The sequence below is a fragment of the Acerihabitans arboris genome (assembly GCF_010131535.1).
Lineage (GTDB): Bacteria > Pseudomonadota > Gammaproteobacteria > Enterobacterales > Enterobacteriaceae > Acerihabitans > Acerihabitans arboris.
Genome location: NZ_WUBS01000005.1, coordinates 57,454 through 172,796 on the forward strand (window position 1 = coordinate 57,454; position 115,343 = coordinate 172,796).

At 57.7% G+C, this 115,343-nt stretch carries 108 protein-coding genes, 2 tRNA genes, 1 other RNA gene, 3 pseudogenes and 1 riboswitch (2 of these 115 only partly in view); of the genes and pseudogenes, 73 read left to right on the plus strand and 41 right to left on the minus strand.

The annotated features are described in order from the left end of the window. The 3 genes in view from nagC to nagB are tightly spaced (at most 20 nt apart) and all read right to left on the minus strand, a layout consistent with a single transcriptional unit that may run on beyond the window. Window positions 1–494, minus strand: the start of a protein-coding gene (gene nagC / locus GRH90_RS08165; protein ID WP_162365450.1) for a DNA-binding transcriptional regulator NagC. 730 nt of this gene lie to the left of the window's left edge; 494 of the gene's 1,224 nt are visible here — the first part of the coding sequence; it begins with the start codon at window positions 492–494; the stop codon falls past the left edge of the window. Window positions 495–512: 18 nt separating this feature from the next. Next, window positions 513–1,661 (minus strand): N-acetylglucosamine-6-phosphate deacetylase, encoded by a 1,149-nt coding sequence (gene nagA, locus GRH90_RS08170; protein ID WP_162365451.1) that lies wholly within the window; start codon window positions 1,659–1,661, stop codon window positions 513–515. Window positions 1,662–1,681: 20 nt separating this feature from the next. Continuing rightward, window positions 1,682–2,491 carry a glucosamine-6-phosphate deaminase gene (nagB, locus tag GRH90_RS08175; RefSeq protein ID WP_162365452.1) on the minus strand — a complete coding sequence of 270 codons (810 nt, stop codon included), beginning with the start codon at window positions 2,489–2,491 and terminating at the stop codon, window positions 1,682–1,684. Window positions 2,492–2,834: 343 nt separating this feature from the next. Here nagB and nagE point away from each other — a divergent pair, with 343 nt between their 5' ends. Then, window positions 2,835–4,886 carry an N-acetylglucosamine-specific PTS transporter subunit IIBC gene (gene nagE, locus GRH90_RS08180; protein WP_162365453.1) on the plus strand — a complete coding sequence of 684 codons (2,052 nt, stop codon included), beginning with the start codon at window positions 2,835–2,837 and terminating at the stop codon, window positions 4,884–4,886. A gap of 291 nt (window positions 4,887–5,177) precedes the next feature. Next, a complete protein-coding gene (gene glnS / locus GRH90_RS08185; RefSeq protein WP_162365454.1) occupies window positions 5,178–6,845 on the plus strand; it encodes a glutamine--tRNA ligase in 1,668 nt (555 codons plus the stop codon). 53 nt (window positions 6,846–6,898) lie between these two features. Here glnS and alsK read toward each other — a convergent pair whose 3' ends face one another. The 10 genes from alsK to GRH90_RS08235 form a co-directional block, all read right to left on the minus strand. Continuing rightward, window positions 6,899–7,816 carry an allose kinase gene (gene alsK / locus GRH90_RS08190; RefSeq protein ID WP_162365455.1) on the minus strand — a complete coding sequence of 306 codons (918 nt, stop codon included), beginning with the start codon at window positions 7,814–7,816 and terminating at the stop codon, window positions 6,899–6,901. Between the two features lies 1 nt (window position 7,817). Further along, a complete protein-coding gene (alsE, locus tag GRH90_RS08195) occupies window positions 7,818–8,495 on the minus strand; it encodes a D-allulose 6-phosphate 3-epimerase (protein ID WP_162365456.1) in 678 nt (225 codons plus the stop codon). Between the two features lie 9 nt (window positions 8,496–8,504). Then, window positions 8,505–9,452, minus strand: coding sequence for a D-allose ABC transporter permease (gene alsC / locus GRH90_RS08200; protein ID WP_162365457.1), 948 nt, complete (start codon window positions 9,450–9,452; stop codon window positions 8,505–8,507). Between the two features lie 11 nt (window positions 9,453–9,463). Then, on the minus strand, window positions 9,464–11,002 hold the full coding sequence (alsA, locus tag GRH90_RS08205) for a D-allose ABC transporter ATP-binding protein AlsA (RefSeq protein ID WP_162365458.1): 1,539 nt from the start codon (window positions 11,000–11,002) through the stop codon (window positions 9,464–9,466). A gap of 56 nt (window positions 11,003–11,058) precedes the next feature. Beyond that, complete coding sequence (gene alsB / locus GRH90_RS08210) at window positions 11,059–11,994, minus strand: D-allose transporter substrate-binding protein (protein WP_162365459.1); 936 nt, start codon at window positions 11,992–11,994, stop codon at window positions 11,059–11,061. Between the two features lie 21 nt (window positions 11,995–12,015). Next, window positions 12,016–12,903 (minus strand): transcriptional repressor AlsR, encoded by an 888-nt coding sequence (alsR, locus tag GRH90_RS08215; protein WP_162365460.1) that lies wholly within the window; start codon window positions 12,901–12,903, stop codon window positions 12,016–12,018. A gap of 585 nt (window positions 12,904–13,488) precedes the next feature. Continuing rightward, window positions 13,489–13,959, minus strand: coding sequence for a ferric iron uptake transcriptional regulator (gene fur / locus GRH90_RS08220; RefSeq protein WP_162365461.1), 471 nt, complete (start codon window positions 13,957–13,959; stop codon window positions 13,489–13,491). Window positions 13,960–14,305: 346 nt separating this feature from the next. Next, complete coding sequence (gene fldA, locus GRH90_RS08225) at window positions 14,306–14,821, minus strand: flavodoxin FldA (protein WP_178113073.1); 516 nt, start codon at window positions 14,819–14,821, stop codon at window positions 14,306–14,308. Window positions 14,822–15,000: 179 nt separating this feature from the next. Further along, a complete protein-coding gene (gene ybfE, locus GRH90_RS08230; RefSeq protein ID WP_162365463.1) occupies window positions 15,001–15,300 on the minus strand; it encodes a LexA regulated protein in 300 nt (99 codons plus the stop codon). Window positions 15,301–15,496: 196 nt separating this feature from the next. Then, window positions 15,497–16,261, minus strand: a complete 765-nt coding sequence (locus GRH90_RS08235; protein WP_162365464.1) for an alpha/beta fold hydrolase — start codon at window positions 16,259–16,261, stop codon at window positions 15,497–15,499. A gap of 206 nt (window positions 16,262–16,467) precedes the next feature. On the opposite strand from GRH90_RS08235, the gene seqA reads away from it, so the two are divergent. The 4 genes from seqA (at window position 16,468) to GRH90_RS08255 (ending at window position 19,874) form a co-directional block, all read left to right on the plus strand. Continuing rightward, window positions 16,468–17,001 (plus strand): replication initiation negative regulator SeqA, encoded by a 534-nt coding sequence (gene seqA, locus GRH90_RS08240; RefSeq protein WP_162365465.1) that lies wholly within the window; start codon window positions 16,468–16,470, stop codon window positions 16,999–17,001. A 27-nt stretch (window positions 17,002–17,028) separates the two neighbouring features. Continuing rightward, window positions 17,029–18,672, plus strand: a complete 1,644-nt coding sequence (gene pgm, locus GRH90_RS08245; protein ID WP_162365466.1) for a phosphoglucomutase (alpha-D-glucose-1,6-bisphosphate-dependent) — start codon at window positions 17,029–17,031, stop codon at window positions 18,670–18,672. A 225-nt stretch (window positions 18,673–18,897) separates the two neighbouring features. After that, entirely contained in the window at window positions 18,898–19,569 is a 672-nt protein-coding gene (locus GRH90_RS08250; protein ID WP_162365467.1) for a PadR family transcriptional regulator, read from the plus strand. After that, window positions 19,569–19,874, plus strand: a complete 306-nt coding sequence (locus GRH90_RS08255; protein WP_162365468.1) for a DUF3861 domain-containing protein — start codon at window positions 19,569–19,571, stop codon at window positions 19,872–19,874. The genes GRH90_RS08250 and GRH90_RS08255 overlap by 1 nt, the downstream gene beginning before the upstream one ends. 22 nt (window positions 19,875–19,896) lie before the next feature. Here GRH90_RS08255 and GRH90_RS08260 read toward each other — a convergent pair whose 3' ends face one another. From GRH90_RS08260 to GRH90_RS08270, 3 genes and pseudogenes are all read right to left on the minus strand, one after another. Continuing rightward, window positions 19,897–20,325, minus strand: coding sequence for an EamA family transporter (locus GRH90_RS08260; protein WP_162365469.1), 429 nt, complete (start codon window positions 20,323–20,325; stop codon window positions 19,897–19,899). 111 nt (window positions 20,326–20,436) lie between these two features. Continuing rightward, a complete protein-coding gene (gene kdpE / locus GRH90_RS08265; protein WP_162365470.1) occupies window positions 20,437–21,126 on the minus strand; it encodes a two-component system response regulator KdpE in 690 nt (229 codons plus the stop codon). Beyond that, window positions 21,123–22,652: pseudogene (locus tag GRH90_RS08270) on the minus strand (DUF4118 domain-containing protein); the annotation flags it as partial. The gene kdpE and the pseudogene GRH90_RS08270, both read right to left, overlap by 4 nt. Before the next feature lie 345 nt (window positions 22,653–22,997). Here GRH90_RS08270 and GRH90_RS08275 point away from each other — a divergent pair. The 9 genes from GRH90_RS08275 (at window position 22,998) to pcp (ending at window position 31,371) form a co-directional block, all read left to right on the plus strand. After that, window positions 22,998–23,951 carry a YbgA family protein gene (locus GRH90_RS08275; RefSeq protein ID WP_162365472.1) on the plus strand — a complete coding sequence of 318 codons (954 nt, stop codon included), beginning with the start codon at window positions 22,998–23,000 and terminating at the stop codon, window positions 23,949–23,951. Between the two features lie 30 nt (window positions 23,952–23,981). Continuing rightward, complete coding sequence (gene phrB, locus GRH90_RS08280) at window positions 23,982–25,427, plus strand: deoxyribodipyrimidine photo-lyase (protein ID WP_162365473.1); 1,446 nt, start codon at window positions 23,982–23,984, stop codon at window positions 25,425–25,427. 34 nt (window positions 25,428–25,461) lie between these two features. Then, window positions 25,462–26,205, plus strand: a complete 744-nt coding sequence (locus tag GRH90_RS08285) for a type 2 GTP cyclohydrolase I (protein WP_162365474.1) — start codon at window positions 25,462–25,464, stop codon at window positions 26,203–26,205. A gap of 136 nt (window positions 26,206–26,341) precedes the next feature. Then, the gene (gene pxpB / locus GRH90_RS08290) at window positions 26,342–26,998 is read left to right on the plus strand and encodes a 5-oxoprolinase subunit PxpB (protein WP_162365475.1); all 657 of its coding nucleotides are present in this window, start codon (window positions 26,342–26,344) and stop codon (window positions 26,996–26,998) included. After that, the gene (pxpC, locus tag GRH90_RS08295) at window positions 26,992–27,975 is read left to right on the plus strand and encodes a 5-oxoprolinase subunit PxpC (protein ID WP_162365476.1); all 984 of its coding nucleotides are present in this window, start codon (window positions 26,992–26,994) and stop codon (window positions 27,973–27,975) included. The genes pxpB and pxpC overlap by 7 nt, the downstream gene beginning before the upstream one ends. Then, on the plus strand, window positions 27,975–28,706 hold the full coding sequence (gene pxpA / locus GRH90_RS08300; protein ID WP_162365477.1) for a 5-oxoprolinase subunit PxpA: 732 nt from the start codon (window positions 27,975–27,977) through the stop codon (window positions 28,704–28,706). Before pxpC ends, pxpA begins: the two co-directional genes overlap by 1 nt. Before the next feature lie 165 nt (window positions 28,707–28,871). Beyond that, complete coding sequence (locus GRH90_RS08305) at window positions 28,872–29,603, plus strand: DUF969 domain-containing protein (RefSeq protein WP_162365478.1); 732 nt, start codon at window positions 28,872–28,874, stop codon at window positions 29,601–29,603. After that, a complete protein-coding gene (locus tag GRH90_RS08310; protein WP_162365479.1) occupies window positions 29,600–30,613 on the plus strand; it encodes a DUF979 domain-containing protein in 1,014 nt (337 codons plus the stop codon). Before GRH90_RS08305 ends, GRH90_RS08310 begins: the two co-directional genes overlap by 4 nt. Window positions 30,614–30,723: 110 nt before the next feature. Next, the gene (gene pcp, locus GRH90_RS08315; RefSeq protein ID WP_162365480.1) at window positions 30,724–31,371 is read left to right on the plus strand and encodes a pyroglutamyl-peptidase I; all 648 of its coding nucleotides are present in this window, start codon (window positions 30,724–30,726) and stop codon (window positions 31,369–31,371) included. A gap of 1,371 nt (window positions 31,372–32,742) precedes the next feature. Here pcp and GRH90_RS08320 read toward each other — a convergent pair. After that, entirely contained in the window at window positions 32,743–34,023 is a 1,281-nt protein-coding gene (locus tag GRH90_RS08320; RefSeq protein ID WP_162365481.1) for a citrate synthase, read from the minus strand. A gap of 634 nt (window positions 34,024–34,657) precedes the next feature. Between GRH90_RS08320 and sdhC the strand changes: the two genes are divergently transcribed. The 24 genes and pseudogenes from sdhC to nadA all read left to right on the plus strand — a co-directional run bounded on the left by sdhC (window position 34,658) and on the right by nadA (window position 56,870). Next, complete coding sequence (gene sdhC, locus GRH90_RS08325; protein WP_162365482.1) at window positions 34,658–35,047, plus strand: succinate dehydrogenase cytochrome b556 subunit; 390 nt, start codon at window positions 34,658–34,660, stop codon at window positions 35,045–35,047. Continuing rightward, entirely contained in the window at window positions 35,041–35,388 is a 348-nt protein-coding gene (sdhD, locus tag GRH90_RS08330) for a succinate dehydrogenase membrane anchor subunit (protein WP_162365483.1), read from the plus strand. The genes sdhC and sdhD overlap by 7 nt, the downstream gene beginning before the upstream one ends. Beyond that, window positions 35,389–37,155 carry a succinate dehydrogenase flavoprotein subunit gene (sdhA, locus tag GRH90_RS08335; protein ID WP_162365484.1) on the plus strand — a complete coding sequence of 589 codons (1,767 nt, stop codon included), beginning with the start codon at window positions 35,389–35,391 and terminating at the stop codon, window positions 37,153–37,155. 17 nt (window positions 37,156–37,172) lie between these two features. Then, complete coding sequence (locus GRH90_RS08340) at window positions 37,173–37,889, plus strand: succinate dehydrogenase iron-sulfur subunit (protein WP_162365485.1); 717 nt, start codon at window positions 37,173–37,175, stop codon at window positions 37,887–37,889. Window positions 37,890–37,957: 68 nt separating this feature from the next. Then, complete coding sequence (sucA, locus tag GRH90_RS08345; protein WP_162365486.1) at window positions 37,958–40,765, plus strand: 2-oxoglutarate dehydrogenase E1 component; 2,808 nt, start codon at window positions 37,958–37,960, stop codon at window positions 40,763–40,765. A 15-nt stretch (window positions 40,766–40,780) separates the two neighbouring features. Continuing rightward, window positions 40,781–42,025, plus strand: coding sequence for a 2-oxoglutarate dehydrogenase complex dihydrolipoyllysine-residue succinyltransferase (odhB, locus tag GRH90_RS08350; RefSeq protein ID WP_162365487.1), 1,245 nt, complete (start codon window positions 40,781–40,783; stop codon window positions 42,023–42,025). 149 nt (window positions 42,026–42,174) lie between these two features. Continuing rightward, a complete protein-coding gene (sucC, locus tag GRH90_RS08355) occupies window positions 42,175–43,341 on the plus strand; it encodes an ADP-forming succinate--CoA ligase subunit beta (protein WP_162365488.1) in 1,167 nt (388 codons plus the stop codon). Next, window positions 43,341–44,210, plus strand: coding sequence for a succinate--CoA ligase subunit alpha (sucD, locus tag GRH90_RS08360; RefSeq protein WP_162365489.1), 870 nt, complete (start codon window positions 43,341–43,343; stop codon window positions 44,208–44,210). The genes sucC and sucD overlap by 1 nt, the downstream gene beginning before the upstream one ends. A 200-nt stretch (window positions 44,211–44,410) precedes the next feature. Then, window positions 44,411–44,974: a TetR/AcrR family transcriptional regulator gene (locus GRH90_RS08365; protein ID WP_162365490.1), complete on the plus strand. Its 564-nt coding sequence runs from the start codon at window positions 44,411–44,413 to the stop codon at window positions 44,972–44,974. An 831-nt stretch (window positions 44,975–45,805) separates the two neighbouring features. After that, entirely contained in the window at window positions 45,806–47,374 is a 1,569-nt protein-coding gene (gene cydA, locus GRH90_RS08370) for a cytochrome ubiquinol oxidase subunit I (protein ID WP_162365491.1), read from the plus strand. A gap of 14 nt (window positions 47,375–47,388) precedes the next feature. Then, a complete protein-coding gene (cydB, locus tag GRH90_RS08375; RefSeq protein ID WP_162365492.1) occupies window positions 47,389–48,528 on the plus strand; it encodes a cytochrome d ubiquinol oxidase subunit II in 1,140 nt (379 codons plus the stop codon). A gap of 15 nt (window positions 48,529–48,543) precedes the next feature. Beyond that, window positions 48,544–48,636, plus strand: a pseudogene (gene cydX, locus GRH90_RS26220) (cytochrome bd-I oxidase subunit CydX); the annotation flags it as partial. A 50-nt stretch (window positions 48,637–48,686) separates the two neighbouring features. After that, a complete protein-coding gene (gene ybgE, locus GRH90_RS08385) occupies window positions 48,687–48,980 on the plus strand; it encodes a cyd operon protein YbgE (RefSeq protein ID WP_162365664.1) in 294 nt (97 codons plus the stop codon). Between the two features lie 223 nt (window positions 48,981–49,203). Next, on the plus strand, window positions 49,204–49,608 hold the full coding sequence (ybgC, locus tag GRH90_RS08390) for a tol-pal system-associated acyl-CoA thioesterase (RefSeq protein ID WP_162365494.1): 405 nt from the start codon (window positions 49,204–49,206) through the stop codon (window positions 49,606–49,608). Then, window positions 49,605–50,291, plus strand: a complete 687-nt coding sequence (tolQ, locus tag GRH90_RS08395) for a Tol-Pal system protein TolQ (protein WP_162365495.1) — start codon at window positions 49,605–49,607, stop codon at window positions 50,289–50,291. Before ybgC ends, tolQ begins: the two co-directional genes overlap by 4 nt. A gap of 14 nt (window positions 50,292–50,305) precedes the next feature. Next, window positions 50,306–50,728 (plus strand): colicin uptake protein TolR, encoded by a 423-nt coding sequence (gene tolR, locus GRH90_RS08400; protein WP_162365496.1) that lies wholly within the window; start codon window positions 50,306–50,308, stop codon window positions 50,726–50,728. Between the two features lie 54 nt (window positions 50,729–50,782). Beyond that, entirely contained in the window at window positions 50,783–52,078 is a 1,296-nt protein-coding gene (gene tolA / locus GRH90_RS08405; RefSeq protein ID WP_162365497.1) for a cell envelope integrity protein TolA, read from the plus strand. Window positions 52,079–52,219: 141 nt separating this feature from the next. Next, window positions 52,220–53,512, plus strand: coding sequence for a Tol-Pal system beta propeller repeat protein TolB (gene tolB / locus GRH90_RS08410; RefSeq protein WP_162365498.1), 1,293 nt, complete (start codon window positions 52,220–52,222; stop codon window positions 53,510–53,512). Between the two features lie 43 nt (window positions 53,513–53,555). After that, window positions 53,556–54,071, plus strand: a complete 516-nt coding sequence (pal, locus tag GRH90_RS08415; protein WP_162365499.1) for a peptidoglycan-associated lipoprotein Pal — start codon at window positions 53,556–53,558, stop codon at window positions 54,069–54,071. A 9-nt stretch (window positions 54,072–54,080) separates the two neighbouring features. Then, window positions 54,081–54,887 (plus strand): cell division protein CpoB, encoded by an 807-nt coding sequence (cpoB, locus tag GRH90_RS08420; protein ID WP_162365500.1) that lies wholly within the window; start codon window positions 54,081–54,083, stop codon window positions 54,885–54,887. A gap of 180 nt (window positions 54,888–55,067) precedes the next feature. Continuing rightward, window positions 55,068–55,143: transfer RNA gene (locus GRH90_RS08425), tRNA-Lys, on the plus strand. A 94-nt stretch (window positions 55,144–55,237) separates the two neighbouring features. Beyond that, window positions 55,238–55,313 (plus strand) — tRNA-Lys (locus tag GRH90_RS08430). Window positions 55,314–55,357: 44 nt separating this feature from the next. After that, window positions 55,358–55,484, plus strand: a non-coding RNA gene (locus GRH90_RS08435) — RtT sRNA. A 324-nt stretch (window positions 55,485–55,808) separates the two neighbouring features. Continuing rightward, the gene (gene nadA / locus GRH90_RS08440; protein ID WP_162365501.1) at window positions 55,809–56,870 is read left to right on the plus strand and encodes a quinolinate synthase NadA; all 1,062 of its coding nucleotides are present in this window, start codon (window positions 55,809–55,811) and stop codon (window positions 56,868–56,870) included. On the opposite strand, the gene zitB is transcribed toward nadA, so the two are convergent. After that, window positions 56,867–57,817 (minus strand): CDF family zinc transporter ZitB, encoded by a 951-nt coding sequence (gene zitB, locus GRH90_RS08445; protein ID WP_162365502.1) that lies wholly within the window; start codon window positions 57,815–57,817, stop codon window positions 56,867–56,869. The genes nadA and zitB overlap by 4 nt on opposite strands. Before the next feature lie 298 nt (window positions 57,818–58,115). Further along, entirely contained in the window at window positions 58,116–58,493 is a 378-nt protein-coding gene (locus GRH90_RS08450; protein ID WP_162365503.1) for a protein YbgS, read from the minus strand. Between the two features lie 323 nt (window positions 58,494–58,816). Between GRH90_RS08450 and aroG the strand changes: the two genes are divergently transcribed. Further along, window positions 58,817–59,899 (plus strand): 3-deoxy-7-phosphoheptulonate synthase AroG, encoded by a 1,083-nt coding sequence (aroG, locus tag GRH90_RS08455; RefSeq protein WP_162365504.1) that lies wholly within the window; start codon window positions 58,817–58,819, stop codon window positions 59,897–59,899. Between the two features lie 89 nt (window positions 59,900–59,988). Here the strand turns inward: aroG and gpmA are convergent, their stop codons facing one another. The 7 genes from gpmA to modE all read right to left on the minus strand — a co-directional run bounded on the left by gpmA (window position 59,989) and on the right by modE (window position 67,805). After that, the gene (gene gpmA / locus GRH90_RS08460) at window positions 59,989–60,741 is read right to left on the minus strand and encodes a 2,3-diphosphoglycerate-dependent phosphoglycerate mutase (protein WP_162365505.1); all 753 of its coding nucleotides are present in this window, start codon (window positions 60,739–60,741) and stop codon (window positions 59,989–59,991) included. A gap of 122 nt (window positions 60,742–60,863) precedes the next feature. Beyond that, a complete protein-coding gene (gene galM, locus GRH90_RS08465; RefSeq protein ID WP_162365506.1) occupies window positions 60,864–61,910 on the minus strand; it encodes a galactose-1-epimerase in 1,047 nt (348 codons plus the stop codon). Beyond that, the gene (galK, locus tag GRH90_RS08470) at window positions 61,904–63,052 is read right to left on the minus strand and encodes a galactokinase (RefSeq protein ID WP_162365507.1); all 1,149 of its coding nucleotides are present in this window, start codon (window positions 63,050–63,052) and stop codon (window positions 61,904–61,906) included. Before galK ends, galM begins: the two co-directional genes overlap by 7 nt. After that, the gene (gene galT, locus GRH90_RS08475) at window positions 63,049–64,101 is read right to left on the minus strand and encodes a galactose-1-phosphate uridylyltransferase (protein WP_162365508.1); all 1,053 of its coding nucleotides are present in this window, start codon (window positions 64,099–64,101) and stop codon (window positions 63,049–63,051) included. The genes galK and galT overlap by 4 nt, the downstream gene beginning before the upstream one ends. A gap of 10 nt (window positions 64,102–64,111) precedes the next feature. Further along, window positions 64,112–65,128 carry a UDP-glucose 4-epimerase GalE gene (gene galE / locus GRH90_RS08480; RefSeq protein WP_162365509.1) on the minus strand — a complete coding sequence of 339 codons (1,017 nt, stop codon included), beginning with the start codon at window positions 65,126–65,128 and terminating at the stop codon, window positions 64,112–64,114. Window positions 65,129–65,464: 336 nt separating this feature from the next. Next, window positions 65,465–66,937 (minus strand): molybdate ABC transporter ATP-binding protein ModF, encoded by a 1,473-nt coding sequence (gene modF, locus GRH90_RS08485; protein WP_162365510.1) that lies wholly within the window; start codon window positions 66,935–66,937, stop codon window positions 65,465–65,467. 76 nt (window positions 66,938–67,013) lie between these two features. Then, the gene (gene modE, locus GRH90_RS08490; RefSeq protein WP_162365511.1) at window positions 67,014–67,805 is read right to left on the minus strand and encodes a molybdenum-dependent transcriptional regulator; all 792 of its coding nucleotides are present in this window, start codon (window positions 67,803–67,805) and stop codon (window positions 67,014–67,016) included. 219 nt (window positions 67,806–68,024) lie between these two features. On the opposite strand from modE, the gene GRH90_RS08495 reads away from it, so the two are divergent. Beyond that, the gene (locus GRH90_RS08495) at window positions 68,025–68,204 is read left to right on the plus strand and encodes an AcrZ family multidrug efflux pump-associated protein (RefSeq protein WP_162365512.1); all 180 of its coding nucleotides are present in this window, start codon (window positions 68,025–68,027) and stop codon (window positions 68,202–68,204) included. A gap of 151 nt (window positions 68,205–68,355) precedes the next feature. Here GRH90_RS08495 and aroQ read toward each other — a convergent pair whose 3' ends face one another. Further along, entirely contained in the window at window positions 68,356–68,901 is a 546-nt protein-coding gene (aroQ, locus tag GRH90_RS08500; RefSeq protein WP_162365513.1) for a gamma subclass chorismate mutase AroQ, read from the minus strand. Window positions 68,902–69,284: 383 nt separating this feature from the next. Between aroQ and GRH90_RS08505 the strand changes: the two genes are divergently transcribed. From GRH90_RS08505 to modC, 5 genes are all read left to right on the plus strand, one after another. Then, window positions 69,285–69,644 carry a hypothetical protein gene (locus tag GRH90_RS08505; protein WP_162365514.1) on the plus strand — a complete coding sequence of 120 codons (360 nt, stop codon included), beginning with the start codon at window positions 69,285–69,287 and terminating at the stop codon, window positions 69,642–69,644. A 131-nt stretch (window positions 69,645–69,775) separates the two neighbouring features. Further along, a complete protein-coding gene (gene ddlA / locus GRH90_RS08510) occupies window positions 69,776–70,885 on the plus strand; it encodes a D-alanine--D-alanine ligase (protein WP_162365515.1) in 1,110 nt (369 codons plus the stop codon). Window positions 70,886–71,034: 149 nt separating this feature from the next. Next, on the plus strand, window positions 71,035–71,814 hold the full coding sequence (gene modA / locus GRH90_RS08515; protein WP_162365516.1) for a molybdate ABC transporter substrate-binding protein: 780 nt from the start codon (window positions 71,035–71,037) through the stop codon (window positions 71,812–71,814). Then, window positions 71,814–72,503, plus strand: coding sequence for a molybdate ABC transporter permease subunit (gene modB / locus GRH90_RS08520; RefSeq protein WP_162365517.1), 690 nt, complete (start codon window positions 71,814–71,816; stop codon window positions 72,501–72,503). Before modA ends, modB begins: the two co-directional genes overlap by 1 nt. Continuing rightward, complete coding sequence (gene modC / locus GRH90_RS08525) at window positions 72,503–73,561, plus strand: molybdenum ABC transporter ATP-binding protein ModC (protein ID WP_162365518.1); 1,059 nt, start codon at window positions 72,503–72,505, stop codon at window positions 73,559–73,561. The genes modB and modC overlap by 1 nt, the downstream gene beginning before the upstream one ends. A 114-nt stretch (window positions 73,562–73,675) precedes the next feature. Here the strand turns inward: modC and GRH90_RS08530 are convergent, their stop codons facing one another. Further along, a complete protein-coding gene (locus GRH90_RS08530) occupies window positions 73,676–74,497 on the minus strand; it encodes a pyridoxal phosphatase (RefSeq protein ID WP_162365519.1) in 822 nt (273 codons plus the stop codon). Window positions 74,498–74,673: 176 nt separating this feature from the next. Here GRH90_RS08530 and pgl point away from each other — a divergent pair, with 176 nt between their 5' ends. Further along, window positions 74,674–75,669 carry a 6-phosphogluconolactonase gene (gene pgl, locus GRH90_RS08535; RefSeq protein WP_162365520.1) on the plus strand — a complete coding sequence of 332 codons (996 nt, stop codon included), beginning with the start codon at window positions 74,674–74,676 and terminating at the stop codon, window positions 75,667–75,669. Between the two features lie 9 nt (window positions 75,670–75,678). On the opposite strand, the gene GRH90_RS08540 is transcribed toward pgl, so the two are convergent. The 5 genes from GRH90_RS08540 to bioA all read right to left on the minus strand — a co-directional run bounded on the left by GRH90_RS08540 (window position 75,679) and on the right by bioA (window position 79,750). Then, window positions 75,679–75,981, minus strand: a complete 303-nt coding sequence (locus GRH90_RS08540) for a metallophosphoesterase (protein WP_162365521.1) — start codon at window positions 75,979–75,981, stop codon at window positions 75,679–75,681. Window positions 75,982–76,086: 105 nt separating this feature from the next. Next, window positions 76,087–76,569, minus strand: coding sequence for a kinase inhibitor (locus GRH90_RS08545; protein WP_162365522.1), 483 nt, complete (start codon window positions 76,567–76,569; stop codon window positions 76,087–76,089). 17 nt (window positions 76,570–76,586) lie between these two features. Next, window positions 76,587–77,267, minus strand: coding sequence for a type 1 glutamine amidotransferase domain-containing protein (locus GRH90_RS08550; RefSeq protein WP_162365523.1), 681 nt, complete (start codon window positions 77,265–77,267; stop codon window positions 76,587–76,589). Window positions 77,268–77,317: 50 nt separating this feature from the next. After that, window positions 77,318–78,361, minus strand: a complete 1,044-nt coding sequence (gene curA / locus GRH90_RS08555; protein WP_162365524.1) for an NADPH-dependent curcumin/dihydrocurcumin reductase — start codon at window positions 78,359–78,361, stop codon at window positions 77,318–77,320. A gap of 102 nt (window positions 78,362–78,463) precedes the next feature. After that, window positions 78,464–79,750: an adenosylmethionine--8-amino-7-oxononanoate transaminase gene (gene bioA / locus GRH90_RS08560; protein ID WP_162365525.1), complete on the minus strand. Its 1,287-nt coding sequence runs from the start codon at window positions 79,748–79,750 to the stop codon at window positions 78,464–78,466. Window positions 79,751–79,853: 103 nt separating this feature from the next. Between bioA and bioB the strand changes: the two genes are divergently transcribed. Genes bioB through bioD form a run of 4 tightly spaced genes read left to right on the plus strand, consistent with a single transcriptional unit; the run spans window position 79,854 to window position 83,510 of the window. Next, a complete protein-coding gene (bioB, locus tag GRH90_RS08565) occupies window positions 79,854–80,891 on the plus strand; it encodes a biotin synthase BioB (protein ID WP_162365526.1) in 1,038 nt (345 codons plus the stop codon). Further along, a complete protein-coding gene (gene bioF, locus GRH90_RS08570; RefSeq protein WP_162365527.1) occupies window positions 80,891–82,048 on the plus strand; it encodes an 8-amino-7-oxononanoate synthase in 1,158 nt (385 codons plus the stop codon). The genes bioB and bioF overlap by 1 nt, the downstream gene beginning before the upstream one ends. After that, window positions 82,035–82,787: a malonyl-ACP O-methyltransferase BioC gene (gene bioC, locus GRH90_RS08575; RefSeq protein WP_376766067.1), complete on the plus strand. Its 753-nt coding sequence runs from the start codon at window positions 82,035–82,037 to the stop codon at window positions 82,785–82,787. The genes bioF and bioC overlap by 14 nt, the downstream gene beginning before the upstream one ends. A 3-nt stretch (window positions 82,788–82,790) precedes the next feature. Further along, a complete protein-coding gene (gene bioD, locus GRH90_RS08580; protein WP_162365529.1) occupies window positions 82,791–83,510 on the plus strand; it encodes a dethiobiotin synthase in 720 nt (239 codons plus the stop codon). Window positions 83,511–83,647: 137 nt separating this feature from the next. On the opposite strand, the gene GRH90_RS08585 is transcribed toward bioD, so the two are convergent. Next, window positions 83,648–84,361: an ATP-binding cassette domain-containing protein gene (locus tag GRH90_RS08585; protein ID WP_162365530.1), complete on the minus strand. Its 714-nt coding sequence runs from the start codon at window positions 84,359–84,361 to the stop codon at window positions 83,648–83,650. A gap of 895 nt (window positions 84,362–85,256) precedes the next feature. On the opposite strand from GRH90_RS08585, the gene uvrB reads away from it, so the two are divergent. Then, the gene (uvrB, locus tag GRH90_RS08590) at window positions 85,257–87,266 is read left to right on the plus strand and encodes an excinuclease ABC subunit UvrB (RefSeq protein ID WP_162365531.1); all 2,010 of its coding nucleotides are present in this window, start codon (window positions 85,257–85,259) and stop codon (window positions 87,264–87,266) included. 13 nt (window positions 87,267–87,279) lie between these two features. Here the strand turns inward: uvrB and yvcK are convergent, their stop codons facing one another. Beyond that, a complete protein-coding gene (gene yvcK, locus GRH90_RS08595) occupies window positions 87,280–88,191 on the minus strand; it encodes a uridine diphosphate-N-acetylglucosamine-binding protein YvcK (protein ID WP_162365532.1) in 912 nt (303 codons plus the stop codon). A 345-nt stretch (window positions 88,192–88,536) separates the two neighbouring features. After that, a riboswitch (molybdenum cofactor riboswitch) is annotated at window positions 88,537–88,677 on the plus strand. On the opposite strand from yvcK, the gene moaA reads away from it, so the two are divergent. The 19 genes and pseudogenes from moaA (at window position 88,669) to GRH90_RS08690 (ending at window position 109,122) form a co-directional block, all read left to right on the plus strand. After that, entirely contained in the window at window positions 88,669–89,655 is a 987-nt protein-coding gene (moaA, locus tag GRH90_RS08600) for a GTP 3',8-cyclase MoaA (RefSeq protein ID WP_162365533.1), read from the plus strand. Its footprint overlaps the riboswitch before it by 9 nt. Before the next feature lie 8 nt (window positions 89,656–89,663). Then, window positions 89,664–90,146, plus strand: a complete 483-nt coding sequence (moaC, locus tag GRH90_RS08605) for a cyclic pyranopterin monophosphate synthase MoaC (RefSeq protein ID WP_162365534.1) — start codon at window positions 89,664–89,666, stop codon at window positions 90,144–90,146. Beyond that, window positions 90,143–90,388 (plus strand): molybdopterin synthase sulfur carrier subunit, encoded by a 246-nt coding sequence (moaD, locus tag GRH90_RS08610; RefSeq protein WP_162365535.1) that lies wholly within the window; start codon window positions 90,143–90,145, stop codon window positions 90,386–90,388. The genes moaC and moaD overlap by 4 nt, the downstream gene beginning before the upstream one ends. 1 nt (window position 90,389) lies before the next feature. After that, a complete protein-coding gene (moaE, locus tag GRH90_RS08615; protein WP_162365536.1) occupies window positions 90,390–90,851 on the plus strand; it encodes a molybdopterin synthase catalytic subunit MoaE in 462 nt (153 codons plus the stop codon). Between the two features lie 127 nt (window positions 90,852–90,978). Then, window positions 90,979–91,689, plus strand: a complete 711-nt coding sequence (locus GRH90_RS08620) for a Bax inhibitor-1/YccA family protein (protein ID WP_162365537.1) — start codon at window positions 90,979–90,981, stop codon at window positions 91,687–91,689. Between the two features lie 185 nt (window positions 91,690–91,874). Beyond that, window positions 91,875–92,864: a D-cysteine desulfhydrase gene (locus GRH90_RS08625; protein WP_162365538.1), complete on the plus strand. Its 990-nt coding sequence runs from the start codon at window positions 91,875–91,877 to the stop codon at window positions 92,862–92,864. Between the two features lie 32 nt (window positions 92,865–92,896). Further along, window positions 92,897–93,652: an L-cystine ABC transporter ATP-binding protein TcyN gene (tcyN, locus tag GRH90_RS08630; RefSeq protein ID WP_162365539.1), complete on the plus strand. Its 756-nt coding sequence runs from the start codon at window positions 92,897–92,899 to the stop codon at window positions 93,650–93,652. Between the two features lie 236 nt (window positions 93,653–93,888). Continuing rightward, a complete protein-coding gene (gene rhlE, locus GRH90_RS08635) occupies window positions 93,889–95,310 on the plus strand; it encodes an ATP-dependent RNA helicase RhlE (protein WP_162365540.1) in 1,422 nt (473 codons plus the stop codon). Window positions 95,311–95,504: 194 nt separating this feature from the next. Then, on the plus strand, window positions 95,505–96,461 hold the full coding sequence (gene dusC, locus GRH90_RS08640) for a tRNA dihydrouridine(16) synthase DusC (protein ID WP_162365541.1): 957 nt from the start codon (window positions 95,505–95,507) through the stop codon (window positions 96,459–96,461). 313 nt (window positions 96,462–96,774) lie between these two features. Then, window positions 96,775–97,272, plus strand: a pseudogene (locus GRH90_RS25900) (hypothetical protein); the annotation flags it as partial. A gap of 62 nt (window positions 97,273–97,334) precedes the next feature. Then, window positions 97,335–98,033 carry a hypothetical protein gene (locus GRH90_RS08650; protein ID WP_162365542.1) on the plus strand — a complete coding sequence of 233 codons (699 nt, stop codon included), beginning with the start codon at window positions 97,335–97,337 and terminating at the stop codon, window positions 98,031–98,033. After that, complete coding sequence (locus GRH90_RS08655; RefSeq protein ID WP_162365543.1) at window positions 97,981–98,652, plus strand: hypothetical protein; 672 nt, start codon at window positions 97,981–97,983, stop codon at window positions 98,650–98,652. The genes GRH90_RS08650 and GRH90_RS08655 overlap by 53 nt, the downstream gene beginning before the upstream one ends. Further along, the gene (locus GRH90_RS08660; RefSeq protein ID WP_162365544.1) at window positions 98,652–103,106 is read left to right on the plus strand and encodes a hypothetical protein; all 4,455 of its coding nucleotides are present in this window, start codon (window positions 98,652–98,654) and stop codon (window positions 103,104–103,106) included. The genes GRH90_RS08655 and GRH90_RS08660 overlap by 1 nt, the downstream gene beginning before the upstream one ends. Window positions 103,107–103,373: 267 nt before the next feature. Next, window positions 103,374–104,039 (plus strand): DUF1345 domain-containing protein, encoded by a 666-nt coding sequence (locus GRH90_RS08665; protein WP_162365545.1) that lies wholly within the window; start codon window positions 103,374–103,376, stop codon window positions 104,037–104,039. 177 nt (window positions 104,040–104,216) lie between these two features. Beyond that, window positions 104,217–105,089, plus strand: a complete 873-nt coding sequence (locus GRH90_RS08670; RefSeq protein ID WP_162365546.1) for a carbohydrate ABC transporter permease — start codon at window positions 104,217–104,219, stop codon at window positions 105,087–105,089. Continuing rightward, entirely contained in the window at window positions 105,079–105,909 is an 831-nt protein-coding gene (locus GRH90_RS08675; RefSeq protein ID WP_162365547.1) for a carbohydrate ABC transporter permease, read from the plus strand. The genes GRH90_RS08670 and GRH90_RS08675 overlap by 11 nt, the downstream gene beginning before the upstream one ends. A gap of 10 nt (window positions 105,910–105,919) precedes the next feature. Continuing rightward, window positions 105,920–106,744: a glycerophosphodiester phosphodiesterase GpdQ gene (gpdQ, locus tag GRH90_RS08680; protein ID WP_162365548.1), complete on the plus strand. Its 825-nt coding sequence runs from the start codon at window positions 105,920–105,922 to the stop codon at window positions 106,742–106,744. After that, entirely contained in the window at window positions 106,744–107,811 is a 1,068-nt protein-coding gene (locus GRH90_RS08685; RefSeq protein WP_162365665.1) for an ABC transporter ATP-binding protein, read from the plus strand. The genes gpdQ and GRH90_RS08685 overlap by 1 nt, the downstream gene beginning before the upstream one ends. Continuing rightward, window positions 107,812–109,122 carry an ABC transporter substrate-binding protein gene (locus GRH90_RS08690; RefSeq protein WP_162365549.1) on the plus strand — a complete coding sequence of 437 codons (1,311 nt, stop codon included), beginning with the start codon at window positions 107,812–107,814 and terminating at the stop codon, window positions 109,120–109,122. An 82-nt stretch (window positions 109,123–109,204) separates the two neighbouring features. On the opposite strand, the gene GRH90_RS08695 is transcribed toward GRH90_RS08690, so the two are convergent. Beyond that, complete coding sequence (locus GRH90_RS08695) at window positions 109,205–109,828, minus strand: glutathione S-transferase family protein (protein ID WP_162365550.1); 624 nt, start codon at window positions 109,826–109,828, stop codon at window positions 109,205–109,207. Between the two features lie 135 nt (window positions 109,829–109,963). Here GRH90_RS08695 and GRH90_RS08700 point away from each other — a divergent pair, with 135 nt between their 5' ends. After that, the gene (locus GRH90_RS08700; RefSeq protein WP_218586230.1) at window positions 109,964–110,578 is read left to right on the plus strand and encodes a cysteine hydrolase family protein; all 615 of its coding nucleotides are present in this window, start codon (window positions 109,964–109,966) and stop codon (window positions 110,576–110,578) included. Window positions 110,579–110,617: 39 nt separating this feature from the next. On the opposite strand, the gene GRH90_RS08705 is transcribed toward GRH90_RS08700, so the two are convergent. Then, window positions 110,618–111,580 (minus strand): GlxA family transcriptional regulator, encoded by a 963-nt coding sequence (locus GRH90_RS08705; RefSeq protein ID WP_162365551.1) that lies wholly within the window; start codon window positions 111,578–111,580, stop codon window positions 110,618–110,620. Window positions 111,581–111,671: 91 nt separating this feature from the next. Between GRH90_RS08705 and GRH90_RS08710 the strand changes: the two genes are divergently transcribed. Beyond that, window positions 111,672–112,373 (plus strand): DJ-1/PfpI family protein, encoded by a 702-nt coding sequence (locus GRH90_RS08710; RefSeq protein ID WP_162365552.1) that lies wholly within the window; start codon window positions 111,672–111,674, stop codon window positions 112,371–112,373. Window positions 112,374–112,436: 63 nt separating this feature from the next. Here GRH90_RS08710 and GRH90_RS08715 read toward each other — a convergent pair whose 3' ends face one another. The 4 genes from GRH90_RS08715 to GRH90_RS08730 all read right to left on the minus strand — a co-directional run. Then, window positions 112,437–112,997: a TetR/AcrR family transcriptional regulator gene (locus GRH90_RS08715; protein ID WP_162365553.1), complete on the minus strand. Its 561-nt coding sequence runs from the start codon at window positions 112,995–112,997 to the stop codon at window positions 112,437–112,439. A gap of 15 nt (window positions 112,998–113,012) precedes the next feature. Then, window positions 113,013–113,477, minus strand: coding sequence for a nuclear transport factor 2 family protein (locus tag GRH90_RS08720; RefSeq protein ID WP_218586231.1), 465 nt, complete (start codon window positions 113,475–113,477; stop codon window positions 113,013–113,015). Between the two features lie 282 nt (window positions 113,478–113,759). After that, window positions 113,760–114,047 carry a YjcB family protein gene (locus GRH90_RS08725; RefSeq protein WP_162365555.1) on the minus strand — a complete coding sequence of 96 codons (288 nt, stop codon included), beginning with the start codon at window positions 114,045–114,047 and terminating at the stop codon, window positions 113,760–113,762. 109 nt (window positions 114,048–114,156) lie between these two features. Further along, window positions 114,157–115,343: the 3' portion of an efflux transporter outer membrane subunit gene (locus GRH90_RS08730; RefSeq protein WP_162365556.1), read on the minus strand. 424 nt of this gene lie beyond the right edge of the window; 1,187 of the gene's 1,611 nt are visible here — the last part of the coding sequence; its start codon lies beyond the right edge, outside the window — the gene reads right to left on this strand; the stop codon is at window positions 114,157–114,159.

The window sequence follows — 115,343 nt, forward strand, 5'->3', positions numbered from 1 at the left end:
ACCACTCCGGAATAGGGATCGACCAGTCCCGGCAAAATAACCGAAATGGCGATAAGCTCCCGGCATTTGCGCTGGATCTGCTCCAGGAAACGGGCGATGGCGATAAACAGCGCCGCTTCCAGCGCCTGCTGGGTGGTTTCCGGCAGGGGAGTGAACTCTTCATAGAGTGATTTGCCGTTCAGGTCGTAGAGGGTAATGGTGGTGTCGTGCCGGCCGAGACGTACGCCGATCGCCTGGAAGGCGCGGGTTTCAGCAACAATGGAAATAGCCCGCCGTCCGCCGGTGGAGGCCTGCTGATCCACTTCACGGATCAGGCCGCGCTCCAGCAGCTGGCGGGTGATTTTGGTGATGCTGGCGGGCGCCAGCTGGCTCTGTTCGGCAATCTGGATGCGCGATATCGGCCCGGTCTTATCGATCAGGCGGTACACCGCAGCGCTGTTGAGCTGCTTGACAAGGTCAACGTTTCCTATCGGTGCTTGTCCGCCTGGGTTCATCAGTCTGTTACTCGCTCATCAGAGGACTTCGTCGCCATTAACGATAGTCCTGGTTATCCGGTAATCGCGGGTGAACGCCGCCAGGTTAGCCACCTTGCCGGCCTGCAGGGTGCCCAGCCGCGCTGCCACGCCCAACGCCTGCGCCGGATAGAGGGTCGCCATACGCAACGCTTCATCCAGCGGGATACCGGCAAATTCGACGCTGTTGCGCACCGCTTCGATCATCGTCAGCGCCGAACCGCTCAGGGTGCCGTTTTCATCCAGGCACAGGCCGTCACGGTAGTATATTGTTTTACCGGCAAAAATGAACCGTTCAATCCGGTTATCCGCGCCGGCGGGGGCGGTGGCGTCGGTAACCAGCACCAGCTTATCGCCCTTGATGCGCTTGGTGTTGCGGATATTGGCGTAACTGACGTGCAGCCCGTCGGCGATAATGCCGCAATAAAGCGACGGCGTGTCGTAAATGGCGCCGATAAGACCGGGCTCGCGTCCGGTGATCGGCGGCATGGCGTTGAACAAATGGGTGGCGAAACCAATGCCGGCGGCAAAACCCGCTTTCGCCTGATCGTAGGTGGCGTTGGAATGGCCGGCCGAGACCAGGATGCCCGCCTGGCCCAACTGACGGATAACCCCGGCGTCAACCTGTTCCGGCGCCAGCGTGATCTGGGCGATGACATCGGCGTTGGCGCACAGGAAAGCGATCATTTCAGGCGAAGGCAAGCGCATCAGCGCCGGATCGTGGGTGCCTTTTTTAATCGGATTCAGGTAAGGCCCTTCCAGGTGCAGGCCCAACGCCTGATGCTTATGCTGCGCCAGGAACGCCCGCATTACGTCGACGGCGCGCCGCATAAACGCATCGGTGCTGGTAATCAGGGTCGGTAAAAAGCTGGTGCAGCCCGATTTTACGTTGGCGCGCTGCATGGTTTCCAGGGTTTCCACCGACAGGGCGTCGAGCGAATCATTGAACTGCACGCCGCCGCAGCCGTTAAGCTGCATGTCGATAAACCCCGGAGCCAGCATGGCGCCGTCCAGATCGCGCCGTTCAATATTCGCGGGCAGCGCGTCGGAGGGACAAACCGCGTCGATCGCGCCGCCGTCGATAACTACCGCATGATGCTCAAGTACTTGATAGCCGGTAAAAATCCGGCCATTGGTCAATGCGTACATCGTTCGCTCCCGATTATCAATCAGCTGTTTTTAAGGCTCTGGGTGCTCGTGGCTTCCAGTTCACGGAAATAGTTTACCGTTTTGACCTTCAGTTCCATCGTGGACGGCTCATCACAGACCATGACCGCTTTAGCATGAAGCTGCAGGCAACTTATTGTCCACATGTGATTCACGTTGCCCTCCACCGCCGCCTGCAATGCCAGGGCCTTATTGTGGCCGATAACCAAAATCATCACTTCTTCCGCGTCCAGCAGGGTGCCGACGCCGACGGTAAGGGCAAAGCGCGGTACCTGCTCGACGTCGTTGTCAAAGAAACGGGAATTCGCCCGGCGGGTTTCCTGCGTCAGGGTTTTGACGCGGGTACGCGAGGCCAGGGACGAGGCCGGTTCGTTGAAAGCGATATGCCCATCGTTGCCTACGCCGCCCATAAACAGATGGATTTTGCCGTAGGACCCGATCTTTTCTTCATAGCGGCGGCATTCTGCGTCGATGTCAGGCGCGTTGCCATTGAGCAGGTTGATGTTTTCCTTGGGGATATTAACATGATCGAAGAAATTGCGATGCATAAACGTGAAGTAGCTTTCCGGATGCGCGGCGGGCAGGCCGACATATTCATCCATGTTAAACGTGACCACATGCTCAAAACTGATCTGGCCCGCTTTATGCATCTCGATAAGATATTTATAAGCCTCCATCGGCGTGCTGCCGGTGGGCAGTCCGAGGATGAAAGGACGATCGGCGGTCGGCTTAAAGGCATTGATGCGCTCGACGATATGACGGGCGGCCCATTTGCCGACGTCGGCGGCGGTTTCTAACGGAATAAGTCTCATTATCGGCCTCTTGGATGGGTTAAAACAGCTGTCCGCAGCATTCTAGCAGTATAGCGGTAGCGCAGACGGCACAAAACGGCAGGGATATAGCTCTCTGACCAGATAGGGAAAGTATACTTTGATTTTTCGTTGTGCAAAATAAGTTTGACATATTTAGTAGAATAAGTCACAAATCTTACCGGTTCAAGGTGATTTCAATCACATATTATCGGTAATTAATTTGCGTCGAAAATTAAACTTTCTACACTGCGTATGACAGGTTCTTCAGGCGCGGTTTTCAGCAGGCATAGGGTTGGGCAGCCCACATTGTGGGTTGATCGATAAGGTCAAAAGGGGAATCAAGGTGAATATACTCAGTTATCTGCAAAAAATAGGCCGCGCATTGATGGTGCCGGTGGCGACATTGCCCGCCGCCGCCATCATGATGGGCGTCGGTTACTGGATAGATCCGGTGGGCTGGGGCGGCGGCAGCGCCTGGGCGGCCTTCTTCATCAAGGCCGGATCGGCCATTATTGAAAATATGTCCCTATTGTTTGCCGTCGGCGTGGCCTACGGCATGTCCAAGGACAAGGATGGCTCGGCGGCATTGTCCGGCCTGGTGGGCTTTTTGGTGGTCACCACGCTGTGCGCTCCGGCTTCCGTGTCGATGATCCAGCATATCCCCCTGGCCGACGTGCCGGCGGCCTTTGGTAAAATCAGCAACAATCAGTTTATCGGCATCCTGGTGGGGATCGTCTCCGCCGAGCTGTACAACCGCTTCAGCCACGTGGAGCTGACCAAAGCATTATCGTTCTTCAGCGGACGACGGCTGGTGCCGATCCTGGTGTCCTTCGTGATGATCCTGGTGGCTTTTGTCCTGATGTACATCTGGCCGTTGGTGTTTAACGCGCTGGTGTCGTTCGGCGAGCATATCCAGCGGCTCGGTTCGGTGGGCGCCGGTATCTACGCCTTCTTTAACCGCCTGCTGATCCCGGTCGGGCTGCACCATGCCCTGAACTCGGTATTCTGGTTCGACGTGGCCGGCATCAACGACATTCCAAAATTCTTCGGCGGCCAGCAGTCCATCGACGCCGGCACCGCCATCGTCGGCATCACCGGTCGCTACCAGGCCGGGTTCTTCCCGATCATGATGTTCGGCCTGCCCGGCGCCGCGCTGGCCATTTATCAATGCGCCCGCCCGGAAAACAGAAGCAAGGTTGCCGGGATTATGATCGCCGGCGCGTTTGCCGCCTTCTTTACCGGCATCACCGAGCCGCTGGAATTCTCCTTTATGTTTGTGGCGCCGGTGCTGTATTTCCTTCATGCGTTATTAACCGGGCTATCGGTATTTATCGCCGCGCAAATGCATTGGATGGCCGGCTTCGGCTTCAGCGCCGGCCTGGTGGATATGGTGCTCTCCTCGCGCAACCCGCTGGCGGTCCACTGGTATATGCTGATCCCGCAGGGACTGGTGTTCTTTGTCATTTATTACCTGGTATTCCGTTTTACCATCAAACGCTTCAACCTGCTGACCCCGGGGCGCGAGCTGGCGGTGGCCGGTGATGAAGGCGACGGTTACAATGTCGATATCGAACCGCCGGTCGCCACCACCCGCGCCGGCGAAACCCAGGCGCTGGCCCGGCGTTATATCAGCGCGATTGGCGGTTCGGAAAACCTGACCGGCATTGACGCGTGCATTACCCGCCTGCGGCTGAATGTGAAGGACTCGTCGCTGGTCAACGAATCCCTGGCGAAAAACCTCGGCGCCCAGGGCGTTATCCGGCTTAATAAGGAAAGCGTGCAGGTCATCGTCGGCACCCGTGCCGAAATCATTGCCGGCGCCATGCGTTCGGTACTGGCCGAGGGGCCGGTCGAGGCCGCCAGATCCGTCTCCCAGGCCCCAGCCGCGCCGCAGCCCGCCGCAACGGTCGTCGACGCGCCGGCGGCGCGTCCGGTGGTGGTCAGCCTGACGTCGCCGATTACCGGTGAAATAGTGCCGTTGGATCAGGTGCCGGACGAGGCCTTTGCCAGCAAAGCGGTCGGTGACGGCGTCGCCATCCGGCCGACCGATAGACTGGTGCTGTCGCCGGCTAACGGCACCCTGATCAAGGTATTTGGCACCCACCACGCCTTTTGCCTGGAAACCGACACCGGCGCCGAAGTTATCGTGCATATCGGCATCGATACCGTAGGGTTGCAGGGACAGGGCTTTACGTGCCTGGTGGAAGAGGGCGGCAAGGTGACCCAGGGACAGCCGATACTGGAGCTGGATCTGGACTATCTCAACGCCCACGCCCGCTCGATGATAAGCCCGGTGGTGGTCAGCAATATGGATCGGTTCGGCGCTATTTCCGCTATCGCCAGCGGCACGGTGGTGGCAGGGGTTACGCCGTTGCTCGACATCACGTCGAAATAAACGGCGCGAAATAATCACCCGCGCTTATCACCCCGGTTCCGGCGCGTCCTCCGCGCCGGACTTTTTTTTTACCCGCCATCGCCCTCGTTGCCCGTCCAGCCCCCGGTTATTCTCCGGCGCCATGGCGCCTATGGTAATATGGCGGCATAGGTTAGCCCCGCCGGCCCGTCATGCCGACCGTATGGCGGCCCCGCGCCATAAGAATTTCTGCAACTAACGGTTGTGTCGGGACGTGGCTTGTTGGAACATAAGCATAATGAATGTCGTGCGTTCGCGTAGAGGAAAAGCAATATGAGTGAGGCAGAAGCCCGCCCAACTAATTTTATTCGTCAAATAATTGACGAAGATTTGGCAACCGGTAAGCACTCTTCCGTGCATACCCGTTTTCCGCCGGAGCCTAACGGTTATCTTCACATCGGGCATGCAAAATCCATTTGCCTGAATTTCGGCATTGCCCAGGATTACCAGGGCCAGTGCAACCTGCGCTTTGACGACACCAACCCGACGAAAGAAGATATCGAATTCGTCGATTCGATCAAACAGGATGTGCAGTGGCTCGGCTTTAAATGGAGCGGCAATATCCACTATTCCTCCGACTATTTCGATCAACTGCACGCATATGCCGTGGAACTGATCAATAAAGGGTTGGCCTATGTGGACGAACTCTCATCGGACGCCATCCGCGAATATCGCGGCAACCTCACCACGCCCGGCAAGAACAGTCCGTTTCGCGATCGCTCGGTGGAAGACAACCTGGCGCTGTTCACCATCATGCGCAGCGGCGGTTTTCCCGAGGGCAGCGCCTGCCTGCGGGCCAAAATAGATATGGCCTCGCCGTTTATGGTGATGCGCGATCCGGTACTGTACCGGATTAAGTTTGCCGAACACCACCAGACCGGCTCGAAGTGGTGCATCTATCCGATGTATGACTTCACCCACTGCATCTCCGACGCCCTGGAAGGCATTACCCATTCGTTGTGTACCCTGGAGTTCCAGGATAACCGCCGTTTGTATGATTGGGTGCTGGAGAATATCAGCATCGACTGCCATCCACGGCAGTATGAATTTTCGCGCCTGAATCTTGAATACGCCATTATGTCCAAGCGCAAGCTGACCCAACTGGTGGCGGACCATATCGTCGAGGGCTGGGACGACCCGCGCATGCCCACCGTCTCCGGCCTGCGCCGCCGTGGTTATACCGCCGCGTCCATTCGCGAATTCTGCCGCCGCATCGGCGTCACCAAGCAGGAAAACAATGTGGAAATCGCCGCGCTGGAAGCCTGCATTCGTGAAGACCTCAATGAAAGCGCGCCGCGCGCCATGGCGGTTATCGACCCGGTAAAACTGGTGATTGAAAATTTACCGGTCGGGCACCAGGAAACCGTGACCATGCCCACTCATCCCAATAAACCTGAAATGGGCGAGCGCCAGGTGGCCTTCAGCCGCGAAATCTATATAGACCGGGCGGATTTTCGCGAAGAGGCCAACAAGCAGTACAAGCGCCTGGTGCTGGGCAAGGAAGTGCGCCTGCGCAACGCCTATGTGATCAAAGCCGAGCGTGTCGAAAAGGACGGGCAGGGCGAGATCACCACCATTTATTGCACCTATGATGCCGAGACCCTGAGCAAGGATCCGGCGGATGGACGCAAGGTGAAGGGCGTTATCCATTGGGTTTCGGCAACCCACGGCGTACCCGCCGAGTTCCGGTTGTACGATCGCCTGTTCAGCGTAGCCAACCCGGGCGCGGCGGAGGATTTTCTCTCCACGATTAACCCGGATTCGCTGGTCATCAAACAGGGCTTTGTGGAAGCCAGCGCGCTGGACGCCGTGCCGGAGCAACCTTATCAATTTGAACGCGAAGGGTATTTCTGCGCCGACAGCCGCTATTTCAGCACAGAGAAACCGGTGTTTAACCGCACCGTCGGCCTGCGCGATACCTGGACCAAGACCGCCGTCTGACCGCGCGTCGGCCCCGCCGCATCCGCATGCCCGCACCGGGCGGCGCGCGCGTTTTAGCGCGCCGCCGGCACCGCTAGCCGGCGCCCCATCCTGGCGGCGCCGATTGCGCCGTTAAACGCCGACGAAGACGCCCTGGCAAATTTTATCTCATCAAACGGCAAGGGCTTGCGAATAAAGTCGCCGGCCCGCGCTATCAGCCGGTCCAAGGGAAAATCCACCATATCCATCACGCCGCCGCCCAGCAGGATAACATCGGGGTCGAACAGATTGATGCCGGTGGCCATCGCCCTGGCCGCCCGATCGATAAAGTCGGCCAGGTAGTCGTCTTGGCCGGCTAGGCTAAATACGTCGGATAGCGCGTAATCCCGCGGCGCGCTGTGATACCAACGCGCCAGCGCCACGCCGGAACAGACGGTTTCCAGGCAGCCCGGATTGCCGCAGCCGCAGCGAATGCCGTCATCGCCTAGCGGGATGTGTCCCAGTTCGCCCGCCACGCCATGCGCCCCCACATAAGGCGCGCCGTTAAGCCAGACCGAAAAGCCAAAGCCGGTGCCCAGATAACATCCCAATACCAGCTTATCGCCCAGGTTTCGTTCGGCCACGTCATAAAACAGCTGCAGGTTGACGTCGCGCTCGAAGGCCACCGGGCATTTCAGGCGTTGCTCCAGCAATGCCGCCAGGTCGACAAAGTCGGCGGCGGCGCAGGGCAGGTTGGGCGTGGACATAATGTTCTTACGGTCCCGCGCGATGGACGCGGGAAAACCAATCATGACGGCGACGGCCTTGGCGCCGTATTGTTGCAAAAACCGCCCGATAAAACGCGACAGGCCGGCCGCCAGGCCGTTTTCCACCACCGGCAGGGTTCGCTCTTTCGCCGTGACCAATACCTCGCCGCCGGGCGATAATAAACAAATCCGGATATGGGTGGCGCCCATATCCACGCCCACGATCGCTCTCTGCCTGCTGCTCATATTAACCGGCCTCTTTCAGGGCGTCCTGGATCTGATCGGTCATCATCTTCCAGGCCTGGTGGATATCCGGCGCGTTATTAAACAGACCGGAGGAGCCGACGATAAACACATCGGCGCCCGCCTTGATAAGCGATCGGTAGGTGCGCCGGTTACAAGAACCGTCGATTTCGATTTCATAATGTAAACCGTGGCCCTCGCGATAGGCCTTGAGCTGGCCGATTTTATCCAGCATCTCGGTGATGAAGGGTTGCCCGGCAAAACCGGGATCGACCGTCATCACGGTAATTTTATCCGCCAGGTGAATATAATATTTCATCATCTCGACCGACGACTCGGGATTGAGGATTAAACCCACCCCCACGCCCAGCGACCTGATTTTTTCAATCAGCCGGAAGGCCTGGCCGGAAAGCGTTTCCGGATGGAGGGTAATCATGCCGGCCCCCGCTTTCGCCAGGGTATCGATGTAATCTTCCGGTCGGGTGACCATCAGATGGCAGTCCAGGGGTTTGCTGGCGAGCCGTTTCACCTGCGCGACAAAAAACGGCGACAGCGTCAGGTTGGGCACAAAATGCCCGTCCATAATATCGATATGGATATAATCCGCGTGATGATCGATAAATTCTATTTGCTCTTTAAACTTCAATAAATCCATGCACATCAAAGAAGGAGATATTTTCATATCGGTCACCTATTTACTAATCAGCCGATCTAAAGCCACGGCGGCGATAATCAATCCCCCCATGACTACTAATTGATAATATGTCTGCACCTGAAGGATGTTAAGTCCATTATTAATAGTGCCAATAATCAAACCGCCAATTACCACCGAGAATATCCGTCCCTTGCCGCCAAAAAAGCTGGTGCCGCCGATAATGGCGCTGGCAATGGCATAAGTTTCAAAGCCAATGCCCGCCAGAGGCTCCGCCGCGCCTAAACGTGCGGTGGATACCACGCCGGCCAGGCCGGCGCAGATACCGGAGATAATAAAAACAATAAGCATATGGAATTTCACATCGATGCCGGAGAAGAAGGCGGAGTTTTTATTTCCGCCCAAGGCATAGATATTCCTGCCAAGCCGGGTGTGCGAGGTAATAAACCAGAGAATGACCGCAATGATCAGCGCAAAAATCACCGGTACCGGAATACCCAATATGCTGCCGGCAAAGAAATTAACAAAACCGAACGAGAAGCCGTATACCGAGTTGGCATCGGAAATCACCAGGGTAACGCCGCGGAAAATGGCATTGGTGCCGAGCGTGATAATAAAGGGATGCAGGCCGGTCCAGTTAACCAGGCAGCCGTTGATGGCGCCCAGCAGTCCGCCGACCGCCACGCCGCCAATCAGCGCGGCCGAGACCGGGTCAAGGCCCGCCAGCATCAGCTTGGCGGTGAGCATGCCCGACAGGGCCAGGATTGCGCCCACCGACAGATCGATGCCCGCGACCAGGATAGCAAAAAACTCGCCCATGCCGATCAATACCGTCACCGAGCTTTGCACTAAAATCTGGGTGATGTTATTGGCCTTCAAAAAATATTCGCTGGAAATCGAGCCGAAAATAGCAACGATGATTGCCAGAATAAAAAACGTGCCGTACTGATCCCAGAATCTCTGGAAGTTAAATTTGGACTTCTCCATTATTATTTACCTCAGCTTTGTGGCAGAGCCCATGTCATGATATCTTCTTCGCCGATATGCTCATTGTTATCGAGAATGTTGGCTAATGTCCCTTCACGGAATATAGCGATCCGATCGCATACGGATATAATCTCGGGGAGTTCGGATGAAACCATTAAAATGGTTTTTCCGGTGGCGGCTAAATTACGCATCACCTTATAAATTTCCGCCTTGGCACCCACATCGATACCGCGGGTGGGCTCGTCAAAAATAATGACCTCCGGCTCGCAGCATAGCCACTTCGATATCAATACCTTTTGCTGGTTGCCACCGGATAATTCAGTGATATTCTGGTCCACCGAACTGCATTTTAATGACAGCAGCTGGCGCTGCTCCTCCGCCAGCTTTCTTTCCGCGGCCGGATCGAATAATCCCACCACGCCTTTATAGCCGCCATCCTTCAGGCTTTTACTGATGGCAATGTTTTGCGCAATGGAAAAATTATCAAAAAAACCGTTTTCACGCCGGCTCTCGGTGATATAGCCCATGCCTTTTTTTAACGCGTCCAGCGGCGATGTCGGGGTGATGTCTACGTTACGCAGCATAACCTTGCCGCTGCTTTTCGGTTCGACGCCGAAGATACAGTTCATGAATTCGGTGCGTCCCGATCCCACCAGACCGGCAAAACCCATGATTTCTCCCTTTTTCACCTGAAAGGAGACGTTCTTGACGCGGCGCTGGTCTTTGCTGGTGATATTGCTCACCTCAAACATGATTTCGGCGTGCCCGCCCTCAACGCCAACCTTCTCCTTCAGCGACCGAAAGCGGTTTTGCACTTCGCGCCCGACCATCAAACGCACGATACCATCGTTGGTCACCTGCTCAATCCGTCCGGAGGCGACGCTGCTGCCGTCCTTCATCACCGTGTAGCGGTTACAGATACGCCGGATCTCGTTGAGCTTATGCGAAATATAGACAATCGCCGTGCCGTCCCGGCGCAGCTGGTTCATGATCAGGAACAGATAATCCACTTCGTTATAGGTCAGGGAAGAGGTCGGCTCGTCCATGATAATAACCCTGGCGTCCAGCATCAGCGTTTTAGCGATTTCCAGCATTTGCTTCTGGCTGATGGAAAGGTTACCGACCTTTTCATCAAGCCGTATTTTAAGACCCACGCGCAATAGCATAATTGCCGCCCTGGTGCGCATGTCGTGCCAATCTACCGTGCTAATACCGAAGACTTTTTTTACCGGCAGCCGGCCGATGAATAAATTTTCCAGCACGGTTAATTCATCAATGACACTTAATTCCTGATAAATAATACCAATGCCCAACTTCGCCGCAATTTTATGGTCGAGCTTGGAATAATCAATATTATCGATATTAATTTTCCCCGCCGTCGGGTCATAAATACCGGAAAGTATTTTCATCAAGGTTGATTTGCCGGCGCCATTTTCACCCAATAACGCATGTATCTCATATGGGTATATTTCCAGATCAACCGATTTCAACGCCTGGACGGGACCAAAGCTTTTGGCGATCCCCTCCATCTTGATATAGGGAGTACTCATATCACTCTCCGGATTAAATACCAGACGGCAAGAATATTCGGCCCTGCGACCTCGGGTTATTTGGTTACCAGAATAGAATCGACGGTTTCTATTTTCGGCTGGGCATCAAGCGCAATCAGCTTGCCGGATTTCACCGTATCCACCAGGATGGCTAAACCGTTAGCGCCAATTTCAGCCGGATTCTGGGCCACGGTGGCGGTCATCATGCCCTGGGCGACCATTTTTCGGGCCTCGGGCACGCCGTCGGTGCCGACTACCAGGATCTTGCCGGTCTTTCCCGCGTTGGCCACCGCCTGCGCCACGCCCATCGCCATGGTGTCATTGGCGCAATAGAAGGCCTTCACCCGGGGGTTGCGCTGCATGACGTTGGTCGCCACGTCCAGGGCCTTGATGCGATCCCAGTCCGCCGGCTGGCTGGCGACCAGTTTGATATGGCTGCCAGCCTTGAATTGCGCGGTGGCGCCGTTGCGCCGCGCTTCGCCTGAGGCGTTACCGGCCTTGCCTTCGATAATGGCGACTTCGCCGCCTTCGGCGCCTAATGTATCGATAATAAATTTAGCGCCCTTCGCGCCGACCGCCACATTATCGGTGGTAATAAAGGCTTCAACATTGCCTTTGGCCTTGGCCAGGTTGGCTAAATCGATTTTTTCGTCCAGGTTAACCAGGTGGATGCCTTTCTGGTACGCCTTGGCGACCGGGATGACCAGATTGACCGCCGATAACGGGGCAAAGGCAATACCTTTATAATTCTTATTGGTTAAATCCTCGAATAATTGTAATTGTGATTGGAAGTCGCCTTCCGAAGGCGAGGCGAAAATATCCACGGTGACGCCGAGATCCCGCGCTTTTTTCTCGATGCCCTGTTTCATCTCAACCCAGAAAGGGTTGGATAATGTTTTCAGGACAACGGCGTAATCGGCCGCCGCATGGGCGACGGTGGATAGCATCAGTCCACAGGCGGCGCCTCCGATCAGTTTAATAAATTTATTCATTGTTCTATCTCCAAAAGAGAATTATTTATAATCACGCTTAAGGTACTTGGTAATGGAACTTGTTTTTTCCAGGTTTTTATTCGCCAGCTCGATATCCTGCCGCGCTACCGAAACAAAAAACGCATCCAGCAGGGTAAGTTGCAGAATACGGGCCGAGGCGTTTCTGCCTAATAACGGCGTTTCCGGCGCCGGTGAACAAATATTAAAATCAGCCAGCTGCGCGATGGGGGAATTACTGCTATGGGTGATGCAAATGATTTTTGCCCCATTATTCTTGGCGATGGACACCACCTGTTTAAGATCGCTGGTGCGGCCTGAGTGGGAGACCACCAGCGCCACATCGCCCGGTTGCAGCAGGGACGCCGACATCATCATCAAGTGGGCGTCCAGGTAAGCATTGCAGCGCAGGCCGATTTTCAGGAATTTATGCTGCACGTCGGCGCAGATGGAGTTGGAACCGCCGACGCCATACAGCTCACGCTGGTTGGCGGTAAAAAAACAGCGGGCCGCCTGCTGGATAACGTTGGCGTCGACAATCGCCTGGCCTTCGACAATGGTGCGCACGGTCAGGTTAAACACCTTATTGACCACATCTTCCGGACTGTCGTTTGGCGACAGTTCGGCGGTAATATCATGATCGGCATGGTCGAAGTACTCGACGATAGCGCTGCGCAACTGCCGGAAGCCGCTGAACCCCAATATTTTCGACACCTTGACGATCATGGCTTCCGACAGGCCGAGGCTCAGGGCCACATCTTTGATGCCCGATACGTCGCTGAGATTGCCGGGGGATAAAAACCACTCCACGATGCGGCTCTCGTTTTCAGTCATCCCTTCCTGTTTGATACGAATATAAGGGGCAATGCCTATACCGCGCGGCATTTCGTTTTGCAGTTCCGAATCATTCATCGTTCGCGTCTCTGGTGATTAACATTGCCTGTCACTATATCACCATGGCGGAAGTTTAAAATCTGCTGCTAACTTCACGTTTTATAAAAATTTATAAACTAAGTTTTTTAGTAAAAAAAAGCGAGATACCTAAACCCGACGTATTTCTTAACTCGGACTGGATTAATTCATATATAATTCATGTAATTAATGATTACTTTTGTTTTTGCGCACAGGCAGGCAGCCATCGGCATTTTTACTGCCTGATATACAAGCCTTCTTTTGTTGATGAAAAGAGGTAAGATAAAACGCTGTTTTTACAAGGCATTACCGAACGGCAGAGCAATCGGGTCAAATCGTTGCCCTGGTCGGCTTTATTTATATTTACAATCTGTGAAGTTTAAGGCTTTTTGGGCTGTGGTGACGAGGGCGGGACTTTTAGCGGCAGAAAGGGCGCGGCGCGCGGGCCGGGGGCATGACAGGATGATCACCCGGGTTGACCGGAACGGGACTCCGACGGTTCGGTGGAGTCAGTACTATTGGAAAGCGGCGCGCAGTAGGAGAAGCGGCATTGATAGCCGCTTTGCACAACGCCTGAGGCCGAGGCTACTCTTTTACCCCGTTAAGCACGTCGGCGTGATCGTGCAGCGTTTCGTCTTCACGGCAGCTGCCGACTTCACAATGTCCATAGAGATATAAACTATGGTTGGTCAACTTGATATTGTGTCTCTTGGCAATATCCCGCTGGCGCGCTTCGATAAACTCATCGCGAAATTCGATAACCTTGCCGCAGTCGAGGCAGATCAGGTGATCGTGATGATACTGTTGCGTCAGTTCAAAAACGGATTTGCCGCCCTCAAAATTATGGCGGGTTACGATACCGGCGTCATCGAATTGGTTAAGCACGCGATATACCGTGGCCAGGCCAATCTCTTCGCCCATATCGATCAGTTTTTTGTACAGATCTTCCGCACTGACGTGATGGCATTCCGGATCTTGCAACACTTCCAGAATCTTCAGTCTGGGAAGGGTGACTTTCAGGCCGGCCTTCTTCAATGCAATATTATTGTCAGTCATGCGGGTTTAGTCCTGTTACTTTGATAATCTGATTGTAGGCTAGCTTAGCCTATAACATCGGTCGGCCCGAAAAATGTGACGCCGTCCCATTATAGGACTGCCTGTCCAAAATGAAAACCGCGCTTTGTTAACAACTATAGCCCGTTTCATGGGGTAAATTCTGCAACATTTTGGCAAAAAGGGTGGAACCGCTGTGCTATTGTACCGCGTTGTGGATAAAAGTTAAAAACTTGTATCTATTAATTTGAAAGGATTTAGTTATCAGCTAGGTTGGGGCGCCGCCCCAACGGCGCCTTTTCCCCTGTCGGGCGTGGCCCGGACTGCGGCAGTAACCGCCGCCGCGGGGTTAACCGAGCTGTAATTCGGCGCTGATTTGCTTAACCCAGCCGTCGACGCGTTCGTTGGTCAGTTCGGGTTGACGGTCTTCATCGATGGCCAGGCCGATGAAATGGCTGTCGTCGGCCAGCCCTTTCGACGCTTCGAAATGATAACCGGCGGTAGGCCAGTGGCCGATCAGGGTCGCGCCTTTGGGTTCGATGATATCGCGGATGGTGCCCATGGCGTCGCAGAAATACTCGGCATAATCCTCCTGATCGCCGCAACCAAAGAGTGCCACGATCTTACCGGTGAAATCAATCTCTTCCAGCGTGGGAAAAAAGTCATCCCAGTCGCACTGCGCTTCGCCGTAATACCAGGTCGGGATCCCCAGCAGCAGGATGTCGAACCGCGCCAGGTCTTCTTTACTGCTTTTGGCAATGTCATGAACCTCGGCAACGTCCGAACCCAGTTGCTTCTGAATCATTTTGGCAATATTTTCGGTATTGCCGGTGTCACTGCCAAAAAAAATGCCTACAGTTGCCATGAGTGTGAAAACCTCTGAAAAATTATGGATATGTTCTGTAATAGAATCAGTCATGTTCTGCGGCAATCATAGCAGACCCTCATCCGGTGAGAAACTCGTCCGCCGGGGTTTTGTCGCAAATTTACGCTGTCCGCCCCCCAATGCCTGGCACCGGATAGCGGTTTAGCCCGGCCGGGGGGTTATGTTCCGTGGCCGTCCGTGCCCTGCTGCCGTTCCAGCTCGGCCAGTAAAATCAGCTCAATCAACTCGCTGCGCGACAGATTTTGCCGGTAGGCCAGCTCATTTAACGCATCCACCGCCTCGGCGTTGATTTTCAGTTCCACCCTGCGCAGGCCGCGTACTTTATCCCGGCGCAACTGGTTGCGCTTGTTGATGCGCAACTGCTCATCGCGGGACAACGGGTTGGTCTTCGGTCTTCCCGGACGTCGCTCGTCAATAAATAAATCCAGGGTGGTGCGGTCCGTTTGTTCTTTTGCCATAGGTCATGAAGGGATTGTGCATCGGAAAGCAGGCGGGTAAACCCTGGTCGGCGGCGTTGCTTGCGCCGCCGGGCAAAGAACCCGTAACGTTGTCATTTCCGGGCGCCGTGGCAACCCGCAAAACACAGCGGGCCATGTTACCCCAGCCCGCTATTAAACGACAATATTAAACTCGCGGTAAATAAACCTGCCCGGCCTATTCTCCCAGGAACCGATCCAGGGCGCGCATGACCGCTTCGGGTTTTTCCGCATGCACCCAATGACCGGCGCCGGCGATCACGTGGGCGCGCGCCCGGGGGAACTGGCGCTGGATTGCCGGTCGGTAGCGGTCGTCCAGGTAGGGCGATTTTTCACCGCGGATAAACAACACCGGGCCGGTCCAGGGCGCTGATTCCTTCCAGCCGATAATCGCCGGATAGCTATCCCACAGCGCGTCGACGTTAAATCGCCAACGGCCCTGGTGGAAGGATTTCAGCAAAAATTGGATGGTTCCCTCGTCAAGGTTATCCTGCCGCATCAGCGCCGCGGCCTCCGCGCGCTGCGTTGCGCCCACGGCCGTAACACGGCGCAGCGCGGCAAATACGTTGTCATGATGGCGGGTAGGGTAGGCCACCGGCGCCATATCGATAACCGCCAGCCGGGCAACGCGATCGGACGCCTGCGCGGCGATGGCCATGGCGACCTTGCCGCCCATGGAGTGGCCGATGAGGATACAGTCGCCGATGTGCAACGTATCAAGCAGTTCGATCACATCCCGGCTCATGGCGGCGTAGCCGGCATCATCATCATGGGGGGACAGGCCGTGGTTGCGCAGATCAATTTGCAGGGTGGGGGAATGTTCCCCGAGCGGCCGGGCCAGTACGCCCAGGTTGTCCAGGCTGCCGAACAGCCCGTGCAGCAATATTACCGGCAGCGCGTCTCCCTGCTGCCGGGCCGGTTGCAGACGATAGTGTAATTTCATCCCGATCCTCATGGCGATAACTAAGCCTGATAGCCTATCATGAGTTATCCGTCCCGCAGCCGCAAAAAAAACCTTGGCGGCGCCATGACAGCCTACGGGGGAAATTCCGACTTTTCGCCTAAGCCGGACAGTAGCGCTATTCGCGGGGCCGGTTTAGCTTGTATAATCCTTTTGATTGATTTATGAGAAGAAAGCACCGGATAAAGATGAAAACAATTGAAGTCGACGAAGACCTTTACCGTTATATCGCCAGCCATACACAACATATCGGCGAAAGCGCCACGGATATTTTGCGCCGGATGCTGAAATTTAACGCGCAGGCCAACGGCGCCGCGCCCAGCGCGCCGCAGCCGGAACCCCCCGTCAAGGCGGCGCCGGCCTCGCCGGCCCGCGACCGCGTGCGTTCGATGCGTGAACTATTGCTTTCCGACAGCTACGCCGAGCAGCGCAAGGCGGTCGATCGCTTTATGCTGGTGCTGTCCAGCCTGTATACCCTGTCCCCAACCGAGTTTGCCCAGGCGGCCGATAGCCTGCACGGCCGTACCCGCACCTATTTTGCCGCTGATGAGCAGACATTATTGCTAAATGGCAGCCATACTAAACCCAAGCAGGTGCCGGAAACGCCCTATTGGGTTATCACCAACACCAATACCGGTCGTAAACGGGGCATGGTGGAACACATTATGCTGGCAATGCAGTTCCCGGTGGAACTGACCGACAAAGTTTGCGGCACCATTTGATCATTAGCAGCCAAGGGAGAAGCACCGATGGCTAATAGCCCCCGCGCCGGGCAACCCGCCCGGCAAAGCGATTTAATCAACGTCGCGCAGTTAACCTCGCAGTACTATGTGTTGCGTCCGGAACCGGGCAACAACGCCCATGCGGTAAAATTCGGTACTTCAGGCCATCGCGGCAGCGCGGGACGCCACAGTTTTAATGAGGCGCATATCCTGGCCATCAGCCAGGCCATCGCCGAGGAACGCGCCAGGCAGGGCATTACCGGGCCTTGCTACGTCGGCAAAGATACCCACGCGCTTTCCGAGCCGGCGTTTATTTCCGTGCTGGAAGTGCTCAGCGCCAACGGCGTGGAAGTCATCGTTCAGCAGGACAACGGCTTTACCCCGACCCCGGCGGTCTCCAACGCCATCCTGACGCACAATCGCGCGGGCGGCGCGCAGGCGGACGGTATCGTGATTACCCCGTCCCATAACCCACCGGAAGACGGCGGCATCAAATACAATCCGCCAAACGGCGGGCCGGCCGACACCAACCTGACCAAGGTGATCGAAGAGCGCGCCAACGCCCTGCTGGCCGACGCCCTGCGCGGCGTAAAGCGCCAGACGCTGGACGAGGCATGGAGCAGCGGCCATATCCATGCGCAGGATCTGGTGCAGGCCTATGTGGAAGGGCTGGCCGAGGTGGTGGACATGGCGGCGATTCAACAAGCCGGCCTGAAGCTCGGCGTCGATCCGCTCGGCGGTTCCGGCATTGCCTATTGGCAGCGTATCGCCGAGCACTACAAGCTCGATTTAACGCTGGTGAATGAGCAGATTGACCAGACCTTCCGGTTTATGTATCTCGACCACGACGGCATTATCCGCATGGACTGTTCGTCCCAGTGGGCGATGACCGGCCTGCTGTCGCTGCGCGACAAGTTCGACCTGGCGCTGGCCAACGACCCGGATTACGACCGCCACGGTATTGTTACTCCCGCCGGCCTGATGAACCCCAACCATTTCCTGGCGGTGGCGATTAACTACCTGTTCCAGCATCGCCCGCAATGGGGCGCGGACGTGGCGGTGGGCAAGACCCTGGTCTCCAGCGAGATGATAGACCGGGTGGTGGCCGATCTGGGCCGCCGGCTGGTGGAAGTGCCGGTAGGCTTTAAATGGTTCGTCGACGGCCTGTTTGACGGCAGCCTGGGTTTTGGCGGTGAAGAGAGCGCCGGCGCCTCGTTCCTGCGCTTTGACGGCAAGCCCTGGTCCACGGATAAGGACGGCATCATTATGTGCCTGCTGGCGGCGGAAATTACCGCGGTTACCGGCAAAAACCCGCAGCAGCATTATGATGAACTGGCGCAACGCTTCGGCGCGCCCAGCTATAACCGTATCCAGGCCACGGCCACCCATGCGCAGAAAGCCATTTTGTCCAGGCTGTCGCCCGAGATGGTGGCCGCCGGCACGCTGGCCGGGGATCCCATCACCGCGCGCCTGACCGAGGCGCCCGGCAACGGCGCATCCATCGGCGGGCTGAAGGTAATGACCAAAAACGGCTGGTTTGCCGCGCGGCCGTCCGGCACCGAAGAAGCCTACAAAATCTATTGCGAGAGCTTTCTGGGGCCGAAACACCGCGAGCAAATCGAAAGGGAAGCGGTGGAAATCGTTGGCGAGGTGTTGGCCGGGGCGAAGTAATACCCATCCGTCGGGCGCCGTTCAACGCGGCGTCGTCATAAGATAACGCAGCGGGTTCCCCTCCCAGATAAGGCGCTGATATTCGGCGCCTTTTTTTCTATTTCCGCTGGTATGGCCCCTCTTTTCGCCCCGCAACGGCAAAAATATCCTGATTTAGATATATCTTTTATTGCATTTTTATTTTTTAGGACTAATTTAGATATATCTAAATGGCGGGAGAAACCCATGTTATACCATCAACATTATATTTTGCGCGCCCGTGACGAGCGCGGCGACGCGCCCGCAGGCTGTGGGCACGGCAGACGCGCTGATGCGCCCGAAGGGCGCGGCGGGCAGGAGCACGGCGGTCCCCATGGCGGCAGGGGACATGGACATCATGAGCACCACGGCGGTGAACACAGAATGCAGCGTTTGTTCGGGCATGGCGATTTGCGCATGATCCTGCTGGCGCTGGTGGCCCGCAAACCCAGCTACGGTTATGAACTGATCAAAGATATCGAGCTGGCCTCGTCCGGGTTATATGTGCCCAGCCCCGGCGTGATTTATCCGACCCTTAGCCTGCTGGTGGACCAGGATTTTCTCACTTCTGCAAGCGCCGAAGGGCAGAGCCGCAAGAACTACCAGATTACCCCGGCGGGCGAGGCGGAACTGGCCGGACATCAGGCGGCGATAAACTCCCTGTTCGAGCGGCTCGCGCAGGCCGGCAAGCGCGCGCAAGGCAGCCTGATTCCGGGCATTACCGAGAGCATGGGGCAACTTAAGGGGCTGCTACGCGGCAATATGCTGCGCGCCGACCTGACGCCGGAGCAGGTAGCGCGTATCAACGCCGCCTTGCTTGGCGCGGTTAACCTTATCGAGGATGTTCTTAACGCGCCGGTCGCCGGGGAGGACAAATAATGCCGGGGTATAAATACCGTATCACCGTTGCACCGATAACCGACAGGCAAGGCCAGCCGTTGGATATCCCCGCGCTGTCGTTTGACATTGAAAACCACGATGAGATCCTGGGCATAGTGGAGCGGCTGCGGGGGCGGGAAGACCTGGCCTTCGGCCCGGAGAAGACCGCCGCTTTTGCCGTGGGCCTGAAGCTGTTCTCGCAAGTGCTCGTGGAACATCGCAAGCATCCGGTGTTTGCGCCGCTGCGGGAGCCGTTTCGCGCATTTATGCAGCTGCTGAAAAAGGGATCGGGCGAGGCCGGTTAATCCAACGGCGGTCTGGCCGGCCCTAGCCCAACGCCACCATCAGGGCGCCGGCGGTGATCAACGCCACGCCGGCGCCCGCCACCAGCGAGACTTTTTCGCCAAACAGCACCACAGCCATCACCACCGCGAACACCACGCTGAGTTTATCGATCGGGGCCACCTGCGATACATTGCCGTATTTTATCGCCATAAAATAGAACAGCCATGACAACGCCCCGGCCACGCCGCTAAGCACGATAAAACCCAGCGCTTTTTTATCCGCCAGGATGTCGCTCACTAAATTCATTTTGCCCTGGGCCGCCACCACGCCGACTAAAAACAGCGCCATCACCACCGAACGTATGGCGGTGGCGCTGTTGGCGTCCAGCTGCTGCAGGCCGATTTTACCAAAAATGGCCACCAGCGAGGCGGCCAGGGCGGAGAGGAGGGCGTAAACTAACCAGGTGCTCATGGGAATGTCCGTTACCGGCAAAACAGCGATGGTACTAAAGCGTCATCGTCAATGCTACGCTTAACGCGTTGTCATCGCCGCCGCATTTGGCGGCACGGCCGGCGTTGCCGCCTAGGGCATGAAGCGATAGCCGATGCCGGTCTCGGTCAGCAGATGGTTGGGCTGGGCCGGATCCAGCTCCAGCTTTTGTCGCAGATGGCCCATGTAGATTCGCAGGTAATGGCTATGCTCCACCGCGTTGGGGCCCCAGACCTCGCGCAGCAGATAGCGCTGGGTCAGCACCTTGCCCTGATGACCGATGAGGACGGCCAGCAGGCGGAACTCGATGGGCGTCAGATGCAGCATTTCGCCGTCCCGGGTCACCTGGCGGTTGACCAGATCCACGCTCACCGCCGCAAAGGCGACCGTCGAGGGTTTCTCCTCGCCGCGCAGCGGACGCCTGAGCGCCACCCGCACCCGCGCCAGCAGTTCCCCGATGCCGAAGGGCTTGGTCAGGTAGTCATCGGCGCCGGCGTCCAGCGCGTCGATTTTGTCCTGTTCATCGCTTCTGGCCGATAGCACCACGATGTTTATCGAACTCCACCGGCGTAAATCCCGAATAAAGTCCACGCCGTTGCCGTCCGGCAGCCCCAGATCGAGCACGATCAAATCCGGTTTGCGGCTGGCCGCCTCCAGCAGGCCGCGCGCCATGGTGTCCGCTTCAAACACCCGGTAGCCTTCGCGCTCGAGCGCCTGGCGGACAAAACGGCGGATGGCGTCCTCATCTTCGATTATCAGGATATTGGCTGTCGGGGTGCTCACGTTTCCTCCGGTGGCGTTATGGCGGGCGGTGCGTCAAGCGGCAGGGTAAAATGAAAACACGCCCCGCCCGCGGAGGTATTATCCGCCCAAATCCGTCCGCGGTGAATCTCTATAATCGCCCGGCAAATGGCCAGACCAAGGCCCACGCCGGGAATTGCCGACTCCTGATGGCCGCGGGAAAATTTATCAAACAGGGTGTTTTGCGCGCCGGGCGCGATGCCCGGCCCGTTATCCTCTACCTGGATCTCCAGCCAGCCGGGCCGGGTCAGGGCGCGCAGGACGATAACGGCGTCGGGACCGGCATATTTCACCGCATTTTCCAGCAGGTTGACCAACACCCGCTCCAGCAGGACGTCGTCGCAGCTGACCAGCAGCAGCGGGTCCGGCAGGTCGACGGCGACGCGATTGCCGGCCAGCGGAATGCGCAACAGGCGCAGGGCGCCGCCGATCATCTCCTCCAGCGACTGCCAGGAGGGGTGGATGATAACACCGCCCGACTGTAGACGCGCCATATCCAGCAAATTATTCACCAGGCGGGTGGTGGCGAGCGCCTGCTGGTGAATGCCATCGGCCCGGGCGGCAAACGGCGAGCCCGCGTCGGCAAGATCCAGGTTCAGCATCTCCGCCTGGCCGGACAGAATGGTGAGCGGCGTGCGCAGATCGTGCGACAAGGCCGACAGCAGGGCATTGCGTAGCCGTTCCCGCTCGGCCGCAAGCCGTGCCTGCTCGGCGCGATCGGCCAGTTCGAAGCGCTCCAGCGCGCCGGCAATCAGCACCGTGCAGCTTTCCAGCAGCCGCTGCTGCTCCGGGGAGGATAGTTCTTCCGCCGACATGGGTTCAACGGCCAGTACGCCCAGCCGGTGCCTGTCGACGGTTAACGGACAAAGCCGGTAGGGCAGCCCCGGCAAGGCTTCGGCGCCGGGACCCGCGGGCAGGGCGTGGTCAAAGCTCCAGCGCACGATGGCCGTATCCACCGGCCGCCCGCCGGCCCGTTCCGTCGGGGTGAGATCGATCATCTCGCCTGCTTGCCACAGGAACAAGCGCGCGTCGGCGCCAAAGGCGATACGGATGAAATGTCGCGCGATAGCCGCGATATCCCGTTGCGTCAGCGCCTGGCACAACGCCTTCGACATAGCATATAACTGCCGTGCCCGCTGTTCGCGATAGCGGGCGATACGCGCCTGGTAACGCACGCCCGCGGTAAGATTGCCCACCGTCAGCCCGACGATCAGCATCACGGCAAAGGTTACCAGGTATTGTAAATCACTGACCGCCAGCGAACCGCGCGGCTGGACAAAAAACAGATCGAAACTGGCGACGTTTATCACCGCCGACAGCGCCGACGGCCAGCGGCCATAAAACAGCGCCACCAGCAGCACCGCCAGCAGGTAAACCATCATCAGGTTGGCCGGTCCGATGGAGGGCAACAGCCACGCCGGCAGGGTGATCAGCGCGCACAACGCCACCGCCAGCACGCAGCCGCGCAGCGCCATATTGCGGCGTTCGCCGCCGGCCCGGCTGACCGTCGGCCCGGCGCCGGCGGGTTCCCTGTCGTCCATCGGCATTCCTTATCTTGCGCTTACCCGTTAACGCCACCCAGCATGCCGGGATAGGCATAATATAATTTCAGCTTCACTATACGCGATCAAGGACCGGACCGGGTAAATGCCGTTCATCGGAAAAGATTGCGGCGCGCCGCGTAAAAAAGCGATAAACAAGGCGATTTATGCCGCTAGATAGCGCACTCTCCCCGGTGCGCCGACGCCAGGCCGGGAACCTCTGCCAGCGCGACTTTTATGGCAAGCCGGCCGCCGCCCCGCTGATAATCGTCTACGCTTTGCTTAAGACATTATTACGCATGGGAGCAAAGCATGGGCAATAAAATCCCCATCGGCATCAGTGCCTGCCTGATGGGTGAAAATGTGCGTTTTGACGGCGGACACCGACGCTTTTCCTTTGCCATGGACGAACTGGCGCCTTATGTGCGTTTTGAACCCATCTGTCCCGAAATGGCCATCGGGCTGCCCACCCCGAGGCCGGCGCTGCGCCTGGTAAAGGACGATCAGGGCCGCATTGCCATGCGTACCGGTAAAAATCAGGACGATACCGATCTGACGCAGGCGATGCAGTCGTTTTCCGAGCGGCAGGTCCAGCGGCTGGCACATTTGTGCGGTTATATCGTTTGCGCCAAGTCGCCCAGCTGCGGCATGGAGCGCGTCAGGGTGTACGATCGCGCCGGCGCGCGCAAAAACGGCATCGGCCTGTATACCCGGGAGCTGATGCGCCAACTGCCGTGGCTGCCGGTGGAAGAGGACGGCCGGTTGCACGATCCGCAGCTGCGTGAGAATTTTGTCGCCCGGGTCTACACGCTGTTTGAGTTTAATCAACTGCTGCAACAGCCCTTGACCCGCGCGGGGTTAATCGCGTTTCACAGCCGTTATAAACTGTTATTGCTGGCGCATTCCCAGCCGCAGTACCGCCAGATAGGGCCTTTTGTCGCGGCCATGGGACGCTTTGAATCGCTGGAGAGCTTTGCCCTGGAATACCGCAGCCGGCTGATGAGGCTGCTGTCGAATAACGCCACGCGGCCGAACCATACCAATGTCCTGATGCATGCGCAGGGATATTTCCATCGCTACCTGACGCAACAACAGCGGCTGGAGCTGACGTCGCTAATCGACAGCTACCGGCAGGGGATGCAACCCCTGCTCGCGCCGATTACGCTGCTCAAGCACTATATGGCCGAATATCCGGACGCCTGGCTGGCGCAGCAACGTTATTTTGAGCCCTATCCGCAGGCGCTGAGGCTACGTTACGGGCATTGATTGCCCTTCATCACAATCAAGGAAGAGCCTATGAAAACACATCTCGTCTGGCTGCGCGCGGACTTACGCATCCACGATAATCCGGCGCTCTATGCCGCCTGCCAGGACCCGGACGCCAGGGTGCTGGCGGTCTATATCGCCACGCCTGAGCAATGGCGGCGGCACGAAATGGCCCCGCGCCAGGCGGCCTTTTTGCTGGATAACCTGGCGGCGCTGCGCCACGCGCTGGCCGGGCGCGGCATACCGCTGCATTATCACCAATGTCCCGACTTCAGTGACTCGGTGGCCTGGCTGGCGGATTTCTGCCGCAGTCAGGGGGCGGATGCTCTGTTCTACAACTATCAGTACGAGTTTAACGAACGGCGGCGCGATCGCGCATTGGAGCAGGCCCTGGACGGCCGGGTGACATGCCAGGGTTTTGACGATGGCGTGCTGCTGCCGCCCGGCAGCGTGCGCACCGGCGATAGCGGCATGTATAAAGTGTTTACCCCGTTTCGCAATGCCTGCCTGCGGAAACTGGCTGAGGCCGATATGCAGTGCGTGCCCGCGCCGGCGCGCCGGGTTAATCCGGCGCCGGAAAGCCGGGACGGGCTCGCCCCGTTTGATTATCCGCGCCAGGCGCCGGGAGAGGAATATCCCGCCGGCGAGGATGCCGCGCTGTCGCGGCTGCGGACCTTCTGCCATCAGCAGATGCAGGACTACCGTAAAGCCCGCGATATCCCCTCGCTGGACGCCACCAGCCGGCTTTCGGCCTATCTGGCGTTGGGCGTGCTCTCACCTCGCCAGTGCTATAACCGGCTGAGCCGGGCCTACCCGCTGGTCTTGGAACATGCCGACAGCGGCGCGTTTACCTGGCTTAACGAACTGATCTGGCGCGATTTTTATCGCCACCTGATCGTGTCGTATCCCGCCTTGTGCCGGCATCAGCCGTTTATCGGCTGGACGCGCCACGTGGCGTGGTGCCGGGATGAAAACCTGCTTGCCGCCTGGCAGCTGGGCAAGACCGGCTATCCGATTGTCGACGCCGCCATGCGGCAGATGAACCAAACCGGCTGGATGCATAACCGGCTGCGCATGATCACCGCCAGCTTCCTGGTAAAAGATCTGCTGATCGACTGGCGCGAGGGCGAACGCTATTTTATGTCCCGGCTGATTGACGGCGACCTTGCCGCCAATAATGGCGGCTGGCAGTGGGCGGCGTCCACCGGCACCGACTCCGCCCCCTATTTTCGCATCTTTAACCCCACCACGCAGGGACGCAGGTTTGATGAACGGGGGGAATTTATCCGCCGCTGGCTGCCGGAGCTGGCGGCGGTGCCGGACACGTATCTGCACGAACCTCATCTTTGGCCCGGGGCAGGCGAAGACGGGCTGGATTATCCGCGGCCGATAGTTGATCATGGCAGCGCGCGTCAAACGACCCTGGCGGCGTATAAAGCCGCCAAAGATCGGGGGCTTTCCTCCGGAACGGGGTAACGGCGGGGTTACTGCGACAGAGGGTATTAACACTATGCGTAATATTGAATTAGAACAGCTTATCCATCAGCATCTCGACAGCGGGTCGTTCCAGGACTTTGCGCCCAACGGCCTGCAGGTGGAGGGGCGCGCCGAGGTGAAACGTATCGTCACCGGCGTTACCGCCTGCCAGGCGCTGCTGGACGCGGCGGTGGAGCAGGGTGCCGACGCGGTGCTGGTGCATCACGGCTACTTCTGGAAAAACGAGCCGCCGGTGGTGACCGGCATGAAGCGCCGACGCCTGAAAACGCTGCTGGCGCATGATATCAATCTCTTCGCCTGGCATTTGCCACTGGATGCCCATCCGGTGCTGGGAAACAATGCCCGGCTGGCCGCCCTGCTGGATATTAACGTCAAGGGGCAGCTTGAGCCGCTGGTGCCGTGGGGTGAATTTTCCCCCGCCGTCAGCGCGCCGGAACTGCAGCGCCGGCTGGCAATGCGCCTGGAGCGCGAGATAGTGCACTGCGGCGATAACGCCCCGGCGCAGATCGCGCGCCTGGCCTGGTGCAGCGGCGGCGGCCAGGGATTTATCGAGCAGGCGGCACGCGCCGGGATGGACGCGTTTATTACCGGCGAGGTGTCGGAACAAACCATCCATATTGCCCGGGAGATGGGGCTGCATTTTTTTGCCGCCGGCCATCACGCCACCGAACGGGGCGGCATCAAGGCATTGGGCGACTGGCTGGCGCGCGAGCATGGTTTTGACGTGACTTTTATCGACATTCCCAACCCCGCCTGAGCCGTGGCTATTACATTTCGCCCGGAAACGCATTACATTACCTGCAAATAAACCATTGGTTAACCGGCTTATAGTTTTGTTTTAGTTATATCTGGCAGCGTTAGCCGGCGCCAAAACAGGTACTCAGGAGGTCTGGTTGCAACGGGCTCGATGTTATTTATTAGGCGAAAGCGCCGTGGTGCTTGAGCTGGAACCCCCCGTTACCCTGGCCAGCCAGCGGCGTATCTGGGGTCTTGCCGCCCGTCTGGAGCATCATGCCGAGGTGCGCGAAGCGATCCCCGGCATGAATAACCTGACCGTGCTGCTGAAAAATCCCCAGCAATCGGCGCTGGATGCCATCGAGCGTTTGCAGAGCTGGTGGGAAGAAAGCGACGCCATCACCCCCGAGGCGCGCGATGTGGAGATTCCGGTGGTCTACGGTGGCGAAAGCGGCCCGGATTTGCCCTGGGTGGCGGAGCACACCGGCATGACGGCGCGGCAGGTGGTCGAATGCCACGCAAGCGTTGCCTATATCGTCTATTTCCTCGGTTTTCAGCCGGGCTTCCCCTACCTGGGTGAGCTGCCGGAAATCCTTGCCGCCCCGCGTCGCGCCGAGCCTCGCCTGCGGGTACCGGCGGGTTCGGTCGGCATCGGCGGCAAACAGACCGGCGTTTACCCGCTGGCGACCCCGGGCGGCTGGCAGATTATCGGCCGCACCCCGTTGCGGCTATTCGACCCCGCCACCAACCCGCCGACGCTATTGCTGCCCGGAGATAACGTACGCTTCGTACCGCAAAAGGAGGGCCTATGTTAAAGGTCATACGCGCCGGCATGATGACCGCCGTCCAGGACGGCGGCCGTACCGGCTACCGGGGCCTGGGCATCAGCCAGGGCGGGGTGCTCGATCTGCCGGCCATGCACATGGCCAACCTGCTGGTGGACAACGGGGCGGACGCCGCCGTGCTGGAAATCACCCTCGGCCAGTTCAGCGCCGAAATCACCGCCGCCGGCTGGCTGGCCCTGACCGGCGCGGATTGCCATGCCCAGTTGGACGGCAAACCGGTATGGACCGGCTGGCGCTTCCAGGTGCGGCCCGGACAGGTGATAAAACTGGCGACGCCCAAACACGGCATGCGCAGCTATCTGGCGGTATCCGGCGGTTTTGACGTGCCGGTGGTGCTGAATTCGCGCAGCACCGATCTGAAGGCCGGTTTTGGCGGCCACCAGGGGCGGATGATCCGCGACGGCGATACGTTGCGCGCCGGCAGTCCGCAGTCCATGCCGACCCGGCAAATGGGCATCAGGCAACTGCTGTTCGGCAACCGGGTCCGCGCCTTGCCTGGCCCGGAATATCGCGAATTCAGCGCCGATTCCCAGGAGGCCTTTTGGCGCTCCAGCTGGCAGCTCAATCCCCAGAGCAATCGCATGGGATATCGGCTGCAGGGCCGGACGCTGACGCGCACTACCGACCGCGAGTTGTTTTCGCACGGCGTGCTGCCGGGCGTGGTACAGGTGCCGCACTCCGGCCAGCCCATCGTCCTGATGGCCGATGCCCAGACTACCGGCGGGTATCCCCGAATCGCGTGCGTTATTGCCGCCGATCTGTTTCACCTGGCGCAAATCCGCCTGGGCGAGCCGATCCATTTTGTCCAGTGCACGTTGGAAGATGCCCACGCGGCCTGGCTCGATCAGCAGCGTTACCTGGAGCAGATCGCCTGGCAACTTGCGCAATACCGGCAGCCGGTGGCAGCCACCGGATCGCCGGCCAAGACACGAAAAAAGGTGAAATAATGGATCTGAATGCTGATTTGGGTGAAGGCTGCGTCCATGACGAGGAGCTGCTGCGGCTGGTCAGTTCGGCCAATATTGCGTGTGGCTTCCATGCCGGCGATGCGCAGATGATGCGCCAGGCGGTAAAATGGGCGCTGCGTTATGGCGTCGCCATCGGCGCCCATCCCGCCTTTCCGGATCGGGAAAACTTCGGCCGCACCGCGATGACATTGCCGTCGGAAACCGTCTATGCCCAGGTGGTTTATCAACTGGGCGCGCTGGCGGCCATCACCCGAGCCGAGGGAGGCAGGATGGTCCATGTCAAACCGCACGGCATGCTATACAACCAGGCGGCGCGCGATCCGGCCCTGGCGGAAGCCATCGCCCGCGCGGTCAAGGCCGTGGATCCGGCCCTGTGCCTGGTGGGCCTGGCGGGCAGCGAACTGATTGCCGCGGGCGAACGCCTCGGGCTTAGGGTCAGGCATGAAGTGTTCGCCGATCGCAATTACCGCCGGGACGGCAGCCTGGTGCCGCGCGGCGAGCCCGACGCGCTGATTACCGACGAGGGTCTGGCCCTGGCGCATACGCTCGACATGGTGCGGCTGGGCCGGGTCAGCACGCCGGACGGGGAATGGGTCCAGGTGAGAGCCGATACCCTGTGCCTGCACGGCGACGGCGTCCATGCGCTGGCATTTGCCCGGCGCATACACGCCTGCTTCCTTGAACAGGGCATCCCGATCGCCGCCACCTGATCGGCGGTTTCCCGCCCCGGCTGGACAGGGACCGACGGGGCGGCGATTACGCTATTGTCTTGTATAGGTATTCCCTATCTCCCACACCGCTGATTTATTGCTACCCTGACCCCGACGGGTTTTATCTGCCAATCATCATACTCTCTGGTTTTCGAGGACCACATCATGCAACAGGCGGTAAATCTTTGGCCTCTATTGGGCATCCTGGCGATCATTATCGGGTTTTTGCTGCGTATGAACGCCGTGTTGGTGGTCATTATCGCGGGTATCATTACCGGCGTGGCGGCGCAAATGCCCATCGCCGCTATCCTGGAAAAACTCGGTTCGGGGTTTTTAGCCACCCGCAACCTGGCGTTTATTTTATTGATTCCCTTGGCGGTCGTCGGTTTGCTGGAACGCCATGGCCTGAAGGAGCATGCGCAGAACTGGATTGCCAGGATTAAAAGCGCCACCGCCGGGCGGCTGCTGATTATTTATTTACTGGCGCGCGAACTGACGGCGGCCATGGGGCTGACCAGCCTGGGCGGCCATCCGCAAATGGTGCGTCCGCTGCTGGCGCCGATGGCCGAGGGAGCGTGCGAAAACCGCTACGGCGATTTGCCGCAGGACGTGCGCTATCGCCTGCGCGCCATGGCGGCCGCCACCGATAACGTTGGTTTATTCTTTGGCGAGGATATTTTTGTCGCCTTTGGCGCCATTATCTTTATGCATAATTTTATGCTGGAGTCGGCCGGTATCCAGACCGAACCGCTGCATATCGCGCTCTATGGCATTCCCACCGCCATCTTCGCGTTCCTGATCCACGCTTTTCGTCTTAAACGCATGGACCAACGCCTGGCGGCGCAGCTGACGGCGCTGAATCAGGCCGCGTTACAGTCTGCGGGGACCCATAAATGACTTTCCAACAAAACTATCTCTACTGGCTGGCCGGCGTGGTACTGCTGATTGTTGCTGTGATGTCGCTGCGCGATAAAGCCAACCTGCGGCGCTGGCTGACCGGTTCGTTCTGGGGACTCTACGGGCTGGTGTTCCTGATGGGCGACTGGAGCTATGCGCTGATGGCGCGGTTCCTTGGCCCAGGGGTTGATGCGCAGCGCGCGGTGCATATCGGCATCGGCGGCCTGGTGATCCTGATGGCGCTTATTGCCGGTTTCGGCGGCGTGCGGCTGGGCCGCTATCATCAACGCAGCGCGCAAGAGCGCGAGGATAGCGCCCTCCGGCTGGGCAATCGCCTGTTTATCCCGGCGCTGGCGATCCCGGTGGTCACGGTGGCGGGCGTATTGCTGTTCAATAACCTGCCCGCGTTACAGCAGGGGCTGTTCGGCACGGGCAACCATTCCACCCTGGTGACCCTGTTTTCCATGACCTTCGGCTGCGTCATCGGCCTGCTTCTCGCCCTGAAATTCACCCATGACGGGCCGCTCCAGTCGGTACAGGAAGCCCGGCGCCTGCTCGACTCCATCGGCTGGGCGTTTATCCTGCCCCAGATCCTCGCCACCCTCGGGCTGCTGTTTACCAGCGCCGGCGTCGGCGGCGCGGTGTCCCACCTGGCTGAAACCTACCTGGCGGTGAATAATCGTTTTATCGCGGTGGCGGTGTTCGCGGTGGGCATGGCGGTACTGACCATGGTCATGGGCAATGCGTTTGCCGCGTTTCCCATCGTGGCCGCGGGCATCGGCATTCCGATCCTGGTATTGCAGCACGGCGGCAATCCGGCGGTGATGGCCGCGGTCGGTATGTTTTCCGGTTACTGCGGATCCCTGATGACGCCCATGGCGGCCAACTTTAACCTGGTGCCGGCGGCGCTGCTGGAACTGCCCGACCGCAATGCGGTAATCAAGGCGCAAATCCCCACCGGGCTGACGCTGCTGGTGGTCAATATTTTCCTGCTCTATTTTATGATGTAGCGGCCAGGACGCAGCGGAGTGAAAAACGATATGCAAAGAAATGAGCTGAAAACCGACCGCCGGCAGCACGGCGGCGGCCCTGTCCGTTATCAATGCGTGGGGTGCCGATCGTGAATACCGTCTTGCTGACCGGTTTTGAGCCGTTTGGCGGCGAACGGGTCAATCCCTCATGGGAAGTGGTCAAACAATTCCACGAACGCCGCATCGACGACGCCACGGTAATTGCCTGCCGGCTGCCCTGCGTCTACGGCCGCTCGGTCCAGGTGTTAAATGGGCTGATTGACCGCCACCGGCCCGCGCTTGTCCTGGCGGTGGGGCAGGCGGGCGGCCGGGCGGGCCTGTCGGTCGAGCGCGTGTCGATTAACATCGACGATGCGCGCATTGCCGATAACCTTGGCCAGCAGCCCATCGACGTGCCGATCGTCGCCGACGGACCGGCGGCCTATTTCGCCACCGTGCCGGTCAAGGCCATGGTCCAGGCCATGCGCGACGCGGGCATCCCGGCCGAGGTATCGCAAAGCGCCGGCACCTATGTCTGCAACCATGTGATGTACGGGCTGCTGCATTGTCTGGCGCAGCTCGGCTACGGCGCCAGGGGAGGTTTTATCCACACGCCGTATTTACCGCAGCAGGCGGCGGCGCTGCCCAATGCGCCCAGCATGGCAGCGGACACCATCGCGGCGGGATTGGATATCGCCATCCGCACCGCGCTGCAAACGGAGCATGATCTGAACATTAGCGGCGGCGCGCTCAGCTAAACCATGAAAAACGCCGCGTGAAGCGGCGTCGGCTGTTGACAAATCCGCCTCCTTTCTTATGTCGTCTTGGCGAGGGTTTCGCTTGCGGTGGGTTTTATGTCGCCCCGGAGAGGGCTTCGCTTGCGGTGGGTTTTATGTCGCCCCGGAGAGGGCTTCGCTTGCGGTGGGTTTTATGTCGCCCCGGAGAGGGCTTCGCTTGCGGTGGGTTTTATGTCGCCTCGGTGGCGGTTTCGCTTGCCATGCGTTGGGTGGTTATTGGTATTGCCGGGTGCCGGCAAGCAACCAGAGGGACCGTTCGCCCGGTCCCTCTGGACTCCCATGCGTCCGGCAGGTCGTGCGCCGCTGCGCGGTCCCCGGCATCGCCCCATCCCGGCTTTTGGACCGCCCGGGATGCGCTCCCGGCGCAACCCGGGCTTTCGCCGCTCCCGGCGGCTCATCCAGCCGTGATTTGCGCCGCCGGCGCACTCTATGCCGGCACAAGGTCAACACCACCGTCTGCAAGAGAAGGCGTTTTTTGTTTGTTGATAGGAGTATGCATATACCGGGAAAAAAAACGGCGGTAATTTTTGGCTAAAGGCTAAAGGCTAAAGGCTAAAGGCTAAAGGCTAAAGGCTAAAGGCTAAAGGCTAAAGGCTAAAGGCTAAAGGCTAAAGGCTAAAGGCTTATGCCGGATGACCTGATTTTCGCTGTGCCAGTTGCATCCCATAATGATTAGCAGTATCTCAATCTATACTTCCTGCCCCTCAACACCAGCAACGCTATAGCTTAATAAAAAAGCATTGCTAACAGCGACATTTGGGCCGGCATAGAGCGCGCTGACGGAGCCAGTGACCCCGGCACGAGCCGCCGGGAGCGGCTCGAGGCCCGGTTGCGCCGGGAGCGCATCCGGGCCGGTGCATAACGGGGGAACTGGCGCAGGAAGGCATCGCGCAGCGACGCGCGACCTGCCGGACGCGCGGAGGTCAAGGAGGGTGTCGCGAAACACCCTCCTTGTCGCTTGCCGGCACCCGGCAATACCAATAACCACCCAACGCAAGGCAAGCGAAACCCTCGCCGGGGTGACATAAACCTTACCGCAAACCACCCCTCGCCGGGGTGACATAAACCTTACCGCAAACCACCCCTCGCCGGGGTGACATAAACCTTACCGCAAGCCACCCCTCGCCGGGGTGACATAAACCTTACCGCAAGCCACCCCTCGCCGGGGCGACATAAAGCTACCGCAAGCGAAACCTTCTTCTCCTTTATCCACAACCTCACGCCGCATAAAGCAGCCTCAGCCCATGAAAAAACTAAACTAATAGCAGGTATGCTAAAGGGATAACGTGCCCATGAGGCCGGCCCGCCGACAACGGCCTCAACGTGTCGGGCTTATTTGATCTGCGAGGTAAATTCGCGTTTGTCATACCCGGTGTACAACTGGCGCGGACGGGCGATCTTGACGCCGTCGTCATGCATTTCCTTCCAATGGGCAATCCAGCCCACGGTGCGCGCCATGGCGAAGATCACGGTAAACATGGTCGACGGAATGCCCATGGCCTTCAGGATAATGCCTGAATAGAAATCCACGTTCGGGTACAGCTTCTTCTCGATAAAGTAAGGGTCGTGCAGGGCAATATGCTCAAGCTCCATGGCCACCGCCAGCAGATCGTCCGACAGCTTAAGCTCCTTAAGCACTTCATGACAGGTCTCGCGCATCACGGTGGCGCGCGGATCGTAGTTCTTATAGACCCGATGACCAAAGCCCATCAGGCGGAAGGAATCGTTTTTGTCCTTGGCGCGTTCAATAAACGCCGGGATATGCTCGACGCTCGAAATCTCTTCCAGCATGCGCAGGGTCGCCTCGTTGGCGCCGCCATGGGCCGGCCCCCACAACGAGGCAATGCCCGCAGCGATACAGGCAAACGGATTGGCGCCCGACGAACCGGCGGTACGCACGGTAGAGGTCGACGCGTTTTGCTCGTGATCCGCGTGCAGGATTAAAATCCGGTCCATGGCGCGTTCCAGCACCGGGTTCACCACGTACTCCTCGCACGGGGTGGAGAACATCATATGCAGGAAGTTACCGGCATAAGAAAGATCGTTACGCGGATACACAAACGGCTGGCCGATGGAATATTTGTAACACATCGCGGCAACCGTCGGCATTTTGGACAATAAACGGAACGCCGCGATTTCACGGTGGCGCTCCACGTTTACGTCCAGCGAGTCATGATAGAAGGCCGCCAGCGCGCCGGTCACGCCGCACAGTACCGCCATCGGATGCGAATCGCGGCGAAAGCCGTTGAACAGACGGGTGATCTGCTCGTGCACCATGGTATGGCGGGTCACGATATCGCGGAATTCATCATACTGCTCCCTGGTCGGCGCTTCGCCGTTCAGCAGGATATAGCAGACTTCAAGAAAGTTGGAGTGCAGGGCCAGTTGATCAATAGGAAAGCCGCGATGCAGCAAAATGCCTTCGTCACCGTCGATATAGGTTATTTTTGATTCACAGGACGCGGTGGAGGTAAAGCCGGGATCAAAGGTAAAATAGCCCTTGCCGCCCAGGGTGCGGATATCGATTTCTTTGGCACCCAGGGTGCCGGTCAACACATCCAGTTCGATTGGCGCTTCCCCGGGTAGGTTCAGTGTCGCTTTATTGTCTGCCATTACTATCTCCTTAGCGCTTTTATGATAAATCTCCCACCATAGGGTACCGGCATGCCTGCGGGGCCTTGCGCTTTTATTGTCAGCCCGTCGCTCTGGCTTAACGTGATGCAGGGTACAGAGCTTAAGGATGGTGCAAGTTATTCCCGTCCAGGATGAAAGAACGGCTTCCTTGGTTGTTAAAGATTCACAGATATTAATTTTAGCTATTTAACAGATACCTTAACCGCGAAGATTAAGACCCACTTCACACTGTTGCATAATCTTTGCCGTGGCGGAAGCGTCTCGACCATTACTTGAGTTGGTTATAGCATATCCACCGCGTCATTTGTAATTGAATTGTTGCTTTTTTGTCAATGCGGTTATATAGATTTAAGGTAATTGTAAAATTCGTGACCCAGGTCACTAATCAGCCTAAATGTTACCAAACAAATTGTAGGGTAATTGTAATCATAATGTGAAAGCCATATACTTCCCGAAGGTCTCCGGAAGTCCCTGTTGTAGGAGCACCCAGCGTTATTCAACGCGTCATTTAAGCACAAGGGATTTGTTTATTGAGCACATGACGTGTCATGGTTAGCCTTAACGCTGTCTGAATCCACCCAGGACCGGAGGAAGGAAAAATAATAATAGCTGTGTGGGCAAAACCGTGAAAAAACAAAGACCTGTCAACTTGGATCTGCAAACGATCCGGTTTCCCGTTACTGCGATAGCTTCTATTCTCCACCGTGTCAGCGGTGTCATCATGTTCGTGGCCATCGGTATCCTGCTTTGGATCCTCGGGTTGTCACTCTCCTCCTCCGACGGCTTTTCCGCGGCCGCAGCCATGATGGACAGCTTCATCGTGAAGTTCATTATGTGGGGTATTTTAACCGCGCTGGCGTATCACGTCATCGGTGGAATTCGCCATATGCTCATGGATTTCGGCTATCTGGATGAGACGTTTGCCATGGGTAAATTGACGGCAAATGTTACATTTGTGATCACTGTCGTGCTTTCAATTCTGGCTGGAGTACTCGTATGGTAAGCAATGCTTCGGCACTGGGACGTAACGGAGTTCATGAGTGGTTATTGGTTCGCGCTTCCGCCATCGTAATCTGCCTGTACATCATCTATCTGCTCGGGTTTGTCGTGTTCGCCGACGGCCTGACCTACGATGTCTGGCGCGGTTTCTTCGCTTTACCCATGACGAAAGTCTTTACCCTGCTGGCTCTGTTATCCGTCCTGGTGCATACCTGGATCGGCATGTGGCAGGTATTAACGGATTACATCAAATTATTGGCGCTGCGCCTGATGCTGCAACTGGCGATCGTCATTACCTTATTGGTGTATTTATTATATGGAACTGTCGTGGTGTGGGGTGCGTAAATGAGCTTGCCAGTAAGAGAATTTGACGCCGTTGTCGTCGGGGCCGGCGGTGCCGGAATGCGCGCCGCGCTGCAAATTTCACAAATGGGCCTGTCCTGCGCCCTGGTTTCCAAAGTATTTCCCACCCGTTCCCATACGGTGTCCGCGCAGGGCGGCATCACCGTCGCCCTGGGCAATACCCATGAGGACGACTGGCAATGGCATATGTATGACACCGTCAAGGGCTCCGATTATATCGGCGACCAGGACGCCATTGAATACATGTGCAAGACCGGCCCGGAGGCGGTGCTGGAGCTTGAACATATGGGCCTGCCGTTTTCCCGCCTGGACGACGGGCGCATCTACCAGCGCCCCTTCGGCGGCCAGTCCCTCAACTACGGCGGCGGACAGGCGGCGCGTACCGCCGCCGCCGCCGACCGTACCGGCCATGCCTTATTGCATACGTTGTATCAGCAGAACCTGAAAAACCATACCACCATCTTCTCCGAATGGTATGCGCTCGATCTGGTGAAAAACCAGGACGGCGCCTTTGTCGGCTGTACCGCGCTGTGCATTGAAACCGGCGAAGTGGTCTATTTCAAGGCCAAGGCCACCATCCTGGCCACCGGCGGCGCCGGGCGCATCTACCAGTCCACCACCAACGCCCATATCAATACCGGCGACGGCATCGGCATGGCGCTGCGCGCCGGCGTGCCGGTGCAGGATATGGAAATGTGGCAATTCCACCCTACCGGTATCGCCGGCGCCGGGGTGCTGGTGACCGAAGGCTGCCGCGGCGAGGGCGGCTATCTGCTGAACAAGGACGGCGAACGCTTTATGGAACGCTATGCGCCCAACGCCAAGGATTTGGCCGGCCGCGACGTCGTCGCGCGCTCCATTATGATTGAAATCCGCGAAGGCCGCGGCTGCGACGGTCCGCTGGGGCCGCACGTCAAGCTCAAGCTTGATCACCTGGGCAAGGACGTGCTGGAATCGCGCCTGCCGGGCATCCTGGAATTATCCCGCACCTTCGCCCATGTCGACCCGATAAAAGATCCGATCCCGGTCATCCCCACCTGCCACTATATGATGGGCGGCATTCCCACCAAGGTGACCGGCCAGGCGGTGACGGTGGACGCCCAGGGCAAGGATGTGGTGATCCCCGGCCTGTTCGCGGTGGGCGAGATTGCCTGCGTGTCGGTCCATGGCGCCAACCGCCTGGGCGGTAATTCCCTGCTGGATCTGGTGGTGTTCGGCCGCTCGGCCGGGATGCATCTGCAGGAATCCCTGGCGGAGCAGGGGCCGTTGCGCGACGCCGGCGACGACGACATCGGCGCCTCCCTGGCGCGCTATAATCGCTGGAACAACAACCGTACCGGCGAAAACCCGGTGGACATTCGCAAAGATCTGCAGGCGTGCATGCAGAATAACTTTTCGGTGTTCCGCGAAGGTGACGCCATGGCCAAGGGCCTGGCCGAGTTGAAGACCATCCGCGAGCGGCTCAATGACGCCCGCCTGGACGATACCTCGACTGAATTTAATACCCAACGGGTGGAATGCCTGGAGCTGGATAACCTGATGGAAACCGCCTATTCCACGGCGGTGGCCGCCAATTACCGCACCGAAAGCCGTGGCGCCCACAGCCGCTTCGATTTCCCGGATCGGGATGACGAGCATTGGCTATGCCACAGCCTGTATCTGCCGGAAAGCGATACCATGACCCGTCGCGAGGTTAACATGCAGCCGATATTACGCCCGGCGTTCCCGCCGAAAGTGCGTACCTACTAAAGGCAGAGGGCTTAGTAATGAAAGTGGAATTTTCAGTTTATCGCTATAATCCTGATGTCGACGACAAGCCGCGCATGCAGGATTACCAGCTGGATGTCGGTGAAGGCCACGACATGATGCTGTTGGATGCGTTAATCCAATTGAAAGAATCGGATCCGACACTGGCGTTTCGCCGCTCATGCCGCGAAGGCGTCTGCGGCTCCGACGGCGTGAATATGAACGGCAAAAACGGCCTGGCCTGCATCACGCCGCTATCCGCCCTGCGCAAGGGCAATAACAAAGTCGTCATCCGTCCGCTGCCCGGGCTGCCGGTGGTGCGTGATTTGGTGGTGGACATGGGCCAGTTCTATGCCCAGTATGAGAAGATAAAGCCTTACCTGTTGAATAACGGCAGGAATCCACCGGCGCGGGAGCATTTGCAAAGTCCGCAGGAACGGGAAAAACTGGACGGGTTGTACGAATGCATCCTCTGCGCCTGTTGTTCAACCTCCTGCCCGTCCTACTGGTGGAATCCGGATAAATTTATCGGTCCGGCCGGCCTGTTGGCGTCTTACCGTTTCCTGATTGACAGCCGCGACACGGAAAGGGCGGCGCGGCTGGATGAGTTGAACGATGCTTTCAGCGTATTCCGCTGCCACAGCATCATGAATTGTGTCAGCGTATGTCCCAAAGGGCTGAACCCGACCAAAGCCATCGGGCATATCAAGAGCATGCTGGTACAGCACAGCGCCTGATAGTAAAGGCAAATACGTTACATGTTAACCACGGCGAAAACTGAAGCTATCAAGCTTAAGGGATCATAATGCAGAACGGCGCAATGAAGGCCTGGCTGGATTCCTCCTACCTGGCGGGGGCGAACCAGTCCTACATAGAGCAGCTCTATGAAGACTTTTTAACGGATCCTGATTCCGTCGACGATAGCTGGGGTTCGATTTTTAAACAGCTCCCCACCGCCGGCGTCAGTCCCGATCAACTTCACTCCAAAACCCGGGATTATTTCCGGCGCCTGGCCAAGGACGCGACCCGCTACGCGTCCACGGTTAACGACCCGGACAACGATTCCAAGCAGGTCAAAGTCCTGCAGCTTATCAACGCGTTCCGTTTTCGCGGCCACCAGCATGCCAACCTTGACCCGCTCGGATTATGGAAGCAGGAAACGGTACCCGATTTAAACCCGGCTTTCCATAATCTTACCGAAGCCGATTTCCAGGAAACCTTCAACGTCGGTTCCTTTGCCATCGGCAAGGAAACCATGAAGCTGGCCGACCTTTACGACGCGCTGAAACGCACCTATTGCGGCTCCATCGGCGCCGAATATATGCATATCACCAATACCGAGGAGAAACGCTGGATTCAACAGCATATCGAATCGGTGGTGGGGCAGCCGAGCTTCGATCTCGACGAAAAGAAACGTTTCCTGGGCGAACTGACGGCGGCCGAAGGCATCGAGCGTTACCTGGGGGCGAAGTTCCCCGGCGCCAAACGGTTCTCCCTCGAAGGCGGCGACGCGCTGATCCCGATGCTGAAGGAAATGATCCGTTATGCCGGCAAGAACGGCACCCGGGAAGTGGTGCTGGGCATGGCGCACCGCGGCCGCCTGAACGTGCTGATCAACGTGCTGGGCAAAAAGCCGCAGGACCTGTTCGATGAATTCGCCGGCAAGCATAAAGAACATTTGGGCACCGGCGATGTTAAATACCACCAGGGGTTTTCCTCCGACGTGGAAACCGAGGGCGGCATTGTCCACCTGGCCCTGGCGTTCAACCCGTCGCACCTGGAGATTGTCAGCCCGGTGGTGGGCGGCTCGGTGCGCGCGCGTATCGACCGGCTCGGCGAGCAGAGCAGCAAAATGGTGTTGCCGATTACCCTGCACGGGGATGCGGCCATCAGCGGGCAGGGCGTGGTGCAGGAAACCCTGAACATGTCCAAGGCGCGCGGTTATGACGTCGGCGGCACGGTAAGGATCGTGGTCAACAACCAGGTCGGCTTTACCACCTCCAATCCCCATGACGCCCGCTCAACCCAGTATTGCACCGACATCGCCAAGATGGTCCAGGCGCCGATTTTCCATGTCAACGCCGATGATCCGGAAGCGGTGGCGTTCGTCACCCGCGTGGCGCTGGATTTCCGCAACACCTTTAAGCGCGACGTGATGGTCGACCTGGTGTGCTACCGCCGCCACGGCCATAACGAGGCGGACGAACCCAGCGCTACCCAGCCGCTGATGTACCACAAGATCAAGAAACATCCGACGCCGCGCAAGATCTACGCCGATCGGCTGGAACGCGATCGGATCGCCACCCTGGAAGACGCGACCGAAATGGTCAATCTCTACCGCGACGCGCTGGATCGCGGCGAGTGCGTGGTGAAAGAGTGGCGGCCGATGAACATGCATTCCTTTACCTGGCAGCGGTTCCTGAATCACGATTGGGACGAGGCTTATCCCAGCGAAGTTGATCCCAAGCGCCTGCAGGAACTGGCCCGCCGCATCAGCGAAGTGCCGGAAGGCGTGGAGATGCAGCCGCGGGTGGCAAAAATCTACAACGATCGCGCACTGATGGCCGCCGGCAGCAAGCCGTTTGACTGGGGCGGCGCCGAAACCCTGGCGTATGCCACCCTGGTGGACGAAGGCGTGCCGATTCGCCTGTCCGGCGAGGATACCGCGCGCGGCACCTTTTTCCATCGCCACGCGGTGGTGCACAACCAGAAAAACGGCTCCACCTATACTCCCCTGGGCCATGTGCATAACGGCCAGGGCACGTTCCGGGTCTGGGACTCCGTGCTGTCGGAAGAGGCGGTGCTGGCGTTTGAGTACGGCTACGCCACCGCCGAGCCCCGCACCCTGGTGATCTGGGAAGCGCAGTTCGGCGATTTCGCCAACGGCGCCCAGGTGGTGATCGACCAGTTTATCAGCTCCGGCGAGCAGAAATGGGGACGGATGTGCGGGCTGGTGATGCTGCTGCCCCACGGCTACGAGGGGCAGGGACCGGAGCACTCCTCTGCCCGCCTGGAACGTTATCTGCAACTGTGCGCCGAGCAGAATATGCAGGTCTGCGTCCCATCCACGCCGGCGCAGGTTTACCATATGCTGCGGCGCCAGGCGTTGCGCAACATGCGCCGGCCGCTGATTGTGATGTCGCCGAAGTCGCTGCTGCGTCATCCGCTGGCGATTTCGTCGCTGGAGGACATGGCCAACGGCAGCTTCCTGCCGGCCATTGGCGAAATCGACGATTTGGATCCCAAGGGCGTCAAGCGTGTCGTGCTCTGTTCTGGTAAAGTTTATTATGACTTACTGGATCAGCGGCGCAAAAACGAGCAGCGGGACGTGGCCATCGTGCGTATCGAACAGCTGTACCCGTTCCCGCACCAGGCCGTGCGGGAGGCGTTGAAACCTTTTGCCCATGTGCAGGATTTTATCTGGTGCCAGGAAGAGCCGCTTAATCAGGGCGCCTGGTATTGTAGCCAGCATCATTTCCTTGAGGTTATTACTAGTGGAGCATCGCTACGTTACGCTGGACGCCCGGCTTCCGCCTCGCCGGCGGTTGGGTATTTGTCCGTGCACCAGACACAACAAAAAAATCTGGTCAATGACGCGCTGAACGTTAATTAAATATAAGGATAGATAATGAGTAGCGTAGATATTCTGGTTCCCGATCTTCCTGAATCGGTTGCCGATGCAACCGTCGCCACGTGGCATAAAAAACCCGGCGATAGCGTCCAGCGTGATGAAGTGCTGGTGGAGATCGAAACCGATAAAGTGGTGCTGGAAGTCCCCGCGCCCGAGGCGGGGGTGCTGGATACCCTGCTGGAGGATGAAGGGGCGACCGTCACTTCCCGCCAGGTGCTGGGACGCCTGCGTCCCGGCGACAGTTCAGGGCAGGAAACGACGGAGAAAGCGCAAAGCAAGGAATCCACCCCGGCGCAGCGTTATACCGCCGGCCTGGAGGAAGAAAATAACGAAGCGCTCAGCCCGGCCATTCGCCGCCTGATCGCCGAGCACGACCTGAAAGCCGAAGCAATCAAAGGCAGCGGCGTCGGCGGACGCATCACCCGCGAGGATGTGGAAAAACATCTGGCTAAACCGGCCACCGCCGTTCCCGCCGCCGCACCGGTCGTGACGGCGCCCGCCGCCAAGGGGCCGGCATCGCAGCCTGCCCCGGAATTGGGCAACCGCAGCGAAAAACGCGTCCCGATGACCCGGTTGCGCAAACGGGTTGCCGAGCGGCTGCTGGAAGCCAAGAACAGTACCGCCATGTTGACCACCTTTAACGAGGTCAATATGAAGCCCATCATGGATCTGCGTAAACAGTACGGCGACGGCTTTGAAAAACGCCACGGCATCCGCCTTGGCTTTATGTCTTTCTATATTAAAGCGGTGGTGGAAGCCCTGAAACGCTTCCCGGAGGTCAACGCCTCCATCGACGGCGAAGACGTGGTCTACCACAACTATTTTGACGTCAGCATCGCGGTATCCACCCCGCGCGGGTTGGTAACGCCGGTGCTGCGCGATGTGGATGCGCTGGGCATGGGCGACGTCGAAAAGACCATCAAGGAACTGGCCATCAAGGGACGCGACGGCAAGCTGAAGGTGGAAGAGCTGACCGGCGGTAACTTTACCATTACCAACGGCGGCGTGTTTGGCTCGCTGATGTCCACGCCTATCATCAACCCGCCGCAAAGCGCCATCCTGGGCATGCACGCCATCAAGGATCGGCCGATGGCGGTGGACGGGCAGGTGGTTATCCTGCCGATGATGTATTTGGCGCTGTCGTACGATCACCGCCTGATCGACGGCAAGGAGTCGGTCAGCTTCCTGGTCACGGTCAAGGATATGCTGGAAGACCCGACACGTTTATTGCTTGATGTATAGCAACTGACGGATGCGGCCCGGGACAACCGGCGCCGTATCCGGCGGGTTGCCCGCGGGACGTAGTGCTATAGCGGCTACGGAATGCACCGTTCGAGGGCGGCGTGAGCGCGTCGCCGCCGATACTCCCTGACGAAGATGGAAACAACATCATGAATTTACATGAATATCAGGCAAAACAGCTGTTTGCTCGGTATGGCCTGCCAGCCCCCACGGGTTTTGCGTGCACCACGCCACGGGAAGCGGAAGAGTCCGCCTCCAAGATCGGCGCCGGTCCCTGGGTAGTCAAATGCCAGGTCCATGCGGGCGGCCGCGGCAAGTCCGGCGGCGTCAAGGTGGTTAACAGCAAGGAAGAGATCCGCGCCTTTGCCGAACACTGGCTGGGCAAGCGCCTGGTGACCTATCAAACGGATGCCCTGGGCCAGCCGGTCCATCAGATCCTGGTGGAAGCGGCGACCGATATCGACCAGGAACTTTACCTGGGCGCGGTGGTGGATCGCGGATCCCGTCGGGTGGTCTTTATGGCCTCTACCGAAGGCGGCGTGGAAATTGAAAAAGTCGCCGAAGAGACGCCGCACCTGATCCATAAGGTCGCGCTCGATCCCCTGACCGGCCCCCAGCCGTTCCAGGGCCGCGAGCTGGCGTTTAAACTGGGATTGTCCGGCAAACAGGTCGGGCAGTTCACCAAGATTTTCATGGGCCTGGCCGCGCTGTTCCTGGAACGGGATCTGGCGCTGGTGGAGATCAATCCGCTGGTGATCACCAAGGAAGGCAATCTGGTCTGCCTGGACGGCAAGCTGAGCGCCGATGGCAACGCATTGTTCCGCCAGCCGGAGCTGCGCGAAATGCGCGACAAGAGCCAGGAAGACGCCCGCGAGGCCCAGGCGGCGCAGTGGGAGCTGAACTATGTCGCCCTCGACGGTAATATCGGCTGCATGGTCAACGGCGCCGGCCTGGCGATGGGCACCATGGATATCGTTAAGCTGCACGGCGGTTCCCCGGCCAACTTCCTCGACGTCGGCGGCGGCGCCACCAAGGAGCGCGTCACCGAGGCGTTTAAGATCATCCTGTCGGACGAGAACGTCAAAGCGGTGCTGGTGAACATTTTCGGCGGCATCGTGCGCTGTGACCTGATTGCCGAAGGCATTATCGGCGCGGTGGCTGACGTCGGCGTTAACGTGCCGGTAGTGGTGCGTCTGGAAGGCAACAACGCCGAGCTGGGTGCTAAAATCCTGGCCGAGAGCGGCCTGAATATCATTGCCGCCACCAGTCTGACCGACGCGGCACAACAAGCGGTCGCCGCGGTGGAGGGGAAATAATGTCCATTTTAATCGATAAAAATACCAAGGTTATCTGCCAGGGTTTCACCGGCAGCCAGGGCACGTTTCATTCCGAGCAGGCGCTGGCCTACGGCACCAGGATGGTCGGCGGGGTGACGCCGGGCAAGGGCGGCACCGAGCATCTCGGCCTGCCGGTGTTTAACACCGTGCGTGAAGCCGTGGAAAAAACCGGCGCCACCGCCTCGGTTATCTATGTGCCCGCGCCGTTTTGCAAAGATTCGATCCTGGAAGCGGTGGATGCCGGCATCGAGCTGATTATCTGCATCACCGAAGGCATTCCGACCCTGGATATGCTGGTGGTGAAAGCCAAGCTTGAGCAAAGCGGCTCGCGTATGATCGGCCCCAACTGCCCGGGCGTCATCACTCCCGGCGAGTGCAAGATCGGCATTATGCCCGGCCATATCCATAAACCGGGCCGCGTGGGCATTGTGTCGCGCTCCGGCACCCTGACCTATGAAGCGGTGAAACAGACCACCGATACCGGACTGGGGCAGTCGAGCTGCGTCGGCATCGGCGGCGACCCGATCCCCGGCTCGAACTTTATTGATATCCTGAAATTGTTCGAACAGGATCCGCAGACCGAGGCGATCGTGATGATCGGTGAAATCGGCGGCAGCGCGGAAGAAGAAGCCGCGGCCTATATCAAGGATCATGTTACCAAGCCGGTGGTGGGTTATATCGCGGGTGTTACCGCGCCCAAAGGTAAACGGATGGGCCATGCCGGGGCGATTATCGCCGGCGGCAAAGGCACCGCGGACGAAAAATTCGCCGCCCTTGAAGCGGCCGGCGTCAAAACCGTGCGCAGCCTGGCGGATATCGGCGCCGCGCTGAAAACCCTTCTCCCATAATAGTGGCCCGCGCCCGTTAACAGGATCGCCGCTTGATCCGGCGTTAGCGGGCATGCCGTGCCATGGGGCGCTTCGGCGGCCTGAGAAGGCCGTGTCGACCCCATCGGCACGCTCTCCCTTTGACACCTCTTGTTTAAGCTCTGCGATCGCCTGCATGGATGCTTATTGAACTGGTTGGTTCAGTTAGGCATACTAGCCGGATGGGCAGACAAAAAAAATTCAGCCGCGAAGGCGTGCTTGAGAAGGTGATCCCCATCTTCTGGCAGTACGGCTTTGCCGGTACCACGCTACAGCATCTCGAGCGGGCGACCGGGGTAAACAAGTCCGGGCTCTATGCCGAGTTCAGGGATAAGGGCGACCTGTTCCTGGCCAGCCTGCGCCATTATGTGCGGCAAGGCGCCGATCTAGAGGCGCTGACCGCGCAACCCCTGGGATGGGGCAATATCGGGGCTTATTTACGGCTGGCCGCCGGCACCCCGGGCCATTGCCGTATCGCCGGCTGCTTCGCGGTCAACTCCATGCGGGAGTTCACCTTGCTGCCGGCCGGCGCCCTCGACATTATTGCCCAGCGACGACAGGCGGTGCGGCCGCTGCTGGCTGACAATATCAGGGTGGCGGGCGCGGCCGCCGACCCGGAGATCCTGGCGGAAATGGTGGCGGTATTTTTCTCCGGCCTGTGCATCGAGCAGAACCTGCACAGCGGCGGCGGCGGCGCCACTGAACGTAAAATAGACCGGTTTATGCAGGCGCTGCGCGCCCTGTAGGCGCGCTGCCGGCGTGCGTTTGCGCCACTGCCCGCCGGCCCCGACGCTTTGCCCGGTCCAACCGCCCAAAGGAGGCTATCGATTCATCCTGCTTTGCGCGCAGACCCTCTGGGCCGCCCGGCCGATTCGATCCCGTGACCCCGATAAATCCTTAACGACCGCCGGTGCGTCGCCCGGCAACAAAAATGCCGCCGGTCCGATGCCTGCGCGTGAATACTTTTTTATTCTTGTCGCCATCACATTTATGGCAAATTAAATCCATCATTGTCATAGTGTGCTTCAATGGCGCGATTAGGTGATTAAATAATGGCGCTGTAACAAATAAAAAATATCATCAGCGGTTTTTTTTCTTTTAGCATAATTTCTGGATCTTATTAATTACAGTTTTTTAACATCAGCACTTTTATAGAATAAATAAATAACAATATTTAACAATGTTTCGGAAAAATTGCGCTAAATCAATGATTTTTGATGGCGCTTGATGCTCAAATTAGGATAACTTGCGCTGGCGCAATTTTGATATTGACGCGCATAGAAGCCTGTTTTGATCGAGATGTGATTTCACAACCTGCATCACGAAAAAAGGTATTTATCCTGAGTAAGTTGAGGGGTACTATATGGGTTGTTTTAATCCGGTTAGCGCGTTTCATTAAAATCCGTCGTCGGTTTACCCTTTAGGCGCCAAGGCGTTGGTTTTTTGCGGGCCTAATCGATGGTCGGGAACAATTATAAACTCTTTATTATTCACCGCGGGTTGTTGTGTCGCTTTGTGAGTACACAGCGCCAGATTACCGCACGTGGGACCCATCCTGCGAGGAGCAAGGAGTCAACATGTTTGATGTCGTCGAACTGTCACGGTTACAGTTTGCCCTAACTGCGATGTACCATTTCCTGTTTGTCCCACTCACCCTGGGCCTGGCGTTTTTATTAGCCATCATGGAAACGGTATACGTCCTGTCCGGCAAGCAAATCTATAAAGATATGACTAAATTCTGGGGCAAATTGTTTGGTATCAACTTTGCCCTGGGTGTAGCCACCGGCCTGACCATGGAGTTCCAGTTCGGGACCAACTGGTCGTATTTTTCCCATTATGTCGGCGACATCTTCGGTGCTCCATTGGCCATCGAAGGATTAATGGCCTTCTTCCTGGAATCCACCTTTGTCGGCCTGTTCTTCTTTGGCTGGGATCGCCTGAGCAAAACCCAGCATCTGACGGTAACCTGGATGGTGGCGTTAGGCTCCAACCTGTCCGCGCTGTGGATACTGGTCGCCAACGGCTGGATGCAAAACCCCATCGCGTCGGATTTCAATTATGAAACCATGCGCATGGAAATGGTCAGCTTCGCCGACCTGGTGCTCAACCCGGTCGCGCAGGTGAAATTCGTGCATACCGTGGCCGCGGGCTACTGTACCGGCGCCATGTTTGTGCTCGGCATCAGCTCCTACTACCTGCTGAAAGGCCGCGATATCGCCTTCGCCCGGCGTTCATACGCCATTGCGGCGGCGTTCGGCATGGCGGCGGTGCTGTCCGTTATCGTGCTGGGTGATGAATCCGGTTATGAAATGGGCGATGTGCAAAAAACCAAGCTGGCGGCCATCGAGGCGGAATGGGAAACGCAGCCCGCCCCGGCCGCGTTTACCCTGTTCGGCATCCCCGACCAGACCCTGCAGCGCAATCACTTCTCCATCCAGATTCCTTTTGCCCTCGGCATCATCGCGACCCGTTCCACGGATCGCCAGGTGACCGGCATCAAGGAACTGATGGAGCAGCATCAAATCCGTATCCGCAACGGTATGAAAGCCTACGAACTGCTGCATGAACTGCGCGGCGGGCATGCCGATCCTGCCGTGCGCGCGCAGTTCAACGCGATAAAACAGGATTTGGGCTACGGCCTGCTGTTAAAACGCTATACGGACGATATCCCCAACGCGACCGAAGAGCAGATCCAACGCGCCACCAACGATTCAATCCCGCGCGTGGCGCCGCTGTACTTCTCTTTCCGTATCATGGTGCTGGGCGGGGTGCTGATGCTCATCATCATCACCATGTCCTTCTGGAGCGTGGTACGTAACCGCATCGGCCAAAAACGCTGGCTGCACCGCGCGGCGCTGTACGGCATCCCCATTCCGTGGATTGCCATCGAAGCCGGCTGGTTTGTCGCGGAGTATGGTCGCCAGCCCTGGGCCATTGGTGAAATCCTGCCGACCGCGGTGGCTAATTCCAGCCTGACCGCCGGCGATATCCTGTTCTCCATGGGGCTTATCTGCGGGCTGTATACCCTGTTCCTGGTGGCCGAAATGTTTTTGATGTTTAAATATGCGCGCCTGGGGCCGAGCAGCCTGCATACCGGCCGTTATCATTTCGAGCAGCCGACGCTCGCCATGCAGAAAGCACATTAACAGGAGCCTAAGCCATGTTTGACTATGAAGTATTACGCTTAATCTGGTGGGTGCTGATCGGTGTCCTGCTGATAGGCTTTGCGGTAACCGACGGCTTTGATATGGGCGTCGGCATGTTGGTGCGCATTCTTGGCCGTAACGATACCGAACGCCGGGTGATGATCAATACCATCGCCCCGCACTGGGAAGGCAACCAGGTTTGGCTGGTCACCGCCGGGGGCGCGCTGTTCGCCGCCTGGCCGATGGTTTACGCCGCGGCGTTTTCCGGGTTTTATATCGCCATGATCCTGGTGCTGGCCTCGCTGTTCTTCCGTCCGGTGGGGTTTGATTACCGGTCCAAGATCGAAGACCCGCGCTGGCGCGGCATGTGGGACTGGGGCATCTTTATCGGTAGTTTTGTGCCGCCGGTAGTGATTGGCGTCGCCTTCGGCAACCTGCTGCAGGGCGTCCCCTTCCACGTGGACGAATACCTGCGTCTGTTCTACACCGGGACCTTCTTCCAACTGCTGAACCCGTTTGGCTTATTAGCGGGGGTGGTCAGCCTGGCCATGTTTATCACCATGGGCGGGACCTACCTGGAAATGCGCACCACCGGCGATCTGCTGGTGCGGGTGCGCACCGTGACGCAAATCAGCAGCCTGGTGACGATGGTGGCGTTCCTGCTGGGCGGCGTTTGGGTGGTTAACGGCATCGACGGATTTACCATTACGTCGGTTATCGATACCAACGCCGTATCCAATCCGCTGAATAAAACCGTGGCGCACCAGGCCGGCGCATGGCTGGCGAATTATCACAGCTATCCGCTGATCTGGGCGATACCGGCGCTGGGCGTCGTGCTACCGTTGCTGACCCTGCTGTGTTCACGGTTCGGCAAAGGGGCCTGGGCGTTTATTTTCTCTTCGCTCACCGTGGCGTGCATCATCCTGACGGCGGGAGTAACGCTATTCCCGTTCATCATGCCGTCGATTACCATGCCTGAAGCCAGCCTGACGGTATGGGATGCCACCTCGAGCCTGCTGACCCTGAAGGTCATGACCATTGTCGCCGTCATCTTCGTGCCGATTGTGCTGCTCTATACCATCTGGTGTTACTACAAGATGTATGGCCGCATCACCAAAGAGCACATTGAACAAAACGCGCACTCGCTGTATTAAGAAAGGAGCTGAATAATGTGGTATTTTGCCTGGATACTTGGAACGCTTCTTGCGTGCGCCTTCGGCATCATCACCGCCCTGGCGCTGGAGCATCATGAAGACAGCCAGCCGAGCGGCGGCGGGCTTGACGGCGAAAGAGCAGAGAACGAGCTGAAGTGATAAGGCTGGCGACCGACACACTCTATCGCCTGACCGACAGCAGCCCGTTGCGACTGCTGTCGCTTATCATGGCGCTGGTGCTTGCCGGCTGCGTCTTCTGGATGCCGGCGCGTTTTGCCTCCACCACCAGTTCGCTGACCGCCTGGCATAATCTGCTGATTGTCTGGGCGGTATGCGCCGGCGTTATCCACGGCGTGGGTTTTCGCCCGCGTCGCTGGGGCTGGCGGCTGGCATTTTTGCCGCTGGCGGCGATGGTGGTGCTGGCCGTCGCCCTGGGTTATTCATTTCTATAGGCATCACAGCGAAACAACGCTATTTCGTCATTTCATCACCACCCCGGGAAAATGCCGGGGCTTTCCGCCAGCACTTCCGCCATATTGTTAACATCACCGGCCGCGCGGCACCCGGACGCCTGCTTTATCCATAATTATTTTCATTCGCCCGAGGTAATCCATTCCAAACGTGGTTGGTCTTGCGTATAGTAAGCACCGTTGTTTTGCGTTGCTGGGATGTACAGTGAGTAATACGTTATTCCGATGGCCGGTGCGCGTCTATTATGAAGATACGGACGCCGGGGGTGTGGTCTATCACGCACGCTACGTGGTTTTTTTTGAAAGGGCCCGTACCGAAATGCTGCGCCAGCATAATTTCCATCAACAGGTCTTACTGGGCGAGAATATCGCTTTTGTGGTAAGGCGTATCACGGTGGACTATCTCGCCTCAGCGCGTCTGGACGATTTGCTGCAAGTAGAAAGTGAAATCGTCTCAATGCGCGGTGCCTCTCTGACTTTTGCGCAACGCATCCTGAACGCTGAAGGGCAACTTCTCAGCCAGGCGGATGTCTTGATAGCCTGTATTGATCCACACCAAATGAAGCCTGTCGCGCTTCCTAAGTCTATTGTCGCGGAGTTCAAGCAGTGACTGACATGAACATTTTTGATCTGTTCCTGAAAGCTAGCTTTCTGGTTAAACTGATCATGTTGATATTGATGTGCTTTTCCATTGCATCCTGGGCGATTATCATCCAGCGCACCCGTATTTTAAACACGGCAACCCGCGAGGCGGAAGCCTTTGAGGACAAATTCTGGTCCGGTATTGAATTGTCACGCCTGTATCAGGAAAGCCAGACCCGCCGCGACGTGCTGACGGGATCCGAGCAGATTTTCTATTCCGGCTTTAAAGAGTTCGCCCGTCTGCACCGCGCCAACAGCCACGCGCCCGAAGCGGTCGTCGAGGGCGCCTCGCGCGCCATGCGTATTTCCATGAACCGCGAGCTGGAAGCGCTGGAAACGCATATTCCTTTCCTAGGCACCGTAGGTTCCATCAGCCCGTATATCGGCCTGTTCGGCACCGTATGGGGCATCATGCACGCCTTTATCGGACTGGGCGCGGTCAAGCAGGCTACTTTGCAAATGGTTGCCCCCGGCATCGCCGAAGCGCTGATCGCCACCGCCATCGGCCTGTTTGCCGCCATTCCCGCGGTCATGGCCTACAACCGGCTCAGCCAACGGGTTAATAAGCTGGACCAGAACTACGACAACTTTACGGAAGAGTTCATCGCCATCCTGCATCGCCAGGCCTTCGCCAGCGATAGCGCTAAGTAGAAGGAGGGGAGAACATGGCCCGCAGACGTGGTCGAAATCAAATCAAGTCGGAAATCAACATCGTTCCACTGCTCGACGTGCTGCTGGTGCTGGTGTTAATTTTCATGGCGACGGCGCCCATCATTACCCAGAGCGTCGAGGTGGATTTGCCTGACGCGACGGATTCCAAAGCGGTCAGCAGCGATGATAATCCGCCGGTGATCGTTGAAGTATCGGGTGTCGGCCAGTACAGTCTGGTGGTGGATCATAACCGTATGGAACAGCTGCCGCCGGAGCAGGTGGTGGCCGAGGCGCGCACGCGTATTACGGCCAATCCTAAAGCGGTATTTCTGATCGGCGGCGCAAAAGACGTGCCCTATGATGAAATCATCAAGGCGCTGAATTTGCTGCATCAGGCCGGCGTAAAGTCGGTGGGCCTGATGACCCAGCCCATTTAACGGCATGCTGATCATGCGCGATCTATCTGGCAAACCTGTTTTTGGGAATCGATTGTGGTAAAGGCAACCGAACAGAACGATAAGCTCAAACGTGCCATTATTATTTCGATTGTTCTGCATATTCTCCTGATCGGTTTATTGGTCTGGAGTTCCTACACGCAGACTCTCGAATCGAGCGGCGGCGGAGGCGGCGGCTCGTCCATCGACGCGGTTATGGTCGATCCCGGTGCCGTGGTGCAGCAATATAACCGTCAACAGCAGCAGCAGACGGACGCCCAGCGCGCGTCGCAACTGCGTGAAAAGCAGGCGCAACAGCAGGCGGAAGAGTTGCAGCAAAAGCAGGCCGCCGAGCAGCAGCGCCTGAAGGAACTGGAAAAAGATCGGCTGGCGGCGCAGGAAGCGGCGCAGCAGCAGAAAGAACAGCAGGCCGAGCAGCAAAAAGAGGCGGCCGAAGCCGCAAAACAAGCGGCGGAGCAAAAGCAGCAGGCTGAAGCCGCTACCCAGCAGGCCAAAGAACAGCAGAAACAGGCGGAAGCCGCCGCGGCACAGGCGAAAGCAGAGGCCGCGCAGCAGGCCAAAGCCGCCGCGGAGGCGAAAAAGCAGGCTGAAGCGGAGGCCAGTAAACAGGCCGCCGCCGCTAAAAAGCAGGCTGATGCCGCCGCGCAAGCCAAGGCCAAAGCCGTAGAAGACGCGAAAAAAGAAGCGGCGGCAGAAGCGGCAGCCGCCAAAGCCGAGGCGACGAAAGCCGCCGCCGCGGAAAAAGCCGAGGCAGCCGCCAAGGCCGACGCGGCTAAAGCGGCCGCCGCCAAAGCCGAGGCGGCCAAGGAAAAAGCCGCCGCCGCCAGCGCCGCCAAGGCTGAGCAGGCCGCTAAGGATAAAGCGGCCGCCGCCGCCGAAGCCAAGGCCGCCGCCGCGGCAGCCAAAAAAGCCGCGGCCGCGGCCGCCGCCAAACAGTCCAGTGACGTGGATGATTTGCTGGGCGGGCTGACCGATTCGAAAAACGCGCCGAAAGCGGGCGGCGGGCCGAGCGGGGGCAGTAAGCCTAAAGGCACCGGCACCAGCAAGGAGAGCGGGGCGTCCGGCGCGGATATCAATAGTTATGGCAGCCAGGTCAAAGCAGCCATAGAAGCGAAGTTTTACAAAGATGAGTCATTCAATGGCAAGACCTGTTCGCTGCGCCTGAAGCTGGCCCCGGACGGTATGTTAATTTCGGTCACTTCGGAAGGCGGCGATCCGGCCCTTTGCCAGGCGGCCATCTCTGCGGCTAAACTGGCTAAAATCCCTAAACCGCCGAGCCAGGCAGTCTATGAGGTCTTTAAAAATGCGCCAATTGATTTTAAACCGCAATAATTAGTAAAGAAGTCAAAATATAACGGTGGGGGTTTAAGATTTAGACTATGTTGTCTACCGGGCAACTATGGTTTTGTTCAAGTGGTTTAGTTAAAATTCTGCTAATTTATCGTGGCGTATCGCCTCGGTATGGGAGATGAAATGAAGCAGGCATTTCGAGTAGCGCTAGGTTTAATGATTTTATGGGCGTCCGTGCTGCATGCGGAAGTGCGAATTGAGATCACTCAAGGGGTCGACTCGGCGCGTCCGATTGGCGTGGTACCGTTTAAATGGGCGGGTCCAGGCGCTGCGCCCGCGGATGTCGGCGGTATTGTCGGCGCTGATTTGCGCAACAGCGGCAAATTTAATCCTATCGATGTGGCGCGCATGCCGCAGCAGCCGACCACCGCTGCCGAAGTGACGCCTGCGGCATGGACTGCGCTGGGCATCGACGCGGTAGTGATCGGGCAGGTTCAGCCCAGCGCCGACGGCGGATACGTCGTGTCGTACCAGTTGGTCGACACCTCCGGCAATCCCGGCGCGGTACTGGCGCAAAATCAGTTTAAAGTGACCAAGCAGTGGCTGCGCTACGCCGCGCATACCGCCAGCGACGAAACCTTTGAAAAATTGACCGGGATCAAAGGCGCGTTCCGCACGCGTATAGCTTATGTGGTGCAAACTAATGGCGGGCAGTATCCTTATGAGCTGCGCGTAGCCGACTACGACGGGTTTAACCAGTTCGTGGTCCATCGCTCGCCTCAGCCGCTGATGTCGCCGGCCTGGTCGCCGGACGGCAGCAAAGTCGCGTATGTGACGTTTGAAAGCGGCCGCTCGGCCCTGGTGGTGCAAACCCTGGCTAACGGCAGCATTCGGCAGATTGCCAGCTTCCCGCAGCATAACGGCGCGCCGGCATTCTCTCCGGACGGCTCCAAATTGGCTTTCGCTTTGTCGAAATCCGGCAGTTTGAATATCTATGTGATGAATTTAGGCTCCGGCCAGATCACCCAGGTGACCGACGGTCGCAGCAATAACACGGAGCCGACCTGGTTCCCGGATAGCCAGACCTTGGCCTATACCTCGGATCAGGGCGGTCGTCCGCAAGTGTATAAAGTTGGTATTAACGGCGGTAGCCCGCAGCGCCTGACCTGGGAAGGCTCCCAGAACCAGGATGCGGACGTGAGCGCGGACGGTAAGTTCCTGGTCATGGTCAGCAGCAACGGCGGCGCTCAGCATATCGCTAAACAAGATCTGGCAACGGGAGCCGTGCAAGTCTTAACGGCCACGTTCCTGGATGAAACACCTAGCATCGCGCCCAATGGCACCATGGTTATCTACAGCTCTACACAAGGGATGGGTTCCGTGCTACAGCTGGTTTCGATTGATGGGCGTTTCAAAGCGCGTCTTCCGGCGACTGATGGACAGGTCAAATTTCCTGCCTGGTCTCCGTATCTGTGATGCATGTGTAAATATGTATGGCAAACTATAAAAGGAAAATGAGATGCAACTGAACAAAGTGCTAAAAGGGCTGATGCTGGCCGTGCCTGTACTGGCTATCGCCGCGTGTAGTTCCCACAAAAGCGCTAACAATGGCGCGGATTCTGCCATGGGCGCTGGCACTGGCATGGACAATGCAAGCGGCGCCAACTCTTCATCTGAAGAACAGGCTCGCCTGCAGATGCAAGAACTGCAAAGGAACAATATCGTTTACTTCGATCTTGATAAGTACGATATCCGTTCTGATTTTGCCCAGATGCTGGATGCACATGCTAACTTCCTGCGCAGCAACCCATCCTATAAAGTGACCGTTGAAGGCCATGCGGATGAACGCGGTACGCCGGAATATAACATCGCCCTGGGCGAACGTCGCGCCAACGCCGTGAAGATGTATCTTCAGGGTAAAGGCGTGTCTGCCGATCAAATCTCTATCGTATCTTACGGTAAAGAGAAACCGGCTGTACTGGGACATGACGAATCGGCTTACGCTAAAAACCGTCGTGCCGTACTGGTATACTAAGAGAATTGCATGAGCGGTAACTTCAGACATTATCTGTTAAGTCTGTCGTTACTGGTTGGCGTAGCGGCCCCCTGGGCCGCTACTGCCCAAGCGCCAATCAGTAATGTCGGCTCCGGCTCGGTGGAAGATCGGGTCACTCAACTTGAGCGTATTTCCAACGCTCACGGCCAGCTATTAACTCAACTTCAGCAACAGCTTTCCGACACCCAGCGTGATATCGACTCTTTACGGGGGCAAATCCAGGAAAACCAGTACCAGCTTTCCCAGGTAGTGGAACGCCAGAAGCAAATCTATCAGCAAATGGACAGCCTCAGCAGCAAGGGCGGTCAGGATGCGGCTTTACCCGACAGCGGTGCCGGTAACAGCGGCGCGGCAACCTCGTCCACCGGCGGCAGCCAGGATGCGGCGGCGCCTGCGGCAACGTCGGCCGGCAGCAGCACCGGTGACGCCAATACCGATTACAACGCGGCGGTGGCTTTGGTGCTGGAGAAAAAACAGTACGATCAGGGCATCACGGCGTTTCAGAATTTTGTTAAACGTTATCCGGATTCAACCTACCAGCCCAATGCCAATTATTGGCTCGGTCAGTTGAACTACAACAAAGGTAAAAAAGACGATGCGGCTTACTACTTTGCCCTGGTCGTCAAAAATTACCCCAAGTCGCCAAAAAGCTCCGAAGCCCTGTTTAAAGTTGGGGTAATCATGCAGGAAAAAGGCCAGACCGACAAAGCCAAGGCCGTTTACCAGCAGGTTATCAAACTTTATCCAACTACCGATTCTGCCAAACAAGCGCAAAAACGGCTGGCCAGTCTTTAAACCATTCAGGCCTCATATGAGGTTTAAATCGCCGAATTAAGGCCTGAGTGCTCGAAGATCAAGCAGTTGAACGCTATTGCGCAAATTTAGGTTGCGCAGAAAATTTTAGTTAGTAATATATGCCGCCGTTGCCAAGGGAAAGCGTTCAACCCAGGGCGCCGGTAAAAAAACGGATATCGCGGGTCGTTAGCTCAGTTGGTAGAGCAGTTGACTTTTAATCAATTGGTCGCAGGTTCGAATCCTGCACGACCCACCAATGCCAAAGATATTAAGCTTGATGAATGTCGTCACACGTTATTTATAGTGCAACACCCGCCACCATCGTTATCAAGCAGTGAAATCCCGTCAAAGGGTCGTTAGCTCAGTTGGTAGAGCAGTTGACTTTTAATCAATTGGTCGCAGGTTCGAATCCTGCACGACCCACCATCGTCAAAGAACATCACTTGCTAAAAAATCAAATCAGAGCTGGTATAACGCACGCATCGTGCGGATTTGAACCTGCGCAGGTTCGAGTCGAGCGCAGCGAGCCAGCGTTGCCGGAACGGCAACGACCCGAAGGGCGAGGCCAACGGCCGAGTCATCCTGTACGTGCGCGGTCAGTGACTACAGCGATCCGCACTCTCACTATTTCTGCCTTACTATTTACTCCTCACTCCTAATATTTTGCGACTTTGCGCTCCATATCGCACTTATCGGCTAGTGTGTCGCCGTAAAATCCATTATCGTTTCGCCATTAATCCCCGCCAATCTGCCCAAAGTCATATTAACTAAACAAAAACATAAAAAATCACAAAATTAACAGGACTTTTTGTTCAAAATTGATTATTTTGTTTAGTATATAAAACATGCGCCATCTTGACCGTCTGGCTGCCGTTGTCGGCGCCCGGCCCATGCGCGGGGACCTACACAATGATACAAGCCATGAGCGAAGCGTTGGATGTCAATGCGGCAATCTATCCTTTTCCACCCAAGCCGCGCGCCCTGAATGCGGATGAAAAACAATTCTATTACGACAAGATCGCGCGCCTGTTAACACAGCGTAACGCGGTCATGGTCGCCCATTATTATACCGATCCGGAAATCCAGGCGCTGGCGGAGGCCACCGGCGGCTGCGTGGCGGATTCCCTCGAGATGGCGCGCTTCGGCAGCACCCATCCGGCCACCACGCTACTGGTGGCCGGCGTGCGTTTCATGGGTGAAACGGCGAAAATCCTCAGCCCGGAGAAAACCGTGCTGATGCCGACCCTGAAGGCCGAATGCTCGCTGGACCTGGGATGCCCGGTGGACGAGTTCAGCGCCTTTTGCGATGCCCATCCGGACCGGACCGTGGTGGTCTACGCCAATACCTCGGCGGCGGTTAAGGCGCGCGCCGATTGGGTCGTCACCTCCAGCATCGCCGTCGATCTTATCGAGCATCTCGATAGCCTGGGTGAAAAAATTATCTGGGCGCCGGACCGGCATCTCGGACGCTATGTCCAGAACCAAACCGGCGCGGATATTTTATGCTGGCAGAGCGCCTGCATCGTGCATGACGAGTTCAAGACCCAGGCGCTGACGCGCATGAAGAAGCTCTACCCCAGCGCGGCGGTGCTGGTGCATCCTGAGTCGCCCCAGGCGATTGTCGATATGGCCGATGCGGTCGGTTCGACCAGCCAACTGATCCAGGCGGCAAAAAACCTGCCGCAGCAGCAGATGATTGTCGCCACCGACCGCGGTATTTTTTATAAAATGCAGCAGGCCTGCCCGGATAAAACCTTGTTGGAAGCGCCCACCGCCGGTGAAGGCGCAACCTGCCGCAGCTGCGCCCATTGCCCCTGGATGGCTATGAACGGCCTGAAAGCCGTCGCTGACGGCCTCGAACAGGGTGGGGAAAGGCATGAAGTCCATGTGCCGGATGAATTGCGTGTCAAGGCGCTGGTGCCGCTAAATCGCATGCTGGCCTTTGCCGCCGAGCTTAAGGTCCGGGTTACCGGCAACGCCTAGTGGTGATGATGGGCGTGGGCCAGGCCGCTGCCTTCAGTGATGCCGCAGTCGTCTTCGGGGCAGGTCTGGTATTCCATCTGCACCGTGGCATGGCTGATGTTGTAGTGGTCCAGCAGATAATGCTGGATCTGGCGCAGCAGGGCGTCGTGGTCGTAGGGCGGGATAACCTGCGCATGTAGCGTCATCACGGGTTTTTCGCCCACCAGCCAGATGTGGACGTGATGGATATTGCGAACCTCGGGAATATTAAGGCACAGCTCGCGTTTAAGTTTCTCGATATCAATCTGGCTGGGCGTGCCTTCCAGCAGTTCATGCAAACTTTCCCGCAATAGCCGCCAGCCGCTGCGCAGCACCAGGCATGATACCAGGATGGATAAAATCGGATCGATAGGCATCCAGCCGGTCATCAATATGATCACGGCGGCGATAATCGCCCCGACGGAGCCCAATAAATCCCCCAGCACATGCAGCGCGGCCGCGCGCAGGTTAATATTTTTTTCACCTTCGCCCCCGTGCAGCAGCCAAAATGACAGCAGGTTGGCCAGCAGGCCCGCCACGGCTATCACCATCATGATCCAGCCTGCCACCGGGTGGGGCTGGTAAAAACGGCGTATCGCCTCCCAGACAATCATCAGGGTAATGACCAGCAACGCCAGGGCGTTCAGGAACGCCGCCAGGGTGGTCAGCCGCAGGTAGCCGAAGGTGTGGCGGCTATTGGGTTTACGCTGGGCAAATCGCACCGCCAGCAGGGCCATCAGCAATGCGGCGGCGTCGGTCAGCATATGTCCCGCATCGGCCAGCAGCGCCAGCGATCCCGACAGCAGTCCGCCCGCCACTTCCACCGCCATAAAAATGGCGGTAACGGCAAAGGCCGCCATCAGGCGCTTATTATTGCCGGTTTCCGTCGTGCCGTGCTCATGATGGTGGTGATCATGTGTCGATGCCATAAATTTTCCTGTAATCAGCCAAGCGTATCTACCAGGATAGTACCGGAATAATAGCGGAGAAACGAAGAGTTGCCGTATGGATTTCTGCGGTTATTATAGTTGCAGGGACGGGATGTAAACGCCGGCGGGCAAAATGCGGGCCGGCGGTTGCGCTGGGGTGCTATGCTTTAATACAATAGGCGCAGCCGCCCAAGTGGCGTATAAAAGCCACAAAAAAAAGAAACCAGGCCAAGACCTGATTCCTCCTGATAAGCAGAATAAAGCAGGCATTGCCTGCCTGGTTTACGCTTTTCAGTTTTTAATTTGTGGTACCGTCGGTTTTAGTCGCTTCGGTAGTGCCACTTTTGCCGGTTTCCACTTTGGAATTGGTATCCGGGCAACGGCCGTCTTTACACATGGTATTTTTATGTACTTCCGACGCGTTCAAATTAGCGTTCGCATCGGTGCTGCCGGTTTTGGACGTATCGGTGCCGCCGGTGTTGATCTTATCGTTGCTGACGCCGTTAGGCGCGGTATTTTCTTTGGAGCCCGCGCCGCCGGACTGGTTTTGCTGGCCGTTACTTGAGTCGGTGCTGCCGGCTGCCGAGGTGTCGGCCGCCAGGACCGCGCCGCTGCCCAACGTCATTACAGCGGTAATAAACAGCATTGCCATTTTTTTGGTGGTAGTGGTTTGCATATTATTTTCCCTCTTTCGTGCCAGGGGTGTCTATCAAACCCGCATTTTCACATGTTTGCGGGCGCAAAACCCCTCCGAGGCGCACCCAATGGCCCCGTAAGGAAATGTTAAGCCAGAATGGCCAGGCGGTTAAGTTCCCGTTATCGTTGGCTTATCACTATTTTAAGAATAGCTAAGAATCGGCAGTTATCAAATTTGCAGTAAAATTACTGATGAAAGCCTTAAAAGCACATTTACAGCATAAACCGAGCCGGCTGGATTAAACGGCTGATTTCAAGATGTTACGGATAAGCGCTGCAGCGTGGAGACAAAACGGACCTACTATGAATTACCTTAACGACGATTTAAGAATTAAAGATATTAAAGAGTTACTCCCGCCGGTGGCGCTGCTGGAAAAATTTCCGGCCACCGCCCAGGCCGCCAGGACGGTGTCGGGCGCGCGCTCGGCTATCCATAAAATCCTCAAGGGCAGCGACGATCGGCTGCTGGTGGTCATAGGTCCGTGCTCAATCCACGATATCGTGGCGGCCAAAGACTATGCCGCGCGTTTGCTTGAGCTGCGCAAGCAATTAAGCGGCGAGCTGGAAATAGTGATGCGGGTGTATTTTGAAAAACCGCGCACCACCGTGGGCTGGAAAGGGCTTATCAACGATCCGTTAATGGACAATAGTTTCCAGATTAACGAAGGCCTGCGCATTGCCCGTAAACTCCTGCTGGATATCAACGATACCGGCCTGCCGGCGGCGGGCGAGTTCCTGGATATGATTACCCCGCAATATGTCGCGGACCTGATGAGCTGGGGCGCCATCGGCGCGCGCACCACCGAATCCCAGGTGCATCGCGAACTGGCGTCCGGTCTTTCATGCCCGGTGGGATTTAAAAATGGTACCGACGGCACCATCAAGGTCGCCATTGACGCCATCAACGCCGCGGGCGCCGCCCATTGTTTCCTGTCGGTGACCAAATGGGGCCATTCCGCCATCGTCAACACCAGCGGCAATAGTGATTGCCATATCATCCTGCGCGGGGGCAGGGAGCCGAATTACAGCGCCCACCACGTTAACGCGGTGAAAGTGGGATTGGCCAAGGCTAGCCTGCCCGCCCAGGTCATGATTGATTTCAGCCATGCCAACAGCAGCAAGCAATATAAAAAGCAACTGGATGTCGCTCAGGATGTCTGCGCACAGCTGGCGGGGGGCGAAAAGGGCATTATCGGCGTAATGGTTGAAAGTCATCTGGAGGAAGGCAACCAAAGCCTTGAGCACGGCGAACCCCTGGCGTATGGCAAAAGCATCACCGATGCCTGCATCGGCTGGCCGGATACCGAAGTGATGTTACAGCAGTTGGCCCAGGCGGTACGGACGCGCCGGGAGCTGTTAGGCGGCAAGACCGTTCATTCGGCCTGAGGGGAAATTAGCCGGATAAGATTTATCCGGCAATCAACCAACGCTATTCCGCTGGTTTGTCCCTCCCGGCGCGGGGAGGGGGAAAATCATTATTTGGCTTTACCCTGGTTAGCTACTGCGGCGGCCTTGGCGGCGATTTCCGCGGCGTTGCCCAGATAATAATGCTTCACAGGTTTCATGTTTTCGTCGAATTCATAGACCAAGGGCACGCCGGTCGGGATATTCAGCTCAAGAATTTCTTCTTCGCTCATATTATCCAGGAATTTTACCAGTGCGCGGATAGAGTTGCCATGCGCGGCAATAATGACGCGCTCGCCTTTTTTCATGCGCGGTAAAATGGTTTCGTTCCAGTAAGGGGTCACACGCTCGATGGTCAGCGCCAGGCTTTCGGTGGTCGGCAGTTCTTCAGCGGTCAGTTTTGCGTAACGGGCATCATTGCCGGGGAAACGTTCGTCATCACGGGTCAACTCCGGCGGAGTGACGGCAAAGCCGCGGCGCCATTGCTTAACCTGCTCGTCGCCATATTTTTCAGCGGTTTCCGATTTGTTCAGACCTTGCAGGGCGCCGTAATGACGCTCGTTCAGGCGCCAGGATTTTTCCACCGGCAGCCAGGCCTGATCCAGTTCGTCCAGGATATTCCACAGGGTATGGATGGCGCGTTTTAACACGGACGTATAGGCAAAATCGAAGATGAAACCTTCTTCTTTCAGCTGTTTACCCGCTTGTTTCGCTTCAGTACGGCCTTTGTCGGACAAATCGACGTCCGTCCAGCCGGTGAAACGATTTTCATTGTTCCACTGGCTTTCACCGTGTCGTACCAGAACCAGTTTAGTTACAGCCATCGCTTGACTCCTTAAAGTCTTAAGATTTTTTATGAATACTATGAGTATTATATTGCCTGGCCGGGTTGGGCGGCAACCGCATAAGGTCAAACATAGCGAAATAAATGGCTCAGCGATAGCGCCTAGAGCGCGACAAACTGGTAACGGGTCGATGAATGATAGGTTTCGCCGGGTTTTAGCCAGCAATCCGGCTGCGGCCACTCCGGATGGTTCGGGCTGTCGGGCAGAAATTCACTTTCCAGCGCCACGCCGCTGTAGTTTTGATAATCGCCGCCCTGGCGCGCCGGCGTGCCGGCCAGGAAATTGCCGGTGTAAAGCTGTAACGCCGGCGCGGTGGTGTACACCTTAAGCAAGACTTGATTATCGGCCGACCAGAGTTGCGCGGCGGGCGTCTCCCCATCCCCGCAGGCGGGGTAGAGCAGATAGGCATGATCATAGCCTTTCATGCGCTGCTGATCGCGATCGCGCAGGAAATCCTGGCTTATGGTCTTGGGCTGGCGAAAATCCATGCCGGTGTTTTCCACATCGGCCAACGGCGCGCAGGGGATGCCTTCGCTGTCCACCGGCAGGTACTGGGTGGCGTACAGCTGCAATTTTTGCTGGCGGACATCGGTGTTGGCGCCGTCGAGGTGGAAGTAGGCGTGGTTGGTCAGGTTGACCGGGCAGTCTTTATCCACCGTGGCCCGATATTCGATGGCCACCTGGTTGTCGGCGGTAACGGTATAACGCACCTCGGCAATCAGATTGCCGGGAAAACCCTGATCGCCGTCGGCGGAATGCAGTCGGAACAGGACGGTGGCCTGGGTATGCTCGACGCATAACCAGCGACGGGCGTGGAAGCCCCCGGGACCACCGTGCAGCTGATGTTCGTCCTGGTTGGCGCTGAGCTGCCAGCTACGGCCGCCGCGGGCCAGGGCGGCCTTGGCGATGCGATTGGCATAACGGCCCACCGTGGCGCCCAGATAAGCCGCCTGCCGGGTGTACTCCTCGGGCGACGGGCAGCCCAGCAGCACTTCACGCTTGTTGCCGCTTTTCAGCGGCAGCTGGCAGGACAGCCAGGTAGCGCCCCAGTCCATCAGGGTAATCTGCATACCCTGTTCCGTGCCCAGGGTAACGCACTGGAATGGTTGTCCGTCAGGGGCGATGCCCGATTCATACTCTTTTAGCATATGGCAGTTCCTTCACTCGCATGGCACACATAAAACGTCTCCTTGAGGCCGGTTTCCCGCTGATACTGACTGGCAACCGCCTGACGTACCGCATCCACGCGATCCGTCGGCATCAATGCCACGATGCAACCGCCAAAACCACCGCCGGTCATGCGTACGCCGCCCTTATCGCCGATTTCCCGCTTCACGATGTCCACCAGGGCATCGATGGGCGGCACGGTAATTTCGAAGTCGTCGCGCATCGAGGCGTGGGACTGCGCCATCAGGGTGCCCATCAGGGCCAGATCCCCGGCCGCCAGCGCATCCGCCGCCGCCAGGGTACGGGCGTTTTCCGTCAGGACATGGCGCACGCGTTTGGCGACAATCGGGTCCAGTTCATGCTCGACGGCGGCAAACTGGCTTAATTCCACGTCCCGCAGCTTATCGGCGGTAAAGAACCGCGCGCCGGTTTCGCACTGTTCGCGGCGGGCGTTGTATTCACTGTCCACCAGGCCGCGCTTGACGTTGGAGTTGATAATCACCACCGCCACGTTATCCGGCATCGGCACCGCGCGCGTGCCCAGCGTCCGGCAATCGATCAGCAGCGCGTGGTTATCCTTGCCCAACGCGGAGATCAACTGATCCATGATGCCGCAGTTACAGCCGACAAACTGATTTTCCGCTTCCTGGCCGTTCAGCGCCAGGGCGACATTGTCCAGCGTCAGGTGATAAAGCGTTTGTATCGCCTTGCCCACCGCCACTTCCAACGACGCCGATGAACTCAAACCGGCGCCTTGCGGGACATTGCCGCTCAACACCAGGTCGGCGCCGCCGAAGTGCGGATCGCGCTGCTGCAAATGCTTCATCACGCCGCGCACGTAATTAGACCATTGCTGGGTCGGATGTGACAAAATTGGCTCATCCAGTGAAAAAATATCTTGCTCGCCGTCACAATCCACCGCAATAATTCTTATTTGCCGATCGTCACGTTTCGCACAGCTCACCACCGTCGCATAGTCAATGGCGCAGGGCAGCACAAAACCATCATTATAGTCGGTATGCTCGCCAATCAGGTTGACGCGGCCGGGGGCCTGGACCGTCAGGGCGGCATCGTAGCCAAAAGATTGGCGGAATACCGCTTCAGTCGTGTTTTTTAAGCTCATAGGGATGCTCCGGATGCCCGAAAATGGATATCGCCGACCGCACGCAGGCGTTCGCTGGCTTGTTCAGCGGTCAGGTCACGCTGGGTTTCCGCCAGCATTTCGTAACCAACCATGAATTTCCGCACCGTTGCCGAACGCAACAGCGGCGGATAGAAGTGGGCATGCAGCTGCCAGTGGCTATTGTCCTGCTCAAGATAGGGCGCGCCGTGCCAGCCCATGGAATAAGGGAATGAGCAGTTGAACAAATTGTCGTAACGGCTGGTCAGCTTTTTGATCGCCAGCGCCAGGTCGGCGCTTTGCGCGCTGTTCAAATTGTCTAAACGCAATACATGGGTCTTTGGCAGCAGCAGAGTTTCAAACGGCCATGCCGCCCAATAAGGCACCACCGCCAGCCAGTGTTCGGTTTCCACCACCGTGCGCGCGCCGTCGGCCAGCTCCAGCTTCAGGTAATCCATCAACAGCGGGGAATGCCGCTGCAAGAAGTAGTCGCGCTGCAGCCGGTCTTCACGCTCTGCCTCGTTGGGCAAAAAGCTATTGGCCCAGATCTGGCCGTGGGGATGGGGATTGGAGCACCCCATGGCCGCGCCCTTGTTTTCAAATACCTGCACCCAGGGGTAGCGTTGCCCCAGATCGGCGCTTTGCTCCTGCCAGGTCTTGACCACGGCCTCTAACGCCGGCAGCGGCAGTTCGGGCAGGGTCTTGCTGTGATCGGGCGAAAAGCAGATGACGCGGCTGGTGCCGCGCGCGCTTTCACAGCGCATCAGCGGATTGCGGCTGGCCGGCGCGTCCGGGGTATCGGTCATCAGCGCGGCAAAGTCATTGGTAAACACATAGGTGGTGGCGTAATCGGGATTCTTATCGCCCGATACGCGGGTATTGCCCGGGCAGAGAAAACAGTCGGGATCGTGTTGAGGCAGCGTTTGTACCGCCGGGGTTTCCTGCTGGCCCTGCCAGGGGCGCTTGGCGCGGTGCGGCGATACCAGCACCCATTGTCCGCTGAGCGGATTGTAGCGGCGATGGGGATGATCGACGGGGTTGAACTGCTGCATGCTTTCTCCTTTAATCCGGGTAACCGTTCGGGTGGCGCGACTGCCAACGCCAGGTATCTTCGGCCATCTCTTCCAATGAACGACTTACCCGCCAGTGCAGGTCGCGGGCGGCTTTTTCCGGCGCCGCCCAATAGGCGGCCAGATCGCCGTCGCGGCGCGGGGCAAAATGATAAGGCACCGGCTTGCCGGAGGCTTTACCGAAGGCCTTGACCACGTCCAGCACGCTGTGGCCGACCCCGGCGCCAAGGTTATAAATGTGGGTGCCGGGCCTGTTCCGCAGCGCTTTCAGCGCCGCAACATGGCCATCGGCCAGATCCATTACATGAATATAGTCGCGTACGCCGGTGCCGTCAGGGGTGGGAAAATCATTGCCAAAGATCGCAAGCGTTGGACGACGTCCCACCGCGACCTGGGCGATAAACGGCATCAGGTTGTTGGGGATGCCCTGCGGGTCCTCCCCCATATCGCCCGACGGATGGGCGCCCGCCGGGTTAAAATAGCGTAATAACGTCATGTTCCATTCAGGCTCGGCGCGCTGCACATCCTCCAGGATCTGCTCAACCATCAGCTTGCTGCGTCCATAAGGGCTGGAGGGCCGGCCGGTGGGCAGGCTTTCGTCATAAGGGATGACGGGCCGATCGCCGTACACCGTGGCGGATGAACTGAAAATCAGCTGTCTGACGCCGGCCTCGCGCATAGCTTGCACCAGCGCCAGGGTGCCATAGACATTATTATCGTAGTATTCGACCGGTTTTTTCACCGATTCGCCCACCGCCTTCAGGCCGGCAAAATGGATAACGGCCTCGATGGCATGCTCGGCAAAAATCCTGGCCAATAACAGCTTGTCACGGATATCGCCGTGGTAAAACACGGGCTTAACCTGTCCCAGCCGGGTGAGGGTATCCACTACGCTGGCTTTGCTGTTGCTCAGGTTATCCAAAATGACCGGATTGAAACCGGCGGCGCCAAGCTGCAGGCAGGTATGGCTACCAATGTAACCGCTACCACCTGTGACCAATATAGACATTTGTGACTCCTGTATTGTTCCCTAGCATAAATTAGCATGGCTGAAACCTGAAAAAGGTGATCTTGTCGATAAAAAATGAAATCGATTACACTCAATATTAGCGTATTTTTTGCCGCAGCGCGCCCGGAAAAACCAGGAAAAACGGGTGAGGGCCGGGTAATGGAAAAGATCGGGCGGCAGCAAGAGAGGTAACGTTCTCATGGGGCATCGAGCTTGGGGGCCTGATAACGGTGCATAAATCGCCGGGCATGGGCGCCAGGAATCACCGCACCGCCGTCGGAAACTACCGCCGTCGGAAACTACCGGCATTACGGAGAGGGTGACCCTACCCGGCGGTTAAGCGGTCAGATCATCAAACTGATAACGGTAACGGTCATCCTGCGGTACAAATGTCAACCGGTGCGTAATACAGCGCGGGGCATCTTCCGCATGGTGGGAAACAAACAGTAGCTGGGTTTCGCCTTCGCCGATCAGTACATCTATCCAGCGGCGCACCAGCTGGCGGTTGAGAGGGTCCAGTCCCTGCAATGGCTCGTCGAGGATCAACAACGGAGGGTGCTTGACCAGCGCCCGGGCGATAAGCGTCAGGCGCTGCTGTCCCCAGGATAAACTATGGAAAGGCGCATCCGCCGCCGTCTCCAGGCCAAGCAGTCGCAGCCATTGGCGGGTCAGCAACCGCTGGCGGTCCGATACCGCCTGGTAGACGCCGATGGAGTCGAAAAATCCGGAAAGTATCACGCTGCGCGCGCTGGCGCTGACCCGATAATCCAGATGCAGGCTGCTGCTGACATAACCAATATGCCGTTTAATATCCCAGATGGTTTCACCGCTGCCGCGGCGACGGCCAAACAAGGTGAGATTGTTACTATAGCCCTGCGGCTGATCGCCGGTGATCAGGCTGAGCAGCGTGGATTTGCCGGCGCCGTTCGGCCCGACGATTTGCCAGTGCTGGCCCGGCAGCACCTCCCAGTCAAGGTGATGCAGGATCGGCCGGTCCTGGTAGGACACCACGCCGTTGCGCAGGGTGATCAGCGGCCGATCGGCGGGCAGGGTGATTTTTTGTCCGGGAATCTCGGTATCCGGCAGGCTGATGCCGGCAAGGGATTCCGCATGCGCCAGCTGCGCCACCAGCGCCTCGGCCAGCAGCGTGGCGCTATCGCCGGTGCAGGTTAAGGCGCAGTCCGCCAGGATGCCGACGTTATCGATGTAGTCGGGAATATCATCGAACCGGTTAAGCACCAGCACCAGGGTCATGGACAGATCCGCCAGGGCGCGCAGCATATCGCCAAGCTGCGCCCTCGAGGCCACATCCAGTCCGTCGAAGGGCTCATCCAGGATAAGCAGGTCCGGGCGGGCCATCAACGCCTGGCACAGCAGGGTTTTACGGGTTTCGCCGGTTGACAGGTATTTAAAGCGGCGGGAAAGCAGATGCGTGATGCCAAACCGTTCGGCAAGCTCCCGGCATAAGTCTTCATCCTCGTTGTCCTGCTGGACGATCTGCGCGGTGGTGCGACCGGTATCATCCTCGCCATCGCTCAGCAGGTCGGTATTGCTGCGCCGCCATTCCTGTTCGACCAGTTTTTGCAGTTGTTCCAGCGAGAGCCGCGATATGCGCAGGTAATCGCTTTGCCGCGTCCCGGACAAGAGCGGCAGCTCACCGGAGAGCGCGCGGGCCAGCGCGGACTTGCCGCTGCCGTTGGCGCCGACAAAGGCCCAACGCTCGCCGTCGCGCAGTGTTAATTCCCCGACGCTGAGCCGGCGGGTATCGCTAAGACGAAACGATCCTTGCGAAATATGCAATAACGACATTGATTATTCCTTTATATGCAACTTATGTCGCCAGCATCGATATTTTGCCGACCAAAGTCAATCTGCTTACGCGCTTTCAGCACAGCGTGGCGATGATCACCTGGTCGGCGTTAAAATATGCTGTGATTGGCTGGCCCGGCGACAAATGTTGCTCGGCCACCGCGGCTTTGGACAGGGTGGCGCAGACGATTTCCCCGCCGGTGAGGGTCAATAGCGCCTCGTCGTTATCGTCGCCTTGCTGCAAATGGGTCAGGGTGCCGTGCAGGACATTATCGGCGTCGGTGATATCGACGTGGCCCGCGCGTACCGAAACCCAGGGCGCCTTGATCAGCAGCAGCACTTCCTTGCCCGGCGTCAACAGCAGCCGGTCGGCGCTTTGCTGCGTCAGGGCCACCACCAGGCGCGTCCGTCCGTCGGCGAGCAGGATCTCCACCTGTTGCTGCACCTGCTGGTGGCTGCGCGTCAGCACGGTACCGAAAAACTGGTTGCGGGCGCTGGTCTGGAGCGAAAAGCGCGAAATGGCCGCCAGCAGGCTGTCCAGCGGCAGCTGGTCGTCCTGCAATACATCAAACGCCTTTTGCTGGATTTGGCCCAACAGGTCGTAAAGCTGCAGCAACCGCTCCGCATAGCGGGTAAGGGTGGCGCCGCCGCCGCCTTTGCCGCCGGTGGCCCGTTCCACCAGGGTTTGCTCCGCCAGCTCGTTCATGGCGCTGATGGCATCCCATGCGCTTTTATAGCTGATGCCCGCCAGTTTCGCTCCCTGGCTGATGGAGCCGGTGTGCTTGATCTGCTTGAGTAAGGCTATCCGCCGTGGATCGGCAAAAAGGCGTTGCTGGAGTTTCATGGTTAACAGAATTTCGGCCTGCATGCCTGTCTGCCCTGTATGAGATTAACGTTGCGCATCGTGCAACATGATGATGGAAACAAATTGTCGCCGAAATCAAGGCTAGGGGCAAATAACCGCTACCCTGAATGCGCTTTCTGCGAGGTATAACATAAAAAGCCTAAGCGGCGGTGCCATAAACTGGTATAAAGAGGGATAAGCATAGCAAAACCGCCGGCGGCAACGGCATGATACGAGGTAAAGATGATCGAATTATTGGAAAGCTTGATAATGGTAGTGCTGATGGTCCCCATCGTGATGGTGATCATCCTCGGGTCGATCTATGGTCTGGGCGGATTATTTAACGTCATCTCGAAAATCGGCAAGCCAAAACAGCGCCGCGAACAGAAACATGACGGCAAGTCCGGCCTGGACGCAGGCTGATTCATAAGATTGAATTGGCCGATGGCGATAGAAAACCTCCGGAGCGAGGTTTTTTTTTGCCTGAGAGCCGCCGCGAAGAATGGTCGCCCGCGTATTTATTACCACGGCAGTAAATATATATATTTTTAATATATACTCGGTTAGCTCCTTATTACGGGGCCGCCTGCGGTTCTAACCTGGCATGCATCAGCGCGATAAACAGCGCGTATTTTTCACCGTGCTTAAGATAGCGGGTGTCGAGTATTTGCTCGAAACGCTGGAAATCGTCAGGCGAAATATGGCCGCCGGCATGCTGTAACGCGGCATAATGCCGCAGGATCCGGTCATCAAGCGCCGATATCTTCTGCCGGGTTACGCTCAGCTCCGGTGACAGGCACCGCTGGGCCGGAAGAAATTCCAGTTCGGCGCGCATGCGATACTGCACCGCCTTAGCCGCGCTCATTTGCACCTGCAGGAATAACCGGAATTCATCGCCGGCAAACCCGGCGCGGGATGCCTGCTGCAGCCCATGCCGCAGTACCTGATCCTCCCTGGCCACATCCTCGACCGGGAGATGATGCCGGGCTTTATAGCAGGCAACATCCTTCATGAATTTCAAGCGCTGGTCGATCAGCTGGAACAAGTCCGCCGGCTTATCGGTAGCGGCCATGGCGGAGTGTGACAGCAGGATCAACAGGCAAAAAGCGGTTCTGGACATGGTGTGCTCCCTCTGGGTGGCAAGGCTACGCAAGGGGACTATTGTTACCGGGATTTGCTGCAAATCTAGGGTTTTGGCCCGAGGCAGTGGTAACAAACCTCGGGAAAGTGCTACAAAAGGTAGCATAACCCTATTTTTATTAAGGAAATGAAGCGCCGTTATAGCCCTGCGGATAACTATTCCACCTGTCTTTTGGTATAGGTTTTCAGGGAATTTTATTTTATGTTCAGCTCTCGTTTATTCTTGAGTGATAGTATTTAATTTTGGTAAGTAGAAATAAAAAATATTTAGCATACTTACTATGAACCAATATAAGATTTGCGTCACTTTCCACAGCGGGAAGCTGTTCCTTATATAGAAAAGCAGGCTCGGGGAAAACAATAATGAGTAGCCATCTCTCTTTCGAAAAAATTAAAAATACGATTTTTTCACTTTCCGATCATCTTGCCGTTGACCACACGGACCAGCTTAATGTCACAGGGGCAAAAAATGTTGATGATGCGTATCATGAACGCCTGACGCGTCTTTTCGCCAGTTACGCCGATGCCCAGCTTGCCGCGCAGCGCAATGACCGAACGATGCTCAAAGCCGCGCTATTACAGGCCAAGATGCGCGCCATGTCCCTGACCACCTTTTTTACCGCCCTTGAGGATGACTGCATTACCCTGCTGTCCTTGTGCGATGGTCCCCTTACCACCGCCGGCCAGGGCGATAACGCCGGGGAAGGGCGGCCCCCGATTTAACGCCGGCGCGATCGGCCGCCCCATGCTCGAATAATGTTTACGCATCAAGGCAAGCGCAGGCTTTACTTGCACACCTTCGACTAATACTCTGTTGGCGTTGAAGTGGCGTTTTAGCGATCAAAGAGGATGTGATGGAACAAGCGGAAAAGGGCAAACAACGGCTGGCGGTACTGTTTGGCGGGCAATCCACCGAGCATGAAGTCTCGCTGCGGTCGTCGATTAACGTGATTAATGCGGTCGACCGGCAGAAATTTGACCTGACATTGATAGGCGTCGACAAACGGGGCCGCTGGACGCTGTGCAACGAGGCCGATTACCTGCTTTATCCCGACGACCCGGCGCGGATAAAACTGTCTCCCTCCACCCGCTATCTGGCGGTGGTGCCGGGGCAAAACGCCGCGCAGTTGATTGATATATCCAGCGGCAAGGCGCTGCCCGCCGTTGATGTGGCTTTTTCCGTGCTGCATGGCGCCGCCGGTGAGGATGGCTCGGTACAGGGGCTGCTGCGGGTTCTGGGCATTCCGTTTGTGGGACCCGATGTGCTGGGTTCCGCGGTCTGCATGGATAAAGACATGACCAAGCGGGTGCTGCGCGACGCAGGGCTGCCGGTGACGCCGTCGGTCACGCTCCACCGCGCCGATTCCGCCGCGGTGGATTTCGACGCCATCGCGGGCCAATTGGGATTGCCGCTGTTTATCAAACCCGCCAGCCAGGGGTCCTCGGTGGGCGTCAGCAAAGTCCTGGATGCCGCCGGTTTCCGGCAGGCGCTGGACGTGGCTTTTACGTTTGATCATAAGGTCCTGGTTGAAACGGCGATCAACGGGCGTGAAATCGAAACGGCGGTATTGGGTAATGACAGCCCCGCCGTCAGCGTCTGTGGCGAAATTTTGGCCAATGACGAATTTTATGCCTATGATACCAAATACTTGAATGACGGGCAGGCCGGGCTGGTGATACCGGCGCAGCTTGAACGCGCCGTCAGTGACGAGCTTCGCCTTATCGCCCAGGCGGCCTTTCGGGTGCTGGGTTGCGCGGTAATGGCCAGGGTGGATTTTTTCCTGACGCAGGATCGGGAGATTATCATCAATGAGGTGAATACCATCCCCGGTTTTACCTCCATCAGCATGTATCCGAAATTATGGGAAGCCAGCGGCCTGGATTATCCGCGGTTGGTCGACAAACTGATTACCCTGGCGCTGGACCGCGCCCGGGACGCGGCCGATATCAAAACCGACCGGTAATGTCACTCCTTCCTGCGGCAGCCCGAATCCGGGCGCCGCAGCGTTTTTTTTGCCCCGCCGGTAACATTTTATTACTCCTTACAATAACTAATGACAAATATGATCACTCGTTATATTATTTTTTGCATAACGATCATTACAGGTGAACTATGACTACTCAACGTGTTAAATGGATTGCCGGGGCGGTATTAACCGCGGGATTAAGCTTTCAGGCGCTGGCGGCGCCGGCGGCGGATAAAGTGACGGTATTTGCCGCCGCGTCGCTGACCAATGCTTTGCAGGACATTGCCAAAAATTATCAACAGGATCATAAAGTCGAGATCGTCTCGTCCTTTGCTTCCTCCTCCACGCTGGCGCGCCAGATTGAGCAGGGGGCGCCCGCCAATATGTTTATCTCCGCCGACCAGCAGTGGATGGACTACGCGCAGGATAAACAGCAAATCGTCAACGATACCCGTTATACCCTGCTGGGTAATGAACTGGTGCTGGTGGCGCCGAAATCGAGCGCGCAGCAGCCGTTCAACATCGATAACAACACCGATTGGACCTCATTGCTCAAGGGGCACAAACTGGCCGTGGGCGATCCCGATCATGTGCCGGCGGGCATCTATGCCAAGGAAGCGTTGCAGAACCTGGGCGCCTGGGATCGGCTGTCGCCGGTGATGGCCCGGGCCAGCGACGTGCGCGGCGCTTTAGCGCTGGTAGAGCGCGAGGAAGCGCCGTTGGGTATCGTATATGGCTCGGATGCGCTGTCCAGCAAAGGGGTCAAGGTGGTGGCGACGTTCCCGAAAGACAGCCATAAGCCGGTTGAGTATCCCATGGCGCTGATCAAGGATAATGCCACCCCGGCGGCCAAAGCCTTTTATGACTACCTGAAAACCCCGGCGGCATCGACGGTGTTTAAGCAATATGGCTTTACCCCGAGATAATGCCGCTGACTGAGTTGGAGTGGCAGGCGGTCGCGCTGAGTCTGAAAGTATCGCTCCTGGCGGTCGCCTGCAGTTTGCCGTTTGGTATTCTGATGGCGTGGGTACTGGTTCGCTGTCGGTTTCCCGGCAAGGCGCTGCTGGACGGCATTATCCATCTGCCGCTGGTGCTGCCGCCGGTAGTAATAGGCTACTTGCTGCTGGTGGCCATGGGACGGCGCGGATTTATCGGCTCATGGCTGTACGCGCTTACCGGTTTCAGCTTTAGTTTCAGCTGGCGCGGCGCGGCGCTGGCCTCGGCGGTGGTGGCGTTCCCGCTCATGGTACGCGCTATCCGCATGTCGCTGGACGCCATCGACCTGCGGCTGGAGCAGGCGGCCCGTACGCTCGGCGCCGGTCCCTGGCGGGTGTTTTTTACCATCACGCTGCCGCTGTCATTCCCCGGTATCGTCGTGGGCACGGTGCTGGCTTTTGCCCGATCGCTGGGCGAGTTTGGCGCCACCATTACCTTTGTGTCCAATATCCCCGGTGAAACCCGTACCATTCCGTTGGCCATGTACACCCTGATAGAAACGCCCGGCGCGGAGTCGGCGGCGGCGCGTTTGTGCGTACTGGCCATTATCCTGTCGCTGGCCTCGCTGCTGATTGCCGATTGGCTGGCCAGCTGGGGCCGCAGGCGGCTGGGGGGCTGATGCTCGAAATCGATATCAGCCAACGGCTCGGCGACCTGACGCTGGAGGTCAAGGCCGACATACCCTCTCGTGGCATCACGGCTATTTTTGGCGTCTCCGGCGCCGGTAAAACCTCGCTGATTAATGCCGTGGTCGGCCTGACCCGCCCGCAGAGCGGACATATCATCCTTAACGGACGCACGCTGTTTTCCTCGGCACAGCGGCTGGCGCTGCCGCCGGAGAAGCGCCGGGTCGGCTACGTTTTCCAGGACGGCCGGCTGTTCCCGCACTATCGGGTGCGCGGTAACCTGTTCTACGGCATGGCGGACTCCATGCGCCCGCAGTTTGACGCCATTATTTCATTACTGGGTATCGGTCATTTACTGGGGCGATTTCCCATAACGCTCTCCGGCGGCGAAAAACAGCGGGTGGCCATCGGCCGCGCGCTGCTCAGCGCGCCGGAAATCCTGTTAATGGATGAACCGCTGGCCTCGCTGGACCTGCTGCGCAAACGCGAGCTGTTGCCTTATCTTGAGCGTCTGGCCAAGGAGGTGAAGATCCCGATCCTGTACGTGACCCATAGCATGGAGGAAATCCTGCAATTGGCGGAACGCGTGCTGATCCTGGATAACGGCAAGATGATGGCCTTTGGCAGCCTGGAGGAGGTGTGGGCCAGCAGCGCGCTGCGTCCGTGGCTGCCGCGCGAAGAGCAAAGCAGCGTGCTGGAGGTCAGTGTGGACGAGCAGCATCCGGTCTACGCCATGACCGCTCTGTCGCTCGGCCGGCGGCGCCTGTGGGTCAGCCGGGTATCGCTGCCGGTCGGCAGCGCGCTACGCATTCGCGTGGCCGCCGCCGATATCTCCCTGGTACCGGAGCCGCCCGAACGGAGCAGTATCCGCAATATCCTGCCCGCCACGGTGCGCGAATGCCTGAGGGTGGGCGACCAGATCGAGGTACGGCTGGATATCGACGGCCATACGCTCTGGGCGCGGGTCAGCCCCTGGGCCCTGGACGAGCTGGGACTGGCGCCGGATATGGCGCTGTACGCGCAGATCAAAAGCGTATCGATCAACGCTTAAGCGTTCCCGCCGCCGCGGGAGCGTGACGCCGCGCGCCGTCCGCCCGCGCCAGTCGGGACGGCGCAGCAACCGGTGCGGCAAGGCTTGCGTCGTCGGGTTTGACCGCCCCAGGCGTTAACCCAGCACCCGCTGATAAATAAACTCGGCAATCGCCGGGGATTCATTGTCGCCTATGGTGACGTCGGCCCGGGCCTTGATGGCATCGTCGCTGTTACCCATCGCCACGCCGAGTCCCGCCGCTTCCAGCATGCTCAGATCGTTATAGTTATCACCGAACGCAATAACCTGATCCATGGTCAGTCCTGCGGATTCCACCCATTGCTGCAACAGCTTGCCTTTGCTGTTGCCCGCCTGGGCGATATCCACCTGATCGTGCCAGGACCATTCGCAGGACAGGCCCATCTCCGATGCCACCACTTCGGCAAAGTCGCGCAGTTTTACCCTATCGGGATAAGAAGTGGCGAATTTCCAGATGGAGCCGGCCCGTTCGGCCGCCTCGAACAGGCTATCGACCTGCAGCAGGTTCGGCCGCTGCGCCTCGGGCAGGGTATTCGCCCAGGCCAGCGAGCGAATCACATGATCGCTGGGCTGTTCGTAGAGCATCGCGTCATCCACATAAATCAGTCCGTGGATATCATACTGCTTAAGCAGTTCCAGCACCCGCCGGGCCTGCGTTTTCTCCAGCGGATTAGAGGTAATGACTTTTTTTGCCTGGTAATCATAAAGATAGGTGCCGTTACAGCAAATGGCGGGAGTATCTATCTTTAACGCCTGGTAGAACGGATGAATCGCCACATGGTGACGGCCGGTCACCACCACCACCTGCATGCCCGCCGCGCGGGCGTCATTAAGCGCCTTGAGCGATTCCGGCAGAATTCTCTTTTTTCGATCCAGTAAGGTACCGTCAAGATCCAGGGCTATTACGCGATAGGTCATAGTTATCTCATTATGCGGATGATTAGAGTCATGGCAGATGTTACACCGTATGTCGGATGGCGAAAACCGCGAAAAATGTCGGTGGATAACAAACAACAACAGTGAGATGCTAAACGTGGCAGGATTATTCACCTATCATAAATGCCTCAGGCGCTAATGCTAATAAAGGAGAACCCATGAAGCAGATTGTCTATGTTGCCAGCCCCGAGAGTCAGCAGCTGCATGTCTGGCAAATGGATAACGAGGGTCTGCTGACCCTGCTGCAGGTGGTAGACACCCCGGGGCAGGGGCAGCCGATGGCTATCAGCCCGGCGAAAACCCATCTGTATATCGGCGTTCGTCCCGACTTCGGCGTCGTTAGCTATCGAATTGACGAGCAGGGTCGGTTGACCGAGGCCGGCATGGCGCCGCTGCCCGGCAGTCCCACCCACCTGGGCACCGATCGCCAGGGCCGTTTTGTCTTCTGCGCGTCCTACAGCAACAGCTGCGTCAGCGTCAGCCCCATTGATGAACATGGCATCGCCGGGGCGACCAGCCAGGTATTGCACGACCTCCTTAACTGCCATTCCGCCAATGTCGATCCGACCAACCAGGTTTTGTGGGTGCCCTGCCTGAAGGAAGATCGTATCCGGCTGTTCAACATTGCCGCCGACGGCGGGTTGCGGCCGTACCGGCCGGAGGCGGTGGCTACCGTCAGCGGCGCCGGACCGCGCCATATGGTATTCCATCCCCACCGGCTTTACGCCTATGTCGTCAATGAGCTCAACAGTTCGGTCAATGTCTATGCCCAGGACGAGGCGGGCGGGGCGCCGCGCATTATCCAGACGCTGGATCTGATGCCGCCGGGATTTACCGATACCCGCTGGGCGGCGGATATCCATATCACCCCAGACGGACGTTACCTCTACGCCTGCGATCGCACCGCCAGCGTCATTACCCGTTTTGCCGTATCGGAAGACGGCAGCACGCTGGATGTGCTGGGCTACCAGCCGACCGAGACCCAGCCGCGCGGCTTTAATATTGATGCCGAAGGCCGTTTCCTGATCGCCGCGGGGCAGAAGTCAGGGCATATCGGGGTATATCGCATAGAAGGCGAGACCGGCGGATTAACGCCGCTGGCGCGGTATCCGGTCGGGCAGGGGCCGATGTGGGTCACAATTCTCGATCTTTAATCCCGACCATCAGGTTGCGCCAACGCCGGATTCAACCCCGGCGTGTTCACTGATTTCTTCTAAACCCTCCCGCATGGCTTCCTTATCATCATCATCAGAATTTCCCGGCAACACCAGAAAGCGACATTTAGCACGCCTTAACTCCACTTCGATCGCCGCGTATCCCTCATACCATTCATGGTCAATCAAGTCGCCAGTCACAATTAACAGGTCTGGTCTGACTGTTTCTATCCAACTCATCACCCGGTGCAAACGCGCCATATTGCCGTTATTGGGGGTGGCATGAATATCGGTGATTTGGGCTATCAGCATCGCTTTCCCCAAGATCTAAAATTGCCTGCCTGGATTGCAGCCAGCGCCAGTGGACCCGCAATCACTAATGTCAAAGCATCTGTTGAGGGCGGGTCCCCGGCGGCATCAGATATAGGTAACGGTCAGCGACGCCTTGCCTAACGAATGGAAATGCACGTTAAAACCCACCATCGCGCCGCTGGCGTTCTCGTCCACCTCGATGCTTTCTACGTCCAGCGCGTGTACGTTAAACTGATAACGATGGCTCTCGCCCTGCGGTGGCGCCGCGCCGCCGTACCCGGCTTTGCCGAAGTCGGTACGGCACTGCACCGCCCCGGCCGGCAGATTAACCAGGCCGGAACCGGCACCCTGCGGCAACGCGCGGGTATCGGCGGGCAGGTTGGCCACCAGCCAATGCCACCAGCCCGAGCCGGTCGGCGCATCGGGATCGTATACCGTGATAACAAAACTTTTGGTGCCCTCCGGCGCGCCAGCCCAGGCCAGATGAGGCGAAACATTCCCCCCGCTGTAGCCCATGCCGTTAAACACCTGGCGTTCAGGCATCTTTTCGCCATCCCGCAGATCGTTACTACTCAATGTAAAAGCCATATCCGCTCCGTTCCTTATCAGCAATTCAGCAATTTTAAGATATTCTGCGCGGTAACCGCCGACGACCCGGGATTTTGTCCGGTGACCAAATGACCGTCGATAATCGAAAAAGCCTGCCAGTCATCGACCTTCTCATACTTACCGCCCAGCCGCTTGAGTTCATCCTCCACCAAAAAAGGCACCACGTGGGTTAACTGCACCGCCTCTTCCTCGGTATTGCTAAAGCCGGTCACCCGTTTGCCCGCCACCAGCGGCGTACCGTCAGGTTTTTTCACGTGGCGCAACACCCCGGGCGCATGGCAGACCGCGCCTACCGGTTTACCGGCGGCGAAGGTCTCTTCAATCAAGGCAAGCGAATGCGCATCTTCCGCCAGATCCCACAATGGCCCGTGGCCGCCCGGATAAAATATCGCATCAAAGTCCGCGGCGTTCAATGCATCGAGTTTAACGGTATTGGCCAGCGCCCGCTGGCCCGCGCGATCGGTGCGAAAACGCTCGGTATCCTGGGTCTGCGCGTCGGCCTCGTCGCTCTTGGGATCCAGCGGCGGCTGGCCGCCCTTGGGGGAAGCCAGGGTAATTTCAATACCGGCATCATGGAAAATATAATAAGGCGCCACCAGCTCTTCCAGCCAGAAGCCGGTGGGTTTACCGGTATCGCCCAGTTTATCGTGCGAGGTCAGGACTATTGCAATTTTCATCGATTATCTCCGTCATTGGGTCATCGTAACCGGGGCGACCCGGGTGGGATTTACAGACTATCGCTACCGACCCGCACCACCAGCTTGCCGAAATTCTTGCCTGCTAATAAACCGATAAAGGCCAGCGGCGCGTGTTCCAGCCCATCGATCCTATCTTCGCGCATCTGCACCTTACCCGCGTTGACCCACGGCCCCATCGCCTGGATAAACTCGTCATAACGATGGCCATAGTCCAGGGAAATGATAAACCCCTGCATCCGGATGCGTTTGCGCAGCACCAGGGCTTGCAAAAAGGGCAACCGATCCTTGCCGTCGGGCAACGCCTCCATATTGTAGTTGGCGATCAGGCCGCATAACGGGATACGGGCGGAAGTATTGAGCAGCGGTATCACCGCGTCGAATACCGCGCCGCCGACGTTTTCAAAATAAATATCAATCCCACGCGGGCAGGCGCGGGCCAGCTGTTCGGCAAAATCCGCATCGCGGCGATCGATGCAGGCATCAAATCCCAGCGTTTCCATCGCGTAACGGCATTTATCCTTGCCGCCGGCGATACCCACCGTCCGGCAGCCTTCCAGCCGCGCCACCTGGCCGACCACCGAGCCGACCGCGCCGCTGGCGGCGGCCACCACCAGGGTTTCGCCGGGCTTCGGCTGGCCGATATCCATCAGGCCCATATAACCGGTAAAGCCGGGCATGCCCAGTACGCCAAGCGCGCGGGAGGGATGCGCCAGGGCGTCGGCGGGTAATTTTTTGATATCGCCGCCGTCGGACAGCGCATAATCCTGCCAGCCGGCGTAGCCCAGCACCCAGTCCCCCGGCGCAAAATCGGGATGGTTGCTGGTTTCAACCCGGGACACCGTGCCGGCGCCCATGACCGCGTCCAGCTCCACCGGGGACGCATAGGATTCGGCGGCGCTCATGCGGCCGCGCATATACGGATCCAGGGACAGGAAAACGGTGCGCAGCAGTACCTGCCTATCGCCCGGTTGCGGAATATCGCTGGTTTCCAAACGGAAATTGCCCGGCACCGGCGCACCCGTCGGGCGCGAGGCCAGGACAATGCGTCGATTGATGTGCTTATTCTGGTTCATAGTATTCTCCCTGTTCTTTTGCTTGATACGGCAAGCCGAGCGTTGAGCATAGTGCATGGCCCCATGTCTTGCCCGGCCGGGCGCCGCCGCCGTCACGGCGTCTCAGGCGGCAAAATGACCAGGCTGGTCCAGTGACGCGGCAAGGGCGCGCATCAGCAGCGCCAGCTGTGGTGGTTGAATAATATAAGGCGGCATCAGATAAATTAAGCGGCCAAACGGGCGGATCCACACCCCACGTTCAACAAAAAAACGTTGCAGCGCCGCCATATTGACCGGCGAGCGGGTTTCAATCACGCCGATGGCGCCCAACACCCGCGCGTCAGCGACCTGCGGATGCGCCCGCAGCGGCAGCAGTCCCGCGCGCAGCTGTTGCTCAATCGCCGCCACCTGCGCCCGCCAGTCGCCCTGTTCCAGCAGCGCCAGGCTGGCGTTGGCGGCGGCGCACGCCAGGGGATTGGCCATAAAGGTCGGGCCGTGCATAAAACAGCCGGCCTCGCCGTTGCTGATGGCGTCGGCCACCTCGCGGGTGGCCAGGGTGGCGGACAGGGTCAGGTAACCACCGGTCAGGGCTTTGCCCAGGCACATGATATCCGGCGCGATGCCGGCATGCCCGCAGGCGAACAGTTTGCCGGTGCGGCCGAAACCGGTGGCGATTTCATCGGCGATCAGCAGGGTATCGTGGCGATCGCATAATTCACGCACCCGCCGCAGGTAGGTGGGATGATAAAAACGCATGCCGCCCGCCCCCTGCACGATGGGTTCCAGGATCACCGCCGCCGGCGGTTCCCCGGCGGCCAGCCTCGCGGCCAGTTCACCGATATCCTCTTCCCGCCACGCTTCGTCAAAACGGCACTGCGGCGCCGCGACAAAATCATGTTCCGGCAGGTAACCCTGGTACAGCCGGTGCATGGAGGTGTGCGGATCGCATACCGACATGGCGCCGAAGGTGTCGCCGTGATAACCCTGGCGTAGCGTCAGCAGGCGTTTGCGCGGCTCCCCGCGCGTCTGCCAGTATTGCAGCGCCATCTTAATCGCCACTTCCACCGCCACCGAGCCCGAATCCGCCAGGAAAACGCATTCGAGCGGCGCCGGCGTCATGGCGACCAGGCGGCGACAAAGCGCAATGGCCTGCGGGTGGGTAATGCCGCCGAACATCACATGGGACATCTGCAGGAGCTGCGAGCCCACCGCCTGGTTGATGGCCGGATGGTTGTAGCCGTGGATCGCCGCCCACCAGGAGGACATGCCGTCCACTAGCCGGCGGCCGTCGGCCAGTTCCAGTTCACAGCCGGCCGCCGCGACCACGGGATACACCGGCAGCGGCTGGGTCATTGAGGTATAGGGATGCCAGATATGGCGCTGGTCGAAAGCGAGATCGGTTGGATTCATAAACGAGTTGTAAACCATGCATGACAATATTTGGTTGACAGTATAGCGGCTTGACTTACACTGGCGAAACTATTTTGTATCCGTTACGCGAGACGATAATACCATGCAACATAACCCGCACTGGACATTGCGGCAGGCCCAGGCTCTGTTTGACAAACCCTTTATGGATCTAATGTTTGAAGCGCAGACCATCCACCGCCAACATTTCGATCCCCACCAGATCCAGGTCAGTACGCTGCTGTCGATTAAAACCGGCGCCTGTCCCGAGGATTGCAAATATTGCCCGCAAAGCGCCCGTTACAATACCGGGCTTGCCGCCGAGCAACTGATGCAGGTGGAGCAGGTGCTTACTTCGGCGCAGAAAGCCAAGGCGGCCGGCTCGACCCGTTTTTGCATGGGGGCGGCCTGGAAAAACCCCCGCGACCGCGATATGCCCTACCTGGAGCAAATGGTGCAGGGCGTCAAGGCGATGGGCATGGAAACCTGCATGACCCTGGGCATGCTGAGTGAAACCCAGGCGCAGCGGCTGGCCGCGGCCGGGCTGGATTTCTACAATCATAACCTGGATACGTCGCCGGAATTCTACGGCTCGATTATCACCACCCGCACCTACCAGGAGCGCCTCGACACCCTGGGCAAGGTGCGCGGGGCGGGCATCAAGGTCTGTTCGGGCGGCATCGTCGGCCTGGGCGAGACCATCGCCGATCGCGCCGGCCTGCTGGTGCAACTGGCCAACCTGCCGGAGCCGCCGGAGAGCGTGCCGATCAATATGCTGGTCAAGGTCAAGGGCACGCCGCTGGCGGCCAATGACGAGGTCGATCCGTTCGATTTTGTCCGCACCATCGCGGCGGCGCGCATCATGATGCCCCGTTCCCATGTGCGTCTGTCCGCCGGGCGCGAACAGATGAGCGAGCAAACCCAGGCGATGTGTTTTATGGCGGGCGCCAATTCCATCTTCTACGGCTGTAAGCTGCTGACCACGCCCAACCCCGGGGAGGACCAGGATCTGGCGCTGTTCCGCAAGCTGGGCCTGAATCCGCAGCATCATCATACCGACGCCGGGGACGTCCAGCGCCAGCAACAGTTGGCCGGGGAACTGCTGACGGCCGATACCGCGCAATTCTACAACGCGGCGCGCTGATGGACTGGGCGCAAAAGATTGACCTGGGCCTGCGTGAGCGGCAAGGGGCCGATGCCTACCGGCAGCGCCGTGCCATTACCGACGGCAACCATCGCCTGCTGGAATACCAGGGGCGCCGCTACCTGAATTTTTCCAGCAACGATTACCTGGGCCTGGCCCGCGACCCGCGCATCGTTGCCGCGTGGCAGCAGGGCGCGGCGCGCCACGGCGTCGGCTCCGGCGGCTCCGGCCACGTTACCGGCCACAGCGCGTGCCACCAGGCGCTGGAGCAGCGGCTGGCCGATTGGCTGGGCTACGAGCGCGCGCTGCTGTTTACGTCCGGCTATGCCGCCAACCAGGGCGCGATCGCGGCGCTGGCAGGCGCGGGCGATCAGATCCTGGCGGACAAACTCAGCCATGCCTCGCTGCTGGAAGCGGCGGCGCACTCGCCGGCGCAGCTGCGCCGTTTTCACCACAACGATGCCGCCTCCCTGGCGCGGCTGGCGCAAACCGCGTGCGCGGGCGGCCGGCTGGCCGTCACCGAGGGCGTATTCAGCATGGACGGCGACGCCGCGCCCTTACCTTCCCTGCACCAGGCGATACGCGACGCCGGCGGCTGGCTGCTGGTGGATGATGCCCATGGCTTCGGCGCGATCGGCGAGCAGGGCAGGGGCAGCGCCTGGCAGCAGGGCTGCCATCCGGAACTGCTGGTGGTGACCTTTGGCAAAGCGGTTGGCGTAGGCGGCGCGGCGGTATTGTGCGCGCGGCCGGTGGCGGAATATTTGCTGCAGTTTGCCCGTCATCTGATCTACAGCACCGCCCTGCCACCGGCCCAGGTCTGCGCCATCAACGCGTCACTGGACGCGATTGTCGCCGGTGATGAACTGCGCGCCCGCCTGCGGCGCAATATTGCCCGGTTTCGCCATGGCGCCGCGGAGCTGGGCTACCCGCTCGGCCAGTCGGGCACCGCCATTCAGCCGCTGCTGGTGGGGGACAACGCATTGGCGCTGCGCCTTGGCGAACGCTTGCGCGAACAAGGCTGCTGGCTTACCGCCATCCGCCCGCCGACGGTGCCGCCGGGCGGCGCCCGGCTGCGCATCACCCTTACCGCCGCGCACCATGAGGCGGATATCGACGCGTTGCTGGAGGCGCTGGATCATGCACATGGATATGCATAAAGCGGGCATCGCCCGCGCCTTCGGCCGCGCGGCGGCGGACTACGAACGCCACGCCGGACTGCAGCGGGACAGCGGCGATCGCCTGATGGAACTGCTGGGACCGCAGCCGGGCCGCTGCCTGCTGGATGCCGGCTGCGGCACCGGCTGGTTCAGCCGCCGCTGGCAGCAGGAAGGCAGCCTTGTAGTGGCGTTGGATCTCTCGCCCGCCATGCTTGACGAGGCGCGGCGCAACCAATCGGCCTCGGCCTACCTGACCGGCGATATCGAGCGGTTGCCGCTGGCGGACGCCAGCGTGGATATCTGCTTTTCCAATCTGGCGGTGCAGTGGTGCGACGATTTGCCCCGGGCGCTGGCTGAGTTTTATCGCATCACCCGTCCAGGCGGCCTGATTGCCCTCTCCACGCTCGCCGAGGGGTCGCTTGGGGAATTGCAGCGGGCCTGGTCGCAGGTGGACCAGGCGGTGCATATCAACCGCTTCCTGACGCCCGGGACGATTGACCTGGCGTTTGCGCCTTACCGGCACCGGCTGGCGGCGGCACGCCATACCCTACATTACCCGCATCTGTCGGCATTACTGCACGGCCTGAAAGGCGTGGGCGCCGGCTACCTGCGCAGCGGACGCACCCCAGGGCTGACCGGGCGGCAACGCCTTGCGCGCCTGGATGCGGCATGGCAACGGCAGGCGGCGGGGCTGCCGCTCAGTTATCAACTGATCTATGGCTTGATCTACCGGGACTAACCGATGGCGAAACAACATTTTTTTATTACCGGCACCGATACCGATATCGGTAAAACCCTGGCGACCTGCGCCTTATTGCAGGCGGCCAAACTCGCCGGTTGGCGCGCGGTGGGCTATAAACCGGTGGCCGCCGGTTGCCGCCGGACCCTGGCCGGCGCGCGCAACGACGATGCGCTGGCGCTGATCGCCAGCAGCGGCGTCGGGGTATCCTATGAGCAGGTCAATCCGCTGGCCTTCCTGGCGGCGACGTCGCCTCATATCGCCTGCCGCGACGAGGGGCGCCATATTGATCCGGCCGTTATGTCGCGGGGGTTGGCGGTGCTGGCGCGGCAGGCGCAGTGGGTGTTTATCGAAGGCGCGGGGGGCTGGTTTACGCCTCTCGGCGACACCCTGGGCTTTGACCAATGGGTGGCCGGCGAACGCCTGCCGGTGATCCTGGTGGTCGGGCTGAAGCTGGGCTGTATCAACCATGCGTTGTTGACCGCGCTGGCTATCCGCCAGGCCGGCCTGCCCCTGGCCGGATGGATAGCCAACGATCTTTCCCCCGAACCGCACCGGCGCGGCGATTACCTGGCGGCGCTGCGCCAACGGCTGGGGGCGCCGCTGCTGGGTGAAATACCCTGGCTGGCGGATCCGGGCACGGCGACGCTGGCGCATTATATCGATCTGGGTCCTTTAGCGCGCGCGATTGGCTGGGGGGACGGGGTTAACGGCGACGGGTAAAGAAAAGTAGGGGCGGCGATGGCAGGTAATGCCGGGGCGTTAAAACAACCAAACGCCCCGGGTATCAGGTAAGCATGGGAAATGTTTTGCTGTGAAATGAGGCATAAACCGGTGTCTTATGTTCGTTCATGGGTCTTTTATACGGCAAGATAGGTTTGGATAAGGCTGTCATCCAGTTGATCCAGCGTACCCTGCGCGACGTTGCATCCGCCTTCCAATAAACAAAAACGATCGCCCGCCGACGGGGTAAAGGGCAGTTGCTGTTCGACCACCAGCAGCGTCAGACCGAAATCCCGCTGCAGCCGGCGTATATTGTGGCCGATTTCCTTCACCACCGAGGGCTGGAAGCCGCCGGTAGGCTCATCCAGGATCAGCAGTTCCGGCTCCAGCACCAGCGCGCGGGCGATGGCCAACTGCTGCTGCCCGCTTTCCGTTAAATCCCCGGCGCGCTGATGGCGCATGTTATGCAGCCCCGGGAACAGTTCATAGACCATCGAGGGGACCTGACGGGTTTTATTGCGGCCCGCCAGCAGGGCGACCCGCAGGTTCTCATCCACGCTCAGCTGTGAAAAGACCTGACGGCCCTGCGGGACGTAACCGATGCCCAGCGCCGCGCGCTGCTCCACCGGGTGCTGGAGCAAATTCAGCTCCTCCGCCCCGCCGGCCGGCCGCCAGGTGACGGTGCCGCTTGAGACCGGCAGATGACCCATGATACAGTTTACCAGGGTTGTCTTGCCGACCCCGTTACGCCCCAACACATAGGTACACTGGCCGGGCGGCAGCTCCATACTGATATCCCGCAAGATATGTTTAGGCCCAAAAAACTGATTCACCGCTTGTAAACGCAACATAAGAATCCATCCTCCCACTTTAACGTCATTTCACATTCACGATCCGCGTGGCGCTGCCGGAAATGGCTAACGGCTAGCCGTCAGGCAATGACTTTGGCTACAATGAGCTAAGCAACTATCAGGCCAATCTTGGGGCAGCGGCGCCGGATGACAGGATGAACTGTCATTCCCATGAAGCGCCAGCATAATGACAAACCGCGGTTGGGTATTTTCCAAACAAACTGCGGAGTGTTGCACATTGCCGGTGCCGGGTAAGGTTTTCATGGTGCATATCGGCAACACCTGGCTAAACAGGCACTATACCGGTGCGTTATTAGCTATTTTCCGCTGCGGGCAGTGTTTATTTAGCTGCCGATCGGTTAGTCATTTAAGCTATAAAAAAAGCCTGGCGGCAGATGAAAAATAGCTAAAAAAACCCCGATTTGTCATTTGTCTGTCATCAATGTCAGCTTTGCGGAACTCACGCCCTTAGCGGGGCGGTAAGACTTATCCACTATTCCTGTGGATAACCGTGTGCATTAGGTTTAGAAAAGCCCGGTTAAACGAGAGCGGGCGCGGCTTCATGGAGATTTGCCTGTATTCTCCACGTTTTTTTTAAATGTTATAAATACAAACGGTTAATTAAAATCAAGCGAATTTATAGGATTGGTATCACCAATGTGTCAAATTGCATCTTTAGGTTCACGTTTATTAATTTCATAACGATTTGTAATAAAATCATCTATTGTAGGATCCTGCCGGATCGCATTTAGCCCGCTGGCACGTCAGGCGTACTTGCACCCGTTACCGGAAAGCGTATTATAATACTGGTTTTGTATCCAGTGCTCCCGTGCTGGTAAAATCGCCGCCCTGTTTCCATACTCAAACATGTTCCTCAGCAGGTAGCCCACTAGATATGAGTAAAGCGTTTAAACTGCAATCAAGCTTCAAGCCGTCCGGCGACCAGCCGGAGGCGATACGTCGTCTGGAAGAGGGATTGCTGGACGGCCTGGCCCATCAAACGCTGCTGGGGGTGACCGGTTCGGGTAAAACCTTTACCGTGGCCAATGTCATTGCCGACCTGAACCGGCCCACCATGGTGCTGGCGCCCAACAAGACGCTGGCGGCGCAGCTGTATGGCGAAATGAAGGCCTTTTTCCCGGATAACGCGGTTGAATATTTTGTCTCGTATTACGACTATTACCAGCCGGAAGCCTATGTTCCCAGTTCGGATACCTTTATCGAGAAGGACGCCTCGGTAAACGAACATATCGAGCAGATGCGGTTATCGGCCACCAAGGCCCTGCTGGAGCGGCGCGACGTCATCGTGGTGGCGTCGGTGTCCGCCATCTACGGCCTGGGCGATCCGGACGCCTACCTGAAGATGATGCTGCACCTGACGCGCGGCATGATCATCGATCAGCGTTCGATCCTGCGTCGTCTGTCCGAATTGCAGTACACCCGCAACGACCAGGCCTTCCAGCGCGGCACCTTCCGGGTGCGCGGCGAGGTTATCGATATTTTCCCGGCCGAATCCGACGAAATCGCGCTGCGGGTCGAGCTGTTTGATGACGAGGTCGAGCGCCTGTCGCTGTTCGATCCGCTGACCGGCCAGGTGGATCAGGTGGTTCCCCGTTATACCATCTATCCGAAGACCCACTATGTTACGCCGCGTGAACGCCTGCTGCAGGCCATGGAAGACATCAAGGTCGAACTGGCGGATCGCCGCAAGAACCTGCTGGAGAACAACAAGCTGCTGGAAGAACAGCGCCTGTCGCAGCGCACGCAGTTTGACCTGGAAATGATGAATGAGCTGGGGTACTGCTCGGGCATAGAAAACTACTCGCGCTTTCTTTCCGGGCGCGGGCCCGGCGAGCCGCCGCCGACCCTGTTCGATTACCTGCCGGCCGACGGGCTGTTAATCGTCGATGAATCCCATGTCACCATACCGCAGATCGGCGGCATGTACCGCGGCGACCGCGCCCGCAAGGAAACCCTGGTGGAGTATGGCTTCCGGCTGCCCTCCGCGCTGGACAACCGGCCGATGAAGTTCGAGGAGTTCGCCGCGCTGGCGCCGCAGACTATCTACGTATCGGCGACGCCGGGCAAATATGAACTGGAAATGTGCGGCGGCGAGGTGGTCGATCAGCTGGTCCGGCCGACCGGGTTGCTCGATCCGCTGATAGAAGTGCGCCCGGTCACCACCCAGGTGGACGATCTGTTATCGGAGATCCGCAAACGGGTGCTGATCAACGAGCGGGTGCTGGTCACGACGCTGACCAAACGCATGGCGGAAGATTTAACCGAATACCTCGAGGAGCACGGCGAGCGCGTACGCTACCTGCACTCGGATATCGAAACCGTGGAGCGTGTTGAGATCATCCGCGATTTGCGCTTGGGTGAATTTGATGTGCTGGTGGGCATCAACCTGCTGCGCGAGGGACTGGATATGCCGGAAGTGTCGCTGGTCGCCATCCTGGATGCCGACAAAGAAGGTTTCCTGCGCTCCGAGCGGTCGCTAATCCAGACCATCGGCCGCGCCGCGCGTAACCTCAACGGCAAGGCTATTCTCTATGGCGATAAAATCACCCCGTCCATGGCCCGCGCTATCGACGAGACCGAACGGCGGCGCGTCAAGCAGCACGCCTACAACCAGGAGCACGGCATTATCCCCCAGGCGTTGAATAAGTCGGTGGCGGATATCATGGAGCTGGGCCAGTCGCCGGCCCACGCCAAGCAGAAAAAACGCAAGGCGATGGAAGCGGCCGCCCATTATGGCGATATGACGCCCAAGGCGGTGGATAAAAAAATCAGCGAGCTGGAAGCGAAGATGCAGGCCCATGCGCAAAACCTGGAGTTCGAGCAGGCGGCCAGCGTGCGCGACGAAATCCACGCGCTGCGCGAGCATTTTATCGCCATCTCGTGAGGCGCGCCGGCGTTCAGCCGAGCGCCTGCAGGGCGCTGTCCAGCGCCGCGCGCAGCAGCAGCCGGTCGTGATGATGCGGTATATCGGCCGCGGCCAGCGGTTGCTGGATCAGGATCCGATCCTGGATATCGCCGGCGTTGATGGCCGGGCCTATCACCAGCGCGTCGATCATCTGCCGCCGGCCGATGGCCTGCTCCATCATCGCGATTTTTTGCGCCAGGCTCATATTGGCCGCCGCCAGGCTTAGCTCCCGCCCCAGGTTATCGATAAAAACGATGGGAGCCTGGGTCCTGCGCATGGCCTGGGCCAAATCGGGCAGCAACAGCAGCGGCATCAGGCTGGTGAGGAAACTGCCCGGGCCTATCAGGATAAGATCCGCCGCCGCGATGGCCTGCAATGCCTCGCGGGTGGCGGCGACGTTGGGGATCAGCCGCAGGCTGGCGGGGATTTCGGCCAGCCGGTCCACCGCCATCTCGCCATTGATGGTTTCACCCGCGCCGGTGACCGCCTGCAGATCCACCGCCTGTTCCGACATGGGGATCAGCAGGGCGTCCACCTTAAGCATATTGCGGATCAGGTTGATGGCTTCCAGCGGGCGCACGCTGAGGTTATCCAGCGCTTTGAGCATCAGGTTGCCCAGGTTATGGCCGGCCAGTTCACCCTGGCCGTTAAAACGGTATTCAAACATCGCGGCGGCAATGCTGGGCTCTGAAATCAGCTGGTTCAGGCAGTTGCGGGTGTCGCCCCAGGCGATGCCGCCCTCCGACTGGCGAATACGGCCGGTGGAACCGCCGTTGTCGGTGGTGGTGACGATACCGGTCAGGCGCGAGCCCAGCGAGGAGAGGGAGGACATCACCCTGCCCAGTCCGTGCCCGCCGCCGAGCGCCACTACCCGATCGAGATCCGCCAGGGTGCGATTACGCATAAATCTCCTTTAAACTACCTGATAAAGCGCCTGGGCGCGCCCCGCGCGCGCTTGCACGCTGCGCCGGATCGCGGCAGGGCCGGCGGGAACCTTGCCTTTTCCGCGCCGGGTCCCTTGTCATGCTAACCATAGCCGATGGCGCGGCAAAAGCGAAATGCCGGCGCCGGATTCGGATTATGGCTCGCACTATATGAGCTTGCCTGGCTCAATCCGGCGGCAAATGTGAATGATATCAACGCTATATATTTGTTTATATAGCGAAATTTCTCTTGGTGGTCATAGCGCCAAGCATCAATTAGGGCTAGAATAATTTTCGACCAGGTTTTACCGCGCTGATGACGGCGTCGGGAAAGCCAACTCCTAGCCTTTACGCCTAAGTGGCTTTTGCGAGCGATAGGGTGTTCTGGCCGTGGCGACAGCCACCAGGGTGCAGGATAGAAATGTCCGCATCTCCCGTATTTGGAAAGGTGTTTAACGGTGCCACAGCTTATCGATGCGTTTGCGCGCAAGTTTTATTATTTGCGCCTGTCTGTCACGGACGTCTGTAACTTTCGCTGTACCTATTGTTTGCCCGACGGCTACCGGCCCAACGGCAATAGCAATAAAAGTTTCCTGTCGCTGGATGAAATCCGGCGCGTTACCCATGCTTTCGCCGAACTGGGCACGGAGAAGGTGCGCCTGACCGGCGGCGAGCCTTCGCTAAGACGTGATTTTGTCGATATCATCGCCGCCGTGCGTTCCCATCGGCAAATTCGTACCCTGGCGGTGACCACTAACGGTTACCGGCTGGAGCGCGATATTGCCGGCTGGCGCGACGCCGGGCTGACGGCGCTGAATGTCAGCGTCGATAGCCTTGATCCGCGCCAGTTCCAGCTTATCACCGGCCAGGACAAGTTCCGCCAGGTGATGGCCGGCATCGACGCCGCGTTTACCGCCGGCTTCAGCAAGGTAAAAGTCAATACCGTGCTGATGCGCAACGTCAACGATATCCATCTGCACAGCTTTCTCGCCTGGATCAAAACCCGTCCCATCCAACTGCGGTTTATCGAACTGATGGAAACCGGCGACGGCGGCGATTTATTCCGCACCCGCCATATCTCCGGCGACACCATTCGCCGGCAGCTGATCCCCATGGGTTGGCAACTGCAGCCGCGGGGCCGCAGCGACGGCCCGGCGCTGGTGTTCCGCCATCCGGATTACCAGGGCGAGATCGGCCTTATCATGCCCTATGCCAAGGATTTTTGCGCCAGCTGCAACCGGCTGCGGGTGTCCGCCACCGGCAATCTTCATCTGTGCCTGTTTGGCGAGGACGGTATCCCGCTGCGCGATCTGCTGGGCGAGGACCGGGCGCTGGAGTTATTGAAAGAACGCATTTCAGGCGGGTTGCGGCTTAAAAAGCAAACCCATTTCCTGCACGAGGGGAATACCGGCAGCACGCGTAATCTGTCGTTTATCGGCGGTTAAGGAAATTTATGTCATCCCTTACACATATCAATGCCAGCGGCGAAGCCCACATGGTGGATGTTTCCGCCAAGGCCGAGACGCTGCGCGAAGCCCGCGCCGAAGCCTTTGTCACCATGGCGCCGGCAACCCTGGCCATGATCGTGGACGGCCAGCATCATAAGGGCGACGTGTTCGCCACCGCCCGCATCGCGGGTATCCAGGCCGCCAAGCGGACCTGGGAACTGATCCCGCTGTGCCATCCGCTGGCGCTCAGCAAGGTCGAGGTGCATCTGACGGCGGAAATCGACCGGCACCGGGTGCGTATCGACACTCTCTGCCGCCTGACCGGCAAGACCGGCGTGGAGATGGAAGCCCTGACCGCCGCCTCGGTGGCGGCGCTGACCATCTACGATATGTGCAAGGCGGTACAGAAGGATATGGTTATCGGGCCGGTCCGGCTGCTGGCTAAAAGCGGCGGCAAATCCGGTGATTTCAAGGTGGAGGCATTATGATTACCGTACTGTTTTTTGCCCAGGTGCGGGAACTGGTGGGCGTCGAGCGCCTGACGCTTGACGCCGGGTACGACAACGTCGAGGCCCTGCGCCAGTCGCTGGCCGGACGCGGCGGCCGCTGGTCGCGGGCGCTGGAACCCGGCACCCTGCTGTCGGCGGTGAACCAGGCGCTGGTGCCGGCGGACCATCCGCTGGCCAGCGGTGATGAAGTGGCGTTTTTCCCGCCGGTGACCGGGGGCTGATATGGACGACACCCGTATTTATGTCGGCCCGCAGCCCTTTGATATGGTGCGTGAATATGCCTGGCTGGCGGCCTGTCACGACGACGGCGCGGTGGTCACCTTTACCGGCAAGGTGCGCAACCGTAATCTCGGCGACGAGGTCAGTACCCTGACCCTGGAGCATTATCCCGGCATGACCGAAAAGGCCCTGGCGGATATTGTCGTCCAGGCCCGGCAGCGTTTCCCGCTGGGGCGCGTGACCGTTATCCACCGGGTCGGCGCGCTGGCGGCCGGCGAGCAGATCGTGCTGGTCGGCGTCAGCGGCGCCCATCGCGGCGCGGCCTTCGGGGCCGCCGAATTCATTATGGATTACCTGAAGACCCGCGCGCCGTTCTGGAAGCATGAAACCACCCCCCAGGGCAGTCGCTGGGTGGATGCCCGCGAGAGCGATCGCCGGGCCGCGGAGCGCTGGCAGGTCTCCTGAACAGGGCAACGGCGCGCGTGATTTTACCGCCGGCCTTTGATTCGGACTCCGGTTTTTGTGGTATGCTGTTTTTCAGGTGGGCCGGATCCACGGCCTGTGTTTTCCGTCTACGTTAAAGGTGACAGTCATGGACCGATTTCCCCGTTCCCAGGGTTCAATAGTTGAACGCGCTGATGCCGGCATCCAGCCTTTTATGGCCCAGGTGTATGGGTGGATGACGTGCGGATTATTATTAACCGCCTTTGTCTCCTGGTTCGCCGCCCGTACCCCGGCGGTGCTGAACCTGGTCTTTTCCAGCCAGATCACGTTCTTTGGCCTGATTATCGCCCAGCTGGCGCTGGTCTTCGTGATCTCCGGCATGGTTAACCGCCTGAGCGGCACGGTGGCCACCGGGCTGTTTATGCTCTACTCCGCCCTGACCGGGCTGACGCTGGCGAGTATTTTCATCCTCTACACCGCCTCGTCCATCGCCGGCACCTTCGTGGTGGCGGGCGGCATGTTCGGGGCGATGTCCATCTACGGCTACACCACCAAGCGTGATTTAAGCGGTTTCGGCAGCATGTTGTTTATGGCGCTGATTGGTATCGTGCTGGCGTCGGTGGTCAATATCTGGCTGAAAAGCACCGCGCTGATGTGGGCGGTGACCTATATCGGCGTGCTGGTGTTTGTCGGCCTGACCGCCTACGACACCCAGAAACTGAAAAATATGGGCTCCCAGCTTTCCATGGACGACAAGGATCAGTTTCGTAAATATTCCATTGTCGGCGCGCTGACCCTGTATCTTGATTTTATCAACCTGTTCCTGATGCTGCTGCGTATTTTCGGCAACCGCCGGTAACGCCGACGCCGCCCCACGGCACGCCAGGCCAGCCAACACTGGACCCTAACCGGGCGTGTTAAAGGGAGAGCGTGCCATGGGTCGACGCGGGCATGGTTTTTCTGCCCGCTGGCGCGCCCCATGGCATCCCAGGCCCGATAACATCAAATGTTAACCCCGGCCTGTTAGTCAACGGGAGACCGCAAATGGATTTATCGCTACAGCTTGCCAACTATCACCGCCTGGACCTTATCGGTCCGCCCACGCCGCTCGAATACCTGCCGCGCCTCTCCGACTATCTGGGACAGGAAATTTACATCAAACGCGACGACATCACGCCCTTGGCCATGGGCGGCAATAAATTGCGCAAGCTGGAGTTCCTCGCCGCCGACGCCCTGCGCCGGGGGGCGGATACGCTGGTCACCGCCGGGGCGATCCAATCCAATCACGTACGGCAAACGGCGGCGGTGGCGGCGAAGCTCGGCCTGCGCTGCGTGGCGCTGCTGGAAAACCCCATCGGCACCTCAGCTGAAAATTACCTCGCCAACGGCAACCGCCTGCTGCTCGATCTGTTCGACGTCGAGATCATCCTGTGCGCCGCCCTCGACGACCCCGACCGGCAGCTTGGCGATATTGCCGAACGTCTGGAAGCGCAGGGCTTTCGCCCCTATGTCGTGCCGGTAGGCGGATCCAACACGCTGGGCGCGCTCGGGTATGTCGGCTGCGCGCTGGAGATTGCCCATCAGTGCGCCGGCCAACTGGCCCCAGGCTATATTGTCACCGCCTCCGGCAGCGGCGGCACCCATGCCGGCCTGGCGCTGGGCCTGCAGGCGCTGATGCCCGAAACCCAGCTTATCGGCGTCACGGTCTCCCGGACCGCGGACCAGCAGCGGCCGAAGGTCGTGGGACTGCAGCGGCAGTTGGCCGAGGCGCTCGGGTTTACCCCGCCGCTGGCGTCCATCCAGCTGTGGGATGACTATTTTGCGCCGGGATACGGCGCGCCGAACGACGAAGGCCAGGACGCCATCAGGCTCCTGGCCCGGCTGGAAGGCGTCCTGCTCGATCCGGTCTATACCGGCAAGGCGATGGCCGGGCTTATCGACGGGATTGAACAAAAACGCGTCGGCCCGGCGCCGGTGATATTTGTCCATACCGGCGGCGCGCCGGCATTGTTTGCCTATCACCCCAGCGTATAAATTTAAACGCGTTGACGCAATCTGGAGTCTGGATGAGTACGATTGAAGTGAAGCAGCTGGTCAAGACCTTCAACGGGCAACGGGTGCTTAACGGCATCGATCTGTCGGTGAATACCGGCGACGTGCTGGCGATTGTCGGCCCCAGCGGCTCCGGCAAGACCACGTTGCTGCGCAGCATCAATCTGCTCGAGGAGCCCGACAGCGGCACTATCCAGGTGGGGTCGATTATCATTGACGGTTCCAGGCCGCTCAGCGCGCAAAAGCGGCAAATCCGCGCGCTGCGCCAGCAGGTGGGTTTTGTCTTCCAGAGCTTCAATTTATTTCCCCACCGATCGGTATTGGAAAACATTATCGAAGGGCCGGTCATCGTCAAGGGTGAACCGCGCGCCGAGGCTATCGAGCGCGCGCGGGAACTGCTGGCCAAGGTCGGGCTCAGCGGCAAGGAAGACGCTTATCCCAAACGTCTCTCCGGCGGCCAGCAGCAGCGGGTGGCCATTGCGCGCGCGCTGGCGATGCGTCCCGAGGTGATCCTGTTCGACGAGCCCACCTCGGCGCTGGACCCGGAGCTGGTGGGCGAGGTGCTCAGCACCATTCGCGCGCTGGCGGATGAGAAACGCACCATGGTGATCGTGACCCATGAAATGAGTTTTGCCCGCGACGTGGCCGATCGGGCGATATTCATGGACAACGGAATTATCACCGAACGGGGAGCGGCCAAGGCGATTTTTGCCCATCCGCAGCATGAGCGCACCAAACAATTCCTGGATAAGTTCCTTAATACCCATTGACGATTATGACGTTTTCCCTTTCTTTTCAGCAACAAAACCCACCCGTGGGGTGGGTAGGGCAGGGCAGATTACAGTTATTTACCTGATACCCATCCCATTTTGCCGGTAAATTTGCTACAATCCGTTCAATAGTTTTTGTCCGTTCACCATGGTAAGGCTTTGCCTCCCATCTGATTATCCCCCTGAGCGCAGACTGGACAGGCGACATCGGGGCGGATCTGGAGTTTTTCAATATTATGTCATTTGATTCACTTGGCCTAAGTGCTGAGATTTTGCGTGCGTTATCCGAGAAGGGCTACGACAAGCCGACTCCGGTACAATCCCAGGCTATCCCGTTTGTACTGCAAGGCCGTGACATCATGGCCAGCGCGCAGACCGGTACCGGTAAAACCGCCGCGTTTACCCTGCCTATCCTTCAACTGCTTACCCAGAATCCGGCGGCGAAGGGCCGGCGTCCGGTACGGGCGTTGATCCTGACCCCCACCCGCGAGCTGGCCGCGCAGATTGGCGAAAACGTTGTTGAGTACAGCGCCCATCTTTCCATCCGTTCGCTGGTCGTCTTCGGCGGCGTGAGCATTAACCCGCAGATGATGAAGCTGCGCGGCGGCGTCGATGTGCTGGTGGCCACCCCGGGCCGTCTGCTGGATCTGGCGCAGCAGCGCGCCGTCGATCTGTCGGCCGTGGAAATCCTGGTGCTGGATGAAGCCGACCGCATGCTGGACATGGGCTTTATCCACGATATTCGCCGCGTAATGAAGCTGTTGCCGGCGAAAAAACAAAGCCTGCTGTTCTCAGCCACCTTCTCCGATGAAATCAAGGTGCTGGCTAATACCCTGCTGAGCAATCCGGCCGCGGTATCCGTGGCGCGCGATAATGTTACCGCCGACCAGATTGAACAGCGCGTGCACCTGGTGGATAAGAAACGCAAGCACGAACTGCTGTCTTATATGATTGGCAAGCACGACTGGCGCCAGGTGCTGGTGTTTACCAAGACCAAACACGGCGCCAATAAATTGGCGGAAATGCTGAATAAAGACGGCATCACCTCGGCGGCAATCCATGGCAATAAAAGCCAGGGCGCGCGTACCCGGGCGCTGGCGGATTTTAAAGCGAGCCAGATTCGCGTGCTGGTGGCGACCGATATCGCCGCCCGCGGCCTGGACATCGATCTGCTGCCGCACGTGGTCAACTACGAGCTGCCGCTGATTGCCGAGGACTATGTGCACCGCATCGGCCGTACCGGCCGCGCCGCCGCCACCGGCGAGGCGTTGTCGCTGGTCTGCGTTGATGAACTCGGCCTGCTGCGCGATATCGAACGCCTGCTTAAAAAGCCGATCCAGCGCATCGCGGTGGCCGGCTATGAGCCAGACCCGACCATCAAGGCCGAACCGCTGCAAACCGGCCGCGGCAGCCGCTCGAACGGTCCTTCCCGCGGCGGTCCTTCCCGCGGCGGCCCGTCATCCGGTAACGGCGGCGGTTCCCGCGATAGCGGCAACAGCTCGCGTGAAGGCGGTGCCCGCGACGGCCGTCCGCCGCAGCGTCGCCGCGATGGCGAAAGCGCCTCGCAGCCGGGCCGCGGGGGCGCACCGCGCCGTTCGGCCGGTGGCTCCTCCGCTTACGCGGGTTCCGGCGCGCGTGACGGCCGCGGCAAGAAGTAAGCCGCGCTAGGCGAACACCGACGGTAACCACCGCGGCGTGAAACAAACTGCATCCTTGATGCCGGACAACCCGTCCGCCATCGAGCGATGCAGTTTTTTTATGCGCGCCTGCCGCCGCCGGGCAGGGCGGAAAAAGCGTTGATTTTGCCGCGTCTTTTCACCTACTATGGCGCTTCTTTCCGGCCGGGTATTTTATGCGCGTGTTATTGGCACCGATGGAAGGCGTTCTCGACTCCTTGGTACGGGAACTGCTTTGCGAGGTTAACGATTACGATCTCTGCATCACCGAGTTCCTGCGGGTGGTGGACAGCCTGTTGCCGGTAAAATCCTTCCATCGCCTGTGCCCGGAGCTGCTACACGCCAGCCGCACGCCCGACGGTACCCCGGTGCGGGTGCAGCTGCTGGGCCAGTATCCCGACTGGCTGGCGGAAAATGCCTTTCGCGCGGTTGAGCTCGGCTCGCTGGGCGTGGATCTGAACTGCGGCTGCCCGTCCAAGACCGTGAACGGCAGCGGCGGGGGCGCCACGCTGCTGAAAGATCCCGAACTCATTTACCGGGGAGCCAGGGCGATGCGCGCCGCCGTGCCGGCCCACCTGCCGGTAACGGTAAAAGTCCGGCTGGGCTGGGATTCGGCGCAGCGCAGCCTGGAAATTGCCGACGCGGCACAGCAGGCGGGCGCCACCGAACTGGTGGTCCATGGCCGCACCAAAGAGGACGGCTATAAGGCGGACTGCATCGACTGGCCGGCGATTGCGGCGATACGCATGCGTTTAACCATCCCTGTAATCGCCAACGGTGAAATCCGCGATCGGCAAAGCGCCCGCGACTGTCTGGCGGTCACCGGCTGCGATGCGGTGATGCTGGGCCGCGGCGCGCTGAGCATGCCGAACCTGAGCCGCGTAATAAAATATAACGAGCCGAGGATGCCGTGGCCGGCGGTGGTCGGGCTGCTGCAAAAATACGTGCGCCAGGAAAAGCAGGGCGACACCGGCCTGTATCATGTGGCGCGCATCAAGCAGTGGCTGGGTTTCCTGCGCCAGGAATATGATGAAGCCGCAGCCCTGTTCGGCGACATCAGGGTATTAAAAACCTCCGGCGATATCGCCCGGGTGATATGCCTGCAGGCGCAAGCCGAGGCTATGCTAGCGTAACGGTAAGGCGCCCGCCTCCCAGGTTTCAAACCGGCTATGCCGCGGCCGGGCTACCTTTGGTCTGCAAATTTCCCCTTCAAAAATACGGCGCCTTGCTATGGTCGAACAGGCAATACAGGCTGCTGACCCCGGCCCTTCCCGGCCAATCCGACATTTATAACAATCATTCGCTAATAGGTCTTGTGTCGGGAGCATCTATGCTACGCCGTCTGCTGTCCTCTATGATACGGAAACCGGCAAGCTGGCCTGGACCTGGGATATGGGCCGGCAGGATCCCACCGCGCCGCTGAAACCCGGCTAGACCTATACGCGCGGCGCCCCGGACGGCTGGGGCACCTACACCGCCGATACCGATCTCGGGTTGGCCTATATTCCGCTGGGCAACGCCAAGCCCGATTATCACGGCGCCGCCCGCCGTCCGTTCGATAATACCTATTCCAGCGCGCTGGTGGCGCTGGACATCGAGACGGGCAAGGCGCGTTGGCATTTCTGGACCGTGCATCACGACGCATGGGATTTTGATTTGCCTATCGGTCCCTCGCTTATCGATCTGCCGTCGCCCGATGGCGGCAGCGTGCATACGCTGGTGCAGACCACCAAAATGGGACAACTGTTTTTGCTGGACCGCGCCACCGGCAAGCCGCTGGCCGAGGCGGTGGATCTATCTAAGCCCCGGCAGGGAATAGCAAATATAGTCGCCCATCGCCAGTCATCAGTGGTCTTAGTAAAGGATATAAGGTTAATAATAAATTTAGCAAAAAAAATGAATGCCTACTCGTTAAGTTGTTTTAGTCTGGCCATGTGTTATTAAAATTTTTTGCGCATCACCCATAAAAATAATTCAGTTGCCTCTTTAAACGAAAGGAATTTATTATGCATGCCGATAATTCTATTATTGATATTTCTCTACGATTGGATAATTCCTCAGAACTCATTGTAAAAAATAAAACAACATGTCTCATTGGTGAACTATGCCAAGTATACAACTTTGAACATGCTATATGTGGTAATATAAAAAAAGTAATCAATTATAATATAACCCATGATGATAAAAACAATAATCATGAAGATGAAATTGACTATCTTTTCGCTTGCAGAAATGAATTAAAAAGCAATCAGGCGCTTTTAGCGCAGGGTTGCGGTAGTCGATATATAAGAATTGAAATTGATAATGATTGTATTTTTGTCTTAGCAAGAAAGATAACCCTGCCGAGTGGAAATAAGATTTATGCTGGTTTATTTCATGATAAACTTTTGGTGTCAGACGGCTATAATTACCATATAGAAGACCTGGTAGCCACGGCCCACGAAAGTCTGTTCTCAACATTGTTTTCCTTGATCTTTCATTTATCAGGAGTTTTGAATTCGTACTATCAGTTAGCGTTTGTAAGTCAAAAAAACAGCCAATATAGCTGTACTACCCCCTCGATTTCCACGCTGGTTATGGTACCCAATGCGAATACAGACGGTCCATCTTTGGGAAAGGTGAATTCAGCCTGGCCAAAAGGTTTGGTCTGGAATGATATCTTCCGCCATTTTTCCCGGAGCGGCGGCGGCCGACGGCATCGGTGATGCAAATTTTAAACCTTTTGCTAAAGATGGGAAATACGCCAGCATTGGCGATGGACAGCTGATGTTATCCGATAGGGGTGAAGACGATATCGAGGACGTTCAATGCCATATTGCCATACAATTACCTAATGCCCATGCTAACGCACAACATCAAAGCTTTGTCGCCGAATTCAGTCGATTAACGGAAGAGAAGCGCTGGACGCTGGGATGGCTGCTAGAGTATGACCAATTTTTAGCGCATAAAGTAAAATATCTCTTTGACCATATGCTTTATCTGGATAAAAAAAGAGAATCCCTAGACACTATTTTGCTGAAAAAATATTGTGAAAAAATCATTGCCAGCTGTCTAGCCGTTCCTCCATCTCAATTGGTGCCAAATAATACATTACATGCTAATAATGATGGAAGAATATTCCTGAAGGATTTTTTCACCGATATCGATAATGACTTCAGACATGCCTTTAAAGAAATAGACTTTCGCGTCCTGCGCCAGTCAATCGCCTTAAAAAATGGCATGAGTTTTTCTGAAGCAAAAGAACATCTTAATAAAATATTCAAGACTGAAACAAAAGATCATGAAAAAAAACACAAAAAAAATATTTTACTTATCTGGGGATAATGGAGGAGGCGCACCGGCATTATATTACTAAACTTTCTTATGATAATAGTCATACACCCTTAGACAGGCTAATTTATCTCAACGATCGTGAACTTAACCTGTCGTTAATAGAAGAGGATGTTGCGGCGCTGGCCAAGACCATACTTATCCGATTTTATTATTATATTTTTGAATATAATAGAGTCAATGGTATCAGTATTCATGGTAATAATTTTTTAATGCCGGGGGAATTTACCGAGTACTGGGAAATATTCAGCGATAATCAATCAGCTATACGACCGGAGGAGCTAAAGAAACTTTTCAGCCAGCAACTAATGTCATTTATAGGACAAGATGGAGAAAAAAGCGCCCATGTCAACAGAGTAATGAAACTTTTGGAATTTATACGGGTAACATATCAAGAAAATACGGATGTGCAGTCATGGTCTCTCTCCAATACGATCGTATATGATAAAAGTATTGATATTATAGAACAGAGTATTAAACGAAATTTAAATTTCTCACCTGATTACGTTGAACCGAGTCATAATCAGTGGTATATGACAATGAATCAGCAAATCATATTTGATAAAGAGTGTATAATCTTGCTGGATTACATTAAGGAAATGCAAAATACATTTAATAAGTATGCGGAGATTTTTTTTAGTAATGAGGTTAATTTTCAGGTTGTCAATCAGGCGCAGCGTTTAGCCATGGCTAAGGTTGCCGCCATGAAAAACATTACCTTCGGGCATATTTCCCCCGATACAACACAAGAGACAATCATTGAGTATGATAGGCAGCTTCAGCACGGAAATCTGGATATTTTGATCAAAACAGCGGCTTTTTGGTACTTGGATTTTTTACCCGATAGTAGCCAATATTTGGCTTCGTTAAATGTAATGGATGTTCTCAAAGAGTTTCATCATTATGATTTGTTGAATTTTGAAGATTATAATATGCGAGCAAAAGAAAATTACAGTAGCGTACTTGATGTCTTGCCCTATGAAAAAATAAACGATGGTGATCTGTATTTTTATCAGTTTCAAGAATATAGATATCATGACATGTATTGTGAAGCAAGAAATATTACTCGTAATTTGATTTCCCATGCGAATTTTGATTATTTTGATATTATTTTTCCACCGAAAGAACTTTATACTTTCAAAATCTATTCAAGAAAATATGTGCAGAACACTTTGTCTGATGACAATTGGGTCTTTTTTCCAGCAGATAATATTGGCTATTTATCTATTGTTAAAACCCAGAATAATAGGCTTGACATTATGTCAACGTTATTAAACGTGCCATTTGCCAAGGTTTTGGATTTAGATATTTTGAATTATTTTATTCAAAGGATTATATACGAATGGAAGAAAACACGTTTTAATTTGTCGATTAAGAGCAGGCATCATATCGGCGCAAGCGTTTCAGAAATATGCTCCTTGTTTTGTGACGGCCTTTCGGCAGAAGGTGACGCTGTGGATTTCCTAAGAATGTTATTAATCCAACCTGAAGAGAATAAATATAGCAATCCCACTTCCGCATATACATTGATTGCGGATAAACCAGAAAAAACGTTTACATCACTACTCGAGGCCATGGATTATTGGAATGAAAAAACATTAGGAGATACGGCCTTGGTTTTGAGTGAGTCTTTAAAGAAGGCAGATTGGCTGGCGGTATTTACTTCTCAGATTCCTTTTTATGATATTGTTTGGCAATACTGGTATAATCCTGACTTTAGCGTACAGTTTAAAGATGTGTTTTTTGATATTTTTGACATTACATTGGCTATTGGCTCAGCGGGGTTGTCTATACAAAAATTCACCCGCGCGGGATTGATTGAAATTTTGGTTCAGGCTAAACATGCTAAGATACCTAGTCAATCACTCAAACAATATGTTTTGGGTAAGATTTTTATTTCAACGCCTGGTGTAATGTTAAAAGCTACAGCTAAAATCTCTGAAGTGTTAATAAATAATATTAATCCATTACCTTTCTACAACGTTATTCATAATGAAATTGGCCATTTTTTTATTTCGAGGGCTTCTCGTAAAATAGACTGGCTAAAAGATTATGCTGCCGATTATTTAAAAAAGAAAAATACACGGCTGAAGGCATGGGCAAGTGAAGTCAGCCGCGCACAGTTGATATTAAGGGAGGAGGGGATTTTTTCAGAATCAGCAATGAACATAGCGTCGCGAAATTTTATCTCAATTGAAAATAATTTTTATGAGATAATTTGTGATTCATCGATGTCAAGATGGAGGATAACTAATGCAACTGAATCTAATGGCTATAATTATGCCATTCCGGTCGATAAAAATAAAAACAATGTGTGGGTATCGGCAAAATTTATTGATAAAGATCCTATATTTTCATTAAATGAATTAGAACTTAATACGGAAAGTGTTTATTCGCAATTAAATGAAATTAAGTTTGAGCCGATTAAACCACACGCCAACGCGGTTATAGCTCCTCAAAATGATGAAAATTATATTTTAAGAAATTTGATGTCTTATATGATATATTTAAAGCCAAGAATATCAGTACTGTCTCCTGACCTTAAAGATGATATTGCGATAATAAAAGCATTAGTTGAGTATTTGACAGATGTGGAAAAACTGCATCAGGAATTGGTGGGAAGTAAGGATGATGAAACTAAACAACATCTGTTATTATTCAATAGTGATATTATAAAATCCCAAAATTATCATTTTATATTCAGGCTGGTCTATTTTTGGAATGATGAATATGACCGTCATGCTTTTACCCATATTGTCTTAAATGTAATCATTGGAATGAGTTCATATATAATAGACTTTAATCCAGCTTTGATGGATTTAGATAGAACAAGTCCTGATAAGTGGGTGTTCTTGGAAAATGCATGGTTATTATATTATAAAACTAATAAAAACACTGACTCATATCTAGTCAAGTATAAAGATTTTGATAAAATTGAAAAAGTTGAGAAAGCCTTTAACTCAGATTCATTATCCTCAGGGAAGTATGTTGAAGGGACGTTTATTTTAAAAGAATCCTGGTGGTATAAGTCTGCGGTAGTTAAATATATCGCCAGGCATAAAAACAAAAAAATAACTATCGATATGACGGAAAAATTATCAATTTTGGATATCGCAAGAAGAATGACTTCTCGCCGGCGAGAATTTGCTGTTGATGATAATCCATTAACGGTAAAAATTGATTTTCCGTTTCGTTTATTAAGAGAGTCACGTCTGATAACCAATGAGAATTTTGAAAGGATGATTAATCTTGTTTGGTGGGCGGTCAGATCGCCTGTTCCTTTTGGCAGCTATATGTCCACGTCAATGCCGATACAAGATTTTGCCGACTTGTTGCGAATAGGTACCGGAAACTTATTAGCGATTGTCGCTGATGATGGTTTTCTGTTGAATTTATTAATCAGCGTTGGCGACGGTAGGTTTGTCGGCGCTGAAAATGAATTTTTTAATATTCACCTTCCGTCCACTCCCAGTATTATCGTGGCGGAAGAAATGGGAACTATTGTGTTAGGTAAGTTTTATCCCTGGACAGGCGTAAAACATTATAATTTATTTGCCGGAACGCCTGACGGTGTTGCAAAACCATTACCCATTTTAACAGAAAATATTATCGATTTAGAGAGCGCAAAAATAATTAATCAGCAACCGGCCCTTGCGAAAGCCGATGATGCCAAAAAACGGGAAAAAATTTTGCTGGGAAACCAATGGTCGTTGCTGCCTCTGAAAAACGCTAAAGACCGTTTAGATATCGTTATGCATGTGACGGGGTTTGGCAATGATGATATGGATATTGATGAGTTTACGCATATAGTGCGCGCTTTAACTCACATCAACCCTAACGTGCCCGTTCTGTCTGAACTGAAATTTATCGAGTATGTCTCGTGTTTCGAAGGGTTTGAGACAACCAATAGCACTGGACAATATATGGCTGATAAACTTCAGGTCACCGTGGAGTATTACCCCTATATAGGCGGAGAAGGAATCAGGCAGCGGCGGCCACAGTGGTTTGCCATTTTTACACCCAATAAAGAAATAACGGTTAATCACAGCGATCTTTATTATGAGGTGGATAAGATATCCAAAGACGCGGAAAAGCGATTAAAAAGATCGCGATTTATTGATCTTTTAAAAACTTTACTTAGTTTGAAACATAGCATCGGTCCAAGAGCCAAAAAACGTGCGAGCCGTCATTTACCCTATGTCTATATCAATATCGCTCAGTATATTCTTGGCGATATAAAATACAGTGATTTTGTCGAACATCACGCCTTAAGCAAGAGTTCCGCGGAAATGTTGCGAACAGTCAAATCGGACTATGATTTTACAGAAAATAATTCCAATGATATTTATATCCAGTGTTATTTGGATATTCTCTATTCAATCGCTGAGTTTAAACATCTGCTGAAATGGGTAACCTCATCTGAACGACTTTCTCGCCAGATACCTTGATATAGTCGCAGCGTTGCTATTGCTAGTCCAATAGCCGCAGTGTCTTGCACTTGAGCCGGTTTTCCAGGCCGGATCGTTGTGGCCTCATGGCAAGGGGGGCTTACGCGAACCCACGCGCCTCTTGCTATTTTCACGCCGTTGCTTGTGTTTCTGGCATAGTAACTCTATTTTTATTGCGGGCTTTATCCCATATTCAGATATGGGCGATGTGTCGCCGCCCCGTGGGTTTGCCTGTTCTTTCACTGATTACAAGGCCCGGACCAGCTTATGCATTTTTTACCTCCCGTTAAGCACTATTTTACCGCGCGGCCCAGGCTGCTGATCGCCATCGGCGCCGGCATCCTTTGTTACTGGTGCCTGCCGGCGCAATTTTCCACCCTGTTGCGCCTGATGATCGGCTGGAACGCCCTGGCCTGGCTGTATTTATTATTCCTCTGGTGGGAAATGATGCGCGCCGGGCCGGACGATATGCGCGCCATTGCCCTGCGCCAGGACGAAAGCGCCAGCACGGTGCTGGCGCTGGTGACGCTGACCTGTATGGTCAGCGTGCTGGTGATCCTGCTGGAGCTGAGCACGGTTAAACAGCTGTCCGGCTCGGTAAAAGCCTGGCATTTGATCCTGACCGGCGTGACGCTGGTGGTCTCCTGGGCGCTGTTGCCCACCTCCTTCGCCATGCATTACGCCCACTTGTTCTATCGTGACCGGGATGAGAAGGAAATACCGCTGCTGTTTCCCAAGGATCCGAAAAAACCGCTGTATTGGGATTTCCTTTACTTTTCATTCACCATTGCCGTCGCCTCCCAGACCGCCGACGTCGCCACCGGCACCACCGAGGCGCGCAAGGCGGCCCTGCTGCAATCGGTTATCTCCTTTGTTTTTAACCTCGCCATCCTCGGCCTGTCGATTAACGTCGGCGCCGGCCTATTGGGATAACTCCCTTTATACATTGTCGACGACTGTTGCCCGCTACGGCGTAATCTCCTGAATAGACAAGCATCCTTGTCCTGCCGGGCGGCGAGGATCTTCATTCCGTCATCCCAGTGTCTTAAAACTGTAAAGGGCGGCCCTTAGGATAGGGGCCACTTGAAGTCGCTGTGCAGAAGTTATCTTATGTCAAAACGCCTGTTCCCCTATTTGCTGCTTGCCCCGACCCTGATTTTCCTAGCCGGATTCACCTATTTTCCCTTAGTGCGCTCGCTGGTGGACAGTCTGTATGACTCCCGGCTTGCCACCGATAATCCGCCGTTTGTCGGACTGGATAATTTTGTCCGCCTGTTCCAGGACCGGGTGTTCTGGCTCTCGGTCGTCAACAATCTGATCTATATCCTGGTGACGGTGGTGCCCGGCATTATCCTGGCGCTAACGCTGGCGGTGTGGCTGGCGCAGAACACCCGGCTCAATCGCCTGCTGCGCGCGGCGTTCTTTTTCCCGACCATTATCCCCCTGGTCAGCGCCGCCACGCTGTGGACCTTTATTTTTATCCCCAACCTGGGCCTGCTGGATTATTACCTGGCTAAAATCGCCGGACCCATGTGCGTCAACTACCTGGGCATGGGCAAGAGCGCGCTGTTTGCCCTGGCGCTGGTCGGCGTCTGGAAATTCGCCGGCTATTATATGCTGTTCTTCCTGGCCGCCCTGCAGGGGTTGCCCGCCTCGCCGCGCGAGGCCGCGCTGATGGAGGGCGCGTCGGGACGCCAGGTGTTCTGGTACATCACGCTGCCGCTGCTCAGGCCGACGCTGAATTTTGTCATCATTATCGCCCTGGTGTATTCCATCACCCAAATCGATCACGTGGCCATCATGACCCAGGGCGGCCCTAATAACGCCAGCTCGGTGCTGCTGTATTACATCCAGGATCTGGCCAACAACAGCCATGATTTCGGCAAGGCCTCCGCCGCCACCTTTTTCACCGTAATGGCGCTGTTTGTCATCTCGATCCTCAATTTGCGCACCCTGGAAAAAGGGGTGCACTATGAGCGTTAAACGTCCATTCCCGCTGCGCACCCTGTCCCTGCTGCTGGCCTGCGCCGCTTTCCTGTGGCTGACGCCCTTGCTGTGGATGTTTTCCGCCTCCGTCAGCCCGGACAGCTTTTCGCCCTCGATGGCCTCGCTGTTGCCGCGCCGGCCGCTGACGCTTGACACGCTTTCCCAAGCCTGGGACAGCGCCGACTGGCTGCGTCTGTACGCCAATACGCTGATTTTCGCGCTGGGGACTTTCCTGGTGCAGCTGATCACCATCACTACCGCCGGGTACGTGTTTGCCTACCATGACTTTCGTGGCAAAAGCCTGCTGTTCTACCTGCTGCTGATCCAATTGATGATCATGCCGGTAATGCTGATGGTGCCCAATATGATGACCCTGCATCAGCTTGGCCTGCTGAACACCCTCACCGGCGCCATGATGCCGTACTTCGCGTCGGCCTTCGGCGTATTCCTGATGCGCCAGGCGTTCCTCAACATTCCGCGCGAGCTGGAGGATGCGGCCCTGATGGAAGGCAGCCGCTGGTGGCAGGTGGTGGCGTATGTACTGCTGCCCATGACCCGGCCCGCCCTGATGGCCTTTGCCGCCGTGACCATTACCTATCACTGGAACGAATTTCTCTGGCCCCTGATGGTGCTGAACGATCCCGATAAGCAAGTGCTTACCGTCGGGCTGGCGTCTTTCGCCATGGGGGCGGAGTCGGGCGGGCAGTGGGGCATGATTTGCGCCGGCTCGCTGATGGTCTGCCTGCCGCTGATGGCGGCGTTTATCTTATGCCAAAAGCATTTTCTCAGTGGTTTTGGTTTTTCTGGTATTAAATAAGGGGATAGCAATGTTTCTTGCCCAATTATCCGACATGCATTTTCGCAGCCGGGGCGCCCGGCTGTATGATTTTATCGATGTTAACGCCCGGAACGCGGAAATCATCAACCGGGTTAATGCCCTGACGGAACGTCCCGACGCGGTGATCGTTACCGGCGACATGGTTAACTGCGGCGAACCCGGCGAGTATCGCCTGGCGCGCCATATCCTCGGCCAGCTTAACTATCCGCTGTATGTCATTCCCGGCAATCATGACAATAAGGCGTTGTTTCTTGATGCCTTCAGCGGGCTGTGCCCGCAGCTGGGCCAGGATCCGGAAAATATGGCCTATGCGGTGGATGAGTTCCCGGTGCGCCTGCTGTTTATCGATACGTCGGTGACCGGCGCGTCCTGGGGGCACCTGAGCGACTTCACCCTGGGCTGGCTTGAAGACCGCCTCTCACGCGACGATAAGGAAAGTTACGTCTTTATGCACCACCCGCCGGTGGCGTTCGGCTCGGCGCAGATGGATCCCATCGCCTGCCGCAATGGTGAAAGGCTGCTGGCGCTGATCGAGCGCTTCCCGCAGCTGACCCGGGTGTTCTGCGGCCACGTGCACCGGATGATCGCCACCCAATATCGCCAGGCGCTGATTTGCTCCGCGCCGTCCACCGTGCACCAGGTGCCCTATTTGCACACCGACCCGCGCCCTTATTACAGTCTGGAGCCGGGCGCCATGATGATGCACAACCTGGTGCCCGGCGTCGGCCTGGTCACCAGCTATCATTCCCTGGCCAACTATGAGGGGCCATGGCTTTACGATCCGCGGACCAGTTGCCCGGGCGAGGGGTGCTGATGTCGGCCATCTCTATTCGTGGTTTAGGTAAAAAATTTGGCTCGGCCGATGTCCTGCGCGATATCAACCTGGAGATTCGGGAAGGGGAGTTCCTGGTGCTGGTGGGGCCGTCGGGCTGCGGGAAAAGTACGCTGCTGCGGCTGCTGGCCGGGCTGGATCGGGCAACCTCCGGGCAGATCCTGCAAAACGGCGCGGATATCAGCGCCCACGCTCCCCGGGAACGTAATTTTTCGCTGATCTTCCAGAATTACGCGCTGTTTCCCCACCTGACCGTCAGGAACAATATCCTGTTCGGCATGAAAATGCGCGGCGAGCCGAAGGCGGAGTTTCCGCAGCGGCTTAAGAAGGTTGCCGATCTGCTGCAACTGCAGCCGTTGCTGGATCGCAAACCGGCGCAGCTGTCGGGCGGCCAGCGCCAGCGGGTGGCCATGGCCCGGGCCATCGTACGCGAACCGGCGCTGTTCCTGATGGATGAGCCGTTGTCCAATCTCGACGCCAAGCTGCGCGGCGAAGTGCGCGACGGCATCATGGCGCTGCATAACACCCTGAAAACCAGCACCGTCTACGTCACCCACGATCAAATCGAGGCCATGACCATGGCCGACCGCATCGCGGTGCTCGACGGCGGACGGCTGCAACAGATAGGCACGCCCGAGGCGCTGTACCGGCAACCGGCCAATATGTTCGTGGCCGGTTTTATCGGCACCCCGGCCATGAACATCTTGCGCATTCCTTTTTACGACCAACAGGCCTGGCTGGTGGGGCAACCGATTGCCCGGCTGCCGGACTATCATGAAGCCGAGGTGTTTTTCGGCATCCGACCGGAGCATTTAACCGAATTTCCGGGTGGGGATGGGCCGAGGTTACAGTGCAGGGTGCTGCGGCGCGAACTGCACGGCGCGGAATACCTTATCACGCTGGATACCCCGGCGGGGCAGGTGCAATACCGGCGGGAAAACCGCGGCGCGGTGGGGGACGTCGGGCAGCGCCTGACCCTCTCTTTTTCATCCCGCGACAGTTATTTGTTCTCGGTGTCAAGCCAACTCAATTTATTACAGGAGCAGTAGATGAAGATGTCAGGATGGGTAGTGATGCTGACCGGCATGGCGTTAAGCCAGGGGGCGTTGGCGAAAGAAACGATTGATTTTATGTTTCCTGCGCCGGTGGACGGTAAGCTGACCACGGAGATGACCCGCGTCATCAGGGAATACAACCAATCGCAAGATCAGGTGGAAGTGCGCGGTATTTTTACCGGCGGCTACGACACCACTAAAATGAAGGCCGAATCGGCGGCTAAAGCCGGATCGCCGCCGGCGCTGGTGATTATGTCGGCCAACTTTACCGTCGACCTGGCGTTGAAAAATGAAATCCTGCCGATGGACGAGCTGTTTAAATTTGCGCCGGATAAACAATCGGCCACCGACTACCTGCAAAAAAACTTCTGGCCGGCGGTACGGCAAAACGCCCAGGTAATGGGCCAGACCTACGCCATTCCGTTCCATAACTCCACGCCGATCCTGTATTACAACAAAGAGATGTTCGATAAGGCCGGCATCGACCATCCCCCTCGGGATTGGGATGAACTGGTGGCGGATGCCAAAAAGCTGACGGACAAAGACCAAGGCCGGTGGGGCATCATGATCCCCTCCACCAACGATGATTACGGCGGCTGGATGCTGTCGGCGCTGACCCATGCCAACGGCGGCGACTTCAATAACGCCGTCTACCCGGGCGAAGTCTACTACAACAGCGCCAGCACGCGCGGGGCGCTGCAATTCTGGCAGAACCTGGTGTATCGCGACGAGGTAATGCCCGCCGGCGTGTTGAATTCGAAACAGATTGGCGCCGCGTTTTTCTCCGGCAAATTGGGCATGGCGATGCTCAGTACCGGGGCGCTGGGGTATATGCGCGAAAATAGCCGTGATTTTACCCTGGAAGTGGCGATGATGCCGGCCAAGGAGCGCCTGGCGGTGATTATCGGCGGCGCCAGCCTGGTCAGCTTCAAAGGCATCAGCGAAGCGCAGAAAGAGGCCGCCTACCGGTTCCTGACCTACCTGGTCAGTCCCGAGGTCAACGGCGCCTGGAGCCGCTTTACCGGTTATTTTGCCCCACGCATGGCCGCCTATGATACGCCGGAAATGAAAGCCTATCTTGAGCAGGATCCGCGCGCGGCGGTGGCGCTGAAACAGCTGCAGTACGCACATCCCTGGTATGCCACCTATGAAACCGTGGCGGTACGCAAGGCTATCGAGAACCAACTGGCGTCGCTGCTGACCGACAAATCCCGCAAGGCGGACGACGCGGCCCGTGATGCCCAGCAGGAAGCGGACGGATTGCTAAAACCCTATGTGGATCAAACGGCGCTGAAACTGCCGTGAAAAATCCAATGCCCGGACAACCGGGCATTCCAATTATTGACAGCGCTGCGCATGAGCTTACAGCGGGTATGAATAACTTCCCCTACGGCATGCCGTTGCGCCCATGGGCCTGGTAGCCCGGACGCTGGCTCAGCCGCTGATAATAGGCGTTGACGGCCGGCAGCTCGGGATGCGTGATCGGGGTGGCGAACCAGCGGTTGACCGACAGGCCGATGGGGATATCCGCCAGCGTAAAGGACTCGCCGGCCACGTAAGCGCCGGTGGCGTCCAGCTGCCGGTCGAGGATGGCCATATTCCCGGACCAGCCGGCTATCGATCCGGCAATGCGTTCCGCATCGTTGTGGGTCGCGAACCGTTTCACCAGGGCGGTAAAAGCATAGCTCCAGGCGGGGTTAAGCTCCGCTGCCTGCCAGTCGATCCACTGATCCACCCGCGCCCGGCTTTTCGGCGCCGCGGGGTACAAGGCTTCGCCGCGGTAGGCGCGGGCCAGGTAGCGGATAATGGTATTGGACTCCCACAACACGAACTCCCCATCCTGGATAACCGGTACCATGGCATTGGGATTTAACGCCAGGAAGGCGGGATCCCGGGTGGATTTAAAACCGCTGCCCCAGTCTTCCCGTTCAAAATCGATGCCCAGTTCCACGCAGGTCCACAGTACTTTGCGCACGTTGATGGAGGTTGACTTGCCAAGGATTTTCAGCATAAATGTCCTTCTTTCGGCTAGGTTGCATAACGGGTCGATACAGCATATTGACACTGTTTTTCGCCGCAATCCATGACAACAATGTCCTTAAATCCGTCGCGACGGCGCATGATATAGCATCAGGTCCGCCGCGTCATGCTTAAGGCCGGCGCGCCCACCGCCGGGATACCGGCTTGCCCGACACGAGGTAATATGACCACCGCGCTGCTGTTCATCGATGTACAAAACCATATCCTGCATGGGCTGGGTTCGCCGGAGCGCCAGCCGCTGTTAGATCGGCGGTTAGACGAGGTGGTCGGCCGGCTGGCGGTCCTGCGACAGCGGGCGAGCGCCGCGGGGGTCCAGGTCATCCTGGTGCAGCATGACGGGGACGGTGGTTATCGGCTGGCGACGGGCGGCGAAGGCTGGAAGATTCGCCGCGAGCTGTCGCCCGTCGAGGGGGATATCGTGGTGCATAAGCGCAGCTGCGATTCTTTTTTTGCCACCGACCTGGCCGGCCATTTGCAGCGCCTGGGCGTCACGCGCCTGGTGGTGGGCGGCTGCATGACGCAATTTTGCGTTGATACCACCGTGCGCCGGGCGGTTTCCATGGGGTATGACGTTACCCTGGCCGGCGACGGGCATACCACGGCGGATAGCGGCGCCTTGAGTTTTGAGCAGATTATCGCCCATCATAATGCCCTGCTGAACGGTTTTAACGCCGGGCCGCACTTGGTCGAAGTTTGCCCGGCCGCGGCCATTGCGCTGTAGCGCAGACGCGCGCCCGGCACGGTTAGCCTCAAGGCATACCTAGCGGGACGAGCCCGCCGGCGCGCGGGACAGCCGTTTTATGGCCTGCGGCGGTAGTCCCAGGCAGCGCAAAAACGCCCGCCGCATGCGTTCCTGGTTAATAAACCCGACGTTTTTGGCTATCAGATCGATAGGCTCGCTTCCCTGCTCGACCCTGGCGCGGGCCGCCTCGACCCGGAGCCTCTCCACCGCCCTGGCCGGCGATTCGCCGGTCTCGCGCTTGAACGCGCGGCTGAACTGGCGCCGGCTCAGGCAGGCCACCTGCGCCAGCCGGTCCACGCTTAAATCGTCCCTGAGATGTTGCTGCGCATAGTCCAGCGCCCGTTTGATGCGCCCGGAGTCAGGCTCCATCTGCAACATCGGCGAGAATTGCGATTGGCCGCCCGTCCGGCGCTGGTAAACCACCATCTCCCGCGCCACCTCGCGGGAGGCCGCCTGGCCCAGATCGTCCTCGATCAGCGCCAGTGATAAATCGATGCCGCTGGTGATGCCGGCCGACGTCCATACCCGTCCGTCCCTGATGAAAATTTTGTCGCCGTCGACCCGGACCTGCGGATGGGCCTTTTGCAGCCGGGCCACATGGCGCCAGTGCGTGGTGGCGCGCTTACCGGCCAGCAGTCCCATGCCCGCCAGGAGAAACGCGCCGGTGCAGACGCTGGCGACGCGCCGGGGCCGGACGGCGAGCGCAGCCAGGCGCCGGATAGCCTTATCGTCATCCCTGAAACGCGCCACGCCGTGGCCGCCGCAGAGAATCAGCGTATCCATCTCCGGCGCCAGGCTATCCGCCGGCAGGGTGTCGATGGTCACGCCCGCGCTGCTGGCGATCGCGCCGCCGGAGAGGGAGAATACCGACAGGGTATAGGCCGCCGGCTCGCATAGCGATCCGGCTATCTGGAACGCCGTGACCGGACCGGTAAGATCCAGCAACTGGAAATCCGCAAACACAAAAAATCCGATATGCATATTTTTGGCCTAAAAGGAGGGAAATACGTCATACAGGATGACAATAACCGCGTTAGGCTAATACGGTCAACTTCATCATGTGAGAACCGCTATGCCGCAGCCATTGATTATTGTCATACCGATTTATCCCGGCGTTACCCAGCTGGATTTTACCGGCCCGCATCAGTTTTTTTGCCGTTTGCCGGAAACACGGCTCATCACCGCGTCGATCGGCGGGCAGCCGATCGACTCCGAGGGCCTGGTGTTTTCCGGGCTGGCCGATTTGGCGGCTGTCGAACGGTGCGATATCCTCTGCGTGCCCGGCGGCTTCGGCAGCACCAAAATGATGGCCGACCCGGTATTCATGGATAAAATCCGCCGGCTGGCCGGCTCTGCCCGGTATATTACCTCGGTGTGCACCGGGTCGCTGATCCTGGGAGCTGCGGGGCTGTTGGTGGGCAAACGCGCCGCCTGCCACTGGGGCTGGCGGGAACTGCTGGCGCAGTTCGGCGCCATCCCCGACGCGGGCCGCGTGGTGCGGGACGGCAATATCATTACCGGCGGCGGCGTCACCGCGGGAATCGATTTTGCGCTGGCGGTGATTAACGAGGTCTATGGCCAGGCGATCGCCGAGTCCATTCAGCTGCGGCTGGAGTATGCGCCGGCGCCGCCGTTTAACGCCGGCCGGCCGGAAACCGCCCCCGCGTCGGTGCTCGGGCCGGTGGCGGCGGATATTGCCGCCGCCGTGGCCGGCCGTCAAAGCCTGGTTGACGAGGCGGCGCGCGCCATGCATGCCGCCCGGGCGGGCGAATAAACGCCAACGCCCGCGTCTGTCATCCGGGCCGTCGTCGCGGTCGCCGGGCGTGGAAAAATTGAGCTAAAGATAGCGCGCCAGGCGTCCCCGCAGCCGCCGCGCGCTACGGACAAACTGTCCGTTGTCATTCAGGGCGCGGGCAAGCGTCAGGGCGCCCTGGATGCCGGCGACGGTATCCTCGGCCAGTTCGCCCGCCGCGGGACCGTCGACGCCGGCCCGCTCCAGCGCGCGTTGCAGCGCGCTAATCCAGCGGGTGAAATAGGCGCCGATGGCGTCGGTAAAACGATCGCGCGTGCCGTCCAGGGCAAACGCCCCCATCAGGCAGATGCGCTGACCGGAAAGGAAATACTCATCCACCGCGTCCCACATGCCGTTGATGGCGCCGGGCGCGCTATCCCGCTCCAGCGGCTGGAAAATACGGCGGCGAAACCAGTCGTCGACCTGGGCGAGCGCCGCCGCCGCCATGGCGTCCTTGCCGCCGGGGAAAAAGTGGTAGAGGCTGCCTTTGCCCAGGCCGGTCCGTTCGGTGATGCGGCTCAGGGAGGCGCCTTCATAGCCGCAATGCCGGAAGATCTCGGCAATCTGCGCGATCAGCGCCGCGTGTTCCGCCTGATGGGGATTCACCCGGCCATCCCGCGCTTATAGGCCAAAATCGGACAGGCCGGGATGATCGTCGGGACGACGTCCCGACGGCCAGTGAAACTTACGATCTACGGCGGCGATGGGCAGATCGTTGATACAGGCAAAGCGCCGGGCCATTAACCCCCCGGCGTTGAACTCCCAGTTCTCGTTGCCGTAGGACCGAAACCAGTTGCCGCCGTCGTCGTGCCATTCATAGGCAAAGCGCACCGCGATGCGCGCGCCGGTAAACGCCCAAAGCTCCTTAATCAGCCGATAATCCCGTTCCCTGGACCATTTTCGGGTCAGGAACGCCACCACCTCCTCGCGGCCGGTGACGATTTCCGCGCGATTACGCCATTGCGTGTCCGGCGTATATACCAGCGACACCCGCCGTGGATCCCGGCTGTTCCAGCCGTCTTCCGCCATGCGGACCTTGGCGGCGGCGGTCTCAAGGGTAAAGGGAGGGACCAGGTTTGCCATCATGGACTCCTTATCAGGGTGGGAATGGACCAGGGTTGACCTAACTGTACCAATCGGTACAAACCAGGGCAAGCGATTTTTCCGGCCGCCGAAATACGCTGGGGCAGGGCCAGCGGCAGGCAACAGGACTTATCTCATGGCTTAAGGAGGGAAATAGCCCGGCGACCACTGGATCAAGCGAGGTTGAACGGAAGGCGGGCCAGGCTAAAAACGGATCGGCAAAACCATGCCGCCCGCAGGGGGGCCAATGACGCCGGCCCGGCGGGAGCTGGCTCCCGGCATCGATCAGTTTACCTGCCAGTCCGGCGGCGTATGGGAAAGGACGTACAGCGCGATATCTTTCAGGTTGGCCCAGGCTTCACGCCAGGAGACCATTTCAACCGACAGCGTAATGCCCAGCAGGCCGGTGACAAACCAGCAGGCCATGCTGATGCCGACGCCGCTAAAGATAAACGCCAGCGCATTATGGCTGCTTTTGCGGCAAAAGACATTTAGCGTGCTGGCGAAAAACATCATTAGCGCGCTGAGCAATTCCCAGCGCATCATAACGAAGCCTGCGGTAAGAGTACCCATGGCGACCCACTCCCATTTGTAAGATGGTGTAATTTTCTCGCGTTTTGTTGCATTGCGCTACAAAAATATGTGATGCAACCCACATTTTTCGCGCGATTTGTGCTTGCGTCTAAGATTTTGGCGATTTATTGGTCAATTGCACCGGCGTATTGCCCGACTCGGCCGGACCGAAAACCGGGTAGTCGGGCAGCGTAATATTCTGGTAAGGCTCCCAGCCGCCGCCCAGCGCTTTATATAACGATACCAGGTCGGTGCCGGTTTGCACCCGCGCACCGGCCGCCTGCTGCCGTGCCTGGGCCAGTTGCCGCTGGGCGTCCAGTACGTTGATAAAGGAACTGATGCCCTGGCGATAGCTTTCGCTGGCCAGATCGAAGGCATTCTGCAACGAGGCGGCGGTTTGATCCAGGCCGTCAACCCGCTGCCGATCGGTGCGGTAGCTGACCAGGGCATTTTCCACATCCTGCAAGGCGGTCAACACCGTCTGGCGGTAGGCGAGCGCCTGGTTGGCCTGCTGAACGCGCGACAGCTTCACGCTCGCCACCAGCCGCCCGCCCTGGAATATCGGCAGGGAGATCTGGGGACCAAAGCTATAAAAATGACTGCTCCAGCGCGTCAGATAGTCCGCGTCGGTATTGCGCATGCCGAACTGGCCGGTCAGCGAGACATCGGGAAACAACTGCGCCACCGAGACGCCGATATTGGCGGTGGCGGCGTGCAGGTTGGCTTCGGCCTGGCGTATATCCGGGCGCCGGCGCGCCAGCGTCGAGGGTATGCCCACCGGCACCGCCGCCGGCATGGCCGGCAGCGGTCTGGCCTGGGCCAGTTCGCCATCCAGGGCGCCGGGAGGCTGGCCCAGCAGCACCGCCAGCCCGTTCATGGCCTGGCGCTGCTGCGCCTCGTACTGCGGCAGCTGCGCCCGCAGCGAGCCAAGCTGGGCGTTGGCGTTTTCCACGTCATACTGCGGGGCCAGCCCGTTCCGCTGTCGGCTGCGCGTCAGTTCCATCGATTGTTGCGCCACCGCAATCTGCGTCTCGAGAGCGGCGGCCACGCTTTGCGCGCCGCGCAATTGCAGATAGGTGCGCGCCACCTCCGCCTCCAGCGAGACCAGCGCGTCGTTGCGTCCTTCCACCGCGGCCTGGGTTTGCGCGTTCGCCGCCTCGACCGAGCGCCGTACCCGACCCCAAAGATCGATTTCCCAACTGGCGTCGAAGCTGCCCTGGTAAAGATTTACCGGCTTGAACAGGCTATCCAGTCCTGAGGCGATCTCCGGGTTGGTATCCTCGCCGCCGCCGCCGA

Bases quoted from the DNA above. Each gene is read 5' to 3' on its own strand.
- galE (WP_162365509.1), bottom strand. From the start codon at position 65,128: ATGTCTATATTGGTCACAGGTGGTAGCGGTTACATTGGTAGCCATACC.
- GRH90_RS08685 (WP_162365665.1), top strand. From the start codon at position 106,744: ATGTCGGCCATCTCTATTCGTGGTTTAGGTAAAAAATTTGGCTCGGCC.
- GRH90_RS08310 (WP_162365479.1), top strand. From the start codon at position 29,600: ATGACTTTCCAACAAAACTATCTCTACTGGCTGGCCGGCGTGGTACTG.
- bioB (WP_162365526.1), top strand. From the start codon at position 79,854: ATGCAACATAACCCGCACTGGACATTGCGGCAGGCCCAGGCTCTGTTT.
- GRH90_RS08705 (WP_162365551.1), bottom strand. From the start codon at position 111,580: ATGCATATCGGATTTTTTGTGTTTGCGGATTTCCAGTTGCTGGATCTT.
- dusC (WP_162365541.1), top strand. From the start codon at position 95,505: ATGCGCGTGTTATTGGCACCGATGGAAGGCGTTCTCGACTCCTTGGTA.
- alsK (WP_162365455.1), bottom strand. From the start codon at position 7,816: ATGAGCAGCAGGCAGAGAGCGATCGTGGGCGTGGATATGGGCGCCACC.
- pxpA (WP_162365477.1), top strand. From the start codon at position 27,975: ATGGATCTGAATGCTGATTTGGGTGAAGGCTGCGTCCATGACGAGGAG.
- sdhA (WP_162365484.1), top strand. From the start codon at position 35,389: ATGAGCTTGCCAGTAAGAGAATTTGACGCCGTTGTCGTCGGGGCCGGC.
- alsR (WP_162365460.1), bottom strand. From the start codon at position 12,903: ATGAATGATTCGGAACTGCAAAACGAAATGCCGCGCGGTATAGGCATT.
- phrB (WP_162365473.1), top strand. From the start codon at position 23,982: ATGAAAACACATCTCGTCTGGCTGCGCGCGGACTTACGCATCCACGAT.
- moaD (WP_162365535.1), top strand. From the start codon at position 90,143: ATGATTACCGTACTGTTTTTTGCCCAGGTGCGGGAACTGGTGGGCGTC.
- pal (WP_162365499.1), top strand. From the start codon at position 53,556: ATGCAACTGAACAAAGTGCTAAAAGGGCTGATGCTGGCCGTGCCTGTA.
- GRH90_RS08450 (WP_162365503.1), bottom strand. From the start codon at position 58,493: ATGCAAACCACTACCACCAAAAAAATGGCAATGCTGTTTATTACCGCT.
- galT (WP_162365508.1), bottom strand. From the start codon at position 64,101: ATGCAGCAGTTCAACCCCGTCGATCATCCCCATCGCCGCTACAATCCG.
- glnS (WP_162365454.1), top strand. From the start codon at position 5,178: ATGAGTGAGGCAGAAGCCCGCCCAACTAATTTTATTCGTCAAATAATT.
- tolB (WP_162365498.1), top strand. From the start codon at position 52,220: ATGAAGCAGGCATTTCGAGTAGCGCTAGGTTTAATGATTTTATGGGCG.
- pgl (WP_162365520.1), top strand. From the start codon at position 74,674: ATGAAGCAGATTGTCTATGTTGCCAGCCCCGAGAGTCAGCAGCTGCAT.
- GRH90_RS08275 (WP_162365472.1), top strand. From the start codon at position 22,998: ATGGGCAATAAAATCCCCATCGGCATCAGTGCCTGCCTGATGGGTGAA.
- GRH90_RS08305 (WP_162365478.1), top strand. From the start codon at position 28,872: ATGCAACAGGCGGTAAATCTTTGGCCTCTATTGGGCATCCTGGCGATC.
- GRH90_RS08620 (WP_162365537.1), top strand. From the start codon at position 90,979: ATGGACCGATTTCCCCGTTCCCAGGGTTCAATAGTTGAACGCGCTGAT.
- GRH90_RS08235 (WP_162365464.1), bottom strand. From the start codon at position 16,261: ATGAAATTACACTATCGTCTGCAACCGGCCCGGCAGCAGGGAGACGCG.
- pgm (WP_162365466.1), top strand. From the start codon at position 17,029: ATGGCTAATAGCCCCCGCGCCGGGCAACCCGCCCGGCAAAGCGATTTA.
- GRH90_RS08320 (WP_162365481.1), bottom strand. From the start codon at position 34,023: ATGGCAGACAATAAAGCGACACTGAACCTACCCGGGGAAGCGCCAATC.
- nagB (WP_162365452.1), bottom strand. From the start codon at position 2,491: ATGAGACTTATTCCGTTAGAAACCGCCGCCGACGTCGGCAAATGGGCC.
- galM (WP_162365506.1), bottom strand. From the start codon at position 61,910: ATGCTAAAAGAGTATGAATCGGGCATCGCCCCTGACGGACAACCATTC.
- nagA (WP_162365451.1), bottom strand. From the start codon at position 1,661: ATGTACGCATTGACCAATGGCCGGATTTTTACCGGCTATCAAGTACTT.
- bioF (WP_162365527.1), top strand. From the start codon at position 80,891: ATGGACTGGGCGCAAAAGATTGACCTGGGCCTGCGTGAGCGGCAAGGG.
- modB (WP_162365517.1), top strand. From the start codon at position 71,814: ATGCCGCTGACTGAGTTGGAGTGGCAGGCGGTCGCGCTGAGTCTGAAA.
- ybfE (WP_162365463.1), bottom strand. From the start codon at position 15,300: ATGGCAAAAGAACAAACGGACCGCACCACCCTGGATTTATTTATTGAC.
- GRH90_RS08585 (WP_162365530.1), bottom strand. From the start codon at position 84,361: ATGTTGCGTTTACAAGCGGTGAATCAGTTTTTTGGGCCTAAACATATC.
- GRH90_RS08655 (WP_162365543.1), top strand. From the start codon at position 97,981: ATGATATCTTCCGCCATTTTTCCCGGAGCGGCGGCGGCCGACGGCATC.
- GRH90_RS08650 (WP_162365542.1), top strand. From the start codon at position 97,335: ATGCATGCCGATAATTCTATTATTGATATTTCTCTACGATTGGATAAT.
- aroQ (WP_162365513.1), bottom strand. From the start codon at position 68,901: ATGTCCAGAACCGCTTTTTGCCTGTTGATCCTGCTGTCACACTCCGCC.
- GRH90_RS08495 (WP_162365512.1), top strand. From the start codon at position 68,025: ATGATCGAATTATTGGAAAGCTTGATAATGGTAGTGCTGATGGTCCCC.
- gpmA (WP_162365505.1), bottom strand. From the start codon at position 60,741: ATGGCTGTAACTAAACTGGTTCTGGTACGACACGGTGAAAGCCAGTGG.
- sdhD (WP_162365483.1), top strand. From the start codon at position 35,041: ATGGTAAGCAATGCTTCGGCACTGGGACGTAACGGAGTTCATGAGTGG.
- modE (WP_162365511.1), bottom strand. From the start codon at position 67,805: ATGCAGGCCGAAATTCTGTTAACCATGAAACTCCAGCAACGCCTTTTT.
- galK (WP_162365507.1), bottom strand. From the start codon at position 63,052: ATGAGCTTAAAAAACACGACTGAAGCGGTATTCCGCCAATCTTTTGGC.
- GRH90_RS08545 (WP_162365522.1), bottom strand. From the start codon at position 76,569: ATGGCTTTTACATTGAGTAGTAACGATCTGCGGGATGGCGAAAAGATG.
- GRH90_RS08625 (WP_162365538.1), top strand. From the start codon at position 91,875: ATGGATTTATCGCTACAGCTTGCCAACTATCACCGCCTGGACCTTATC.
- GRH90_RS08285 (WP_162365474.1), top strand. From the start codon at position 25,462: ATGCGTAATATTGAATTAGAACAGCTTATCCATCAGCATCTCGACAGC.
- pxpC (WP_162365476.1), top strand. From the start codon at position 26,992: ATGTTAAAGGTCATACGCGCCGGCATGATGACCGCCGTCCAGGACGGC.
- fldA (WP_178113073.1), bottom strand. From the start codon at position 14,821: ATGGCAACTGTAGGCATTTTTTTTGGCAGTGACACCGGCAATACCGAA.
- GRH90_RS08255 (WP_162365468.1), top strand. From the start codon at position 19,569: ATGCCGGGGTATAAATACCGTATCACCGTTGCACCGATAACCGACAGG.
- seqA (WP_162365465.1), top strand. From the start codon at position 16,468: ATGAAAACAATTGAAGTCGACGAAGACCTTTACCGTTATATCGCCAGC.
- GRH90_RS08670 (WP_162365546.1), top strand. From the start codon at position 104,217: ATGTCAAAACGCCTGTTCCCCTATTTGCTGCTTGCCCCGACCCTGATT.
- tcyN (WP_162365539.1), top strand. From the start codon at position 92,897: ATGAGTACGATTGAAGTGAAGCAGCTGGTCAAGACCTTCAACGGGCAA.
- cydB (WP_162365492.1), top strand. From the start codon at position 47,389: ATGTTTGACTATGAAGTATTACGCTTAATCTGGTGGGTGCTGATCGGT.
- alsC (WP_162365457.1), bottom strand. From the start codon at position 9,452: ATGGAGAAGTCCAAATTTAACTTCCAGAGATTCTGGGATCAGTACGGC.
- nadA (WP_162365501.1), top strand. From the start codon at position 55,809: ATGAGCGAAGCGTTGGATGTCAATGCGGCAATCTATCCTTTTCCACCC.
- GRH90_RS08700 (WP_218586230.1), top strand. From the start codon at position 109,964: ATGCTTAAGGCCGGCGCGCCCACCGCCGGGATACCGGCTTGCCCGACA.
- bioC (WP_376766067.1), top strand. From the start codon at position 82,035: ATGGATATGCATAAAGCGGGCATCGCCCGCGCCTTCGGCCGCGCGGCG.
- moaC (WP_162365534.1), top strand. From the start codon at position 89,664: ATGTCATCCCTTACACATATCAATGCCAGCGGCGAAGCCCACATGGTG.
- GRH90_RS08695 (WP_162365550.1), bottom strand. From the start codon at position 109,828: ATGCTGAAAATCCTTGGCAAGTCAACCTCCATCAACGTGCGCAAAGTA.
- moaE (WP_162365536.1), top strand. From the start codon at position 90,390: ATGGACGACACCCGTATTTATGTCGGCCCGCAGCCCTTTGATATGGTG.
- cydA (WP_162365491.1), top strand. From the start codon at position 45,806: ATGTTTGATGTCGTCGAACTGTCACGGTTACAGTTTGCCCTAACTGCG.
- GRH90_RS08660 (WP_162365544.1), top strand. From the start codon at position 98,652: ATGGAGGAGGCGCACCGGCATTATATTACTAAACTTTCTTATGATAAT.
- GRH90_RS08365 (WP_162365490.1), top strand. From the start codon at position 44,411: ATGGGCAGACAAAAAAAATTCAGCCGCGAAGGCGTGCTTGAGAAGGTG.
- alsE (WP_162365456.1), bottom strand. From the start codon at position 8,495: ATGAAAATATCTCCTTCTTTGATGTGCATGGATTTATTGAAGTTTAAA.
- GRH90_RS08720 (WP_218586231.1), bottom strand. From the start codon at position 113,477: ATGATGGCAAACCTGGTCCCTCCCTTTACCCTTGAGACCGCCGCCGCC.
- tolR (WP_162365496.1), top strand. From the start codon at position 50,306: ATGGCCCGCAGACGTGGTCGAAATCAAATCAAGTCGGAAATCAACATC.
- GRH90_RS08505 (WP_162365514.1), top strand. From the start codon at position 69,285: ATGAGTAGCCATCTCTCTTTCGAAAAAATTAAAAATACGATTTTTTCA.
- bioD (WP_162365529.1), top strand. From the start codon at position 82,791: ATGGCGAAACAACATTTTTTTATTACCGGCACCGATACCGATATCGGT.
- GRH90_RS08690 (WP_162365549.1), top strand. From the start codon at position 107,812: ATGAAGATGTCAGGATGGGTAGTGATGCTGACCGGCATGGCGTTAAGC.
- GRH90_RS08675 (WP_162365547.1), top strand. From the start codon at position 105,079: ATGAGCGTTAAACGTCCATTCCCGCTGCGCACCCTGTCCCTGCTGCTG.
- sucD (WP_162365489.1), top strand. From the start codon at position 43,341: ATGTCCATTTTAATCGATAAAAATACCAAGGTTATCTGCCAGGGTTTC.
- gpdQ (WP_162365548.1), top strand. From the start codon at position 105,920: ATGTTTCTTGCCCAATTATCCGACATGCATTTTCGCAGCCGGGGCGCC.
- aroG (WP_162365504.1), top strand. From the start codon at position 58,817: ATGAATTACCTTAACGACGATTTAAGAATTAAAGATATTAAAGAGTTA.
- GRH90_RS08340 (WP_162365485.1), top strand. From the start codon at position 37,173: ATGAAAGTGGAATTTTCAGTTTATCGCTATAATCCTGATGTCGACGAC.
- odhB (WP_162365487.1), top strand. From the start codon at position 40,781: ATGAGTAGCGTAGATATTCTGGTTCCCGATCTTCCTGAATCGGTTGCC.
- curA (WP_162365524.1), bottom strand. From the start codon at position 78,361: ATGAACCAGAATAAGCACATCAATCGACGCATTGTCCTGGCCTCGCGC.
- sucA (WP_162365486.1), top strand. From the start codon at position 37,958: ATGCAGAACGGCGCAATGAAGGCCTGGCTGGATTCCTCCTACCTGGCG.
- GRH90_RS08530 (WP_162365519.1), bottom strand. From the start codon at position 74,497: ATGACCTATCGCGTAATAGCCCTGGATCTTGACGGTACCTTACTGGAT.
- rhlE (WP_162365540.1), top strand. From the start codon at position 93,889: ATGTCATTTGATTCACTTGGCCTAAGTGCTGAGATTTTGCGTGCGTTA.
- modF (WP_162365510.1), bottom strand. From the start codon at position 66,937: ATGTCGTTATTGCATATTTCGCAAGGATCGTTTCGTCTTAGCGATACC.
- uvrB (WP_162365531.1), top strand. From the start codon at position 85,257: ATGAGTAAAGCGTTTAAACTGCAATCAAGCTTCAAGCCGTCCGGCGAC.
- zitB (WP_162365502.1), bottom strand. From the start codon at position 57,817: ATGGCATCGACACATGATCACCACCATCATGAGCACGGCACGACGGAA.
- yvcK (WP_162365532.1), bottom strand. From the start codon at position 88,191: ATGCGTAATCGCACCCTGGCGGATCTCGATCGGGTAGTGGCGCTCGGC.
- alsA (WP_162365458.1), bottom strand. From the start codon at position 11,002: ATGAGTACTCCCTATATCAAGATGGAGGGGATCGCCAAAAGCTTTGGT.
- fur (WP_162365461.1), bottom strand. From the start codon at position 13,959: ATGACTGACAATAATATTGCATTGAAGAAGGCCGGCCTGAAAGTCACC.
- ddlA (WP_162365515.1), top strand. From the start codon at position 69,776: ATGGAACAAGCGGAAAAGGGCAAACAACGGCTGGCGGTACTGTTTGGC.
- modA (WP_162365516.1), top strand. From the start codon at position 71,035: ATGACTACTCAACGTGTTAAATGGATTGCCGGGGCGGTATTAACCGCG.
- GRH90_RS08250 (WP_162365467.1), top strand. From the start codon at position 18,898: ATGTTATACCATCAACATTATATTTTGCGCGCCCGTGACGAGCGCGGC.
- sucC (WP_162365488.1), top strand. From the start codon at position 42,175: ATGAATTTACATGAATATCAGGCAAAACAGCTGTTTGCTCGGTATGGC.
- GRH90_RS08550 (WP_162365523.1), bottom strand. From the start codon at position 77,267: ATGAAAATTGCAATAGTCCTGACCTCGCACGATAAACTGGGCGATACC.
- bioA (WP_162365525.1), bottom strand. From the start codon at position 79,750: ATGAATCCAACCGATCTCGCTTTCGACCAGCGCCATATCTGGCATCCC.
- alsB (WP_162365459.1), bottom strand. From the start codon at position 11,994: ATGAATAAATTTATTAAACTGATCGGAGGCGCCGCCTGTGGACTGATG.
- modC (WP_162365518.1), top strand. From the start codon at position 72,503: ATGCTCGAAATCGATATCAGCCAACGGCTCGGCGACCTGACGCTGGAG.
- GRH90_RS08260 (WP_162365469.1), bottom strand. From the start codon at position 20,325: ATGAGCACCTGGTTAGTTTACGCCCTCCTCTCCGCCCTGGCCGCCTCG.
- GRH90_RS08540 (WP_162365521.1), bottom strand. From the start codon at position 75,981: ATGCTGATAGCCCAAATCACCGATATTCATGCCACCCCCAATAACGGC.
- GRH90_RS08665 (WP_162365545.1), top strand. From the start codon at position 103,374: ATGCATTTTTTACCTCCCGTTAAGCACTATTTTACCGCGCGGCCCAGG.
- cpoB (WP_162365500.1), top strand. From the start codon at position 54,081: ATGAGCGGTAACTTCAGACATTATCTGTTAAGTCTGTCGTTACTGGTT.
- GRH90_RS08725 (WP_162365555.1), bottom strand. From the start codon at position 114,047: ATGGGTACTCTTACCGCAGGCTTCGTTATGATGCGCTGGGAATTGCTC.
- GRH90_RS08710 (WP_162365552.1), top strand. From the start codon at position 111,672: ATGCCGCAGCCATTGATTATTGTCATACCGATTTATCCCGGCGTTACC.